The 115,343-nt window shown below is 71.4% G+C and carries 107 protein-coding genes, 2 tRNA genes and 2 pseudogenes (1 of these 111 only partly in view); 28 read left to right on the top strand and 83 right to left on the bottom strand.

Translation table 11 applies throughout. The features are described from left to right. The first annotated feature begins 234 nt into the window (after positions 1-234). A complete protein-coding gene (locus IVW53_00785; GenBank protein ID MBF6604105.1) occupies positions 235-468 on the top strand; it encodes a hypothetical protein in 234 nt (77 codons plus the stop codon). Positions 469-541: 73 nt separating this feature from the next. Continuing rightward, positions 542-1,570: a GNAT family N-acetyltransferase gene (locus IVW53_00780; GenBank protein MBF6604104.1), complete on the top strand. Its 1,029-nt coding sequence runs from the start codon at positions 542-544 to the stop codon at positions 1,568-1,570. A 7-nt stretch (positions 1,571-1,577) separates the two neighbouring features. On the opposite strand, the gene IVW53_00775 is transcribed toward IVW53_00780, so the two are convergent. From IVW53_00775 to IVW53_00760, 4 genes are all read right to left on the bottom strand, one after another. After that, positions 1,578-3,353, bottom strand: a complete 1,776-nt coding sequence (locus tag IVW53_00775) for a hypothetical protein (GenBank protein MBF6604103.1) — start codon at positions 3,351-3,353, stop codon at positions 1,578-1,580. A 22-nt stretch (positions 3,354-3,375) separates the two neighbouring features. Further along, positions 3,376-3,933, bottom strand: coding sequence for an RNA polymerase sigma factor (locus IVW53_00770; GenBank protein MBF6604102.1), 558 nt, complete (start codon positions 3,931-3,933; stop codon positions 3,376-3,378). A 107-nt stretch (positions 3,934-4,040) separates the two neighbouring features. Continuing rightward, positions 4,041-4,679 carry an MBL fold metallo-hydrolase gene (locus tag IVW53_00765; protein ID MBF6604101.1) on the bottom strand — a complete coding sequence of 213 codons (639 nt, stop codon included), beginning with the start codon at positions 4,677-4,679 and terminating at the stop codon, positions 4,041-4,043. A 49-nt stretch (positions 4,680-4,728) separates the two neighbouring features. Further along, a complete protein-coding gene (locus tag IVW53_00760) occupies positions 4,729-5,169 on the bottom strand; it encodes a carbon monoxide dehydrogenase subunit G (GenBank protein MBF6604100.1) in 441 nt (146 codons plus the stop codon). 128 nt (positions 5,170-5,297) lie between these two features. On the opposite strand from IVW53_00760, the gene IVW53_00755 reads away from it, so the two are divergent. Beyond that, positions 5,298-5,453: a hypothetical protein gene (locus IVW53_00755; GenBank protein ID MBF6604099.1), complete on the top strand. Its 156-nt coding sequence runs from the start codon at positions 5,298-5,300 to the stop codon at positions 5,451-5,453. A gap of 36 nt (positions 5,454-5,489) precedes the next feature. Here IVW53_00755 and IVW53_00750 read toward each other — a convergent pair. The 14 genes and pseudogenes from IVW53_00750 to IVW53_00685 all read right to left on the bottom strand — a co-directional run bounded on the left by IVW53_00750 (position 5,490) and on the right by IVW53_00685 (position 22,017). Beyond that, a pseudogene (locus tag IVW53_00750) lies at positions 5,490-5,960 on the bottom strand (XdhC family protein). A gap of 54 nt (positions 5,961-6,014) precedes the next feature. Beyond that, positions 6,015-6,344 (bottom strand): annotated as a pseudogene (locus IVW53_00745) (XdhC family protein). After that, positions 6,257-8,626 carry a carbon-monoxide dehydrogenase large subunit gene (locus tag IVW53_00740; GenBank protein ID MBF6604098.1) on the bottom strand — a complete coding sequence of 790 codons (2,370 nt, stop codon included), beginning with the start codon at positions 8,624-8,626 and terminating at the stop codon, positions 6,257-6,259. The pseudogene IVW53_00745 and the gene IVW53_00740 overlap by 88 nt, the downstream one beginning before the upstream one ends. A gap of 5 nt (positions 8,627-8,631) precedes the next feature. Further along, a complete protein-coding gene (locus tag IVW53_00735; protein MBF6604097.1) occupies positions 8,632-9,885 on the bottom strand; it encodes an FAD binding domain-containing protein in 1,254 nt (417 codons plus the stop codon). Positions 9,886-10,105: 220 nt separating this feature from the next. Continuing rightward, positions 10,106-11,527, bottom strand: coding sequence for an NTP transferase domain-containing protein (locus tag IVW53_00730; protein ID MBF6604096.1), 1,422 nt, complete (start codon positions 11,525-11,527; stop codon positions 10,106-10,108). Beyond that, the gene (locus tag IVW53_00725) at positions 11,524-12,639 is read right to left on the bottom strand and encodes an XdhC family protein (GenBank protein MBF6604095.1); all 1,116 of its coding nucleotides are present in this window, start codon (positions 12,637-12,639) and stop codon (positions 11,524-11,526) included. Before IVW53_00725 ends, IVW53_00730 begins: the two co-directional genes overlap by 4 nt. Further along, positions 12,632-14,062 carry a VWA domain-containing protein gene (locus tag IVW53_00720; protein ID MBF6604094.1) on the bottom strand — a complete coding sequence of 477 codons (1,431 nt, stop codon included), beginning with the start codon at positions 14,060-14,062 and terminating at the stop codon, positions 12,632-12,634. The genes IVW53_00725 and IVW53_00720 overlap by 8 nt, the downstream gene beginning before the upstream one ends. Next, the gene (locus tag IVW53_00715; protein ID MBF6604093.1) at positions 14,055-14,927 is read right to left on the bottom strand and encodes a MoxR family ATPase; all 873 of its coding nucleotides are present in this window, start codon (positions 14,925-14,927) and stop codon (positions 14,055-14,057) included. Before IVW53_00715 ends, IVW53_00720 begins: the two co-directional genes overlap by 8 nt. A 120-nt stretch (positions 14,928-15,047) precedes the next feature. Beyond that, positions 15,048-16,094 (bottom strand): hypothetical protein, encoded by a 1,047-nt coding sequence (locus tag IVW53_00710; protein ID MBF6604092.1) that lies wholly within the window; start codon positions 16,092-16,094, stop codon positions 15,048-15,050. A gap of 68 nt (positions 16,095-16,162) precedes the next feature. Next, on the bottom strand, positions 16,163-17,023 hold the full coding sequence (locus tag IVW53_00705; GenBank protein ID MBF6604091.1) for a xanthine dehydrogenase family protein subunit M: 861 nt from the start codon (positions 17,021-17,023) through the stop codon (positions 16,163-16,165). Next, positions 17,020-19,422: a molybdopterin-dependent oxidoreductase gene (locus tag IVW53_00700; GenBank protein MBF6604090.1), complete on the bottom strand. Its 2,403-nt coding sequence runs from the start codon at positions 19,420-19,422 to the stop codon at positions 17,020-17,022. The genes IVW53_00705 and IVW53_00700 overlap by 4 nt, the downstream gene beginning before the upstream one ends. A 16-nt stretch (positions 19,423-19,438) precedes the next feature. Further along, on the bottom strand, positions 19,439-19,966 hold the full coding sequence (locus IVW53_00695; GenBank protein MBF6604089.1) for a (2Fe-2S)-binding protein: 528 nt from the start codon (positions 19,964-19,966) through the stop codon (positions 19,439-19,441). Between the two features lie 415 nt (positions 19,967-20,381). Next, on the bottom strand, positions 20,382-20,912 hold the full coding sequence (locus tag IVW53_00690; GenBank protein MBF6604088.1) for a hypothetical protein: 531 nt from the start codon (positions 20,910-20,912) through the stop codon (positions 20,382-20,384). A gap of 31 nt (positions 20,913-20,943) precedes the next feature. Beyond that, on the bottom strand, positions 20,944-22,017 hold the full coding sequence (locus IVW53_00685) for a hypothetical protein (protein MBF6604087.1): 1,074 nt from the start codon (positions 22,015-22,017) through the stop codon (positions 20,944-20,946). On the opposite strand from IVW53_00685, the gene IVW53_00680 reads away from it, so the two are divergent. Together IVW53_00680 and IVW53_00675 are read left to right on the top strand one after the other, a co-directional pair. Beyond that, entirely contained in the window at positions 21,933-22,811 is an 879-nt protein-coding gene (locus IVW53_00680; protein ID MBF6604086.1) for a response regulator transcription factor, read from the top strand. The two genes, IVW53_00685 and IVW53_00680, sit on opposite strands and share 85 nt — an antisense overlap. Before the next feature lie 6 nt (positions 22,812-22,817). Next, positions 22,818-24,257 carry a HAMP domain-containing histidine kinase gene (locus IVW53_00675; protein ID MBF6604085.1) on the top strand — a complete coding sequence of 480 codons (1,440 nt, stop codon included), beginning with the start codon at positions 22,818-22,820 and terminating at the stop codon, positions 24,255-24,257. A gap of 26 nt (positions 24,258-24,283) precedes the next feature. Here the strand turns inward: IVW53_00675 and IVW53_00670 are convergent, their stop codons facing one another. Beyond that, positions 24,284-25,570: a rhomboid family intramembrane serine protease gene (locus tag IVW53_00670; GenBank protein ID MBF6604084.1), complete on the bottom strand. Its 1,287-nt coding sequence runs from the start codon at positions 25,568-25,570 to the stop codon at positions 24,284-24,286. A 28-nt stretch (positions 25,571-25,598) separates the two neighbouring features. Here IVW53_00670 and IVW53_00665 point away from each other — a divergent pair, with 28 nt between their 5' ends. Then, complete coding sequence (locus IVW53_00665) at positions 25,599-26,318, top strand: SOS response-associated peptidase (GenBank protein MBF6604083.1); 720 nt, start codon at positions 25,599-25,601, stop codon at positions 26,316-26,318. Here the strand turns inward: IVW53_00665 and IVW53_00660 are convergent. From IVW53_00660 to IVW53_00595, 14 genes are all read right to left on the bottom strand, one after another. After that, complete coding sequence (locus IVW53_00660) at positions 26,308-26,985, bottom strand: hypothetical protein (protein ID MBF6604082.1); 678 nt, start codon at positions 26,983-26,985, stop codon at positions 26,308-26,310. The genes IVW53_00665 and IVW53_00660 overlap by 11 nt on opposite strands. A gap of 82 nt (positions 26,986-27,067) precedes the next feature. Beyond that, on the bottom strand, positions 27,068-27,838 hold the full coding sequence (locus tag IVW53_00655; protein ID MBF6604081.1) for a hypothetical protein: 771 nt from the start codon (positions 27,836-27,838) through the stop codon (positions 27,068-27,070). After that, positions 27,835-28,497 (bottom strand): sigma-70 family RNA polymerase sigma factor, encoded by a 663-nt coding sequence (locus tag IVW53_00650; protein ID MBF6604080.1) that lies wholly within the window; start codon positions 28,495-28,497, stop codon positions 27,835-27,837. The genes IVW53_00655 and IVW53_00650 overlap by 4 nt, the downstream gene beginning before the upstream one ends. Before the next feature lie 138 nt (positions 28,498-28,635). Next, the gene (locus tag IVW53_00645; protein ID MBF6604079.1) at positions 28,636-29,055 is read right to left on the bottom strand and encodes a hypothetical protein; all 420 of its coding nucleotides are present in this window, start codon (positions 29,053-29,055) and stop codon (positions 28,636-28,638) included. Positions 29,056-29,134: 79 nt separating this feature from the next. Then, complete coding sequence (locus tag IVW53_00640) at positions 29,135-30,517, bottom strand: insulinase family protein (GenBank protein MBF6604078.1); 1,383 nt, start codon at positions 30,515-30,517, stop codon at positions 29,135-29,137. Further along, positions 30,514-31,848: an insulinase family protein gene (locus IVW53_00635; GenBank protein ID MBF6604077.1), complete on the bottom strand. Its 1,335-nt coding sequence runs from the start codon at positions 31,846-31,848 to the stop codon at positions 30,514-30,516. The genes IVW53_00640 and IVW53_00635 overlap by 4 nt, the downstream gene beginning before the upstream one ends. A 104-nt stretch (positions 31,849-31,952) precedes the next feature. Next, positions 31,953-35,414 carry a carbamoyl-phosphate synthase large subunit gene (gene carB / locus IVW53_00630; protein ID MBF6604076.1) on the bottom strand — a complete coding sequence of 1,154 codons (3,462 nt, stop codon included), beginning with the start codon at positions 35,412-35,414 and terminating at the stop codon, positions 31,953-31,955. Beyond that, on the bottom strand, positions 35,411-36,553 hold the full coding sequence (gene carA / locus IVW53_00625) for a glutamine-hydrolyzing carbamoyl-phosphate synthase small subunit (protein MBF6604075.1): 1,143 nt from the start codon (positions 36,551-36,553) through the stop codon (positions 35,411-35,413). Before carA ends, carB begins: the two co-directional genes overlap by 4 nt. A 261-nt stretch (positions 36,554-36,814) precedes the next feature. After that, positions 36,815-38,446, bottom strand: coding sequence for an LCP family protein (locus tag IVW53_00620; protein ID MBF6604074.1), 1,632 nt, complete (start codon positions 38,444-38,446; stop codon positions 36,815-36,817). Positions 38,447-38,835: 389 nt separating this feature from the next. After that, positions 38,836-40,830, bottom strand: coding sequence for an APC family permease (locus tag IVW53_00615; GenBank protein MBF6604073.1), 1,995 nt, complete (start codon positions 40,828-40,830; stop codon positions 38,836-38,838). 114 nt (positions 40,831-40,944) lie between these two features. Next, entirely contained in the window at positions 40,945-42,240 is a 1,296-nt protein-coding gene (locus IVW53_00610) for a DUF190 domain-containing protein (protein ID MBF6604072.1), read from the bottom strand. A gap of 13 nt (positions 42,241-42,253) precedes the next feature. Continuing rightward, entirely contained in the window at positions 42,254-42,625 is a 372-nt protein-coding gene (crcB, locus tag IVW53_00605) for a fluoride efflux transporter CrcB (GenBank protein ID MBF6604071.1), read from the bottom strand. After that, positions 42,622-43,860 carry a cation:proton antiporter gene (locus tag IVW53_00600; GenBank protein ID MBF6604070.1) on the bottom strand — a complete coding sequence of 413 codons (1,239 nt, stop codon included), beginning with the start codon at positions 43,858-43,860 and terminating at the stop codon, positions 42,622-42,624. The genes crcB and IVW53_00600 overlap by 4 nt, the downstream gene beginning before the upstream one ends. A 182-nt stretch (positions 43,861-44,042) precedes the next feature. Continuing rightward, a tRNA-Lys gene (locus IVW53_00595) sits at positions 44,043-44,117 on the bottom strand. Between the two features lie 109 nt (positions 44,118-44,226). Between IVW53_00595 and IVW53_00590 the strand changes: the two genes are divergently transcribed. Further along, positions 44,227-45,174, top strand: coding sequence for a tyrosine-type recombinase/integrase (locus IVW53_00590; GenBank protein ID MBF6604069.1), 948 nt, complete (start codon positions 44,227-44,229; stop codon positions 45,172-45,174). Then, positions 45,171-45,752, top strand: coding sequence for a hypothetical protein (locus tag IVW53_00585; protein ID MBF6604068.1), 582 nt, complete (start codon positions 45,171-45,173; stop codon positions 45,750-45,752). The genes IVW53_00590 and IVW53_00585 overlap by 4 nt, the downstream gene beginning before the upstream one ends. A 62-nt stretch (positions 45,753-45,814) precedes the next feature. Here IVW53_00585 and IVW53_00580 read toward each other — a convergent pair whose 3' ends face one another. Next, a complete protein-coding gene (locus IVW53_00580) occupies positions 45,815-46,255 on the bottom strand; it encodes a hypothetical protein (GenBank protein MBF6604067.1) in 441 nt (146 codons plus the stop codon). A gap of 705 nt (positions 46,256-46,960) precedes the next feature. Here IVW53_00580 and IVW53_00575 point away from each other — a divergent pair. The 4 genes from IVW53_00575 (at position 46,961) to IVW53_00560 (ending at position 51,511) form a co-directional block, all read left to right on the top strand. After that, positions 46,961-47,824, top strand: coding sequence for a recombinase family protein (locus IVW53_00575; protein ID MBF6604066.1), 864 nt, complete (start codon positions 46,961-46,963; stop codon positions 47,822-47,824). Then, positions 47,815-49,770: an ArsR family transcriptional regulator gene (locus tag IVW53_00570; GenBank protein ID MBF6604065.1), complete on the top strand. Its 1,956-nt coding sequence runs from the start codon at positions 47,815-47,817 to the stop codon at positions 49,768-49,770. Before IVW53_00575 ends, IVW53_00570 begins: the two co-directional genes overlap by 10 nt. Positions 49,771-50,121: 351 nt before the next feature. Then, positions 50,122-50,643 (top strand): hypothetical protein, encoded by a 522-nt coding sequence (locus tag IVW53_00565; GenBank protein MBF6604064.1) that lies wholly within the window; start codon positions 50,122-50,124, stop codon positions 50,641-50,643. A gap of 250 nt (positions 50,644-50,893) precedes the next feature. Beyond that, the gene (locus tag IVW53_00560; protein ID MBF6604063.1) at positions 50,894-51,511 is read left to right on the top strand and encodes a hypothetical protein; all 618 of its coding nucleotides are present in this window, start codon (positions 50,894-50,896) and stop codon (positions 51,509-51,511) included. Positions 51,512-51,606: 95 nt separating this feature from the next. Here the strand turns inward: IVW53_00560 and IVW53_00555 are convergent, their stop codons facing one another. From IVW53_00555 to IVW53_00480, 16 genes are all read right to left on the bottom strand, one after another. Then, positions 51,607-52,146 (bottom strand): hypothetical protein, encoded by a 540-nt coding sequence (locus IVW53_00555; protein ID MBF6604062.1) that lies wholly within the window; start codon positions 52,144-52,146, stop codon positions 51,607-51,609. A 115-nt stretch (positions 52,147-52,261) separates the two neighbouring features. Beyond that, a complete protein-coding gene (locus IVW53_00550) occupies positions 52,262-52,999 on the bottom strand; it encodes a class I SAM-dependent methyltransferase (protein ID MBF6604061.1) in 738 nt (245 codons plus the stop codon). Positions 53,000-53,328: 329 nt separating this feature from the next. Then, entirely contained in the window at positions 53,329-53,724 is a 396-nt protein-coding gene (locus tag IVW53_00545; protein MBF6604060.1) for a hypothetical protein, read from the bottom strand. A 135-nt stretch (positions 53,725-53,859) separates the two neighbouring features. Next, a complete protein-coding gene (locus IVW53_00540; GenBank protein ID MBF6604059.1) occupies positions 53,860-54,474 on the bottom strand; it encodes a SurA N-terminal domain-containing protein in 615 nt (204 codons plus the stop codon). A gap of 13 nt (positions 54,475-54,487) precedes the next feature. After that, entirely contained in the window at positions 54,488-54,997 is a 510-nt protein-coding gene (locus tag IVW53_00535) for a hypothetical protein (GenBank protein ID MBF6604058.1), read from the bottom strand. A gap of 915 nt (positions 54,998-55,912) precedes the next feature. Next, the gene (locus tag IVW53_00530) at positions 55,913-58,171 is read right to left on the bottom strand and encodes an MMPL family transporter (GenBank protein MBF6604057.1); all 2,259 of its coding nucleotides are present in this window, start codon (positions 58,169-58,171) and stop codon (positions 55,913-55,915) included. A gap of 22 nt (positions 58,172-58,193) precedes the next feature. Continuing rightward, a complete protein-coding gene (locus tag IVW53_00525; GenBank protein ID MBF6604056.1) occupies positions 58,194-59,714 on the bottom strand; it encodes an aldehyde dehydrogenase family protein in 1,521 nt (506 codons plus the stop codon). 156 nt (positions 59,715-59,870) lie between these two features. After that, positions 59,871-61,109: an acetyl-CoA C-acetyltransferase gene (locus IVW53_00520; GenBank protein ID MBF6604055.1), complete on the bottom strand. Its 1,239-nt coding sequence runs from the start codon at positions 61,107-61,109 to the stop codon at positions 59,871-59,873. A 47-nt stretch (positions 61,110-61,156) separates the two neighbouring features. Beyond that, on the bottom strand, positions 61,157-62,338 hold the full coding sequence (locus IVW53_00515; GenBank protein MBF6604054.1) for an acyl-CoA dehydrogenase family protein: 1,182 nt from the start codon (positions 62,336-62,338) through the stop codon (positions 61,157-61,159). A 17-nt stretch (positions 62,339-62,355) separates the two neighbouring features. After that, the gene (locus tag IVW53_00510) at positions 62,356-63,231 is read right to left on the bottom strand and encodes a 3-hydroxybutyryl-CoA dehydrogenase (GenBank protein ID MBF6604053.1); all 876 of its coding nucleotides are present in this window, start codon (positions 63,229-63,231) and stop codon (positions 62,356-62,358) included. Then, the gene (meaB, locus tag IVW53_00505; GenBank protein ID MBF6604052.1) at positions 63,228-64,211 is read right to left on the bottom strand and encodes a methylmalonyl Co-A mutase-associated GTPase MeaB; all 984 of its coding nucleotides are present in this window, start codon (positions 64,209-64,211) and stop codon (positions 63,228-63,230) included. The genes IVW53_00510 and meaB overlap by 4 nt, the downstream gene beginning before the upstream one ends. Positions 64,212-64,285: 74 nt before the next feature. After that, a complete protein-coding gene (locus tag IVW53_00500; GenBank protein ID MBF6604051.1) occupies positions 64,286-64,690 on the bottom strand; it encodes a cobalamin B12-binding domain-containing protein in 405 nt (134 codons plus the stop codon). A gap of 45 nt (positions 64,691-64,735) precedes the next feature. Continuing rightward, a complete protein-coding gene (locus IVW53_00495) occupies positions 64,736-65,500 on the bottom strand; it encodes an SDR family NAD(P)-dependent oxidoreductase (protein ID MBF6604050.1) in 765 nt (254 codons plus the stop codon). After that, positions 65,500-66,180 (bottom strand): GTP cyclohydrolase I FolE, encoded by a 681-nt coding sequence (gene folE, locus IVW53_00490; GenBank protein ID MBF6604049.1) that lies wholly within the window; start codon positions 66,178-66,180, stop codon positions 65,500-65,502. Before folE ends, IVW53_00495 begins: the two co-directional genes overlap by 1 nt. Before the next feature lie 40 nt (positions 66,181-66,220). Beyond that, the gene (locus IVW53_00485; protein MBF6604048.1) at positions 66,221-67,321 is read right to left on the bottom strand and encodes a histone deacetylase family protein; all 1,101 of its coding nucleotides are present in this window, start codon (positions 67,319-67,321) and stop codon (positions 66,221-66,223) included. A 58-nt stretch (positions 67,322-67,379) separates the two neighbouring features. Next, positions 67,380-68,357, bottom strand: coding sequence for an alpha/beta hydrolase (locus tag IVW53_00480; GenBank protein ID MBF6604047.1), 978 nt, complete (start codon positions 68,355-68,357; stop codon positions 67,380-67,382). Between the two features lie 20 nt (positions 68,358-68,377). On the opposite strand from IVW53_00480, the gene IVW53_00475 reads away from it, so the two are divergent. Then, entirely contained in the window at positions 68,378-68,794 is a 417-nt protein-coding gene (locus IVW53_00475; GenBank protein ID MBF6604046.1) for a metallopeptidase family protein, read from the top strand. Between the two features lie 21 nt (positions 68,795-68,815). On the opposite strand, the gene IVW53_00470 is transcribed toward IVW53_00475, so the two are convergent. From IVW53_00470 to IVW53_00460, 3 genes are all read right to left on the bottom strand, one after another. Further along, positions 68,816-69,814, bottom strand: a complete 999-nt coding sequence (locus tag IVW53_00470) for a threonine/serine dehydratase (protein ID MBF6604045.1) — start codon at positions 69,812-69,814, stop codon at positions 68,816-68,818. A 20-nt stretch (positions 69,815-69,834) separates the two neighbouring features. Beyond that, positions 69,835-70,848 (bottom strand): homocysteine S-methyltransferase family protein, encoded by a 1,014-nt coding sequence (locus IVW53_00465; protein MBF6604044.1) that lies wholly within the window; start codon positions 70,846-70,848, stop codon positions 69,835-69,837. 89 nt (positions 70,849-70,937) lie between these two features. Beyond that, positions 70,938-71,225: a hypothetical protein gene (locus tag IVW53_00460; protein ID MBF6604043.1), complete on the bottom strand. Its 288-nt coding sequence runs from the start codon at positions 71,223-71,225 to the stop codon at positions 70,938-70,940. A gap of 213 nt (positions 71,226-71,438) precedes the next feature. Between IVW53_00460 and IVW53_00455 the strand changes: the two genes are divergently transcribed. After that, the gene (locus IVW53_00455) at positions 71,439-71,732 is read left to right on the top strand and encodes a helix-turn-helix transcriptional regulator (protein ID MBF6604042.1); all 294 of its coding nucleotides are present in this window, start codon (positions 71,439-71,441) and stop codon (positions 71,730-71,732) included. 48 nt (positions 71,733-71,780) lie between these two features. Then, positions 71,781-72,128, top strand: coding sequence for a thioredoxin (gene trxA / locus IVW53_00450; GenBank protein ID MBF6604041.1), 348 nt, complete (start codon positions 71,781-71,783; stop codon positions 72,126-72,128). A gap of 16 nt (positions 72,129-72,144) precedes the next feature. On the opposite strand, the gene IVW53_00445 is transcribed toward trxA, so the two are convergent. From IVW53_00445 to IVW53_00420, 6 genes are all read right to left on the bottom strand, one after another. Further along, positions 72,145-72,462 (bottom strand): hypothetical protein, encoded by a 318-nt coding sequence (locus IVW53_00445; protein MBF6604040.1) that lies wholly within the window; start codon positions 72,460-72,462, stop codon positions 72,145-72,147. 7 nt (positions 72,463-72,469) lie between these two features. Then, positions 72,470-72,769: a hypothetical protein gene (locus IVW53_00440; GenBank protein MBF6604039.1), complete on the bottom strand. Its 300-nt coding sequence runs from the start codon at positions 72,767-72,769 to the stop codon at positions 72,470-72,472. Continuing rightward, positions 72,766-73,254, bottom strand: a complete 489-nt coding sequence (locus IVW53_00435) for a maleylpyruvate isomerase N-terminal domain-containing protein (GenBank protein MBF6604038.1) — start codon at positions 73,252-73,254, stop codon at positions 72,766-72,768. Before IVW53_00435 ends, IVW53_00440 begins: the two co-directional genes overlap by 4 nt. A 52-nt stretch (positions 73,255-73,306) precedes the next feature. After that, the gene (locus IVW53_00430; protein ID MBF6604037.1) at positions 73,307-75,007 is read right to left on the bottom strand and encodes a methylmalonyl-CoA mutase; all 1,701 of its coding nucleotides are present in this window, start codon (positions 75,005-75,007) and stop codon (positions 73,307-73,309) included. A 39-nt stretch (positions 75,008-75,046) separates the two neighbouring features. After that, positions 75,047-75,634, bottom strand: a complete 588-nt coding sequence (locus IVW53_00425; protein MBF6604036.1) for a hypothetical protein — start codon at positions 75,632-75,634, stop codon at positions 75,047-75,049. Between the two features lie 403 nt (positions 75,635-76,037). Then, positions 76,038-76,817 carry a J domain-containing protein gene (locus IVW53_00420; protein MBF6604035.1) on the bottom strand — a complete coding sequence of 260 codons (780 nt, stop codon included), beginning with the start codon at positions 76,815-76,817 and terminating at the stop codon, positions 76,038-76,040. Positions 76,818-76,858: 41 nt separating this feature from the next. On the opposite strand from IVW53_00420, the gene IVW53_00415 reads away from it, so the two are divergent. Together IVW53_00415 and IVW53_00410 are read left to right on the top strand one after the other, a co-directional pair. Then, the gene (locus tag IVW53_00415) at positions 76,859-77,929 is read left to right on the top strand and encodes an alpha/beta fold hydrolase (protein MBF6604034.1); all 1,071 of its coding nucleotides are present in this window, start codon (positions 76,859-76,861) and stop codon (positions 77,927-77,929) included. Next, on the top strand, positions 77,926-78,477 hold the full coding sequence (locus IVW53_00410) for a nitroreductase family protein (protein MBF6604033.1): 552 nt from the start codon (positions 77,926-77,928) through the stop codon (positions 78,475-78,477). Before IVW53_00415 ends, IVW53_00410 begins: the two co-directional genes overlap by 4 nt. A 6-nt stretch (positions 78,478-78,483) precedes the next feature. On the opposite strand, the gene IVW53_00405 is transcribed toward IVW53_00410, so the two are convergent. Genes IVW53_00405 through IVW53_00390 form a run of 4 tightly spaced genes read right to left on the bottom strand, consistent with a single transcriptional unit; the run spans position 78,484 to position 81,506 of the window. Further along, positions 78,484-79,584, bottom strand: coding sequence for an ABC transporter permease (locus IVW53_00405; GenBank protein ID MBF6604032.1), 1,101 nt, complete (start codon positions 79,582-79,584; stop codon positions 78,484-78,486). Between the two features lie 7 nt (positions 79,585-79,591). Further along, a complete protein-coding gene (locus IVW53_00400) occupies positions 79,592-80,515 on the bottom strand; it encodes an ABC transporter ATP-binding protein (GenBank protein ID MBF6604031.1) in 924 nt (307 codons plus the stop codon). A gap of 5 nt (positions 80,516-80,520) precedes the next feature. Continuing rightward, positions 80,521-80,961: a GNAT family N-acetyltransferase gene (locus IVW53_00395; protein MBF6604030.1), complete on the bottom strand. Its 441-nt coding sequence runs from the start codon at positions 80,959-80,961 to the stop codon at positions 80,521-80,523. A gap of 14 nt (positions 80,962-80,975) precedes the next feature. Then, entirely contained in the window at positions 80,976-81,506 is a 531-nt protein-coding gene (locus tag IVW53_00390) for a hypothetical protein (protein MBF6604029.1), read from the bottom strand. Positions 81,507-81,656: 150 nt separating this feature from the next. Between IVW53_00390 and IVW53_00385 the strand changes: the two genes are divergently transcribed. The 3 genes from IVW53_00385 to IVW53_00375 all read left to right on the top strand — a co-directional run bounded on the left by IVW53_00385 (position 81,657) and on the right by IVW53_00375 (position 84,816). After that, positions 81,657-83,720: an LLM class flavin-dependent oxidoreductase gene (locus IVW53_00385; GenBank protein ID MBF6604028.1), complete on the top strand. Its 2,064-nt coding sequence runs from the start codon at positions 81,657-81,659 to the stop codon at positions 83,718-83,720. Then, positions 83,717-84,463, top strand: a complete 747-nt coding sequence (locus tag IVW53_00380; GenBank protein ID MBF6604027.1) for a CPBP family intramembrane metalloprotease — start codon at positions 83,717-83,719, stop codon at positions 84,461-84,463. The genes IVW53_00385 and IVW53_00380 overlap by 4 nt, the downstream gene beginning before the upstream one ends. A gap of 92 nt (positions 84,464-84,555) precedes the next feature. Beyond that, positions 84,556-84,816, top strand: a complete 261-nt coding sequence (locus tag IVW53_00375; GenBank protein MBF6604026.1) for an MmcQ/YjbR family DNA-binding protein — start codon at positions 84,556-84,558, stop codon at positions 84,814-84,816. A 261-nt stretch (positions 84,817-85,077) separates the two neighbouring features. Here IVW53_00375 and IVW53_00370 read toward each other — a convergent pair whose 3' ends face one another. Continuing rightward, positions 85,078-85,965 (bottom strand): DUF2029 domain-containing protein, encoded by an 888-nt coding sequence (locus IVW53_00370; protein ID MBF6604025.1) that lies wholly within the window; start codon positions 85,963-85,965, stop codon positions 85,078-85,080. Between the two features lie 77 nt (positions 85,966-86,042). Here IVW53_00370 and IVW53_00365 point away from each other — a divergent pair, with 77 nt between their 5' ends. The 3 genes from IVW53_00365 to IVW53_00355 all read left to right on the top strand — a co-directional run bounded on the left by IVW53_00365 (position 86,043) and on the right by IVW53_00355 (position 88,605). After that, positions 86,043-86,615, top strand: a complete 573-nt coding sequence (locus IVW53_00365; GenBank protein ID MBF6604024.1) for a sigma-70 family RNA polymerase sigma factor — start codon at positions 86,043-86,045, stop codon at positions 86,613-86,615. Beyond that, positions 86,612-87,418, top strand: coding sequence for a methylated-DNA--[protein]-cysteine S-methyltransferase (locus IVW53_00360; GenBank protein ID MBF6604023.1), 807 nt, complete (start codon positions 86,612-86,614; stop codon positions 87,416-87,418). Before IVW53_00365 ends, IVW53_00360 begins: the two co-directional genes overlap by 4 nt. Positions 87,419-87,639: 221 nt before the next feature. Beyond that, positions 87,640-88,605, top strand: coding sequence for an EamA family transporter (locus tag IVW53_00355; protein MBF6604022.1), 966 nt, complete (start codon positions 87,640-87,642; stop codon positions 88,603-88,605). On the opposite strand, the gene IVW53_00350 is transcribed toward IVW53_00355, so the two are convergent. After that, a complete protein-coding gene (locus IVW53_00350) occupies positions 88,606-90,588 on the bottom strand; it encodes a GMC family oxidoreductase (GenBank protein MBF6604021.1) in 1,983 nt (660 codons plus the stop codon). It lies immediately after the preceding gene. 138 nt (positions 90,589-90,726) lie between these two features. Here IVW53_00350 and IVW53_00345 point away from each other — a divergent pair, with 138 nt between their 5' ends. After that, complete coding sequence (locus IVW53_00345) at positions 90,727-92,052, top strand: aspartate aminotransferase family protein (GenBank protein ID MBF6604020.1); 1,326 nt, start codon at positions 90,727-90,729, stop codon at positions 92,050-92,052. A 3-nt stretch (positions 92,053-92,055) separates the two neighbouring features. Here IVW53_00345 and IVW53_00340 read toward each other — a convergent pair whose 3' ends face one another. From IVW53_00340 to glpK, 7 genes are all read right to left on the bottom strand, one after another. Beyond that, complete coding sequence (locus tag IVW53_00340) at positions 92,056-92,250, bottom strand: helix-turn-helix domain-containing protein (protein MBF6604019.1); 195 nt, start codon at positions 92,248-92,250, stop codon at positions 92,056-92,058. Between the two features lie 169 nt (positions 92,251-92,419). Next, positions 92,420-93,040 (bottom strand): glycerol-3-phosphate 1-O-acyltransferase PlsY, encoded by a 621-nt coding sequence (gene plsY / locus IVW53_00335; GenBank protein MBF6604018.1) that lies wholly within the window; start codon positions 93,038-93,040, stop codon positions 92,420-92,422. A gap of 64 nt (positions 93,041-93,104) precedes the next feature. Continuing rightward, a complete protein-coding gene (locus tag IVW53_00330; protein MBF6604017.1) occupies positions 93,105-94,145 on the bottom strand; it encodes a ketopantoate reductase family protein in 1,041 nt (346 codons plus the stop codon). Then, positions 94,118-95,419 carry an anaerobic glycerol-3-phosphate dehydrogenase subunit C gene (locus IVW53_00325; protein ID MBF6604016.1) on the bottom strand — a complete coding sequence of 434 codons (1,302 nt, stop codon included), beginning with the start codon at positions 95,417-95,419 and terminating at the stop codon, positions 94,118-94,120. Before IVW53_00325 ends, IVW53_00330 begins: the two co-directional genes overlap by 28 nt. After that, positions 95,416-96,750: an FAD-binding protein gene (locus IVW53_00320; GenBank protein ID MBF6604015.1), complete on the bottom strand. Its 1,335-nt coding sequence runs from the start codon at positions 96,748-96,750 to the stop codon at positions 95,416-95,418. Before IVW53_00320 ends, IVW53_00325 begins: the two co-directional genes overlap by 4 nt. Beyond that, positions 96,737-98,455, bottom strand: coding sequence for an anaerobic glycerol-3-phosphate dehydrogenase subunit A (glpA, locus tag IVW53_00315; GenBank protein ID MBF6604014.1), 1,719 nt, complete (start codon positions 98,453-98,455; stop codon positions 96,737-96,739). Before glpA ends, IVW53_00320 begins: the two co-directional genes overlap by 14 nt. A gap of 89 nt (positions 98,456-98,544) precedes the next feature. Then, positions 98,545-100,044, bottom strand: coding sequence for a glycerol kinase GlpK (glpK, locus tag IVW53_00310; protein MBF6604013.1), 1,500 nt, complete (start codon positions 100,042-100,044; stop codon positions 98,545-98,547). Positions 100,045-100,151: 107 nt separating this feature from the next. Between glpK and IVW53_00305 the strand changes: the two genes are divergently transcribed. Further along, positions 100,152-101,615, top strand: coding sequence for a catalase (locus IVW53_00305; GenBank protein ID MBF6604012.1), 1,464 nt, complete (start codon positions 100,152-100,154; stop codon positions 101,613-101,615). A gap of 26 nt (positions 101,616-101,641) precedes the next feature. Here the strand turns inward: IVW53_00305 and IVW53_00300 are convergent, their stop codons facing one another. The 7 genes from IVW53_00300 to IVW53_00270 form a co-directional block, all read right to left on the bottom strand. After that, positions 101,642-102,337, bottom strand: coding sequence for a hypothetical protein (locus IVW53_00300; protein MBF6604011.1), 696 nt, complete (start codon positions 102,335-102,337; stop codon positions 101,642-101,644). Then, the gene (locus IVW53_00295) at positions 102,334-103,410 is read right to left on the bottom strand and encodes an ABC transporter ATP-binding protein (protein MBF6604010.1); all 1,077 of its coding nucleotides are present in this window, start codon (positions 103,408-103,410) and stop codon (positions 102,334-102,336) included. Before IVW53_00295 ends, IVW53_00300 begins: the two co-directional genes overlap by 4 nt. A gap of 2 nt (positions 103,411-103,412) precedes the next feature. Continuing rightward, a complete protein-coding gene (locus IVW53_00290) occupies positions 103,413-105,176 on the bottom strand; it encodes an iron ABC transporter permease (GenBank protein MBF6604009.1) in 1,764 nt (587 codons plus the stop codon). Continuing rightward, complete coding sequence (locus tag IVW53_00285) at positions 105,173-106,369, bottom strand: extracellular solute-binding protein (GenBank protein ID MBF6604008.1); 1,197 nt, start codon at positions 106,367-106,369, stop codon at positions 105,173-105,175. The genes IVW53_00290 and IVW53_00285 overlap by 4 nt, the downstream gene beginning before the upstream one ends. Before the next feature lie 159 nt (positions 106,370-106,528). Further along, positions 106,529-107,173 (bottom strand): DUF47 family protein, encoded by a 645-nt coding sequence (locus IVW53_00280; protein MBF6604007.1) that lies wholly within the window; start codon positions 107,171-107,173, stop codon positions 106,529-106,531. Continuing rightward, positions 107,170-108,132, bottom strand: coding sequence for an inorganic phosphate transporter (locus IVW53_00275; GenBank protein ID MBF6604006.1), 963 nt, complete (start codon positions 108,130-108,132; stop codon positions 107,170-107,172). Before IVW53_00275 ends, IVW53_00280 begins: the two co-directional genes overlap by 4 nt. A 511-nt stretch (positions 108,133-108,643) precedes the next feature. Then, positions 108,644-109,075, bottom strand: a complete 432-nt coding sequence (locus IVW53_00270) for a hypothetical protein (GenBank protein ID MBF6604005.1) — start codon at positions 109,073-109,075, stop codon at positions 108,644-108,646. A 1,096-nt stretch (positions 109,076-110,171) separates the two neighbouring features. Here IVW53_00270 and IVW53_00265 point away from each other — a divergent pair. Next, complete coding sequence (locus IVW53_00265; protein MBF6604004.1) at positions 110,172-110,849, top strand: DUF429 domain-containing protein; 678 nt, start codon at positions 110,172-110,174, stop codon at positions 110,847-110,849. Positions 110,850-110,986: 137 nt separating this feature from the next. Here IVW53_00265 and IVW53_00260 read toward each other — a convergent pair. Further along, positions 110,987-111,062: transfer RNA gene (locus IVW53_00260), tRNA-Arg, on the bottom strand. A gap of 345 nt (positions 111,063-111,407) precedes the next feature. On the opposite strand from IVW53_00260, the gene IVW53_00255 reads away from it, so the two are divergent. Both IVW53_00255 and IVW53_00250 read left to right on the top strand, forming a co-directional pair. After that, the gene (locus IVW53_00255; protein MBF6604003.1) at positions 111,408-112,781 is read left to right on the top strand and encodes a hypothetical protein; all 1,374 of its coding nucleotides are present in this window, start codon (positions 111,408-111,410) and stop codon (positions 112,779-112,781) included. An 84-nt stretch (positions 112,782-112,865) separates the two neighbouring features. Next, on the top strand, positions 112,866-113,093 hold the full coding sequence (locus IVW53_00250) for a hypothetical protein (GenBank protein MBF6604002.1): 228 nt from the start codon (positions 112,866-112,868) through the stop codon (positions 113,091-113,093). 28 nt (positions 113,094-113,121) lie between these two features. Here IVW53_00250 and IVW53_00245 read toward each other — a convergent pair whose 3' ends face one another. From IVW53_00245 to IVW53_00235, 3 genes are all read right to left on the bottom strand, one after another. Next, on the bottom strand, positions 113,122-113,499 hold the full coding sequence (locus IVW53_00245; GenBank protein MBF6604001.1) for a hypothetical protein: 378 nt from the start codon (positions 113,497-113,499) through the stop codon (positions 113,122-113,124). A gap of 223 nt (positions 113,500-113,722) precedes the next feature. Further along, positions 113,723-114,802, bottom strand: a complete 1,080-nt coding sequence (locus tag IVW53_00240; GenBank protein ID MBF6604000.1) for a dipeptide epimerase — start codon at positions 114,800-114,802, stop codon at positions 113,723-113,725. Further along, on the bottom strand, positions 114,799-115,343 hold the final stretch of the coding sequence (locus IVW53_00235; GenBank protein ID MBF6603999.1) for a DUF1611 domain-containing protein. 619 nt of this gene lie beyond the right edge of the window; 545 of the gene's 1,164 nt are visible here — the last part of the coding sequence; its start codon lies off the right edge, out of view; it ends in the stop codon at positions 114,799-114,801. The genes IVW53_00240 and IVW53_00235 overlap by 4 nt, the downstream gene beginning before the upstream one ends.

Below are 115,343 nucleotides of genomic sequence, written 5' to 3'. Positions count from 1 at the left end.
CCCGAACGATGCGAACCAGCCTCTTCGTCCCTCACCTGACGGCGCCCATCCGGGCCGCCGATCACGGGAGGTCTGTGCCCTTCTCGAGCTAGCCGCAGGCGGCGACCGCCGCCCTGAAACGCGAACGACGAGCCGTGGCCCGGACCGGGTCCACGGCTTTTCGATGCCCGCGGCGCTCACGACGGGCATCCCCGACAACGACACGGCGAATCCCGACGAAGGGAGGTGATGATCATGCAGACCAGTCCCGATATCCGCCTCCGCCTGGCGCGCGAGCGCCGGGACGCCCAGATCCTGGCAGCCGCCGACGCTCGAGTGATGCGCCGGCCGGAGGACGAACGTACGACCGCCGCGGGCGCTCGACGCCCGTTCCGCCGGGCGCTCGGCAACCGGATGATCGCGTTCGGGACCCGCCTCGCGGCGGACCCGGGCGGCGATCCGATCGCGCAGCCGGCTCGGACCCGATGACGGTCCGAGCCGGCGGGACCAGGCGAGCCTGCCGAGATGATGGCCAAGCCACGAAGGACCAACGGAGGGAACGATGACCGAGACGACGACAGCGACCGGGATGGAACGTCTTGTCGGCGACGGACGGGCGATCGCCGGCCTGCGGTTCCGGGCGTATGGCGGGCCCGCGGATCTGCCCGGCCTCGTCGCTCTGAGCGCCGCCGCGAACCTCGCCGACTCGTTCGACATGATCCCGACGATCGACCAGTGGGCAGGCGAGTTCGACCATCCGGATGGGTTCGATCCAGCGAGCGACGTGCTCGTCGCCGAGGTGGACGACCGGATCGTGGGCTCCGTCCAGGTGCGGTTCGCGCGGCGGGACGAACAGGCGATCTACGACCTCCACGGCGACGTTCACCCGGAGCTCCGCCGACGTGGGCTCGGGCGGATGCTCCACCGCGCCGGCGTCGCACGTGCTCGGGAGCGGGCGGGCAACGAGCTGCCCGCGGACGAGCCGATCTGGCTCGGCGCTTGGGCTCCCGAGACGAACGTCGGGCACGGCGCGCTCATGCGCTCCGAGGGCTTCACGCCCGTCCGCTATTTCTTCGAGATGCTCCGTCGCGATCTCGATGCGCCGCTGCCGACCGCCCTCCCGGCGGGCATCGAGGTCAGGCTCGTCACGCCCGCCAACCTCCGCCAGGTCTTCGACGCCGAAGTCGAGGCCTTCCAGGACCACTGGGGCCACCGGGACTGGGGCGACGCCGTCTTCGAGCAGATCCGGACCGCCGCGGACCTCGACCTCTCCCTGTGGCGCGTCGCCTGGGCGGGCGACGAGGTCGCGGGTGTGGTCGCGACCTATGTCTTCGCCGCGGAGAACGCCGCCCTCGGCGTGCGCCGGGGATGGCTCGAGCGGGTGAGCGTCCGTCGCGCGTGGCGCCGCCAGGGCCTGGCCACCGCGCTCATCGGGTCGGCCTGCCGCGGGCTCCGCGACCGGGGCATCACGGAGGCGGCACTCGGCGTCGACGCCGATAACCCGAGCGGCGCCCTCGGCCTGTACGAGGGCCTCGGATTCGTCGCCGTCCAGCGGGCGATCGCCTGGCGAAGGTCGCTCGAGCGCGCCTGATCCCGTCTCAGGGAATCAGCGCGAGGTAGTCGGAGCCGAGATCGCCCGCCACGAGGTGGAGCGCGCCCGTGGAGGCGTCGTAGACCTCGAGCGAGGCGGGGTACGTCTGACTGGAATTCCCGCCCGGCGTGCCCGCGACGTACACGTACTTGCCGTCCGGGCTCACCGCGATCGAGCCGAGATCCGCGACCGGCGCCCAGTGGTCGAGCTGCGTCATCGTCCGGGTGTCGAAGACGTCGACGCCCGACGAACCCGATCCGCTCGACGCCACGCCGAGGGCATAGATCCGCGAGCCGTCCGGCGCGAGCGCGAGTCCCGGCTGGAGGAAGACCTTCGCCGTCGCCTGCGGTGCGATCCAGCCCGCGATGGTCCGGCCGAGATCGCCGAGGACGCCGAGCGGCCCGCCGCCGCCCGTATCCGCCTTGGCGGCGGTCGCCGTGCCGGTGATCCGACCGGTCGCGAGGTCGACCCGGGTGAGGGTCCTGGCGAACGGATCCCAGTGATAGAGGAGGCCGGCGGTCCGATCGACGACATCAGATCCCGCGAACCACGTCTCGGACGGCTGTCCCGAGCCAGCGAACACCTGGGAGGCGACGATGCGACCGGCGCGGTCGAAGACCATGAAACCGGACGCCGGTCCGCCACACACGACGTAGTACGACTGCGCGGTCGCCCATCCTTCCGTGCCCGATCCGGTGCAGACTGAACCGCTGATCGTCACACTCGGGACCGGCAGGGTGTTCGTCCCTATGATCCGGCCACGGGTGATCGTCGCCAGGACGTGCTCGACCCCCGCCGCGCCATCGAGGCCCGCGATCGAGAGCATCGCGCTCGACCCGTCGGGGGCGATCCGGAGGGCGGAGAACCACAGTCCGACCGGCGATCCGGACACGATCGACGGTCGATCGGCGAGCCGCATCCTCTGGACGACCGCGCCGCTCCCGAGATCGACGACGTCGATCCCGAGGTGCCAGAGTGGACTGGTCCGGTAGGACCAGGCGACGTAGACCGTCCGCCCGTCAGCGCTCAGGTCGGCGGTCGCGGTAACGCCCGCCGGGTCGGTCCCACCGGCGTACGGATCCGCATTTCCGGTGAGCGTCTCGACCGGGATCCGCTGCACGGTGCCGCCCGCGGCGGCGATGACGCGGATCCCGATCGTCATGGTCATGGTCCCGCTGACGAAGTCGCTTGAGGCGTACGTCTGGCAGGCGCAGATCAACCCACCGCCCGGACGATGGAAGAGCCGAGAACCGTAGGTGGCACCCGGAACGAGATCGGCGCCCGCCGACCCGGTCGCGAGATCGATCGCCACGAACCCCTGGCCGGCCCCGGCGATCACCCGGCCGGCGAGCGGCGGCCCGGAGAGGGCGAAGGCTGGCAACGGACTCGCAGTCGGCCCCGACGAGCCCGGCGGGAACGAGACGGGATTGGCGGTCGGGACGGGCGTCCGCCCCGCACCCGCGACCTGGGATGGCGGATGCGTCGCGGCGACGCCGACGGACGCGGGCCGGTTCGAACCGAGCCACACCGCGACGAAGGCGAGGAGGATGGCAGCCACGATCGCCGCCGAAGTGGCGGCCCCGAGGCGGCCGAGCCAGCGAGCCCCACCGCGCGGATCGCGACCCCACGACGAGCGACGAGGACGCGGTCCGATCCGTTCCCGCCACGTCGTCGCGTGGAGCCGCTCCGGCGGCATCCGCCATCCGTCGACGGCGTTGCGGACAAGGTCGTGCAGGGCGTCGTCGTCGAGGTGCGGGTCGGTCGGCGGTCGATCGTTCGTCATCGTCGTCTCCGTGGTCGCGTGGTCAGACCGCCGAACGGCCGAGTCGGTCGTCGGGGGCATCGTCCGAAAGGCGCCGTCGCAGCTCGGCGTGGGCGCGGCTGAGGATCGAGCCGACGTTGCCGGCGCTCGTGCCGAGGAACGTCCCGATCTCGACGTAGTCGTAGCCGTAGTAGTGGCGGAGGACGATCGCGGCCCGTGCCGTCGGGCTGAGCATCCCGAGGCCCACGTCGACGGTGTCGCGACGGGCCATCGCCATCTCCGGGCCCGCGGCCAGATCGATCGGCGCGATCGCCGCGATCTCCGCGACGTGCCGGAGGAACGGCATCGTCCGCTCGTGGACGCGGCGTCGGCGGAGGGCGTCGAGCGCCAGATGGCCGACGATCGCGTGAAGCCACGGCCGGAGCGGACGGTTCGCGTCGTACTGGTCCCACCGCTCATAGGCCCGGGCGAACGCGTCGTGGGTCGTGTCCGCCGCGGCGTCGGGGTCCCGGAGGATCGCATACGCCACGCGGTAGACGTCATCGGCGTGCGCCCGGTAGGCCCGTTCGACCGCGTCCCGCCGCGGATCGTCGTCGTTCATGACGCCGCGTCGGCCTTGGTCGGGATCCTCATGCTCCTCATACGCACGGCGGGCCACGATCCTTGCATGATCAGCCGGCTCCGCGCCACCCCGCACCGATGGGGGCGTCAGGCGAACAATCGACCCTCGGTGACAACGAGGTCGAGCCACGCCCGCTCCCGGCCGATCGTCGTCTCCGGACCATGTCCGGGCAGGACCCTGAGTCGATCGTCGAGCTGCGCGAGGCGGGCGAGCGACGATGCCATGGCCTCCGCTGAACCGCCCACCAGGTCCACCCGACCCCAGCCACCGGCGAAGAGCGTGTCGCCGCTCCACAGCGTCCCGGTCTCGCGATCGAGGAGGCAGACGGATCCCTCCGTGTGACCCGGCGTGTGGAGCACCTCCAGGTGGATCCCGCCGAAGCGGACGATGCCACCCTCGGCGAGCTCCACGGCAGGCACGGAGGGCGGGATGTCGAACGGCGCCATGCCGCGGTCCGGTCGCTCGAGCCGCCCGCGATCGAGCGGGTGGACGGCGATCGGCGCACCGGTGTGAGTGGCGATGGTGGCGTTGTCGCCGATGTGGTCCCAGTGACCGTGGGTGGAGACGATGAGCCGGAGCGTCCAGCCGCGGGCGGCGAGCTCGTCCGTCACGAATGCAAGCGACGGGATCGCCGTGTCGATCGCGATGGCCTCGCCCGTGCGGGTGTCGGCGAGGATGTGGACGTTCGTCGCGATCGGGCCGACGGCACGGATCAGGCGTTCCATCGGTACCTGTCCGTCGATGTGGGCATCGGACCGGCCCGCCCGAGGCGGATCAGGCCTCGAGCTTCGTCCGGATGCAGTCGAAGGACTGGCCGATCATCTTGTTTGCGGTCCCATCGATGAGCCGCGCCCCGACGCTCGCGAGCGTGCCCGCGATGTTCACGTCCGCCGACCAGTCCATCGTCGTCACGCCCGTCGCGCCGTCGCGGAGGATCATCGTGGCGAGCGCGTCGACCGCGCTGCCGGGCGCCTGCCCGTGGGCCTTGATGACCGCCCTGTTCGGGGCGTCCAACTCCGCGAGCTCGAGATCGACGACGAACTTCGCGCTGATGAAGCCGACGCCGACCTTCGCCCGGGCGCGGAAGTGGGTCGTATCGACGACCTCGATCGATTCCACGCCCGGCCCGCACGAGCCGACCTTGTCCGGGTCGATGAGGAAGGCCCAGACCTTCTCGCGAGGGGCGCGGATGTCGACGGTTCCCGAGAACTGCATGCTTCCTCCGGCTGGGCTCAGGCGCCCGACGCCGTCCTCGAGGGGACGTACGCCGCGGCGTCCTTCATGAACCGCGCCCGGCAACCAACGCTGCAGAACGCGTAGACGACGCCGTCGTGCTCGGCGAGATGACGGGCATACGCACGGTCGACGGTCATCCCGCACACGGGATCGAGGAGGACGATGTCCTCGAGCCCGCCCGCCGGGGCGATCGCCCGGGAGTCCGCGGCCGCATCCACCGGCGAGGGACGCTCGACGCCGGCGAGCGTCGCCGGACCGGGTGAGGCGACGAACGCGGCCCGGCCTCGTCGGACCTGGACGAGCTCGGCGAGGATGGAGATCGCCACTTCCTCGGCGGTCTCCGCCCCGAGGTCGAGGCCGGCCGGGGCGCGGAGCGCGGCGATCCGCTCGTCCGGCATGCCCTCGTCGCGAAGGTAGGCGCGCACGGTCGCGGCGCGCGTGGGAGACGCCACGAGGCCGACGTAGGCCACGTCCCGGGCGAGCGCGGCGGCGACCGCCTCCTCGTCCCACTGGCCCTGGGTCGCGACGACGACGTAGGCGCCGTTCCCCTGCCCCATCGCCTCGAGGTCCGCCTCGGGCACGATCCTCGTGGCGGCGGCGAACGTCTCCGGGTCGGCGAGCGGGTCGACGACGGTCACGTCGAAGCCCGCCGTCGCGCCGAGGGCGACGAGTGCGCCCGCGATCGGTGTCGTGCCGACGACCCACAAGGCGGGAGCGGGAAGGACGGGCTCCACGGCGATCTCCAGCGTGCCGCCGGAATGGCACGTCATCACCTCGTCGACGATGCCGTCGCCGCGGCGCGGATCCGAGGCCGGCTCCTTCGAGATCCGGAGGAGGCGCGGCTGACCGTCCGCGAGGGCGCGAAGCGCCTCGCGGACGACGAGCGGCTGGGCGCAGCTGCCGCCGACCCAGCCCTCGATCGTCCCGTCCGGGTGGACGATCCCCCGGGCTCCGGGACGCGCGGACGTCGGCCGGCGCACGGCGACGACCGTGGCGACCGCGAACGGTCGCCCGGCTGCGGCGAGCTCGGCGATGCGAGCGAAGGTCGCCCGCGGGCGGACCGCCCCTATGTCGCCACTCCCTTTTCGTTGAGGATCTTCCAGATCTTCGGCGGGGTGAGCGGGATGTCGATGTTCCGGACCCCGAGATGCCAGAGGGCATCGACGACCGCGTTCGCGATCGCCGGAGGCGCCCCCACGGTGGCCGACTCGCCGACGCCCTTGGCCCCGATCGGGTGATGCGGGGAGGGGGTGATCGTCTTGTCCGTCTCCCAGTGCGGGGTCTCCACCGCCGTCGGGAGGAGGTAGTCCATGAACGTCCCGGCGAGGTTGTTGCCGTTGTCGTCGTACGAGATCTCCTCGTACAGGGCCGGCGCGAAGCCCATCGTCAGGCCGCCGTGGATCTGGCCGTCCACGATCATCGGGTTGATGATGTTGCCGCAGTCGTCCACCGCGACGAAGCGGCGGACCTTCACCTGGCCGGTGCCCCGGTCGATGTCGACGACGCAGATGTAACTGCCGAACGGGAAGGTGAGGTTCGGCGGGTCGTAGTAGTCGACCGCCTCGAGCCCCGCCTCCATCCCCTGGGGGTGATTCGTGTACGCCGCGAAGGCGATCTCCTGGATCGTCTTGCTCTTCTCCGGGCTGCCCTTGACGCTGAACTTGCCGTTCGTCCATTCGAGGTCGTCCGGGCTCGCCTCGAGGAGGTGTGCGGCGAGGAGCCGCGCCTTGTCGCGGATCTTGCGGGCGGCGACGGCCGTGGCCGCGCCGGCGACCGGTGTCGAGCGGCTCGCGTACGTGCCGAGGCCGTAGGGCGCGGTGTCCGTGTCGCCGTACTCGATGGCGATGTCGGCGACCGGGAAGCCGAGCTCCTCGGCGATGATCTGGGCGAACGTCGTCTCATGACCCTGACCCTGGGTCTGGACCCCGATCCGGGCCATGACCTTGCCGGTCGGGTGGACCCGGATCTCGCAGCTGTCGAACATCTTGATGCCGAGGATGTCGAACGTGTGGGAGGGGCCGGCCCCGACGATCTCCGTGAAGCTGCTGATGCCGATGCCCATGAGCTCGCCGCGGGCGCGCTTCTCGGCCTGCTCGTGCCGCAGGCCCGCGTAATCGATGATGTCCATCGCCTTCTGGAGGGCGGCCGGGTAGTTCCCCGAGTCGTAGTCCCAGCCGGTCGGCGTGTGGTACGGGAACTGGTCGGGCTGGATGAAGTTCTTCATCCGCAGCTCGGCCGGATCCATCCCGATGTCGTGGGCCAGGATGTCCACCATCCGTTCGATCGCGTGGACCGCCTCCGTCACCCGGAACGAGCAACGATACGCGACGCCGCCGGGCGGCTTGTTCGTGTAGACGCCGTCGACCTCGACGAACGCGTGCTGCAGGTCGTACGAGCCGGTGATCACGTTGAAGAGGCCGGCCGGGAACTTCGACGGGTCGGCGGCGGCGTCCGTGTAGCCATGGTCGGCGATCGTGCGGACCTTGAGCCCGGTGAGGACCCCGTCCTTCGTGGCGCCGAGCTCGGCGTGGATGTGGTAGTCGCGGGCGAACGAGTCGGCCTGGAGGTTCTCCGAGCGGTCCTCGATCCATTTGACGGGCTTGCCGGTCGTGAGCGAGGCGACGACCGCGAGAACGTAGCCCGGATAGACCGGTACCTTGCCGCCGAACCCGCCGCCGATGTCGTGGGTCTTGACCCGGATCTTGTGCTCCGGCAGCCCCGAAACGAGGGCCAGGACGGTCCGGATCGCGTGCGGCGCCTGGCTCGTCATGTGGAGCGTCAGATGACTGTTGATCGGATCCCAGTCGGCGATGCAGCCGCACGTCTCGATCGACGCGACATGGATCCGCGGGATGTAGATGTCCTCGCTCACCCGGACCTCGGACGCGGCGAGCGCCGCATCCGTGTCGCCGCGGTCGCCCGACTCCCAGTGCCAGATATGGTTGTTCGCCTTATCGGGGCCACGGTCCGGTCGCAGGACGAACGCGTCGGCTTCGAGCGCCTTGTGCGGGTCGACGATCACCGGGAGCGGTTCGTAGTCAACGCTCACCGCGGCCGCGCCATCCGCCGCGATGTAGCGACTCGTCGCGACGACCGCCGCCACCTCCTGCGCCTGGTACATCACCGTCGTCGTCGGCAGGACCATCTGCTTGTCGCCGGCGAGCGTCGGCATCCAGCTGAGGCCGGCCTTCTCGAGGTCGGCGCCGGTGATGACGGCGAGGACGCCGGGGATCTTCAGCGCCTCGGAGGCGTCGATGCCCTTGATGGTCGCGTGAGCGTACGGGCTCCGGACGATATCGAGCCAGAGCATGCCGGGCAGGACGATGTCGTCGATGTACGTGCCCTTACCCTGGATGAAGCGGGGGTCCTCCTTGCGCTTGACGGAATGGCCCATGCCCCCGACTTCGAACGTCGTGTGGGTCGCGACCTCTGCCATCTCGACTACCTCGCCGCCGCCGGCTCGGCCGGCGTCTCGTCGGCGGCGCGCATCACGGCGGCCGCCTGCTGGATGGACTTCACGATGTTCACGTACCCCGTGCAGCGGCAGAGGTTGCCGGCGATCCCCTCGCGGATCTCCTGCTCGGACGGATCGGCGTTCCCGGCGAGCAGCCATGACGCCTGCATGAGCATGCCCGGCGTGCAGAAGCCACACTGCAGTCCGTGCTGGTCCCAGAAGGCCTGCTGGAGCGGGTGGAGGGTGGCGCCGTTCGCCAGGCCCTCGATCGTCGAGACCGCCCGGCCGTCCGCCTGGACGGCGAGCATCGTGCACGACTTGGCGCTCTCGCCGTCGACGAGGACGGTGCACGCGCCACAGTTGCTCGTGTCGCAGCCGATATGGGTCCCGGTCAGGCCGAACACGTCGCGGAGGAGGTGCACGAGGAGGAGGCGCGGCTCGACCTCCGCCTCCCTCGCCTCCCCGTTGACGGTGACGGTGATGTGCTGGGTGCTCATCTCGCGATCCTCCCCGATCGCCGCATCACCGCCGTCCGTTCCGATGAGGGCCGCCTCCGCGTCCGTCGCCGCGAACGGCGTGTCGGCCACGGCCGTCAGGCCGATGCCCGCATCGGCGACCCGCCCGTCCGCTCCCAGCTGGACCCTGACGGCCACGCCGACGGTCGCAAAGTCGCCCGCTCGCCGCTCGAGCTTCTGGTACGACCCGCCGGTCCGGGGTCCGGGCCGCGGAAACCGGATCTCCGTGAGGATCTCCGTCGGTTCGATCGCGGTCTGGAACGTATCGAGGAAGAAGTCGCGGGCGGCGATCATCCGCTCCCCGGTCTCGCTGCGGCAGACGATGGTCGCCTTCGTCGCGAGGAGGACGGCCGGCCAGTCCGACGATGGATCCGCATGGGCGCACGAGCCGCCGATCGTCCCCCAGTTGCGGACCTGCGGATCGCCGATGCCGCCGGCCGCTTCATGGACGATCGAGTAGCGGGCCGCCGCAGGATCCTCGTGGATCCGCCGATGGGTGGCGCGGCCACCGATCCGGAGCTCGCTCTCCGTCTCGACGATCCCGTCGAGTCCGTCGACATCGCGGAGGTCGACGAGGATGCCCGGCTGGGCGAGGCGGAGCTTGAGCAGCGGCAGGAGGCTGTATCCGCCCGCAAGGAGCTTCGCCCCGCCCTCCCGCTCGCGGAGGACCCGCAGAGCCGCGGCGAGGCTCGGTGGCCGGACATACTCGAATGCCGCAGGGATCATGGTCGCCTAGACCTCCTCGGTACGCGATGACCTGATGCCCGTCGAGCGCCGACGGGGACACGAACGGCACCACCGACCCGGGTCTCGGGAACCGCACGGCGTCGCAGTGGGTCGGCGGTCGGGAGGCGCTGGGGTCGCGGCGATGGTAGGTCCGCATCGTGCGCACGTCAACGAACCGGCGGCGGCCCGTGGCGGCGGGTCGCGAGTCGGCAGGGTCAGCTCAGCGTGGCCGCCAGGTGACGAGCCCGATCGACAGGGTCGGCGCGCCGTCGATCGCGACCGTTCCGTCCGGGAGCGCGCTGAGCCGTTCATCGAGGGCCGCCTGGAGGCGCAGGTCGCGAGTGCCGCCGGGCTCGACCCAGGTCTGGCGGCGCAGGAGCGCGAGTGCCGCTGCGCGATCCGCGTACCCGCGGACGGACCGCTCCACGATCCGGAACTCCGGATCCCCGCCGCGCGCCTGGAGCAACGCGACGAATGGGTCCAGCGCCGGCAGGGGGATCCGATCCTCGCCGTGGACGATCGGCCAGAACGCCTCCGCGGCCGCGGCCGGCGTGCGCTCCATGAGGATCGCCACACACAGGCGATCGGCGACGACCTCCATCGCGTCGAGGAACGGGCCGATCTCCTCGATGTCGTACCCGACGTGGGCGATGAGCGCGACCTGAGCCGGCGGTCCGGCACCGTCCATCAGTGGCGCGGCGATCTCTGGCGCGACGGCGGGCCAGCGACCCTCGACGATTCGAACGTTCGCGATCCTGTGATCGGACATCCCGGCTCGCAGCCCGGCGAGCATGCTCGCCGACGCCTCTACCGCAACGACCTCTCCCGCCGGTCCCACCGCGAGGGCGATGGGGAGCGCGTAGCGTCCTGCTCCGGCCCCGATGTCGAGCCAGCGCTCACCCGGCCCGGCGAGCGATCGCAGCGCGGCGAGCGTCGGATCGTCCGCGTCGCTCCGCCGCGGATCGGCGACGAACAGCCCGCTCGTCGTGGCGTAGAAGTCGCCATCGCCAACCTCGCGGACCCGGTCGACCTGCTCCCGGTTCGCGCGCACCTGCGCCGCCCAGGCGGCGGCGGCAAGGTCACCTCGGGTGTCGACATCCGGATTCGATCCAATCACGGTCACCTCCACGACGAGATCCGGGTTGGCGGCGATGGTCGGACCGAGCCCGCGATCGCCGTCGATCGCCGCGGCGATGCCCCACCCCGAGCGAAGGACGAGCACGGGATTCGAGCCACCGTCCGCGGCGTATCGCGGCACGACCAGCGAGCGGCCGACCGGAACCTCCACCGCAAGGAGTGCACGGACCGTCGTCGCCCTGATGAACGGCTGGTCGCCGAGCACGACGAGGGCCGCGTCCGAGGAGGAATCCACCGCGGAGAGACCGATCCGCAGCGAGCTCGACAGGCCGTTCTGCGGACGAGGATTGACGACCACCCGCACGCCGCCCGGCGGGAGGGACGGCGCGTCCGGCCCGGGTCCGACGACGACGATGGTCTCAGCGAACCCGACCTGGGCGAGCGCGTCGAGGACGTGATCGATGACCCGCCGATCGCCGAGCGGCGCGCTGAGCTTGCCACCGCCGAACCGCGTTCCCGCTCCCGCCGCGAGGACGACCGCCGTCGTTCGCGCTGGATCCGTCACGCCGTCACCGATGCTCGCTCCACCATCGGCGCACCGCTCCCGCCATGACGCGCGGCGACGATCTCGGCGAGGATCGCGAGAGCCACCTCCGCCGGTGCGCGGCCGCCGAGGTCGAGGCCGATCGGCCCGTGGAGACGGGCGAGGGCGTCGTCCGCCACGCCCATGGCACGGAGCCGCTCGCGCCGGTCCGCCTGCGTCCGCCGCGACCCGACCGCGCCGACGTACCGGCAACCGCGACGGAGCGCCTCGACGATGGCCGGCTCGTCGAACTTCACGTCATGGCTGAGGACGGCGACGGCATCCGGCGGCCCGAGGCCGATCTCGTCAGCGACCTCGTCCGGCCACCCGACGACGAGGCGGTCCGCGTCGGGGAACCGCTCCCTGGTCGCGAAGGCGGGTCGCCCGTCCACGACCACCGTCTCGAACCCCAGCTCGCGCGCCATGCGGACGAGCGGGATCGCCACCTGGACCGCACCGACGATGACGAGCCGCGGCCGGACCGGGAACGCCTCGATGAAATACTGGGCATCGCCGAGCACCGCAGTCCGCGAGGTCCCGATGGCGAGCGCGGCGAGCGCCGCGCGGACGAGCTCCGCGTCGACGAGCGTGTCGCCCGTGGAGGCTGGACCGCCGGCGGCATCGGCGACCCGTCCGTCGTCGTGGACGACGAGCGGCGGAGCCTGCGGCGACCCAGTTCCGGGCTCGTGAGGTCCGAACTCGGCTGCGGGCGCATCCGCCGGCAGCCGCGTCACGATCGCCACGCCGCGTTCCGTGGCGGCGGCAGCGGCTGCGACGGCTTCCGCGACTGCCGGCTCGACGAGGACGTCGATCGTGCCGCCGCAGGCCAGGCCGACGTCCCACGCCTGCTCGTCACTGATGCCGTAGCGGATGACCCGGGCACACCCGTCCCGTCGGGCCCGCACGATCTCCTCGTACGCCGCGCCCTCGACGCACCCGCCGCTCACCGACCCGGCGAGCCGCCCATCCGCCGCCGCGAGGAGGACCGCACCCTCGGGTCGAGGCGCCGAGCCGAATGTCCGGATGACGACCGCACGACCGACCTCGATCCCCTCCGCCTGCCATGCCCGGAGCGTCCCGGCGAGCTCACGCACCGCGCACCTCCTCGGCGAGTGGTCGGGCCGCGGCGGGGTCCGCCGGATGGGCGGCGACGAGCCTCGGCGGAGCCGTGAACCGCACGGACGGAGGTCGCCTGGCCGCGGACCCGCCGCCGGCACTCGCGCGCCCCCCGACGCCGACAGGGCGGGGGCGTCCCGCCGACCGCGTCCCGGCTGCGCCGCCATCGGCGAGGAGCGCGCCGAGCCGTTCGAGGCTCTCGAGGGTCCCGGCCGCGACGAAGTCGTCCGTGAATGGATAGGCCGCCTTCATCCCCGCCGCGAGCGGCTCGTAGCCGTCCGTGCCCGCGAGCGGGTTGAGCCAGATCAGGCGATGGCAGTTCCGCTGGAGGCGGGCCGTCTCGGTCGCCACCAGCGCCGGATCGCCGCGATCCCAGCCATCCGAGATGACGATGACGACGCCGCTCGAGCGGAGGACCCGGCGCGCCCAGCGGAGGTTGAACTCGCGGAAGCTGTCGCCGATCCGCGTCCCGCCGGCCCAGTCCGTCACGCTTTCGGCCACTCGGCGGAGCGCCGCGTCGCGGTCGCGCTCGCGAAGGAGCCGCGTCACGCGGGTGAGGCGCGTCCCGAAGACGAACGACTCCGTCCGGACCCGGTTCGAGGCGGCGAGCGCCTGGACGAAGCGGAGGAGGAGGCGCGACTGGCGTTCCATCGAGCCGCTGATGTCGCAGATCACGACGATCGGGCGGGGCCGCCGCGTGGGGCGGCTCCAGACCCATTCGAGGGCCTCGCCGCCGGTCCCGAGGTTCCGCCGTAGCATCGCCCGGGGCGCGAGCCGCCTGCCACGGTGGTGGAGTTCGTGGCGTCGCGTCCGCCGCGTCTCGAGTCGCGGGGTGAGGAGGTCGATGAGCCGCTCCGCATCCCGGAGTTCGTCTGCCGTCATCCGGTCGAATTCGCGGTGGCGGAGGACCTCGGACGCGGAGTACGCGTCCGGCGCGACGACGAAGGCGTCCGGCGGCTCGCCATCCTCACCATCCTCCGAACTCGGCGTCGGCTCGCCGATGGCCCGGGCGAGGCGATCCCGGTCCGCCGGGCGCTCGAGGCTCCCCTCCTCCGTCCCCTCCTCCGCGTCGGCGACATCCGGCGACGGCATCGTCAGCGGTGGCGGCTGCCCGGGCAGCGGCGTGCCACGGCGGCGCCAGAACCGCTCGAACGCCACGTCGTACGGCAGCCGCTCGTCGCGGCTCCGGACGAAGACCGCCGCTCCGGCGGACCTCACCTCCTCGCGGTCGCCGATGTCGACGAGGGTGAGCGCGCGGACGAAGTCGATCGCCGCGCCGAGATCGACGGACAGCCCGTTCGCCCGGAGGACCCTCCCGAACACGACCGCCTCGCGGAGCAGGCGGTCCCCGTCGACCTCGACAGGGGGCTGTCGCCCGGCGATCGGCGTGGGGTCAGGCACCGGCCGCGACGTCCTCGAGGTAGGCGGCCGCGACCCCGCCGCGGACGCGCCGGACATCCTCCTCGTACTTGAGAACCACGCCGAGCGTCTCGTCGACGAGCGCCGGCCGGAGCTCGCGCGCACCGAGGGCGAGGAGCGCCGCCGCCCAGTCGAGCGTCTCGGCGACCCCTGGGACCTTCGTGAGGTCGGTCGCCCGCAGGCGATGGACGAAGGCGACGACTTCGGCGGCGAGTCGCTCGGGCGCCTGCGGGACACGGGCGAGGACGATCGCCAGCTCGCGCTCGCGTGACGGATAGTCGATCCAGTGATACAGGCAGCGGCGCTTGAGGGCGTCGTGGACCTCGCGGGTCCGGTTCGAGGTGAGGATGACCCGCGGCGGGTGCTCGGCCCGGATCGTGCCGAGCTCCGGGACGGTGATCTGGAAGTCGGAGAGGATCTCGAGCAGATAGGCCTCGAACTCCTCGTCCGCCCGATCGATCTCGTCGATGAGGAGGACCGGCGGCACCCCGTCATGGGTTTCGAGGGCCTGCAGGAGCGGCCGCCGGATGAGGAACTCGGGGCCGAAGATGTCGCGCCCGTCGCCGATGTCGCCGCGGGCCTCGCGGAGCCGGATCTCGAGCATCTGGCGCGGATAGTTCCATTCGTAGACTGCACTCGCGACGTCGAGGCCCTCGTAGCACTGGAGCCGGATGAGCCGCGCACCGAGGGTCGCCGCGAGGACCTTCGCGAGCTCCGTCTTGCCGACGCCCGCCTCGCCCTCGAGGAGCAGTGGGCGACCGAGCTCGAGACCGAGGAAGACCGCGGTCGCCAGGGCCCGATCGCACAGATAGTCGTGCTCGCGGAACGCGGCGATGAGTCCGTCGATGGAGTGCGCCTCGACACCGACGGTCGGCGCGCCGGGGTCGGGCGTCGGATCGGGGGCGAATCGCGATCGGTCGGTCACGCCTCGGAGTCTACGGCGTTCCGCTCCGTCGAGCGTCCGCGATCAGCCCTCCGGAGCCTCGAGCTCGCGAGCGTACGCGGGGAACCGAAAGCGCATCGCCCGGCCGAGGATCCCGCCATGGCCGAGTCGGGCGATCGTGGCCCGCGAGGCCGGCGCACCGGCGATGAGCCACGGCAGGAGCAGGTCCGCCGCCGTCGCCTTCGAGTAGGCGCCGCAGGTCGGCAGCCCGAGGATCGGCGTCCGCCCGAGCCGGGCGAGCCAGAGCATCGAGCCCGGGTGCGCGGGAACACCCCGCCGGATGACCCGCCCGCCAAGCGCCTCGATCGCGACGAAGCATGGGTCCGACGGGTCCATGCTCCGGGCGCCGGCGGTGAGGATCAGGCCGGCCTGGGCACGCCGCACCCTCCGCAGCGCGTCGGCGACCGCGACGGCGGCGTCCGCGACATAGAGGATCGCGACGATCGTGGAGCCGAGACCGTCCATCTTCGCCCGGACGCTCGCCTCGAACCGTTCCCGGGCCGGACCGTGGACGGACTCTTTCACGATGACCCCCACGCGGGTCGGACGGAACGCCTCGATCCGGACGATCGGACCGCGGCGGCGGGCGACCGCCTCGCCGGCGACGACCGTGGCCTCCGGGACGAGCTGGGGCGCGACCTTGACACTCGCGACGAGCTCGCCCGGCGCGACGATCTGGCCGTCGAAGATCGTAAACACCTCGAGAGGGTCGATCCGATCGAGCCGCTCGAGCGCCGCGACGCGGATGCGCACGACCCCGGCATGGGCGGCGACGAGGTCGACCCGGCTCTCGACCGGGCCACGGAGGACGAGACCGGGTCCCGCGATCGATGCGGCGAGCCGGTTCGCCGCCTCGTCCTCGTGCAGGTCGCCCGGCTCCGGGACGAGGAGTGCGAGTCCGTCGGGCGGCAGGATGGCAGAGCCCGAGAGGCGTGCCAGATCGTGGTCGGTGAGGCGGCGCCCCTTCGACCAGCGTTCGTCGCCGACGCGGAAGTCCGCCGCGAGGACGGCGCCGACGAGGTCCGCGAGTGTCGGGCCGTCCGAGCCGACGCGAAGGCGCGCGAGCCGCACGTGCTATCCGGCGACCAGGACGGCGTCGACGTCCACCGGACGGATGGTGACCGCCGGGGACGGACCGCTCATCCGAGCGCGGCGAGCGCACCCTCGATGGCGCGCCGGACGTAGACCCGGGCCATCTCGGTCCGGTACGCCCGATCGGCGTGGATATCGGCCGCGACGGTGCGCCCGTCCGAGGCGTGGGTCACCGCTGCCGCGATCGCCGCTGGCGATCCGTCCGAACCGGCGAGTGCCGCCTCGACCGCCGACGCCCGGTACGCGACGCCCCCGACACCGGTGACGCCGATCCGGGCGAGCGAGATCGCGGCGCCGCTCCGCCCGACGACCGCGGCGACCCCGACGATCGAGTAGCCGGAGGCCGGCTGGGCGAGCTTGCGGTAGGCGGATCCGATCGACCCGGACGCGGCCGGCAACTCGACCGCGGTGAGGATCTCACCCGCCTTGAGGGCCGTCTCGAACGCGCCCCGGAAGAAGTCCTCGGCGGCGATCCGACGCTCCCCGCCAGCCGACCGTGCGACGAATGTCGCGCCGAGGGCGAGCAGGACGGCCGGCATGTCCGAGGCGGGATCCGCGTGCGCGACGGAACCGCCGATCGTCCCGCGGTTCCGGACCTGGACGTCGCCGATGTCGGTGACGGCCTCGGCGAGGCAGCGGTAGACCCGCGTCGAGGCGTCGTCGAGGAGCTCGCGGTACGTCGTGAGGGCGCCGATCCGCAGCCCGCCGTCGGCGGCCCGGGCGATCCCCCGCAGCTCGTCGAGGCCACCGATGTCGACGAGCCGACTCGTTGCGGCGAGCCGGAGCTTGAGGAGCGGCAGGAGGCTCTGGCCGCCGGCGATCACCTTCGCGTCGGGGTCGGCATGGATGGCCGCCAGGGCCTCGACAAGGCTCGCCGGCCGGTCGTAGGCGAACGGTGCGGGGATCACGCCTGGCCTCCTTTCGCGGACTGGATGGCACGCCAGACGGTCTGCGCCGTGAACGGCATGTCGAGATGGCGGATGCCGAGCGGCGACAGCGCGTCGACGACCGCGTTCGCGACGGCGGCGGTGCTGGCGATCGCACCCGCCTCACCGACCCCCTTGACGCCAAGCGGATTGACCGGTGACGGGGTGACGGTCTCGCCGAGCTCGAGGTTGGGCAGCCAGGCAGCGCGCGGCAGGGCATAGTCGAGGAGCGAGCCGGTCAGCAGCTGCCCGTCCTCGCCGTAGATCGCACCTTCCCAGAGCGCCTGGCCGACCCCCTGGGCGATCCCGCCGTGCAGCTGGCCGTCCACGATGAGCGGATTGATCTTCTTTCCGACGTCGTCCACCGCCACGTAGCGGATGAGGTCGACGACCCCGGTCTCCTCGTCGATCTCGACCACGGCGACGTGGGTCCCGAAGGGCCACGTGCAGTTCGGGGTGTCGTGATACACGGTCTCATCGAGATACGGCTCCATGCCATCCGGGAGGCTGAAGCCGAGGTCGAGGGCGAAGGCAATCTCCTGGAGCGTCTTCTTCTTCTCCGGCGAGCCCTTGATCCGATATTCGGCGCCGATGACTTCGATGTCGTCGACCGATGCCTCGAGCATGTGGGCCGCATAACGGCGGGCCTTCTCGCGGACCTTGGCCGCCGCCTTCACCGCGGCCGTACCGCCGACCGACGACGTCCGGCTGCCGTACGAGCCATAGCCGAACGGCGTGCCCTGGGTGTCCGAATGCAGGACGACGACGTCCTCCATCGGGATGCCGAGCTCGTGGGCGACGATCTGGCTGTACGTCGTCTCGTGGCCCTGGCCCTGCGGGCTCGTGCCCATCGTGAGGATGACCTTCCCGGTCAGGTGGACCTTGAGGTTCGCCGATTCCCACATCGCCGCGCCCCAGCCCTCGCCCACCGCTCCGATCCACTTCGAGGGGGCGACGCCGCAGACCTCGATGTACGTCGAGAGGCCGACGCCGAGGAACTTGCCGCGAGCCCGGGCGGCGGTCTTCGCCGTGGCCATGCCGCCATACCCGACGATCGCGAGGGCCTTGTCGAGGGCCGGTTCGTAATTCCCCGAATCGATGAAGATCTTCTCGCCGTTCGACGCCGTGCCCAGGCCCGAGGGATTGTCGTACGGGAAGGCGTCCGGGGCGATGAAGTTCCGGCGCCGGACTTCCGCCGGATCCATCCCGATCTCATCGGCGAAGAGATCCATCGCCCGTTCGATGATGTACGTCGCCTCCGGTCGGCCGGCGCCGCGGTAGGCGTCGACGAAGGTGGTGTTCGTATAGACGCCGGTCACCTCGCACCAGACGTTCGGGATCCTGTAGCAGCCCGAGAGAACGCGGCCGTACAGCGTCGTCGGGATGCCCGGCCCGATCGTCGAGAGGCGACCGCCGAGGTTGGCGAATGTCTTGACGCGCAACCCGCTGACCGTCCCATCGCGGTCGCCGGCGATCTCGAGGTACGAGATGTGGTCGCGGCCGTGGATCGTGCTGCCGTAGCTCTCGCGGCGCGATTCGATCCACTTGACCGGCCGGCCGCCGATGAGCTTCGAGGCGAACATGACGAGCGCCATGTCCGCGTAGCAGAAGATCTTCGTCCCGAAGGCACCGCCGACATCCGGGCTGATGCAGCGGACCTTGTGCTCGGGGACACCGGTGACGAACGCCGCGAGGAGCAGACGCTGGATGTGCGGCGTCTGGCTCGACATCCAGATCGTGTATTCCTCGGTGCCCGGGTTGTACCAGCCGATGTCGCCCCGCACCTCCATCGGGTTCGGGATGAGGCGCTGGTTCACGACCCGCTGGCGGACGACGACAGGGGCGGCATCGAACGCCGCGTCCGTGCCGGCCTTGTCGCCGACGGTCCATTCGAAGACGACGTTGTTCGGCGCGTTCTCGTGGAGCTGCGGCGCGCCGGGCTTCGTCGCCGCCTCGGCGTCGACGACCGTCGGCAGGGGCTCCCAGTCGACCGTGATCGTCTCGAGCGCGTCGAACGCCTGCTCGGGCGTCTCGGCGATGACCGCGGCGACGCCCTCGCCGGTCCACTTGACGCTGTCCGTCGCGAGGACCCGCGGGGTGTTGATGTTGTTGCGGATCCCCGCGACGCCACCGGCCGGCCAGGCCATCGGGAGGGGGTTGTACGGGATGTCCGCCCCCACGATGACGGCGAGGACGCCGGGCATCGCCTTCGCCGCCGCGGTGTCGATCGAGCGGATGTTCGCGTGGGCGTACGGGCTGCGGAGGATCGCCGCGTGGACCATGCCCTGGAGGACGATGTCGTCGACGTAGCGACCCTTGCCGGTGATGAAGCGCGGATCCTCGACCCGCTTGATCGGAGCGCCGAGGACGTCAGTGGCCATCGTTTCGTCTCCTCGCTCAGCGGCCGGCGGCGACGGTCGCCGCGGCGGGGGCGACGCCGGGGGTGATGGACGCGCCCGCCTGGACGGCGGCTCCGGCGGCCCGGATCGCCGCCACGATGTTCTGGTACCCGGTGCAGCGACAGATGTTGCCCTGGATCGCGTGCCGGATCTCGTCGTCCGTGGGGTCCGGATCGCGCGCCAGGAGGTCGGCGGCGGCCATGATCATGCCCGGCGTGCAGAAACCGCACTGGAGGCCGTGCTGCTCCCAGAACGCGGTCTGGAGCGGATGGAGAGCGTCACCGTTCGCCATTCCCTCGATCGTCGTGATGGTCGCGCCGTCCGCCTGGACGGCGAGCATCGTGCAACTCTTCACCGCCTGGCCGTCGACCTGGACCGTGCAGGCGCCGCACTGGCTCGTGTCGCAGCCGACGTGGGTGCCGGTGAGACCGAGATCCTCGCGGAGGAACTGGACGAGGAGGCGTCGCGGCTCGACGTCCGCCTCGCGACGCTCCCCATTGACGACGAGGGCGATGTGTTCGGACACGAGCGGACCTCCTTGTCGCGGATCGCGGTCACGGAACGCGGAGACGGGAGCGGCGCAACGAGACGTGAGCGGCGCAACCCTCGCGACGGGATCGGTCGGAGGGAGGTGGCTGCCATGCTGCGCCTCCGGCCGGGGAGAATCAAGCCGGCACGTCTCATCTGGTCACCGGCGGAACGCAGGTGAGCGATCGGCTCGTTCCGCGTGGACCGGACCGCGCGATCCGTGCGTGGCCCAGCACGTTCGAGCCGCAGGACCCCCTTCGGGACGCCATATCCTGGCTCGAACGTTCCGGAGATGAGCGTTTGAGAACCCACGGGCGTCGAGCCGGGTCATCTGGTCCGCGAAACTGGTCCTCGAAAGACGATCTCGGCATCGGCCACCACGTGCGCGTCGGCGAACGCATGCCAGAACCGGCTCACCCGCCCGCTCCTTCCGCGCTCCCGGCCTCCATTGCTTCCGCGGTGCCAGCCTCCGCGTCGATGATGAAGTAGACCCCGACCGCCCGGATGTGGGCCCGGGCGAGGCGATAGACGACGTTGCCCGGGAAAACATGCTGGCCCGTCGCCGCGATCGCCCGGTCGCGGAGCTCGCCGATCTCGAGCCGTCGCGCGCGGATCTGGATCGAGGCCGGCCACGAGAGCGTGAGGGTCGCGCCCCCGGCGGCCTCGAGGTTCCTCGTCCACGGCACGTCGCCGTTGGGATGGCCGAGGAACCAGCGGTCGCCGTCGCGAAGGAGGCCGAGGAGGACGCGGCGCTCGCGGCCCGTTCGTCGCCCGAGGACGCGCAGCTCGACGACGTTGCCGAGACCGTAGCCGCGCCACCACGTCCGGACCAATGGGTCGAGGACCGCGATGAGCCGGTACTGGAGGCGGAGGTAGACCCGCCACGCACGGGACGCCCTCGGCTCGGGGAGGGCTGGGATGGAGCCCGGCCGGGACCGCCTCACGGGCGTCGCCGCCTGTCCGGCGGTTGCCACCTCACGGCCGCCCGCGCGGCTTGTGCTCGCCCGGCGCGAATCGGCCCATCGCCGCGCTCCGGATGTCGTGTGCCCGCGGGTCGATCGCCCGGGCGAGCGCGCCCGGTTCGGCTTCGTAGTACTCGGCCGCCTCGCCGATCCGCCGCATCTTCGCGAGGGCCGCGTCGTGGTCGAGGCCGGTGAGATCGGCGGACGTCGCCAGTCCCACCCGGGCATGACCCCGCCCGCCCGTGGAGGCCGCGTAGCCTACAGCGAAGGCGAGCACCTCGAGTTCGTCCTCCCGGGCCGTCCGGGCGTCCGCCGCGCCCACGATGACGCCGCGATCGCCGGGCACGGCGACGACAAGCCGCCAGTTATCCGGCCCGGCGCACAGGTCGAAGAGGTAGCTGTGATACGGCGCGTCGAGGATCGTCGCCGCTCCGGCGGCGTCGGCGTTGCCGCCGCGGATCGCGAGCGTCCGATGCGGCCCGCCGTCCGCCGCTCCGACCGCGTTCACTGCCGGATCGGGCAGGCCGGCGAGAAGGCGGCGCTGCGCGTCGGCGAAGAGGCGTCGCTCCGCTGGATCGTCGCCGATCCGCACCGCACCATCCTCCACGATCTCGAGGACCGGGCATCCGGCGTCGGCGAGGGCGTGGAGCTCCGCGTTCAGTGCCTCCGCGAGCGCGAGGGTGACCGCCGGGCGGCCGAGCCGTCCGGGCGCGATCGCCCGGCCGAGGGAGTACGGGCCGACGAGGACCTGCTTCACGGGTCGGTCCGCCAGGTCGGCGGCGATGGCCCATCCGTCCACGAAGATCGGGCGTTCCCAGCGCGGGAGCTTCCGCGCCACCGGCGGCGCCCCGGCGCGGGGCTCGACACCGCCAAAGCCGCGAATGAGGGCACCGATCGGATCGGGGTGGCGGAGCCCACCGTCCGTCAGGACCCCGAGTCCCGCCGCGACCTGGTCGGCGAGGGCCGCGGCGACGAGGCCATCGACGGCGTCGACGGCAGCCGATGGCGAGCCGGCGTCGAGGGCGGGCGACGGCAGGGTCAGCGGCATGGTCGGCGCCGGGAGCGAACCGCCGAGTGTGGCGAACATGGCGGACGGATGCTACCCCGACGCCCGACCTTACATCCCCCTTACACACGCGGCGAGGTTCCGGAGGGCGGCTCGCTATCCTTCGGGCGGTGAAGACGATCCTCATCGTCGACGACGAACGGAACATCGTCGACCTCCTTCGCCTGTACCTCGAGAAGGAGGGATTCGCCGTCATCGCGGCCGGCGACGGCGAGCAGGGCCTCGCCCTCCACGCCCGCCACGACCCGGACCTCGTCATCCTCGACCTCATGCTGCCGAAGATCGACGGCTACGAGGTCTGCCGGGAGCTCCGTCGCCGCGGGGACACGCCGGTCCTCATGCTCACCGCCCGGGACGACGACGTCGACGCGATCGTCGGGCTCGAGCTCGGCGCGGACGACTACGTGACGAAACCGTTCAATCCGCGGGCGCTCGTCGCCCGGGTCAAGGCGATCCTCCGTCGGGCCGATGCGACGGTCCGGGGCGGGCGCCCATTCGAGGTCGGCGACCTCCGGATCGACCCGCGGCGGCGCGAGGCCACGGTGGGGGAACGACGGCTCGAGCTTCGGGCGCGCGAGTTCGACCTCCTCGCCGCCCTCGCCCGCGATCCCGGCGTCGTCCTCACCCGCGACGCACTCCTCGAGGGCGTGTGGGGCACGGATTTCCCCGGCGAGACGCGGACGGTGGACGTCCACGTGGCCGAAGTCCGCAAGAAGCTCGGCGACGACGGTCCGCCGATCGAGACCGTCCGGGGCGTCGGCTACCGCCTCGTCCCGCCGCCGCGCGAGCCGGTCCGGCCGGCCGCGACCGACTGAGGAGCCGTGCCGCGCAGCCTCACCGCCCGCATCGTCCTCGCCTTCCTCGGCGTCGCCTTCGTCGCCTGGTTCGCGATCGGAGCGACACTCTTTGTCCTCCTCCGCGGGCTCCACACCCAGACCCTCGGCAGCCGCCTCGAGGACCAGGTGTCCGCGCTTGCCGTCCAGCTCCGCCAGGCGACGATCGCTGGCGACGCCCAGACGCTGCTGGCCGGCATCCACGACGAGCTACCGACCGCGGGCGTCGACGCGTTCATCGTCACGGCGGACGGCCGGGTCGTCAGCCTCTCCGGCACGCCGACCCTGCGGGCAGGCACGTTCGCGGTCGATCCGGGCGGCCGCGGCTCGGCGAATCACGGGGTCACCGCCTTCCCGGACGGTCGGGCCTACGTCTACGCCGCCACGGTCATCCGCCCCGGCGCTGCCGCGGGTCCGAAGGCACTGGTCCTCGCGACACCGGATACGGCGGGTCGCGACGCCGTCGGCGATCTCGTGGCCACCGTCCCCATCGTCGTGGTCGTCACGCTCCTCGCGGGCGCACCGCTGGCGTGGCTCGTCGCGCGCTCCGTGGGCGCCCCGCTGCGCCGCCTCGCCGCGGCCACGGCGGACGTTCCCACCACCTCGCCGATCCCGCCGCTCCCCCTCGACGGCCCGACCGAGGTGCGGGACCTCATCGTCCGCTTCAACGCCATGACGGAGACACTCGCCCAGACCCGGGACCGGGAGACCGAGCTCCTGGCGAACCTCCGCCACGACCTTCGAACGCCGCTGACGGTCATCGGCGGCTTCGCCGACGCGCTCGCCGACGGGACGGCCACCGGCGAGGACGCCGGACGGGCGGCCAGGGCCATCGCCGAGGAGTCCGCGCGCCTCGAGCGCCTCGTCGGCGAGCTCGGGGCGATCGAGCGACTGCGTGCCGGGGCCGCCGGGCTGCGACCGGAACCGCTCGATGGCGGCGCACTCATCGAGGAGGCGACGGCGCGCTTCGCGCCCGGGGCGGCGAGTGTCGGCATCACGGTCTCGGCCGTCCGGCCCGAGTCGCCCGAGACGGCTGCCGCCGACCTCGGCTTCGTCGCCGACCGGCTCGCGGTCGACCGGATGCTCGGCAACCTCGTCTCGAACGCGCTCGCCGTGGCACCCAGCCCCGGCGGCCATGTCTGGCTCGAGGCCCGCCGGATCGGTCCGTCGTTCCCCGGGGATGCGGGGTCGGTGGCCCTCTCGGTGACCGACGACGGTCCCGGATTCCCGCCCGGCGCCACCGAGCGTGTCTTCGAGCGATTCTTCCGGCCGGACCCGGCCCGGTCCGGTGGCGGCTCAGGCCTCGGGCTCGCGATCGTGCGCGAGCTCGCGGCCGCCCATGGCGGATCGGCCCATGCCGAGCAGGTCGCCCCGCGCGGCGCCCGGGTGAGCGTCGTGCTGCCGAAGGTGCCTCGCCCCGCGGTCTGACCGGCGCCCGCGGGCTGGCCGCACCGTCAGATGTGCCGGCCGATCCGTGGCACCTCCGTCTGCGCACCGGCCGCCGCGCCACGGCGCACCGCCTCGTCGCCGATGACGAGACCGACCACGACAACGACGGCGAGGGCTGCGATCCCGACGACCTGGACGAGCGGCGCGACCCGCTTCGACCCGCGCGTCCCGTCCGCCTGCTGCCAGAACGACGAGAGCGTCGGCGCGCCCGCCGGAAGGAGGATGAGACCGAGCCACAGCCCGCCGAGCAACCCCCCGATGTGGGCCGCGTTGTCGATGTTCACCGTGCCGCTCCCGGCCAGGCCGAAGCCGAGGAGCAGGTTGATGACGATGAGCGAGCCCACCTGGGTGAGGATCGCGCGGCGACGGCGGTCGACGACCGGATGGTGGACCCGCGAGGCCACGAGGAGGACCCCGAACAGGCCGAAGACCGCCCCGGATGCCCCGGTCGCGAACCCGGAAGGCCCGACCACGAAGCTCGCCGTCGAGGCGGTGACGGCGCAGGCGAGGTACATGAAGAGCATCCGCGGCCCGCCGTAGATCGCCTCGACGACCGGCCCGACGAGGTAGAGGGCGTACATGTTGAAGCCGAGGTGGATGAAGAAGAACGTCGGGTCCGGAGCGTGGACGAGGACCACGGTCACGAGCCGCCACAGCTCACCCGCGGCGACGCCCGCCTTGCTGAGCCAGAGGATCGGATAGAGCCAGCCGAAGTCGACGCTGTTCGCCGTCTCGGAGAATCCGGCCCACGCGGTGAACGAGACCACGACCGTCACCGCGATGATCGCGTACGTCACGAGGGCGTTCGTGCGGCCGCGGCTCCGCCGGAAGTAGCGGGCGGCTCCGCCGGTGTCGCCCGTCTCCTTCGACAACCAGCCGAGTCGCGAGGCGATCTCCCCCTTGTCCTCCGCCGGAGCGCGTCGATCCGCCTCGCGGTACGCGCGGAGAGCGCCGCCCAGGTCGCCGTCACGGACGTTCGCCGCGGCGATCTGGCGCCAGGCGAGGTATGTGCTCGGCGTCTCCGGCAGCTCGAGGATGCGGCGCCAGGTCGCGAGAGCCGCCCCCTCGTCGTCAAGGCGGTAGAGGGCGTTCCCGAGCCCGTACAGCGCGCTCGCCGTGATCGCCGGATCGTCGAAGCCGACGACCCGCTGATAGTGGCCGGCCGCGTCCTCCGCGTGTCCCGCCTCGAGGAGCTCATCGCCTCGGCGGAGGACGGCGATCGCCGTCGCGCGGTCGAGCGGGCCGGGCTGGTTCGGGTCCATGCCGCGGCCCGGGCGGTTCGGCTCGTCCATCGGCGCGACTCTACTAGACTGCCCGACGATGTGCGGTCGATTCACCCAGCAGCGGTCCGATGCGGAGCTCGCGGAGCTGTTCGACGCCGAGCCGTTGTCCGACGATCCGGGCGGCCACTACAACGTGGCGCCGACAGATGCGGCGTCGGTCGTCGTGGAGAAGGGCGAGCGGCGGGCCGTCGCTCGCTACCGCTGGGGCCTCATCCCGCACTGGGCGACGGACCCATCGATCGGCAGCCGGCTCATCAACGCCCGGGCGGAGACGCTCGCCTCGAGCAACGCCTTCCGGGACTCGCTCGCCCATCGGCGCTGCATCGTCCCGACGGACGGCTTCTACGAGTGGCGTCGGGCGGACGGAACACGGCAGCCGTTCCTCATCGCGGCGGCGGATGGGTCGCCGCTCGCCCTCGCCGGCCTGTGGTCGGGCTGGCGCGATCCGGCGACGGACGAGATCCGGCGGACCTTCACGATCGTGACGACCGCCGCGAACGAGTTCATGGCGCCCATCCACGACCGGATGCCGATCGTGCTCCCCCGCCACGCCTGGGCCACCTGGCTCGATCCCGGTATGGAGGATCTCGGCGAGGTCCAGGCGATCCTCGCCGCGGCCACTGAAGCGGATCTCTCGGCCCATCCGGTCGCACCGCTCGTGAACAACGTCCGAAACGACGGCCCGGCACTCGTCGTGCCGCTCGACGAGACAGCGGACGCGTCGAGCGGGCGGGCGAGAGGTCGGTCTACTCCCTGACCGGGTCCCAGCGCGCGCGGTCGACCGCTCGCTCGAACGCCTCGCGTGGCGGCGTCCCGCGGTCGAGTGCCGCGGCGTACGCTCCGACCACGTCCGCGAACTCCTCGGATGGGCCATCGTCCGGCGCCTCGAACCATGTCGTGTCGTCGCCGGCGGTCGGGACGGGCGACGACGATGGGCCGACGACGATGAGTCGGGCGCCGCTGTAGCCGGCCGCCTCGCGGGCGATGACGAGCACCTCCTCGTCGACCGCCTCGCCGACGATGAGGACGTCGAACGAGGCGAGATAGCGGAGGGCGAGGTCGAGGTCTCCCGCCTCGATCGGCGGTCCGGTCGGATGGGACGGCACCGCGCGGCCCGGCTCGCCGGCGTCCTCGAGGATCGAGGCGGCCGGCGTCACGAGCTCACCGTCGGACGCGGGGTCGGGCCCGCCGGCCGGCGTGGTTCCCACTCCGGCACGGAGGATCGCGGAGTGACCGAGGCCGCCGCGGGTGAGATCCATGAGCACCGCGTCGCCGATCGGATCGTCGGCGAGCCGACCAACGATCTCCACGGTCGAGCCACGCCCCGCTGCGGCTCGGGCGATGGCGACGGCCATGCCGCTCGCGACGATGTGGCCATCGCCCTCAGCGGAGGACGCGACGGGGCTCCCGACGACGACGATCACCGGCCAAGCGTAACCGGCCGACGATGATCCGTGGACGGTCCCTCGCGATGGTCCGCGGACCATCGCGAGCCCTCCTCGACCGTCAGCCGTGCCCCGGATCGCTCGTCGCGTCCGGCGCCTCGGTGGGCCGTGGCGTGCCGGATGGCCGTGGTGTATCGCCGGGTCGGGGCGTTCCCCGGTCGTCGAACGTGGGGGTCGGCGTCGGCGTCGCCGTCGGGACGGCGGTCGCAGTTCCGGACCCACCGGATCCGGAACCGCCTCCGGGCGGCGGCGTGCCGGACGGCCGCTGCGTCCGACCGGGCCCCGGCGTCTCCCCCGCCTCACTTGCGTCGGGGCTGCCACTCGGTTCCAACGACTCGGACGGCTCGGGCGAGCCCGAGACCGACGGTCCCATCGAGGACGTCGTGGACGCGCCGGGGCCGCCGGTCGATACCGTCGACGGCCCGCCCACGGTGGGCCCGGGACCGAGGAGCCGGAACCCGCCGACCGTCGCGAGACCACCGAGGGATCCCGCGAGGAGGACCACGACGAGGACGAAGGCAGCCGCTTGGGCTCGCACGGCGGGCGGGCCACCGCCACGCCACGCGATCCGCCAGGTGTCGCGAAGCGCGAGGAGCATCGCCAGAGGCCGGCCCTGGCGGGCCGCCAGGCCGGCGGCGCCCGTCGGCCGAGGGAGCGGTTCGAGCGCGAGTGCAGCGAGGACGCGAGCCTCGAATCCCGCCGTCGGCGCCGGCCCCGGACGGGCGATGCCCTCGAGGTCGCGGGCGAGCTCGAGGAGACGGGCCGCATCGGCGCTCGACCCGATCGGCTCCGCCGACCCGGCCAGTTCGTCGGGATGGAACGGACCGCTCATCGACCGATGCCCTCGTCGTCGAGGGCGACCCGAAGTCGGATGAGGCCACGATGGAGGTGGGTCTTCACCGTCCCGAGGGGACGGTCCGAGGCGACGGCGATCTCGGCCAGGGAGAGGCCGCCGAAGAACCGCAGCGCGACCACCTCGCGGTACGGCTCGTCGAGTCGGGCGACAGCACGCCGGATCGCCGTCGTCCGCTCGGCCCGAACGGCGATCGACGCCGGGTCGGCGACCGTTCGCGACTCCACGGCCTGCTCGACGAGTCGGGTGCGAACCTCCCGTTCGCCGGCGCTCAGGTCGCGCCCGCCGGACCGCGAGTCGGACTCGATCGGGTCGATCCAGGCCACCGGACGCCGCCGGACCGCCTGGCGGAACGCGATGCGGGTCGCGATCCGCGCGAGCCACGCCCCGAAGGAGCCGTCGCCGCGCCACGAGGCGAGCGACCGGAACGCGGTGACGAACGCCTCCTGCGTCACGTCCTCCGCCTCGTGGAGATCGCCGAGGATCCGATGGCAGAGCCGGACGACGGTGGTGGACTCGCGGTCGACGAGCGCCCTGAAGGCGTCGCGATCGCCGCCGAGGACCGCGTCGACGATCGCTCGATCGTCACGGGCCGCGGCAGGATCGCGGTTCTCAGGCGATGGGGACGAGGGTTCGATGGGTCCGGCTCCGGCGCAGTCACGGTCGGTCGGGCCACGATCGGGCCCGACCCGCCACCATCATGCGTCGGCTGACGCCATTCCACCGTGGTCCCTTCGTCACGTCATCGAAACCCGGTCGGCTCAGCCGTCCGGGGGTCAGTCGCCGCCGCCGTCGTGCGAGGTGGCGTCGTCGTGCGAGGTGGCGCCGTCGTGCGAGCTGGAGTCAGGACCGTCGTGTCCGGTGGACGCCTGCGGTGAACTCGTCGAGTGGACCGCCTCGGTCGCCTCGGGGGTCTCGCTGGGCTCCGGCGTGCCGGTCGCTCGCGGTGTCCCGCTGGCCTCCGGCGTATGGCTGGGCTCCGGGGTCTCGCTGGCCTCCGGGCTCTCGCTGGGCTCCGGGGTCCTGGCCACGAGGGGCTGCCCGGACACCGAGTCGAGCGCCGATGCGTCGACCACCGGCACCGTCGTCGGCGCCCCCGGCGACGAGACGGCGTCCGCGCCGATGACGACCGCCGCGATGAGGAATCCCGCGACGAGCGTCCCGCCGACCGCTCGCACGATTCGTGTTCGATCCATGCCGTAGATCCTCCGAGTTCGACACCAGCCGGGCGACCGGGGTCACATCTCGTCCGAGACTGCCGGCGTGAAAAAGGTTTCAGGCGCCTCCCGGAGAATCCTCCCGGACGATCTCGAGCGGTCCGAATCCGGCGCTCTCGAGCGATGGGCCGATGGCGTCGGCATCCCCGACGAGGACGATCCCGGCGCGTTCGAGGTGGATGTGCTCGCGTGCCGCGGCGAGGACGTCCGCGGCCGTCACGGCCTCGATCCGTGACCGATACGTCGCGAGTTCATCGTCGGGGAGGTCGTGGACGACCAGGCCGGCGATCGAGCCCACGACCGGGCCGGGTGTCTCGAAACGGAGCGGGAAGACCCCGACGAGGAAGTCGCGGGCGGCCCGCAGCTCGTCCTCCTCGACGGCCGCGGTCCGCATCCGGTCGAGCTCCATGAGGATCTCCCGGATCGCCCGTACCGTGACGTCCGTGTTGACGGCCGCCCTGGCGACGAACGGGCCGGCGGCACGGCGAAGGTCGAAGCCCGCGCCGGCACCGTACGTGTACCCCTTGTCCTCGCGGAGGTTCCGGTTGAGCCGCGAGTTGAAGAGGCCGCCGAGGATCGCGCTCATGACGGACACGGCGTGGTAGTCCGGGATCCGCCGCGACAGGCCCGGATGCCCCACCCGGATCTCCGTCTGGACCGCTCCGGCGCGGTGGACGAGGCGCACGAGCCGGGCCTCGAGTGCGGGACTGGCGACGATCGGTGGGTGATCGACGGTCCCGGGCGCCGTCGACCAGCCGCCGAACAGCCGCTCGGCGATCGCCGGCACGTCGAGTCCGGCGAGGTCGCCGCCGACGACGAGGACGATCCGCTGCGGCACCATCCCCCGCGCCCACGCTCGTCGGAGGTCCTCGTCGACGAGCGGCTCGACGGTCGGCCGGATCCCGCCGGCCGGCCGGTGGTACGGCGACTCGGCGGTGTAGATCGTGTCCGTGAACGCCTCGTCCGCCCGTCTCCGCGGGTCGGCCGCGGCCTGGAGGAGGTCGTTGAGACGCTCCTCGCGGAGGCGGTCCACCTCGGCGGACGGGAAGGTGGGCTCGCCGACCATCTCGGCGAGGAGCTCGAGGGACGGCTCGAGTCGATCCGCCGGGACCTCGACGCCGGCCGACATCGTGTCCCAGCTCGTCTCGGCGTGGAGCGACGCGCCGATCCGCTCGGACGCCTCGACGAGGGCGATCGCGTCGAAGCGCTTCGTCCCCTCGGACAGGGCGCGCGCCGCGAGCACGGTCACGCCGGCATGGGCGGCCGGTTCATCGACCGCGCCGTTGCGGAGGACGAGCGTCGCGCTGACGAGCGGCCGCCCCGGGACCTGCACGGTGATCACGGTCAGACCGTTGGGGAGTCGGTGACGCTCGAAGTCCGGGAAGTGGTACGGGCGCGGCTCGCCGGGTGTCGGCCGTGTCGGGATGACGATGTCCGTCACGCCGCGGCCTCGTCGTCGACCGCTTCGGCGGCGTCGAGCGCCGCTGCGTCGGCCGGCGCCGTCGCCGGAACGTAGGTGAGGACGGCCCGGTTGTCCGACCGGAAGACACCCGCGGCGGCCGCCCGGATGGCGTCCGGCGTGACCGCCAGGAACCGGCCGAGCATGCGGTTGATGAGGTCCGGATCGTCGAACAACGTCGCGTACATCGCCAGCCGGTCCGCCCGTTCCTCGACGCGCTGGAGCGCTCCGAGCTCGTCCGTCTCGACGAGGGCTCTGGCCCGGGCGAGCTCGTCCGCCGTGACCGGCTCCCGGCCGAGCCGCTCGAGCTCCTCGATGAAGAGCGCCTCGACCCGCGCGATCGCGACGCCCGGTCGAACCGTCGCCCAACCCGCCGTCACGGAGGCGCCGCCGATGAACCCGAGGCTGAACATGACGACGTCCTGGGCGACTCGCTCGTCGCGGACGAGGCGCCGGTACAGGCGGCTGCCCTTCCCGCCGGCGAGGATCTGCGACGCGACCTCGAGGGCGTCGAAACGCGGGTCGCCGAAGACGGGGGCCCGGAAGCCGAGGTAGACGCGCGGCAACGGGACGCGATCCTCGACGATCTCGCGATGCTCGCCACCGAGCGTCGGCGGCAGGCGCAGGTCAGCGAGCGGCGGGATCGCCGGATTGGCGGGGATGGCGGAGAAATACCGGGCGACCCAGCGTCGCGCATCCGCCGGATCAACGTCGCCGACGATCGCGAGGACCGCGTTGTTCGGCGCGTAGTACGTCCGGAAGAACGCCTTGACGTCGTCGAGGGAGGCTGCATCGAGGTCGGCCATCGAGCCAATGGTCGGGTGGTGGTAGGGGTGCTCCGGCGGGTAGAGGTGGGCCTGGAGCTTCTCGTTCCACGTCCCATACGGGCGGTTGTCGTACGACCAGCGCTTCTCGTTCTTCACGACCTCGCGCTGGTTGTCGAGGTTCTCCTGGGACAGCGCGTCGAGGAGCGTCCCCATCCGGTCGGCCTCCAGCCAGAGGGCGAGCTCGAGCTGGTGCGAGGGCATCGTCTCGAAGTAGTTCGTGCGATCGAGCCACGTGGTGCCGTTCATCGTGCCGCCGGCCGCCTGGACGAGCGCGATGTGCTCGGCCTTGCCGACATGCGCGCTGCCCTGGAACATGACGTGCTCGAAGAGGTGGGCGAATCCGGTCTTGCCCGGGACCTCGTGCTTGCTCCCGACGTCGTACCAGATGTCGACGGCGACGACGGGCGCGAGGTGGTCCTCCGCGATGATGTAGCGGAGACCGTTCGGCAGACGTTCGTCCGTGAAGCGGACGGCGGGGATCGGCATGGGTGCTCTGGCTCCTGTGGGCCGGACCGTGTTCGAGGAACGCGGTGCCGTTCGCGATTGTATGGCCCCCGCGCTCAGACAGGACCGCCGGGCCCGATCCGCGGTCAGGTCCGGCCGGCGACCGCGAGCGGACCGTCCGTGCGGGCCCGCGTGGGGACCCACTCCGCGAGCGAGCGGACATCCGCGAACGCGGCCGCGATCTCGGGTTCGAGCGCCTCGGCGGCCGCGACCGCTGTCTCGATGGCGGTGAGGCAGAGGATGCCCTCGGCGGTCGCGGCGTGGCGGATCTCGGCCGCGTCGCGGACGGCACCGCTCCGCGGCGTCGGCGTGTTGACGACGAGACGCACGGTTCCGGCCGCGATGAGGTCGAGGATGGGCGTCTCGTCGGGCCCAGCCGTCGCGCCGAGCTTGGCGACGGCGCTCGCCGCGTGGCCGAGGCGGGCGAGCGCCGCGCGGGTCCCCGGCGTGGCGGCGAGCGCATACCCCGCCCGACCGAGCGCGGTGGCGAGTCGAGGCAGGAGTGGCTTGTCGCGGTCGGCGATCGAGATAAGGGCGACTGACGCCTCGCCGGACGAAGCCGCGAGCCGTGGCGGGACGAGCGCCGCGCCCACGAGCGCCTTCGCGAGGGCGACCCGGACATCCTCGTGGATGCCGATCACCTCGCCGGTCGACTGCATCCCCGGCCCGACGGATGGATCGACGCCGCGGAGCTTGGCGGTCGAGAACGCCGGCGCCTTGACGGCGACGAACGGCGGCGGCGCGAGCAGGCCGTTCCGCCAGCCGAGCTCGCTGAGGGTCGCGCCGAGGGCGATCCTGACCGCGAGATCGACCATCGGGACACCGGTGACCTTGGACATGAAGGGGACCGTCCGGCTCGCCCGCGGGTTCACCTCGATGAGGTAGACGCCATCCTCGCGGACGATGAACTGGGCGTTCACGAGGCCGTGGACGTCGAGCGCACGGACGACCCGCTCCATGGACGCGACGATGAGCTCCTGGTCGCCAGCGCTGATGCTCTGCGGCGGGAACAGGCCGACCGAGTCGCCACTGTGGACCCCGGCCCGCTCGACGTGCTCGAGGAGTCCCGGGATGAGGACGTCCCGTCCGTCGGCGACCGCGTCGACGTCGACCTCGACCCCCTCGAGGTAGCGGTCGATCCGCACCGGCCGGTCGGGATCGACGACCGTCGCCGCGGCGAGCTGCCGGACGAGGTCCTCCGGGGAGTAGCAGAGGTCGATCGCGAGGCCGCCGATGACGAACGACGGTCGCATGATCACCGGGTACCCGATGCGCTCCGCGAGCGTGAGCGCCTCCTCGACACTGTGGGCCATCCCGCCGTCCGGCTGGGGGATGCCGAGGCGGTCGAGGAGGGCGGCGAAGCGGACCCGATCCTCCGCCTGGTCGATCGTCTCGAGGCTCGCTCCGCGGAGCGGGATGCCGGCGGCGGCGAGCGCGGCGGCCAGGTTGAGCGGCGTCTGGCCGCCGAACTGGACGAATGCCGGAAGCGGCTCGTCGCCGGGCGCCGTCTCCGCATCGACGACGCTCTCGACGGACTCCGCATCGAGCGGTTCGAAGTACAGCCGGGTGGAGGCGTCGAAGTCCGTCGAGACGGTCTCCGGGTTCGAGTTGATCATGATGGCGCTCCAGCCGGCGCGGCGGAGGCTGTCCGCCGCCTGGACGGCGCAGTAGTCGAACTCGATCCCCTGGCCGATGCGGACCGGGCCGCTGCCGATGACGAGCGCCCCCGGGCGTGGCGTCGGCGGTGCCTCCGGAGGCGACCCGGCGGCGGCGTATGTCGCGTAGAAGTACGGGGTCTCGGCGGCGAACTCCGCGGCGCACGTGTCGACCATCGCGTAGCCTGGGACGAGGCCCACGGCCAGGCGCGTGGCCCGGATGGCCGCGGCCTCCACCGCGGCAAGGCCGGCCAGCTCGCGGTCGCCGAAGCCCGCCCGCTTGGTCGTCGCGAGGAGCGTCATGGCCGACTCATCGGCCGGATCGAGGAGCCGCGGGCCCATCGCGGCGACCTCAGCCTCGAGCGCCACGTTCCGTCCCATCTCGGCGAGGAACCACGGCGCGATCCCGGTGGCGGTCTCGACGTCCCGCTCCGGCACGCCGCGCCGGAGGAGCGCGAGGATCCGCCACAGGCGCGAGTCCGAGGGGGCGAGGAACGATCGGAGGCGGATCGGATACGACGTCCGTTCCGCATGGCGGAACGCCTCGCAGGCCGCGGCATCGCCGCCGAAGCGGGCGAGGAGCTCCGCCGGGTCGTCCGGGTCGAGGCCAGCCGCCCGGGCGATCGATCCGAGCTCCGCGATCCAGGTCGGATCCTCCGCGAGCGGGCCGGCACCCGCCTGCTCGATGCCGCGGAGCGCCTTGTTGAGGGCCGCCCCGAACGTGCGGTCGATCGCCATCACCTCGCCGGTCGCCTTCATCTGGCTGCCGAGGCTCCGGTCGGCGGTTGGGAACTTGTCGAACGGGAAGCGCGGCAGCTTGACGACGACGTAATCCAGCGCCGGCTCGAACGCGGCCACGGTCGTGCCGGTCACCACGTTGGGGATCTCGGCGAGTCGTCTGCCGATCGCGATCTGGGCGGCGACCCGGGCGATCGGATAGCCGGTCGCCTTGCTGGCGAGGGCGGACGAACGGCTGACCCGCGGGTTGACCTCGATGACGGCGTATTCGGCGGCGTCCGGCGACAGGGCGAACTGGACGTTGCAGCCGCCCTCCACGCCGAGTGCCCGGATGATCGCGAGGGCGGCACTCCGGAGCCGCTGGTGAACCGCGTCGGTGAGCGTCTGGACCGGCGCGACGACGATCGAATCGCCGGTGTGGATGCCGAGCGGATCGACGTTCTCCATCGAGCAGACGGCGATGCACGTATCGTCCGCGTCGCGCATGACCTCGTACTCGATCTCCTGCCAGCCGACGAGGCAGCGTTCCACCATCACCTGCCCGATCGGACTGGCGCGGAGGCCGGCGCGGACCCGCTCGTGGTACTCCATCTCCGTCCCGACGATCCCCCCGCCGGTGCCGCCGAGGGTGAACGCCGGCCGGACGATCGCGGGCAGCCCGATCTCGACGAGCGCTCGAGCCTCCGAGTCGTGCCGCTCGTCGGGCGTGGCACCCGCGACGATCGCGGACGGGGCATATGGCTGTCCGATCCGGTCGAGCAGGTCACGGAACCGCTCCCGATCCTCGGCCATCTCGATCGCCTCGAGCGGCGTGCCGAGGAGACGGATCGGATGCCGTTCGAAGACGCCGGCCCGGGCGAGGGCCACTGCGAGGTTGAGCGCGGTCTGACCGCCGAGCCCGGCGAGGAGGCCCTCCGGCCGCTCGCGGGCGATGATCGCCTCCACGACCTCCACGGTGAGCGGCTCGAGATAGATGACATCGGCGACGGAGGGGTCCGTCATGATCGTCGCCGGGTTGCTGTTGACGAGGATCGTCCGGACGCCCTCGGCGCGGAGCGCCCGGCAGGCCTGCGTCCCGGCATAGTCGAACTCGGCCGCCTGGCCGATGACGACCGGCCCGGAGCCGAGGATGAGGACGGAGGCGGGTCTCGTCATCCGGCGTCCGCACCCCTCGCGGCGCCCGTACCTCTCGCGGCCAGGTGGAGGGTCGCCGCGGCGACGAAGCGATCGAAGACCGCCAGCGCGTCGAGCGGTCCCGGCGCTCCCTCCGGGTGGTACTGGACCGTCTCGATCGGCAGCTCGCGGTGCCGGAGGCCCTCCACGGACCCGTCGTTGAGGTTGGTCTGGCTCACGTGGAAGCCGCTGCCCGGCGGGAGCGTCGCGCCGTCCACGGTCACCTCATGGTTCTGGGCGGTGACCTGGACCAGGCCCAGGTCGATGTCGCGGACCGGGTGGTTCGCCCCGTGGTGGCCGAATCGGAGCCGCCGCGTCTCCGCGCCGGCCGCCCGGGCGACGATCTGATGGCCGAGGCAGATCCCGAGGAGCGGCCGGCCGTCGGCGATCGCCGCCCGGGCCAGGGCGACCGGTCCATGCAGGCGAGCGGGATCGCCGGGGCCCGGCGACAGCACGAGCCCGTCGATGTCATGGGCGAGGGCGGCCTCCGGGTCGATCGTGTGCGGAAGGAACCGCACGCGCACCCCGCGCCGCCGGAGCGAGCGGGCGATGTTCGCCTTCGAGCCGTAGTCGACGAGCCCGATGAGCGGGCCGCCCTCCCCCGGCGCGCCGAGCTCGCGGATCTCGGCCGGCGAGACCGCCGCCACGAAGTCCTCGTCCTCCCAACGTGGCACGGCCGCCGCGGCCGACCGTGCGGCAGCGGCGTCGACCATCGTCGGCGCGGTGACGACCGCGCGGAGCGAGCCGTGGGCGCGCAGGTGCCGGGCGAGCGCCCGGGTGTCGACCCCGGCGATCGCCGGGACGCCCGTCTCGCGGAGGAGCGTCGCGAGCTGGCGGGCGTCGTCGAGGACCGCGGCGGTCGCGTTCGCCACGACGAGGGCGCGGAGCCACGGGCGGGCGCTCTGATCGTCATCGACGAGCCGACCATAGTTGCCGATGAGGGGGTACGTCATGACGACGATCTGACCGGCGTAGGAGGGGTCCGTGCAGACTTCCTGATAGCCCGTCTGGCTCGTGTTGACGACGAGATCCCCGCCGGCCGAGGACGGGGCGCCGAATGCGATCCCCTCGAAGACGGTGCCGTCTTCGAGGGCGAGGAGGGCCGGGCCGTGGTCGCCGATCCGGGGGTCCACGATGGCGCCCGATCGGGCGCGCGGCGGTGCGATCACGCGATCGGGGACGGGATGGCGGGCTCGGGCGGAAACGTGGGACCGTCGACCGGCGGACACCGGACCGAGGTGCCGAGGGCGGCCGCGGACATCGGACGAGCCTCCTTCCCGGCCTCACGGGACCGGTCCGCCGGCCTCACGGGACCGGCTGTCAAGGGACGTCGCTAGGGTAGCAGGTCGCCTCGCGGGCACGGGTGCTCACGCCACGGATGCTCACGGCGGCGACGCGGTCGCTCCGGCGCCCGTCAGGGACGCGGAGGCCGCGGGCGAGGCACTCGGGCCCGGGCTGCCGCTGGCGGCGGGGCTGCCGCTGGCGGCGGGGCTGCCGCTGGCGGCGGGGCTGCCGCTGGCGACGGGTGTCGGGCGCGGCGTCGGCTTCGGTGTCGGTTGCGGCGCGTAGCAGGTCGGCGCGGCCGCCGGTGGTCCCGCCGCCGTCGTCGTCGGCGGCGGGATGACGAACGCCGGATCCGGCATGACCCCGGGCGCGGTGTACAGCGAGACGCCGAGCCGTGCGATCGCCGCCACGTCCGGGATCTGGATCGAGCCGCGCGGGTCCGCGACGACGGTCGGATGGACGAGCGGATACCTGATGACGGTCTCGTAAACCCGCGATCGATCGATCCCCGAGACGAACGGCGCGAGGTCGGGCAGGAGGCTCGGCGGGATGTTCGTCTGGATCGTGTCGCCAATGGCGCGGAGGAACCCGAGCGGGTCGTCGAGGAAGCCGCCGTGGACGATCCGGTCGCGGAGGGCGACGAGGATCTGCTGCTGCCGGGCGGCGCGCGTGAAGTCGCTCTCACCAGCGGACTTGCGGATCCGGGCGAACGCGAGCGCCGCGTCACCGTTGAGGTGATGGTGGCCGGCGCCGATGCTGAAGTACGAGCGGACGTACCCGTACTCGTCGTAGGTCGGATCGCACAGGGCGTGGTCGACGTCGACGTCGACGCCGCCGACGCTGTCGACGAGAGCGACGAAGCCGCCGAGGTTCACCTGGGCGTAGTAGTCGATGTGGACGCCGAGGAGCGTCCCGAGGGCGCCGGCGAGGACGGCCTGCCCGTTCCCGCCGTAGCCCGGGAACTCGTCCGGGTGATAGGCGACGTACGAGACGAGACCATTGATCTTGGGATAGAACGATCCGCCGCGGGCGAGCGGGACATTCACCATGTCGCGCGGCACGGAGACCATCGTCACGGTCCTCGCGACCCGGTCGAGCGACGCGACGATCATCGTGTCCGTGAGTGCGGTCGTCCGCCCGACGCCGGAGTCCATCCCAAGCAGGAGCACGGTGAGGCGGGAGGGTCCCGCTGACGGGCTCGCGGTCGCGCCGGGAGCGGCGGACGCGGCCGGCGACGCCGCGGCGAATGTTGGGAACGGCGCGCCGGCATCGGACGTCGCGGGCTGGAAGATCCGGGCCTCCGAGTCACGGAGGGTCGCCGTGGCCGCCGCGAAGCCGACCTGCGGCGCGACGACGAAGATCGCGAGGAGGACCAGCGGGGTCGCGTCGCGCAGCCTGAGTCTCGGGAATCGTGGATCGAGGAGGACCGTCCCCACCGCCAGGATGCGCCAGGCGAGGACGAGGAGCTCGACGACGAGGATCGTTCCGATGACGGCCGGGTCGGCGAGGTAGGCCGCGCTCCGCACGATCGGCTGGGTCGCGACGACGATCGCGAGTCCGATGAGCCCAACGAGGAGCGGCGCGATGAACACGACGCCGGCGCGGCGTCGTCCGACGATCAGGTGGCCGAGTCCCGGGATGAGGCTCGAGGCGATCGCGGCGCCGTAGCGGGCGCGGGCGCCGACCGGCGCGTCGGGTCGCGGCGGAGTCGGGTTGGGAAGGTCAGTCATGCGGCGGCCGGCATCCTACCAGAGGGCCGCCGCGGAGCCGGACCCCCTGCGTCTCGCCGCCCGCGACCTGCGTCTCGGCGCCCGCGACCGATCGCCTGCTGTCTCATCCGCTCATCGGGGGAACGTTCGATCCGGGATGGAGCGCTCCCACCGTGGTCATCGTCTCATCCGCTCATCCACCGAACGGGCGAGACGGATCCGACGCCCAGCGGGGGCCTGGCACCTCTCGGATCGGCCGCCGGCCGCACCAACGTTCCCCCGATGCGCATCTGAGACGTGCCCGGTGCCCGGCACCTCCATCTGAGACGCGACCCGGCACCTCCCCGACACCGTGCCCGGCACTTCCCCGAACCGGCGGTTTCCTCGCGTTGATCCTCCCCGGGCCAGACTCAGACGTCCCGCCGGAACGGCACATCGGCGACGAGGATGTTCCGACGCCCGAGCAGGGCGTTGCGGATCCGTCGGGCGTTCTCGTTGTACAGGTACTTCTCCCACCAGTGGCGAGGGATGTACTCGGGCAGCAGCACGACGAGGACGTCGTTCGGGTCGGCGCTCATCTCGAGGTACCGGATGAGCGGCCGGACGAGGGCACGGTACGGCGACTCGACGATGACGAACGGCACGCCGGGCACCTGGCGGAGGAACCGGTCCCGGATCTCCTCGCCTCGCTCGACATCGTCCGTCACGTGGACGACGGTCACGTCGTCCGACATTGTCTGCCCGAACTTCACCGCCTGGATGACGTCACGGGTCACCTCCGGCGCCGGCACGATGACGCGCTGGGCGCGCCGCGGCCGCCCGAGGACGACCTCGGGGCGAACGTGGATCTCCACCCGGCGTCGCTCGTACTGGCGGTGGACGAAGCGCATGGCCGCGACGATGAGCGGGATGATGAGGACGATGAGCCACGCACCGAGCGCGAACTTGGCGACGGCGAAGATCACGGTGACGATCGAGGTCGACACCGCTCCGAAGCCGTTGATGACGGCGCTGCGACGCCAGCCCGCGCCGCGCTCCCGGAGCCAGTGGCGGACCATGCCGGCCTGGCTCAGGGTGATGGACGTGAAGACGCCGATCGCGTACAGCGGGATGAGCGCCTCCACCCGGCCGCCGAAGGCGGCGAGGACGACGATCGCGATGATCGCCAGGGCGACGATCCCGGTGGAGAAGGCGAGCCGTTCGCCACGGAACGCGAAGCGGCTCGGCATGAACCCGTCCCGGGCCAGGAGCGACGCGAGCCTCGGGAAATCCGCGAAGCTCGTGTTCGCCGCGAGGACGAGGATCCCGGTCGTGGACAGCTGGAGCAGGTAGTAGATCGGTCCGGTCCCGAAGGTCGCCCGTCCGAGCTGCGACATGATCGTCTCATCGGTCGACGGGATCGCCCCCGCCACGCGGGCGAGGATCGAGATGCCGATGAACATCGTGCCGACGAGGATGCCCATGATCGTGAGGGTGGCCCGGGCGTTCGCGGCCTCAGGCTTGCGGAAGGCGGGAACGCCGTTCGAGACGGCTTCGACCCCGGTGATCGCGCTGCAGCCGTCGGCGAACGCCCGCATGACGAGGAGGATCCCGAGCGACTGGATGGGTACCGTCGCCTCGTGGATGTTCGTCACCGTCGGCGTATCGCCGAGAACGGTCCGGAGGATGCCGACCCCGATGAGGCCGAGCGCCGTCACGACAAAGACGTAGGTCGGGATGGCGAAGATCGTGCCGCTCTCCCGGATGCCCCGCAGATTGACCACCATGACCCCGAGGATGCAGACCGTCGCGATCGGGACCGCGAGGTGGTTCAGGGCTCCGGGGAACGCCGAGGTGATCGCGGCGACACCGGCCGCGACGCTGACCGAGACGGTGAGGACATAGTCGGTTAGGAGGGCCGCGGCGGCGATGAGCCCCGCAAGTGTCCCCAGGTTCTCCTTCGCGACGATGTAGCTGCCGCCGCCGCCGGGATAGGCCTGGATCGTCTGGCGGTACGAGATGACGATGATCCAGAGGATCGTGACGATGAGCCCGGCGATCGGGAGCATGAGACCGAAGGCACCGGTGCCCGCCGCGAGGAGAGTGAAGAGGATCGCCTCGGTCGCATAGGCGACGGACGAGAGCATGTCGCTCGAGAAGACGGCGAGCGCCTTGAGCTTCGAGAGCCGCTCCCCGGCCTCATCCTCGCTCGCGAGTGGCGCGCCGAAGGCCAGGCGCCGCAGCCGGACGAGGAGGCGCGCGCCAGGCGCCGTGGGTTCGCTCGCGTTCGGCCGCGCGACGAGGACGCCTGGAGCGCCGTAGCGAAAATAGGTCGAGTGCGGCCGGTTGACCCGGACCCGCCGGTCTCCGGGTCGACGTCCCGGGATCGGCTGGGACGGCGACGGCGGGTGCGGCGGTTCCTCCATCCGTCCAGCATACCGTGACCTCCCGGGAGACCCGGCCGCTCGCGCGGCCCCTTGGCTCAGTGATCGCTCACGTCGACGACGTCGAGGCGGACACGGAGTCAGTGGGCGAGCGGCCTATCCGTCATCGTCGTCGTCGGCCGGCGACGCCGTGAGCTCCCCCAGTGCCTCGCCTGTCGCGGCGAGGAGATCCGCCCGGTCGACGATGCCGAGCAATCGGCCGCTTGGGTCCGTGACGCTGAGGACCTTCCGCCGCTCGTCGATCATGAGCCGCGCCGCCTCGGCGATCGTCGCCGTCTGGGCGATCGTCACGAGTGGTCGCCGGATGAGCCGGGCCGCCGTCAGTCCGGAACCCGTTGGCCGCCCCGCCGTCCGCATGAGCGCGCCGAGGAGACCGTTCGCGGCCGCCGGATCGACGGATGCGATGATGTCGGCGTCGCTCACGACGCCGAGGACCCGGTCGTCCGCGTCCACGATGACGGCCCGGTTGAGGCGGGTCGAGGTCACGGCATCGAGCAGCGTCCCGAGCTCGGCGTCGGCGAGCACGATCGGCGCGTCGTGGCGCATGATCTCGCCGACCGTCTGGGCGCCCGCGTGGTCCTCGTGGGCCGCCCCCTCCCGCGGGAACGTCTCACCCACCGCCCGGAGGACGTCCGATCGGGCAAGGATCCCGACCAGCCGCCCATCGCCGTCGACGACGGGCACGCGCTTCAGATGGCGGTCCGCCATGAGATGCGTCGCCTCCGCCAGCGTCGCTCCAGCCGGGATCGTCGTCGGGTCGACGCTCATCACGTCCCGCACCGTCTGCTGGGCATCGAGGTGTTCGAGGACCGACGTCCTCGTCTCCTCCTTCATCGCGGCGAGGAGCTCCAGGCGCGCCCCGAGCTTCCCGCGGCGGACGAGGTCGCCGTTGGTGACGAGGCCGAGGACGCGCCGGTCGCGGTCGACGACCGGGAGAGCCCGGAAGTCCCGGTCGAGCAGCAGGCCCACGGCGGCGCGGACCGGCGCCGCATCGTCGATGGAGACGACGGACCGGGTCATGACGTCGCCGACGGGCAGATCGAACCGGAGCTGCTCGAGGCGCCGCCCCCCGTACGCCGCGACACCGACCTCCTCCACCGTGACGACACCCGAGCCTGCCAGCTCGACGAGGCCGGGCAGCAATCGCTCGACCCGGCCGGGTGCATCCACCCAGGTGAGGATCATCGGCAGGTCCATCGACAGACGGAGGATGGCCGCGGTGTGGATCTTGCTGTTGACCCCGAAGCCGGCCACCCCCCGGACGACGGTGGCGCCCGCCGCGCCCTCCCGGCGGAGGTATTCGAGGATCGCCTGGTAGCGGGGGATGCGGCCCGCCTGATCCGCCTCGCCGACGAAGACCTGGACGCGAAGACCCCGACTGTGCGGTCGCATCGATCCGTCCTCCTCACAACGCCCGGACGAGCAGCGATCCGAGGTACACGCCGGCGAGCGCGCCGCCCACGCTGCTCACGATGTTGGCAGCGGCGGCGACGAGGCTCCCGGCCTGCATGAGACTGAGCGTCTCGTAGCTGAAGGTGGAGAACGTGGTGTAGGCGCCGACGAAGCCGATGGCAAAGCCCGGCCGGATCCACCACGGCCCGATCGCCCGTTCGGTGACCAGCGTGATGGCGACCCCGAGAAGGAACGAGCCGCTGATGTTGATGACGAGGGTCCCGTACGGGAAGCTCGCTCCCATCCGGTCCGCCACCCAGCCGCCGATGAGGTAGCGAGCGTTCGCCCCGAGCACCGCCCCGATCGAGATCGCGAGATACGTCACGCCGGCTCCACCTCTCTCGAGCCACCTGCGCTGTCATCGATGTGGATCGCCCGACGACGGCCGAGCCCGTCCGCGTCGATCCCCTCGGCGGCCTCGATCTCTGCGGTTTCGAGTTCGCTGATCGCCCGTGGCTCGAAGAACTTCGTCGCGATGAACGTCGGCACCACCGCTGACAGGATGACCGTCGTGACAAGGATCGTGTACCGCGCCTGGTCGATGTAGCCGTTCGTGAGTCCGAACAAGGCCGCGATCGTCCCGAACGTCAACCCCGTCGCCATGAGGAGCGTCATGTAGTTCGCCTCGCGCACGGGCAACCCGAAGGCCCGGCTCGTGGGCCACACGCCGACGATCTTGGCGGCGATCTTGAGCCCGAGGAAGGCGACGATGAGGCCGATTCCCGCGGCGACGGCCGGGAGCGAGACATACAGGCCGGCCTTGATGAAGTAGAACGGCGTGAGCAGGCCGAACGCGATCGAGCGCATCCGATCGACGAGGACACGGTCGCGGACGAAGACGCCCGCAACGGCGAGCCCCACGAGGTAGGCCGGGAGCACTGCCTCACTCTTCGCCTGAGCGGCCAGGCCGCCGAGGAGGAACAGGACGAAGAAGAGGAACTTGATCTCCGGTTCTGACACCCGGCCCGGCACATGGACGATGAACCATCGGGTCCAGCGCGGCATGAAGTAGAGGGTGACCGTCGTCGTCGCGATGAAGCCGAGGAGGAGCGGATCGAAGTCGGCGAACAGCACGCCGAGGCCGAGCACGGTCCCGAGATCCGTGACGAAGCAGGCGGCAAGGATCGTCTTCCCGAGATCCACCTCGGCGAGGCCGGATTCGATCATCACCGCGTAGACGACCGCGACGGACGTCGTCGACAGCGACACGCCGGCGATCTCCGATGCCGCAAGGCCCCAGCCCGCCACGAAGTAGGCGAAGCCGAACGCGACGAGGAACGGGAGGAGGAACGAGATGACGCCCACGGTGAGCGAGATCCGGGCGTGACGGCGGAGCGACTCGGGGTCGATCTCGGCGCCTGCGAGGAACGTGAGGAGGCCGGATCCGAAGCCGGCGAGGAAGTCGATCCATGGGGTCGACTGGAGGTGGACCGTGTTGCCGGCGAGCACCCCCATCGCGATCTCCACGAGGGCGACAGAGATGCCGAGCCTGATCGAGGCGAGGCTGGCCGCGAGCGCGAGGCCCATCCAGGCGGCGGCGACGAGATAGACGTTGTCCACGTCCGAACCTCCGGTCCCCAGGAACGACGACGGCCCCTGGCTGCTCAGCAGTCCAGGAGCCATCAGCCCGTCCGGGGCGGTTCAGACGCAGCGCGTCTCGGCGGGAACCATCGCCGTCGCGAAGCCTAGGCGAGAGGCGTAACCGGCGTCAACTCGCCGGGTGGCGAGTGCGCACGGCCTGATGGTGAGCCGGGAGAGATTCGAACTCTCAACCAAGTGATTAAGAGTCACTTGCTCTACCGTTGAGCTACCGGCCCGCCGTTTCACGCTCCACTAGAGCGTATACCTGCGGTTTGCCTTGACTACGGCGCTCGTAGGGCGTAAAACTGGGGCGTCTTCGAACCCCCCCCCAGAGGCACACCCGCGATGCCGCCAAGACCCACCACGCCCACCATTCAACGCCACGGCGACCTCGCCGTCAACCGGACGAGCTTCGCCCGCGGCCTGCGGGCGGGGAACCTTGCGCCTGCCACGGTCACGACCTACCTCGCGAGCATCGATCGCTTCGCCGACTTTCTCGCGGCGCAGGGCATGCCCACCGACCTCGCGGCCATCCGGCGCGAGCATGTCGAGGCGTTCATCGAGGACCAGCTCGCGCGCTGGCGGCCGGCCACCGCGTTCAATCGCTACTCCGGGCTGCAGGCGTTCTTCCGCTGGGCCGAGGAGGAGGGCGAGATCCGCCAGAGTCCCATGGCGCGGATGCGCAAGCCCAAGCTGCCCGAGGCGCCGCCCGCGGTCCTCGCCGAGGACGACCTGCGCCGCATCCTCGCGGCCTGCGCGGGGCCGTCGTTCGAGGACCGCCGCGACCTCGCGATCATCCGCACGTTCATCGGCACGGGGGCGCGGCTCTCGGAGATCGCCAACCTCCGCTGGACGCCCGATGATCCGCTGACGAACGACGTCGATCTCGACGCGGGGATCATCCGCGTCCTCGGCAAGGGCCGTCGTGAACGGACCACCCACGTGGGCGCGAAGGCGGTCAAGGCGCTCGACCGCTACACCCGGCTGCGGGCACGGCACGCCCACGCCAACCTGCCCTGGCTCTGGATCGCCCGCAAAGGACGCCTCACCATCTCGGGGGTCGGGCACCTCGTCCGCGAGCGCGGCCTGGCCGCCGGCATGCCGGGCGTCCACCCCCATCAGTTTCGCCACAGCTACGCTCACGCCATGCTGGCGGCCGGGATGCAAGAGGGCGATCTCATGCAGCTCGCCGGCTGGCGCAGTCGGGCGATGCTCCAACGCTACGCCGCGGCGACGGCGGCCGATCGCGCCATCGCCGCGGCGCGGCGTTTCAACCCGGGCGATCAGCTGTGAGCGAGGAACGCGTCGCGGCGGAGGTGCGCTACGGCGAGTGGTACCCGGATCCGCGACGCCGACGCACGGCCTTCCGACTGCGGCACCTCAGCTGCCCGTACTGCCGCCGGATCGTGGGCCGGCAGGGAGCCTCGACGCAGGGCAACCCGCCGCTCGTCCCCGCCGAGCTCACGCTCGACGTCGACCTGTCCCTCGACATGGCGCAGAGCGCCCAGCGCGGTCGGCCGGTATACGAGCGGCCGGCCAGCGCCCTGGGCACGGCCCCGCGCCCACGCCCACGGCGCGAGCTCGTGCCGATACCACAGCCCGACGGAACCGCGCGCATCGTCTGGCGACCCAGTGGGCCGCACCCCGGCGAGACCGAGACCGACGCCTCCGGGCGCATGATCTGGTTCCGGGAGCCCGCGCGTGGGCCCTGCGAGGTGCGCTGCGCGTGCAGGGCCTGGCTCCGGATCAGCGGCCGTCGTCCGGGCGACCCGGCGCCCGACTCGCTGCTTCCGAAGGCAACCCCAGCCACATTCATCGTCGTCATGGACCGCGCCCGCCCGCGACGCCGATCGCGCTCACGATCGTCGTGATCGCGGCGACACGAGCCGCTGGCCTGCCGGCGACGACGCCGGGCGAGACCATACTGGGGTCCTCACGCCGGCGGACGGGCCCGGAAGGTGCTTCTACGGGCTGGTGCCTGAGCGCCGCCGATCGTCACGGTCTGGCCGGCGGCCAGATGGGACGCGGTGACGGCCGGCTGGAGGGCGGCCGTCACACCACCGAACGCCCGCTGTCGGGCGGAGGCCAGCGCGAGGGCACCATCGGTCCGGACGGCCCGGTTCTGGCCGCGGATCCCGAGGGGAACGGACTGGCGACGACGGCGGGCGAGGCCAGCTGATACCCCGGCGAGCCGATCCTCCAGACCTCGGGCATATGCGTACTCGTTCACGGCCCACCCCTTGACCACGATCTCACTGTCGGGCGTCTTGGCGCGGGTGACGGACCATTCGGAGGCAATCATCTCATCGCGTCGACCACGGGCGACGGCCGCCTGGGGCGAGCGCAACCAGTCCGCGATGTCCAGGCCGAACATCGCGCGCAGGCGATCGCGTGCGGCGTCGAGGTAGCCGTCCCGGTCGTCGGCGTCGAGGAGTCAGAACCACCACATCAGCGCCGCGGGCCACAGTGCGACGGCCCCAACGATCCAGGCGATCAACGATGGGCGTGGAAACGGACTGGCGGGACTTGACACCGCGGTGTAGCGTCCGCGGTAGCTGAATAGCAGGCTTCCTCAGCAGAGAGCACCTGCCCATCGGGCAGCGGGCCGTCGGCACTACGGCGGACCTAGTCGCTGAGGAAGTCATCGCAAAGGGAGCCGCCCGCCGGGCAGTTGTCGGCGGGAACGGGGTCTGGCCGGACGATCCACCTGGATCGGGACGGTGGGCCCTCGGATCCCGGTGTGGGCCGGCTTGTCGCCGGACCCTGCGAGTTTCGGAGCCCCGTTGCGCGCGGGGTGGGGAAGCTCGCACATGTCACGGAGACCTTCACTCCCTCAGCTGTATGGCCGCATCGGCGGGTTGCGCCTGCGCGCGACCCACGATCCGCACGAGTACACCGCCGCCGGCCGGCGCGCCTTCCTCGACCGCTTCGAGCGCGACGTAGACCCCGACGGCATTCTGCCCCCCGCAGAGCGGGTCGCCCGAGCGGAAGCTGCCCGAAAGGCATACATGGCCGCGCTCGCGGCCAAATCGGCCACGACACGTCGCCGGTCGGCCAAGCGGCGGCACGAGGCGGCACCATGACCGGCACCGTCACGCCTCGCCCGCTGCGGGTCGCCCTGTACGCGAGGGTCAGCACCCGCGACAAGGACCAGGACCCCGAGCTCCAGCTCGACGCCCTGCGCGACTATGTCCGGACGCGCGGCTGGGAGGTGCTCGAGTACGTCGACACGGCAGCGGCCGGTGATCTCGCCCATCGCACGGCCTGGGCGCGTCTGCTCGCCGACGTTGCGCAGCGGAAGGTCGATCTCGTCATGGTCTGGAAGCTCGACCGGGCCTTCCGCTCGACCCTCCATGCCCTTGCCACCCTCCGTGACTTCGAGCATGCCGGGGTCGGCTTCGCGGCCCTCACCCAACCGGAGCTCGATACGACGAGCGCGACCGGACGGCTCGTCTTCACGATCCTTGCCGCGGTGGCCGAGATGGAGCGCGAGCTCATCGCCGATCGAGTGCGCGAGGGGATGCGCCACGCGGCCCGCCAGGGCAAGCGGATCGGCCGACCGCCGGTGACGGCCCGGCCAGTATTCGCCCGTCGCTGGCCGAAGGTGCGCACCGAGCTCGCCGCCGGCCACCTCTCCCGCCGCCAGGCCGCCCGCCGGCTGGGGATCGGTACCGCCACCCTCGCCCGGTTGCTGGCCGCCGACCCGGCAGGGGAGTCGGCCGGACAGGAGCCCGCCGACACCCCCTCCCCCCTCCCTGCCGGCGCCGGGCAGCTTCGCGCAATCCGAGGGTGCTCCACGAGCGTGACCAGCCGGCCATCCGCGCAGACTCCGGAGGTTTCGCGCACCGGCCCGGCCAGTCTCGCGCACCGGCCGGTGCGGCTCGCGCACGGTACCGTGCTGCGAGCGCGGACCACCGATGGGGACGGAGCGAAATGCAGCTGACGACGATCGACAGGAACATCCTCCACCTGCTCGCGACCGGCGAGCGCGGGAGCGCGCCCATTGCCGACGCGCTCGGCGAGTCACGGCGGACGGTCCAAGACCACCTCGCCGGGCTGCGCGAGCGGGGCCTCGTCGAACAGCGGACGAGGGGCAGCTGGACCCTCACCGGAGCCGGCAAGCGGGCCGCGCTGGCCAGCTCGGTCCCCGAGCCGACGGCGTCGATCGCCAGCCTCGACACCCTCCCGGCGGAGCATCGGGCCATGCTTCGGCTGATCGAGGCCGCGGTGATCGCCCGGCGCGCCCTCCGCGATGTCTACCCGAGCAACTGGCCGGCCTTCATCCTCCTCGGTCCGACGAAGAGCGGCAAGACGCTCCTCGGCACGCTCGCCGCCCGGCGGTTCGGACTCGATCCCATCGCGGCCTGCCGCCTCCTCATGCGGGAGACGCCGGGCAGCCTCCTCGGCCGGCGGGTGCAGACCGGCTCGGCGTCCTGGGAGATGACGCCGAGCCCGCTGCTCTCCCTGCCGCTCGTCATGTTCGACGAGTTCGACAAGGCGAGCCCCGAACAGCGGGGGGCCGTGTTCGCCTATCTCGAGGGGGTGTCGCGGTACCAGAGCGAGGATGGCGAGCTCGACATCCAGGCGACGGTGATCGTCACCCTCAATGCCGAGCGCGATCTCGGGCTCCTGCCCGACGCCTACCTGCGTCGTTCGGTCGTCCTCGACACGGCGCCGCTCGCTCTGGTCGTCCGGGACCTCGACCTCGTCGCCGCGGCGCTCGCCCGGGTGGTGCTGCCAGTGGTGAGCCCGGACCTCACCCCGCCCGCGGCCGATCTCTCCGCCGACGCTCGTCGCGGGCTCCGCACGTTGTTGCAGAACTGCCTGACCGAGCGGGGCTGGCAGCTCGTCGACGTGGAGGCGGTGAGCCGGCTGGTCCTCGGTCGCTGGGCGACGCTGCCCACCGACCTCGTCGCCGCGGTGGTCTCGACCGCGGCGGACTACCTGCTCGTCACCTCGACCCGGGCGGGGTTCGTCGTGGACGACTGGCCGCTCGTCTTCGAGCAGACGGTCGGGCCTGCCGCGGCCGCCGCGGCAGGCATGCTGGCCGCCGCCCGCGCCCGGTTGGCAGTGCAGGCTGGACAGCAGGCGGCGATGGCCGGGGCGTCGCTCGGTGCCTCGCTCGAGCTCGCCGGGACCCGCGAGCGCCTCCTCGGCATGCTCGACGACGCGGTCCGCTCCATCCCCCGGCTGGCGGACCTCACGGCCGAGGAACCGGCCATCCGGGACACGGCCGTTGGGAAGGCCCGCCTCCTCCGCGTAACGATCACCGCCGCCCGGAGTCCCGCTGCCTTCGCCACGCCCGAAGCCCTGCTCGGCCCCGAGGTCATCACCCCGATCCGCATGGTGGTCACGGCCCGCGAGAACCGCCGTCGAGAGGCGGCCGACGCGATCCAACGGACCAAGGAGCGCGACAAGGCCGCCCGGCTGGCTGCCTCGGCGGCCGTCCAGGCTGACAAGAAGCGGCGCGCCGGGATACAGGCCCTCTGCCGACGCAGCACGACGCGTCCCGGAGAGGCTGTCCTGGACGCGCTCGTGGCGGCGGGCTGTCTGACCCGCGAGAGCGAGCAGTACGAGGCGGAGACGTTCGGCTCGCAGGGCCGCCGCTTCTTCCATCGGCTCCACGGCACGGTCCGCGCCACGGCCGCAGCGCTGGCGCCCGCCGGCTCCGGTATCGTCGCGATCGTGACCCCGGAGCCCGTCCCCGTCTGCGAGCCGAAGATCCGGACCTGGTACGAGGATCGCGCCGGCCATCGGTATCGGGCTACCGAGCTGCTCGCCTGGGGGAGCCCGGCGGTGGACGCCGTCCTCGGAACTGCGTTGGCCGCGGAGGGGCTCCCGCCGCTTACCCGGCCGGCGCCGCGGCGCGCGTCCCCGCGTCGAGCGTGAGCACGGCCTCCGACGGGCACCGCGCGCCGTCAGGACCGTGACACGTCCACCCGCCATCGCCCGGCGCGGCAGGGGCCGAATCTGGCGGGCTCACCGTTGCACCTTGTCTCCCGCGTCCTCGACTATGGTGACCCCGGAGTGGCCGCCCCAAAGGGGAGGTCCGATCTGGCCCCTGATTCGTGCGGGGGACGATGCCCGTCCGGGTCTGCCCAGAAGGAGGTCCTTGTAGGGTGGCTGATGCACGCTAGCAAGGCGGACACCACGCCCCGTCCGGTGGATGGTTGCAACCGGAGGGGAGAGCGGTACATCATCGGCGGGGGCACTCTCAACCAGATGGCCAGGGGGAACAGGATGTCAGGCCCCACGATCCGGATGCTCGTCGCGCTACTCGGGGGTGCGGCGATCCTCGTCGTCGCCGCCTGGCTTGACACCGTCGTGCTGCTGGGGATCCAGCACCGCGTGGCGGCCACCTTCGACTCCATCGAGTGGGCTCTGGCGCTGCCGGCGGCCCGAGTCGCGACCGCCGGCGGCATCCTCGCGCTCGCGCTCCTCGCGTGGTGGGCGAGAAGCCTCCGTGTCGGCCTCGCCTACGTCGTCGTCGGCGCGTTCTTCACGTTCCTCGGGTCGCTCAACATGCTGTTCGCCACAGAGGTGAACGGCGCGCCACCGGCGCTCCCCGAGCCGATCGCGACCTTCCTCGGCCAGGTCTACCTGCACGCGGAGTACGGCCCGCTCAAGGCTCCCGCCGTCATCGGGGCGGGCATGCTGCTCATCGGTCTGGCCACGATTGGCCTATCGCTCCGGAGCCGAGCGTCCGCGGTCCCGCGCGAAGAGGAAGGCCCGATGCAGGCGCCGACAGAGCCGCGCCCGTGACGCATCCGGGCGAAGCCGATCGACACCTGATCGAGTGACGTTGGCACGCGCTCACTAATGGGGGGCTGACTTCGCCAGAAGGTGGTCGTTTCTGCGAGTATTCCGGCGGTCGCCGGGATCAATGTCTACGTCGCACCGCACTGGGGAGCATCTTTCAGGCAGGGTTTCCCTTTCTCACGGACGGGACGATGATGGCAGCACACAGTGGCTCGGTCGTCCGCCTTGGCGGCGGTCCGAGGAGATCAGCACGATGAGTAGTGCCCTCACACTCGCTCGCGGAAGCAGGCGAGCGCACCTCCCTCGGCCCGTGCTCGCCGTCGTCGCGTTCGTGGTCGTCGTCTCGCTGCTGGCCCTCCTTCTCCTTCGCGGTGCCAACGCCCGCTACGACTACCAGGGCCTCTCCTTCACGCACCCTTCGTCGTGGACCGCGACGCGGGTCCAGGGGACGAGTCCCTATCGGGAGAGCGCCTTCCTCTATCTCTCCACCCGGGCGATCCCGACCGACGCCTGCGCTTCCGGCACGGATCCGGCCTTGCCCAGCGGCTCGAACACCGTCGTCCTCTGCTCGCTGACGCCGCTCTCGAGCCTCGGGCCGGACGATGTCCTGGTGGTGTTCAGCTCGGGGGACAGGGCGGGCCAGCCCATCGGCCCGGCGAGCGGTGAGGCCATCACGCTCAATTGGCAGTCCCTTAAGCTCGAAACCGACCGGCCAGGCCTGATGGGAGCGAAGGAGACGCTCTGGACGGTCCTGCCGATGATGGGCGGCTGGGCGATCCGGATCACCGGCTCCTTCGGTGGCTCGGATCTCCCGGCCAACGAGTCGGCCTTCAGGAGCCTGCTGGCGTCGTTGCGAGCCGGAAACTACTGACTCTCCGGCCGGGCATCACCCGCGGACCGCCACGCGTCCCCACGGACGACCGCAGCGTGCCGAAACGAGGGGTGGGTTCAGGGGGTCATATCGGCTCAGCGGGTCAACGCGTCGCTCCAGACGAGTCGGAGCACTTCGGTCGCGACCTCGACCACCGAGCACCCCGTCGTCTCGATGAGGTGGTCCTCAATCCGGGCGAGGTCCATGCGCCGGGCGAGATCGGTGGCCCGCTGCAGCAGCGGGCCGAGCCCCGACCCGGTCTCTCGCGCGCGGAGGCGTGCTGACAGCGCCGCTGGTGTGGCGTGCAGGCGCACCACCACCACGTTGCCGTCGGGGATCGCGGACGCGATCTCGTCCGCCTCCGCTCGGGTTTCGATCGTGCGCGCGACTATGAGTCGGGCCGCGCCGGCCGCCCGGAAGTGGGGCCAGAGTGCCGCCAGATTGCGCAGCGCCAGGCGGGTGCGATACGGATCACCCGGAGGGGCGGGGTAGCACCAGGAGAGGGCGTCGAGATCGACCACCGCGTGCGCGACACCGGCGGCGCGGAGCCGGAGCGAGACCTCGAGCGCGATCGCGGTCTTGCCGACCCCCGGCGGGCCGGTCAGCACGAGGATGGGCACTCGACGCTCGGACACAGTCCGATCTTGGTGTGCTGGGCGAGGTAGCACAAGGTGCCAGTTCATGGCCGCGCCCGAAACGCAGGGTGGTTATTGGAAGCCGGGACGGATCTGGCCCGGGCTACCTGCCGCGTCAGACTCCCGCGACGGCGATCATCCGTCGGCTCGCCGCCGAGAAGGACTCACCGTCAACCCCGACGAATTCGATGGTAACAAAGCCGGCCGCTGCGAGCCACTCGCGCAACTCTGGAGCAGTGAGCAGACGCACGCTGAAATGCGCTCGCCTGACGTGGCCACCGCGGACCGTGATGCGGTCGGTCTCGATTCGCCCCGAGAGCAGGTCGAACGCGCTGCTGTCGAGCATCAGATCGTCGCCGCGCTCGATGAGCGAGGCGGGACGGAACGATGCAAGCAGGCGATCTCGGTTCACGTGGTCGATCGCGAACCGCCCGCCCGGGCGGAGCGTGCGGCGGATCCCAGCCAGCACGGCCCGATCAGTCGCGTCATCGTGGTATCCGAAGGCCGTGAACCAATTGAACGCGGCGTCGAAGCGTGCCTCCCAGGGCAGCGTGCGCATGTCGCCCTCGATGTAGTCGACAGCGACCCCCCGCACGTGAGCATCGGCGCGTGCGCGGGCGAGGAACCCGGCGGAACGATCGACGCCCGTCACGTGAGCACCGCGACCCGCAAGCCGGTTTGCGATCCGCCCGTGACCACACGCGAGATCGAGCACCTCGGCTCCCGGCTCCAGGTGGAGCAGGCGCCAGACTAGATCCGCCTCGCGTTCGCTCCGTTCGTCGGTGAGCACGGGCTCGTAGAAGTACAGGTAGTCGTCGGCGTCGAAGACTGTGTCGAAGTCGAACTCGCCCACGTTCCCTCCGCGGTGCCGCCCACGTTCGTCATCGCCTCGCTCAGGCGGAACGATCCTACGTCGCGGATCAACGTGCGCAGAGACACCCGGAGGAACCGCTCCGACCGGACAGCGTGACCGCTCGGGCGCGGGAGCGTTGGGGGCCTCGGTGTCTCCCTTGCCGCGTCGGATCGAAAGGTGGCCCTTCCGGAGCGGGCCGTGCTCGCGATGCGTGGGCAAAGGTCCGGTGATGCCACCCGAAGCACGGTCGCATAGGACAGGGTGCGGCCCGCCCAATCACGTCGGGCCGGCCGCTATCTCCTCCTGACGCGTCTCGATCGCGCCTTCCTTCAGGGCTCCGCAAGACTACTACTGGGTGCGGGACAACGAATCGTGCCCAGTGCCTGCGCCTTGGCGGCATCGGCGAGGGCAGTTGAGGCTGCCGCCTGGCCATCTGGTAGGACGGAGGCACCGCTTGCGATTCTGGACATGTCCGTCGGCGACACGGAAACTGCTTCAAATATCGTTCCCGAGGCGACCTGGAGTTTGATCGCCGCATCGTACAGTTCGAGGCCCAGGGTCCTCTGCGCTCCCGTCCAACCTCTTGAGCCGAGCAGGAGCACGGGCTTGCTCAGCGCCTCGATCGTGCCTGACGAGTTCGCGACGGCGGTCCAATCTCGCGAGGATAGCGCCGCTTTCAGGGACGGAACCTGCGCCATTGACCCTTTGACCGCCGTGATGCTCACGCACAGATCGCCCTGAGACAAGCTGGCCGGTAGGCTCGTGGCCGCGGAGCTGGTGCAGGCTGCGAGGGTGATGATCGACCACGCCAGTGCCGCGCGGCCGGCCTGTCGACGCCGGATGTGCTAGCCCCTTGTGGTCTATTGCGCGACGAAGATTTCGACCGTGGCGGCAGCGCGAAGCTGCGACCGCCAAGCCAAGTAATCGAACTTTGGGTTGCCCTCCGAGAGGCTGTCGACGAGCTTACGCATCAAGAGCAGATCACGCGCCGATTGTCGAACCTTGGGGTCTGCCTGATACGCGGCCAGGTCCGCATCACCGTTGGCCGCCAGGACGGCATCGAGATCGGCGGAGGGCGCGTCTAGAGCGCCCTGAACCTGCTGGGCCAGATACGTGGAAACTTCGGCATCCGTCACAACGAATCCACGGCGCACCGCTTCGTCCAACACCACTTGGCGGTTCACCACCTGATCAATGGCCATCTTCAAGGCCGTCTGAGGCGAGACTGCGGCACCATTTGTCGCGGATTGGTGCACGTACATCGATACTGCGTACGACAGATACTTGCCCGAGATTGGATGACCGTCAATTCGAACGGCGACCGACGGATAACCTGAACCATCGCTCGTGAAAATACTGAGCAGTGTTTTGTCGGGATTCAACCCACTTCCGGCGAGGACGACCTGAACACCAAGGGCGATGGCCACACAGACGATCGCCACAATCGCCACCGACCGTCGCTCGATACTTGCCATGATCCCCATCCCCTCACTGGAACGTGACGGATGCGCTGGCGAAGAAGCCGCCTGACGCACCGGAAGCAACATACGACCAATACGACGTCGACCTGCCGGGGGGATACGTAGAGGTTGGGATGACGAACCCGTACTGGTCGCAACTGATAGCGAACAAGTCGTTACCATTGATGAGGTACGACCAACAGGGCGGTCCGCTCGGAATGTATCCCGAGCGGATCAAGGTACCCGCGGCGTCGTAGATGTCGTTGGAATACCCGGGGAGGGGATAGAGCCCCTCGTTGTACATGTCTCGACCGTTGTGGAGGATGACGGAGTCCTGGAACGGCGCAATGTCGTACTCCGTTTGGTTTTCACTGTGCCACAGCGTCGTAGTCTCTTCCAGGTCGGCGATGATCCAGCTGGACCAAAACGTGCACACGCCTGGTTCGCAGTAATAGAACCAACCCTTCGCTGTGTTCGAGTAATAGGTCGCCAGCGACGCGCCCGGCGCCGCCAGTAGGAGGATGAGCGCGATCGGCACGACGGCGAGCCGGGCGCGAACCCTACGAAGAGCCGGTTGGCGTCTGTCCGCCACGGCAGCCTGTCCAACGTCCGACGAGATAGCCGCAGGTCTCACCGTTTGCCTCCCCGCTTCCACCGTTGGTCTGACGTAGTGTAGGCGCACGGCTCGCCTCCTTCGCTTGGCGCCGGCAGGACGTCAAGGCCGGTTCAGTCCGGCGTTTCCTCGGCCGTGGAATACCACCGTACCCTCCCGCTCGGCGGCGTCAATGGGGATGATTACCTACCAGGCATCCGACTTTGGTCAGTCTCGGATAAGTTCCGCTCGTCCAGTCGAGCCCGGCCGACACGCTGCCCCATCGGCCGTACGGCCCATCCCGAAATGACCGCCCCCTCCTTCTGAGATAGCCCGAAGGCGGACTCTCCGCCGCACGAATGCGGGCCTGAGGCAGGGCTGCCCTTTCGGGACGGCCTGGACACGAGCGGCTGGCCGACCGGGGTGGTCGCGACGGTGCTTCGAACCCGGATGGCCCTGGGAGGCCGCCAACGCCCGGCCACCATGCCGGGACCGATCTGCCCCGCCGAGTGGTCGCCACGACAGCCTGTCGGCCGTCCTGGGGCAACCACGGCGGGCAACGCCGATCGTCACGACCGCGAGCCGAGGGTCGGAAGGCGAATCCGTAGACCACGATTGGCCCGGCGCCCGTGACCGCGATCGGTGCCGTTACTTGCTCTAAGAACTGCCCTCGTTAGAGCAAGAAACTAGGTCGATTCTCGCATGGGTGACACGCGGGAGGGTACGGCGTTTGGAGTGCCGTACTTAAGAGTCACTTGCTCTGCCGTTGAGCTACCGGCCCGGGCGGATGATACCGCAGGACCCGGGCCAGGTCAGGCCGGCATCGGTTGCTCGGACCCGCTTCGTCGCCGGTCGGACCCGTCAGGCCGGAGTGGCCTCCGGCTTGTCCGGTGCCTCGATGGTGATCCGCGGCAGCCAGCCGAGGATCCGCGGGAGCCACCAGTTCCGATCGCCGAGGAGCCGCATCGTGGCCGGCAGGAGGAGGCTCCGGATCACGGTCGCGTCGACGAAGATCGCGACGGCGAGACCGAGGCCGAGCTGCTTGATCGCCGTGAGCTGGAGCGTCACGAAGACGCCGAAAACGACGACCATGATCGCCGCCGCGCTGGTGACGGTGCCGGCGGTGATGGCGATCCCGCGGGCGACCGCCTCATCGGACGTCGCGCCCCGGTCGCGGGCCTCCTTGACTCGGGTGAGGATGAAGACGTGGTAGTCCATCGAGAGCCCGAAGAGGATCGTGAAGATGAAGACCGGCACGAACGCCTCGATGATCCCGGGCTGGACGCCGAGCTGGTCGCGGAACCAGCCCTCCTGGAAGACGAGCACGAGGACCCCGTACGCCGCGCCGGTGGACAGGAGGTTGAGGAGGATCGCCTTCAGCGGGATGACGAGCGACCGGAATACGACGAGCAGGAGGAGGAATGACAGGCCCAGGACGAAGACGATGACCTGGGGCATGCCGGCGACGTAGAGCTGGGTGGCGTCGTAGGCGTACGCGGCGTCGCCGGTCACGAGCGCCTGGACGTCGCCGAGGGCCCCGAAGTGGGCCGGCACCGTCTGCGAGCGGACCCGGCTGACGATGTCCCAGTTCGCTCGATCGTTCTGGGAGCCGGCGAGGGTGTACGAGACGAGGGCGACGGTGCCGTCCTTCGAGAGCTGGGTGCTCGTCGGCGCCGAGACGCCGGGGATCCGCAGGACGTCGGCGGAGAACGCGGCGATCGCGGCCTGCGTCGCTGCCCGATCGGCGTGGGTGACCACCACCTGCAACTCGAGCGTCGAGCCCTGCGGCCATTTCGCGTTCATGAGCCGGATCGCCTGGACCGAGTCGACACTGCTCGGGAACGAGGTGAGATCGCTCTGGCCGAGCTGGAGGCGCGTCACCGGGGTCGCGACGGCGAGGAGCGCGGCAGCCGAGACGACGAAGACGACGATCGGTCGACGCATCGCCGCCGAGACGATCCGACTCCACGCCCCGCTTCCCTCGGGCTGTTCGCGGCCGAAGAACGGGATGCGGCCCCAGTCCACCCGTCGGCCGAGGATGGCGAGGACCGCCGGCAGGAACGTCAGCGAGCCGACCACCGCGATGGCGACGACGGCGATGGTGCCGATCGCCATCGACTTGAACAGCGGATCGTCGAGGAGGAAGAGCCCGGCGAGCGAGATCCCGACCGCCAGGCCGGAGAAGAAGACGGCTCGCCCTGCCGTGCTCGACGCGACGTGGATCGCGTCGAGCTTCGCCCGGCCGCGTCGCTGCTCGGACCGGAACCGGCTGAGCATGAACAGCGAATAGTCGACTGCCACGGCGAGGCCGATGAGGACGACGAGCTGGCTCGCGTACGGGCTCACCGGGCTGACGAACTGGCTGTAGAGGCCGAGGACCCCGAATGCCGCGAGGAGCGCCGTGATCGCGAGGACGAGAGGGATCACGGCCGCGGCGACGGCGCCGAAGGCGAGGAGGAGGATCCCGAACGTGAGCGGGATCGTGAGGCGGAGCGAACCGTCGAGGTCGGCGTTGACGACCTGGCTGATCTGCTCGTTCGCGAGCGTGTTCGAGAGGCCGTGGACGAGGAGGTCGGGGTTCGCCGCGCGGATGGCCGCGATGGCGCCGCCGACCGGAGCGAGACGCTGGGTGATGACGTCTCCGGCACCCTTCGCGGTCGCGACGATCCGGACCGTCGACCGATCCGGTGAGACGAGGCCCGCCTGGGGCGGTGCCGAGAGCGGGTCCGCGACCTGGGCGAAGGTCGGGCCGTCCGCCCCGTTCACGACCGAACGGAGGGCGGCGAGACGGACGACGGCGTCGGCGATGGCAGCGGAGAACGCCGGGTCGGCGACGGTCCCCGACGGATCGGAGAGGAGGACGTAGACCGATTGGGTCGGCTCGGCGGTGCCGCCGGCGTCGAAGACGTCGTAGGCATGCGCCGACTCGTACTTCGCGCGCTGGTCCTGCGAGACCGCGCCCCGCGTGTTCATCCCGCCAGCGGCGAGGCTCGCCACGAAGAGGCCGATCGTGACGACGAACCACGCTCCGAGCATGCGCCATCGGTGGCGCGCGCTCCAGCCAGCGACGCGGACCGTCCACGGATCGCGGGACGAGGTGAACAGGGTGGCGGTCTTCATGGGGGGACGCTCTCGGTTCGGATCAGGCGGGTTGGTTGTCGATCTGGGCCCGTTGCAGGCGGCCGCTGAAATCGACGTAGATCGACTTCCATTCGGTGAACGTGTCGAGGGCGGCGTGGCCGGCCTCGCGGTGGCCGTTGCCCGTCGCCTTCACGCCGCCGAACGGGAGATGCGTCTCCGCCCCGATCGTGCCGGCATTGACGTAGACGATGCCCGTCTCGAAGTCGCGCATCGCCCGGAAGGCGGTGTTCGCGTCGCGGGTGTAGATGCTCGACGAGAGCCCGTAGCGGGTCTGGTTGAGGGCGATCGCCGCCTCCTGGTAGCCATCGACCGCGATGACCGAGAGGACCGGGCCGAAGATCTCCTCCTGGGCCAGGCGGTCCATCGGCGCGACGCCGGCGAAGATCGTCGGCTCGTAGAAGACGCCGCGACCGAGCGACGCGGTCGCGGGCAGCCGCCCGCCGGTCACGAGCTCGGCATCCCGTCGCCCAACCTCGACGTGGCCTTCCACCTTCTCGCGGGCCGGGATGTTGACGAGCGGCCCGACATCCGTCGCCGGATCGAGGCCGTCACCGAGCCGCAGGGCGCGGGTGCGACGCTCAAGGCGTTCGAGGAGCGGCTCGAGGACGGGACGATCGGCGATGACCCGGCTGCACGCGGTGCAGCGCTGGCCGGTCGTCCCGAAGGCCGACCAGAGGATGCCGTCCACGGCGAGGTCGAGGTCCGCATCGGCGAGCACGACGATGCCGTTCTTGCCGCCGAGCTCCATCGAGAGGCGCTTGAGTCGCCGAGCGGTCCGTTCGGCGATCCGTCGGCCGGTCTCCGTGTTGCCGGTGAAGCTGACGACGGGGACGTCCGGGTTGTCGACGATCGCGTCGCCGACGTCGGCCCCCGAGCCGGTCACGAGGTTGACCGTCCCCGGTGGGAAGCCGGCCTCGGCCATGAGCTCGACGAGGAGGGTCGCGCAGTGCGGGGTGTCGCTCGAGGGCTTGAAGACGACGGTGTTGCCGGTCACGAGGGCCGGCATCATCTTCCAGCATGGGATGGCGATCGGGAAGTTCCACGGCGTGACGATGCCGGCGATCCCGATCGGGACCCGCACGCTCATCGCCCACTTGTCCGGCAGCTCGGACGGGGTCGTGTCGCCGAACATCCGGCGACCTTCGCCGGCCATGAGGAAGGCGATGTCGATGCCTTCCTGGACGTCACCGCGGGACTCCGCGAGCACCTTGCCCATCTCGCGGGTCATCGCCCGGGCGAGCCGCTCCTTGTGCTGCGCGAGGAGGGCACCAAACGCGTAGAGGATCTCGCCACGCTTGGGAGCGGGCGTCCGCCGCCAGAGTCCGCCGGCGACGTCCGCGGCCCGGACTGCGCGCGCGACGTCCGCCGCGGTGCCGCCCTGGAATCGTCCGATCACGTCGGACAGGTCGGCCGGGTTGCGGCTCTCGAACGTGCCACCGGAGGTGGAGTCCGCCCATTCGCCGGCGATGAAGTGGCGGAATGTCGGCGGCGTGGCGTCCGTCCGTTCGCCTGATGGTGCCATGCGCGGCATTCTAGGCGGCCCGACCGGCTCGTCGGATCCTGCTGGCGCCCCCGAGGCGGCGGGCCCGGTGTCGGCGGCGGGCTCGCTGGCGGTTCGTCCCGTTATCAGTGCCGCGAGCGGCCGGGCAGGCGCCGCGAGCGGACGGGGAGGCGTCGTTCAGGAAACGACCCGCTCGAAGGCCATCGCGACGGACCCGCCGCCCCCGAGGCAGAGCGTCGCGAGGCCGTAGCGGCCCTGCCGGCGCCGCAGCTCGTGCAGGAGGGTCGCGACGATCCGCGCGCCGGACGCGCCGATCGGGTGGCCGAGGGCGATGGCCCCGCCGTTGACGTTGACCTTCGCCCAGTCGAAGCCGAGTTCGCGGCCATCGGCAAGGGTCTGCGCCGCGAACGCCTCGTTGATCTCGACCAGGTCGAAGGCCTCGATCGGCAGCTCGATCCGTTCGAGGAGCCGGCGGACGCCGACGACCGGCGCGAGGAACAGCCACTTCGGCTCGACCTCCGCCTGGGCGTAGCCGACGATCCTCGCGAGCGGCCGGAGGCCGAGTCGCTCCACCGCGCGCTCGCTCGCGACGACGGTAGCCGCCGCCCCGTCCGTGATGCCCGGGGCGTTGCCCGCGGTCACCGTCCCCGCGACGGCGTCGCCGCGATCGGCGGACTCCGCCGACGGCAGGTCGAAGGCAGGACGGAGGCGGGCGAGCGTCTCGAGGCTCGTGTCGCGGCGAGGGCTCTCATCCGCCGCGACGACCGTCTCACGACCCTTCGCGTCGCGGGTCGTGACCGGGACCAGCTCGTCCGCGAAGCGGCCGGCGTCCATCGCGGCGATCGCCCGACGATGGCTCTCGAGCGCGAACGCATCCTGGTCCTCGCGGCTCACCCGGTCGCGGATCGCGACGCGCTCGGCGTGGGTGCCCATGTGGCAGCCCTCGATCGCGCACCACAGGCCGTCCCGGACCGCCGCGTCGACGAGGGTGGCGTCGCCAAGCCGGTAGCCGAAGCGAGCGTTCGGCAGGAGGTACGGCGCGCCGTCCATGCTCTCCATCCCGCCGGCAACGGCCACCTCGGCATCGCCGGCCCGGATCTCGGCGGCCGCGAGCATGATCGCCTTGAGCCCGGAGCCGCAGACGCGGTTGATCGTCGTCGCGCTCGTCGTGACCGCCAGTCCCGCTCCGAGGGCCGCCTGACGTGCCGGCGCCTGGCCGGCGCCAGCCTGGAGCACCTGGCCCATGAGGACCTCGTCGATCGGCGTCTCCGCCGGGAGGCCCGCCCGCTCGACCGCGGCCCGGATCGCGACGGCGCCGAGCTCGGTCGCCGGCGTCCCCGCCAGGCCTCCGCCGAACCGCCCGATCGGCGTCCGCGCCGCACTGACGAGGAAGACCGACCCGTTCGCGCCCCGCACCTCCGTCACGGCCCGGAGTCTACACGGAGCGTCCGGACGAGCGCCCCCTACCCCGCCGCCCGGCGGAGGACCTCGTCGGCGACGATGAGCCGGTGGATCTGGTTCGTGCCCTCGTAGATCTGGGCACCCTTCGCATCGCGCATGAGCCGCTCGATCCCGACCTCGCGGGAATAGCCGGACCCGCCGAACAGCTGGACGGCGTCCGTCGCGACCCGCATCGCGACATCGGAGGCGGTCCACTTCGCGAGCGACGACAGCTCCGCGAGGGGCTCGCCACGATCCTTCGCCGCGGCCGCCGCCCGGACGAGGAGCCGCGCCGCCGCGACATCCCGGGCCATCTCGGCGAGCATGAAACGGATCCCCTGCTGGTCGGCGAGCGGTCCGCCGAAGGCCCGCCGTTCGCGGACATGAGCGGCCGCGAGATCGAGTGCCGACTGGGCCAGCCCGACGCACGCCGCGCCGATCGAGATGCGCCCCTCCCCGAGGGCCGACAGGGCGATCCGGTACCCCTCTCCCTCGCCGCCGAGGCGGTCGGTCGCGGGGACCCGACAGCCGTCGAACACGAGCTCGGAGGTGGGACAGGCGCGGATCCCCATCTTCCGCTCGTGGGCACCGAACCCGAAGCCGTCCCGGCCATGTTCCACGAGGAAGGCGGTGATCCCCGCCCGTCCGCGCTCCGGATCGATCGTCGCGAAGACGAGGTAGCGCTCCGCGTCCGGAGCGTTCGAGATCCAGATCTTCGATCCACTGAGGCGGTACTCGACCACGGCCGATGGCGGCGCGTCGAGCGGGAGCTCCGTCCCGTCGGCGGCGTGGCGCGTGGCCCGCAGCCGGATCGCCGCCGCGTCCGAGCCCGCCTCCGGCTCGGTCAGGGCGAACGCGCCGAGGGCGGATCCGGCCTGCATCGCCGGCAGCCAGCGGGCTCGCTGCTCGGCCGTTCCCCAGGACAGGACGGGGAACTGCGAGAGGACGTGGACCGACAGGGTGACCGCGGCGGCCATCTCGGCCCGCGCGATGGCCTCCATGACGAGCGTCCAGCCGACATAGCTGAAGCCGCCGCCGCCGGCCTCCTCCGGGAATGGCGCCGACGTGAGGCCGAGCTCGCCCATCCGGGCGAAGACCGACCGGTCGAACCGCTCGGCCTCATCGCGTTCGATCGCGCCGGGCGCCACCTCGCGGTCCGCGAACCCGGCGGCCGTCGCGGCCAGGAGCCGTTCCTCTTCGGTCAGCGGCCACGGTTCCACCCTCAGTCCTCGTAGCGGTGGAAGCCGCGTCCGGACTTGCGGCCGAGGTGGCCGGCCACAACGAGCTCCTCGAGGATCGCGGGCGGCCGCCGATGCTCCCCGCCGAGGCCCTCGTGGAGGACCCGCATGACCCCGAGGCAGACGTCGAGGCCGATGAAGTCGGCGAGGGCGAGTGGGCCCATCGGGTGATTGAGCCCGAGCCGCGCCCCGGCATCGATGTCCTCGGCCGTCCCGAGGCCCTCCTCGTACCCGCGCATCGCCTCGGCGAGGAACGGCATGAGGATCCGGTTGACGATGAACCCCGGCCGGTCCGCAGCGGCGATGATCCGCTTGTCGAGGTCCACGGCGAGGCCGCGGATCGCCTCGACCGTGGCGTCGTCCGTCGTCGAGGCGCGGATGAGCTCGATGAGCGGCATGACCGGGACCGGGCTGAAGAAGTGGACCCCGACGAACCGCGCCCGGCGAGTCGGGGAGACGGCCGCGGCGAGCCGTTCGATCGAGATCGACGAGGTGTTCGTGGCGAAGATCGCCGGCCCCGGAGCGACCCGATCGAGCTCTCGCCAGAGCGCCGTCTTGACCGTGACCTCCTCGTACACGGCCTCGATCACGAGATCGACCGATCCGGCCGCGGCGAGGTCGTCCGTGGGCTCGACCCGGCCGAGCGTCGCGTCGCGTGCCTGGCGCTCGATCCGACCCTTCGCGACCGCCCGGTCGAGGTTGTCCGCGATCCGGGCTCGGCCCGCCTCGGCGCGGGCGAGCTCGGGTTCATAGAGCCGGACGGATCGGCCCGACGCCGCGATCACCTGGGCGATGCCGTGGCCCATGAACCCGGCGCCGGCGACGAGGACCGCGCCAAGGGTGCGCTTCGACTCGGTCATGCGTGTTCCTCCGGACGAGGATCGGCCGACGCGCCTTCGAGGACGGCGAGGAGCCGGTCCGCCGCGCTGTACGGATCCATGGTGTGACCGGCCACAGCGTCGAGCGTGGCGCGGGTGTCCTCCCCGAACCTCGCGTCACCAAGATGGCGCCGCACGCGCTCGCCGACGATCGCCCAGACCTGCGACTCGGCCCGCGCGCGTCGGCTCGGATCTGACGGGCGACCTCCGCCCCGGGACGCGCGGTGGCGATCGAGCGCCGCGAGGAGCTCGGCCATGCCGGCGCCGGTGGCGGCGGTCGCGATGAGGATCTCGGGCCGTTTGGGGCGCGGCCGCTCATCGCCGATCTCGCGCCGCGGCGCTGCGGCGGACAGCATCGCCCGCAGCTGGCTCGCCGTCCGCGCGGCGCCCGGGCGATCGCCCTTGTTAACAACTACGATGTCGGCGACCTCGAGCAGGCCCGCCTTGATCGCCTGGACCTCGTCGCCCATCTCCGGCGCCTCGAGGACCACGGTCGTGTCGGCCGTCGCGGCCACCTCGACCTCGCTCTGGCCCGTGCCCACCGTCTCGACGAGCACGAGGTCGAAGCCGACCGCATCGAGGACCGCCGCCGCCGCCCCGGTGGTCGGGCCGAGACCCCCGGAGTGACCGCGCGTCGCCATCGAACGGATGAAGACGTCGCGATCCGTGGCGAAGGCCTGCATCCGCACCCGGTCGCCGAGGAGTGCGCCGCCGGTGATCGGGCTCGACGGATCGACCGCGATCACGGCGACGGATCGCCCGGCCGCCCGGACGAGCGGGATGAGCGTCGCGACCAGGGTCGACTTGCCAGCTCCCGGCGGTCCGGTGATGCCGACGATGTGGGCCCGCCCTGCCCTGCCGTACAACCGCCGGATCGCCGCCTCGGCGACGGCGCCCCCGTCCTCGACCGCGCTGAGCAGCCGGGCAAGCGCGAGCCGGTCGCCGGCGAGCGCCGCGGCCACGAGCGGGTCGGCGCGGGCATCAGGCTCGATCGGGTCGCTCCCTGGGCGCCGGCCGGACGACGCGTGGGGTCACATCAGGTCCGGGTCGGGACGTTCGCCCGGAAGAATGCCGCCACGGACCCGATCGTCGTTCCCGGTCCGAAGACCGCCGCCACGCCCGCCTCCCGGAGTGCCGGCACATCGTCGTCCGGGATGATCCCGCCCGCCGTGACGAGGACATCCCCCTGTCCCTGCCCGCGGAGCAGCGCACAGACCCGTGGCACGAGCGTCATGTGGGCGCCGGAGAGGATGCTCAGGCCGACGACGTCGACGTCCTCCTGGAGGGCCGCGCTCGCGATCATCTCCGGCGTCTGCCGGAGCCCCGTGTAGATGACCTCGAACCCCTCGTCGCGCAGGCCCCTGGCGAGGACCTTCGCGCCGCGGTCGTGGCCGTCGAGGCCCGGCTTCGCGATGAGGACCTTGATCGGGCGCTCCGTCATGCGCCGATGGTAGCCGGCGGCGCGAGCCGTGTCGTCGTCGCGGGCTCAGCTCTGGGCGCCGCCGGTGAGCGAGATGGTCTCGCCGGACACGAACGTGTTCGCCGCCGATCCGAGCCACACGACGAGCGGGGCGAGATCCGCCGGGACCGCGACGCGGCGCAGCGGGATCAATCGTCCGAGCGAGGCCTGGCGCTCCGGCGGGATGGATGGCGTGCCCTCGTGCTCGGTGAGGATCTGGGTCGGCGCGATGGCGTTGACGAGGATCCGGTCCGGACCGAGCTCCTTGGCGAGCGACGCGGTCAGGCCGACGATCCCCGCCTTCGCCGCCGCATAGTGCGCGGCGCCGGCGACGCCGACCAGGCCGGACCGGGCGGCGATGTGGACGATCCGGCCCCAGCCCGCCGAGCGCATCCCCGGCACGACCGCCCGGGAGACCCGGAACGTGGCGCCGAGCATGTCGTCGACGACCGCCGACCACGTGTCGTCCGTCATCTCGGCGAACGGGTCACTCCGATAGGCGGACGTCGCCGTGACGAGGACGCCGACGCGGCCGAGCTCGCCCTCGATCGTCGCGATCATCGCGGCGATCTCGTCGGTGGAGGTGAGGTCCGCGGCCACCGCGATCGCCCGGCCGCCCCCGTCGACGATCCCGGACGCGGCTGCCGCCGCCCGCGAGGCACCGTCCGTCGCGCTCCGATGATGAAGCGCCACGGCCGCACCCTCCGCGGCGAAGGCCGCGGCGACTGTCGGGCCCACGCCGCCGCCGGCACCGGTGATGAGGACCACCCGGTCGCGGAATCCCAGGTCCATCAGGCGCCCGGCGGCCGGCGCTCGAGGTGGGCGAGGAACTCGGCCCGCGTCTTGTCCCGCGAGCGGAACAGGCCGAGGACCGCGGAGGTCGTCATCACCATGCCCGGTTTCCGGACGCCACGCATCACCGCGCAGAGGTGCGTCGCCTCCATGACCACGCCGACGCCCTGCGGATTGAGCCGCTCCTCGAGGAAGGCCGCAACCTGCTGGGTCAGGCGTTCCTGGACCTGGAGCCGCCGGGCGTACATCTCGACGATGCGGGGGATCTTGGAGAGGCCGAGGACCCGGCCACGCGGGATGTAGGCAACGGACGCCGTGCCGAAGAACGGCAGCAGGTGGTGCTCGCAGAGGCTGTAGAACGGGATGTCCTTGACGATGACCATCTCGGAGTAGGCGACGTCGAAGATCGCGCCGTTGATGAGCCGATCCGCGTCGACGTGATAGCCCGCCGTGAGCTCGGTGTACATCCGGTGGACCCGGGCCGGCGTGCCGACGAGCCCCTGGCGGTCCGGGTCTTCACCGATCTCCTCGAGGATCCGCGTCACCGCGGTCTCCACCGAGCCGGCCGCGATCGACGGGTCGTCGCTCTCGATCCCGGCGACCGGCAGATCCGGGCTCTCGCCGATCTCCGTCTCGATCTCGGCGACCAGGCGTCGAACGTGGTCGGGCAGCGTCGTCATCTCCTCGGCCTGCGGTACGTCGCGTCGATCATGGCCGGTTTCAGCCGGCCGTGCCGGCGGAGGTGAACCCGACCGCCGGCAGTGGATCGAACGGGCGTCCCTCGGCCCCGCGCAGCCACGCTCGAGCGTTCGCCCCGAGGGACGGCCGGTGATAGCCGCCCTCCTGGAGGAGGACGAGGCGCCGTCCGAGGGCAGCCACCCGCCGGCCCACCTCGTGATAGGCGTCCGTCGTGAGGGCGAAGTCGCCGATCGGATCGTGGGCATAGGTGTCGAAGCCGAGCGAGACGACGACGATCGAGCCGGGTGTCGAGGCGATCGCCTCGAGTGCCCGATCGAGCGCGACGAGGTAGCGCTCGTTCGTCGTCCCGGCTGGCAGCGGAAGATTGAGGTTCGCGCCGATCCCCGGTCCCTCCCCCGTCTCATCCGCCCGGCCGAGGTAGTACGGGTACTGGCGGTCCGGATCGGCGTGGATCGACACGTAGAGGACGTCGCCGCGACGCCAGAAGATCTGCTCGGTCCCGTTCCCGTGATGGAAGTCGACGTCGAGGATCGCGACCCGCTCGCCGGTCGTCCGGACGATCGACTCGGCCGCGACGGCCGCGTTGTTGAAGAAGCAGTAGCCGCCGTAGACGGAACGGGCCGCGTGGTGGCCGGGCGGCCGGCAGAGACCGTAGACGGCTGTCTCGCCGCCGAGAACGAGATCGACCGCCGTCAGCGCGACGTCGACGGCCGCCCGGGCGGCGACGTAGGACCCGGCGACGATCGGGGTGGACGTGTCGAGCGCCCAGTACCCGGCCCGGCCGGAGATCGCCCGGCGCGGCTCGCCGGGCGGCGTCATCCCTTCCGTGAGACCCCGCACGTTGAACCCCTCGGGGATGAGCGCCGGTCGAGCGACGCCCTCGGCTCGGAGCTGGGCGAAGGCCTCCTCGAGGAAGCGGATGAGCCCCGCATCGTGTACCGCGGCGAGCGGTGCCTCGCCGTGCTCGGTGGGACCTCCGATGACGAACCCGCCGTCCGCTTCCAGGGCGGCGCGGATCCGTTCCGCCCGCTCGGCGACCTCGTTGGCCGGGATGGGCCGGCCCATGACGGTCTCGCTGACGATCTCGTGGCCGAGGTGGGCCGGCGAGTAGACGACGCGCATCTGAACCTCCGGGCGACGATTGAGCCCGGTCATCGTACCGACCGCGCCGCCGAGCGGGTCAGTCGAACGTGCGGATCGCGGCGGCGACGGCCGCCGGCCGATAGCGGAGGAGGTTGTGGGCATCCGCCGGGAAGCGGACGACCTCGATCGGCGAGCGGCCGGCAGCGATCCGCACCCGTCGCGCGTCGCGGAGCTCCGCCTCCCGCGATCCGTCCGGATCCGCCGCGATCAGGGCGACGATCGGCACCCTGACGTCGCCGAGGACCTCGAGCGGGCGGTACGCGAACATCGCCTCCACGGAGCCGGCGAGGGCGTGCGGGCGGGTCGACGACACGACCCGACCGGCCGGCAGCTCCACGACGGCGGACCTGGCCGCCCGGTCCTGGTCGGCGTCCCACGTCGGCGGATCGAACGATCGGCGGTCGGCCAGATAGGCGCCGAGCGAGCGGAGGACCTCGGGCGGCTCCTCGATCGCTCCGAGGAACTCCTCGGGCTCGAGTCCGCTCGTTGTCGCGATCGCCTCCCAGCCCCCGTCCACGAGGACGAGGCCGCGGCACCGCGACCCGAGCTCGCGGGCGGCCCACGCCGCGACGATCGCGCCGAAGCCGTGACCCGCGACGACGAGACCCGGGATGGTCGGACCGGCGACGGACGCATCGTCGAGCAGGCCCGTTCCCTCCGCCACCGCGATGACGTCGCCACCCAGGGTCCGTTCGTCGTACCCGTGCGTCGGCGCGTCCGACAGCCCGTGCCCGCGAAGGTCCATCGCGACGACCCGACGCTCGCCGGCGAGGCGCCGCGCGACCGGAGCCCACGTCCAGGCTGTCTGCGACAGCCCGTGGATCGCGAGGACCCCGTTCCGCGGCGCAACCGAGCCTGGAACGGCAGCGCCCCAGTCGAGGAAGTGGATCCGGTCGGCCGGGTCGACCTCGACGGTGAACCCGCTCGGCTCGGCCGCCGGATCGGGCTCGGCCACGGCACGCTCGTCGAGACGGAGGTCGGCCGGGTCCGTCAGGCGCGGATCGTCGTGGGTCACGGCCGTACGATACGCGGACGATGCCGAAACGCCGCCGCGGCTCCCGAAGCGCCCCGCGACAGATCCCGCCGGCCAGGCATCGCCCGTTCGAGGCGATCGTCGAGAGCGTCCTCGCCCGGATCCCGGCGCCGTTCGATCGCGCGCTCGAGGAGGTCGCGATCGTCATCGAGGACGAGCCGTCGCCGGACCAGCGGCGCGAGAGCGACCTTGCCCCGGACGAGACCCTGTACGGCCTGTACGAGGGCGTGCCCCGGACCGAGTGGGGCGCCGACCTCGCCGCGGTGCCGAACAAGATCAGCCTGTTCCGCCTGCCGCTCGAAGAGGATTTCCCGGAGCCGGCCGAGCTCGCCGCCGAGATCCGCCTGACGATCCTCCACGAGCTCGCCCACCACCTCGGCATCGACGACGAACGGCTCGCCGAGCTCGGGATCGAGTAGCGCACCGGCAGCCAACGCCCGTCACGCGGGAAGCGGCGCGGCGGCCTCCAGGAGCGGCCCGAGCCGGGCCGTCTCGACATTCCCACCCGAGGCGACGACGCAGACCCGATCGCCGGCCAGGATCGGGATCCGCCCGAAGAGCACGGCCGCGAGTGCGGCGGCCCCGGCCGGCTCGAGGACCTGCTTCATCCGCTCGGCGGCGAAGCGAACTCCGGCGAGGATCGTGGCGTCGTCGAGGAGGACGAGGCCATCGAGATAGCGCTGGCACATGGCGAGCGTCCATGCGCCGGCGAACGGGGCGGCGAGCCCATCGGCGATCGTCTGCGGCTGGACCGTGACGATCTCACCCCGCTCGAGCGCGACGGCGACGGCGTTCGCGCCCTCCGGCTCGACGCCGTACACCCGGGCGGCCGGCCGGCGCTCCTTCACGGCGGCGGCGATCCCGCTGATGAGCCCACCACCACCGACGCCCACGACGACGACGTCGACGTCCGGCAGGTCGTCGAGGATCTCGAGCCCGACCGACCCGTGGCCCGCGATCACCGCGGGGTCATCGAACGGATGGCAATAGGCGAGGCCTCGTTCCGCCTCGAGCTCCTTCACCCGGGCCAGCGTCGCACCGATGTCGGCGCCATGAAGGACGACCTCGGCGCCGTAGCCGAGGCAGGCGTCGACCTTCGAACGGACGGCCCGTTCCGGCATGACGACGGTAGCCCGGACGCCGGCCTCCCGGCCGGCCCACGCGTAGGCCTGGGCGGCGTTGCCCGCGGACAGCGTGACGATCCCGCGGCGGCGCTCATCGGACGACAGCGAGGCGACCTTGTTCGTCATCCCTCGCGGCTTGAAGGAGCCGGTGACCTGAAGGTGCTCCGCCTTGACGTGGATCGTCCCCCCGACGACCGCCGGACCACCCGCGGCGAGGACCACGCGGGCCGCGGTCGCGGAGCTGAGGATCGGCGTGCGGTGGACCCGCCCGGCGATCACCTCGCGGGCAGCGAGGATCGCCTCGAACGGGACGATATGGTCGGACATCGGCGACGTCAGGCGGACAGGAGGTCGGCCATCGCCCGGAGATGCTCCGGCGTCGTCCCACAGCAGCCGCCGATGATCGTGGCTCCGGCGTCTCGCATCGCGAGCGCCTGGACAGCCATCGTCGCGGGCTCCGAGCGGTAGACGGCGCGCATGTCGACGAGCTCGGGCATCCCGGCGTTCGACTTCGCCACGAGCGTCACCTCCGGCGCCACCGCCCGCATCCGCGTCGCGACCCGGATCAGCTCGTCCGGCCCATTCCCGCAGTTGCCGCCGACCGCGTCCGCACCCCAGTCGCTGAGCGCCATCACGGCCTGCTCAGGCGTGACGCCCATCATCGTCCGGCCTCGGGTGTCGAACGTCATCGTCGTGACGAGCGCGATGTTCGCGGACGCCCGGCGGACGCCCTCGATCGCGGCCCGGATCTCGGCGAGGTCGGACATGGTCTCGACCCAGATGAGATCGACCCCGCCGGCCACCAGCGCCGTCGCCTGCTCGGCGAAGACGTCCACGGCCTCCTCGTAGTCGAGGGTCCCGGTGGGAGCGAGGATCGCCCCGCTCGGCCCGATGTCGCCGGCCACGAGGGCCCGGCCTCCGGCCGCCTCGACCTCCGCCCGAAGAAGGATCGCCGCCGTCTGGTTGAGCTCGGCGACGCGTCGCTCGAGACCATGGAGACTGAGCCGGAGCCGGTTGCCGCCGAACGTGTTGGTCATGACGATGCTCGACCCGGCTTCGAGGTAGCCGCGGTGGATCCGCCGGACGATCTCCGGCTGGGTGAGGTTCCAGACCTCGGGTGGGTCGCCGAACTGGAGTCCCGCCGCGAAGAGCATCGTCCCCATCGCGCCATCGGCGAGGATCGTCTGATCCGACGCGAGAAGGTCGCGCCAGCGCACGTTCGCCGGGCCGGGCGCCGCGGGCCGCAGCGGCCCACCGCCGGGCAGTGGCATCGACGCGCGAGCGCGGTCCGCCGCCTCGGCCGTGCCTCGTCCGCCCGGATCGCGACGACGCCGTCCTCGCTGCTCCATCCGCGCTCGCCCTCCTGTGGGCCGCCATCGTACGGCGCGAGCGCCGCTGGGCGAACCGCTATCCGGCGGCCCCATCGGCGACGCGCCGCTCACGCCTCCGTTCGGTTGCCGTCGCGCCCACCGCCGAGGTCGCCACGGACGGCGGCCGCACCATGGACGGTGGACCAGGCACGCACGGCGTCGGCGAGTGCAACGGACCCGGGCCGGATCCCGAGCCGGTCGTCTGCACCGCGGATCCCGGCGCCGAGCTCCGCGAGTTCGCCGCGATAGGAGGGCCTGTCCCCATTCGATCGATCGATCGGCGGATAGACATCGAAATAGCCGTCGCTGCTGACGACGATGTGCGCTTCAGACTGTGAGAAGGGTGTTCGAGCCATGAGATTCGAGTCCGATCCATCGCGCGCTTCGGACTGACGGAATCGGAGCCCGGCGCCTGCGACCTGACCTCTACCATCGGGCCGCCGGGCGATCCCGTCAAATCCGCTCCACGACCCGGAGCCGCAACAGGCCGAACGGGACCGCGCCTGCCCGCGCACTGGCAAGGGGCACTTGCGTACTTGCGCAATCAGTGACAGACTACCCGGGTGACCATGATCGCCAGCGTCTCGAGCGACCTTGACCGCCAGCGGTTCGCCGCCGTCGGCCGGGCGCTCGCGGATCCCAAGCGGCTGTGCGTGCTCGAGTCCCTCGCCGCCGGCGAGCTCTCGGTCAGCGATCTCTCCGTCCGGGTCGGCTGTCAGGTCCCGAACATGAGCCAGCACCTCGCCGTGCTCAGGAGCGCGGGCCTCGTCACGACACGACGGGACGGCAACACCATCTTCTACCGCCTCGCGGACACGCGCGTCCTCGAGGCGTATCGACTCATCCAGACGATCGCCCGCTAGGGCGGCCGGACGGCATCCCGCGAGCGCGGGAGAAAGGATCACCCGGCGATGGCCGAGATCAAGGTGGCGACCGACGCGACATTCGAGGACCTCGTCCTCAACAACGACAAACCGACGGTCGTCGACTTCTGGGCCACCTGGTGCGGTCCGTGCAAGATGGTCGCCCCGGAGATGGAGAAGCTCGCCGCCAAGTACGACGGCGCGGTGGACGTCGTCAAGGTGGACGTCGACGCCAATCCCGGCCTGTCGCGGAAGTTCAACATCATGAGCATCCCGACGATCGCGTTCTTCAAGCCGGGCGCCCAGCCGATGGGCGTCGTCGGCTTCCGACCGCTCGAGCAGCTCGAGGTCCAGTTTGGCCTCACGGAGCTCGCGACGCCCAAGGCCAGCGCCTGAGCGGACCGGCCGATCGTCAGATCTCCGTGGCGACCTTGAGCCCCTCGAGGACCGCCTCCTCGACCGTCCGCGGCGCGAGGCAATCGCCGATCGCGCGGACCTCGCCCGGATAGCCCTCGAGGTCCGCGAGCAGGCCGTCGACCGGCTCGTGGCCCACCGCCAGGACGAGCGCGGCGACGTCCTCCACGACGACCGCGTCGTCCGTCAGGACGTGCTGAAAGAAGACCGCCCGCCCGTCGTAGCCGAAGATCCGCACGAGCGGAATGCGCTCGACTCTCGCCCGTTCCGCGGCGGCGAGCATCGCGTCGCGCACGTACGAGGAGATCGGTCCCATCGCCGGGTCAGCCGGCCGCGCGCCGCCAGGCGGCGTCGAACCAGGCGGCCGCCCGGTCGACCGCGTGATCGTCGAGCACGGTCGGGCCGAACGCGACCCATTCGGCACCGAGCGGCGACGCCGTGGTGTCCGGAGTGCGGATCGCCGCCAGTGCGACAGCGGGATCCAGGCGCACGCTCATCGTCCCTCCGACGAGGCTGGCGAAGACCGTCCCGCCGCGGATGAACTCCGTGCCTCCGGCGACATCGCGACGCTCCGCTTCGAGAGCCGCCGCGCGCCCCGCGAGGACGTCACGGAACTCGCTCACGCCGTCGCCGAGGCGGCCGTGAGGATCGCGCCGAGGTCCGCGGCGTGATCGACGTAGTGATCGATTGTCTCGTCGACGAACGACCGCATGTGGCTCGTGTGCTTCACCCAGCGCGTCTCGGGCACGACCGTGAGCGTGCCGCGGAGCTCGCCCGGCGCGGCGAGGAACCGTGCCCGGACCTCGCTCAGCGGCAGCGCCGCCCAGTCCGCCGAGATCCGCGCGTTGACCGCATCGCCCCCGGCGGCCCACTCGGCGTCGAGGCGCTCGAGGCTGGCGCTCGTCTCGCCGACCGCGAGCTCGCGAGCAACGGTGATCGCCTGTTCGAGCCAGGCGGCGAGGTGGGCCATGAGCTCGCGGCCGGACCAGCCGTGCGCGGCGGCCACCGGGCGCTCGAGGGCCGCGTCGGACAGACCGGCGAGCGCCTCGTACGGTCGCCACGCATCGCGTTCTTCCTCGAGGAATTCCATCGCGCTGAGGTACATCATCGGCCAATCGTAGCCGCGGCCCGGGCGCGGCGTCGGTCGCCGCGGCCGCGGCTCACACGGCGACGGGTTCCCGGTACTCGCCGAACACCTCGCGGAGGACGCGGCACTGCTCGCCGAGCGTCGCATGGGCCGTCGCGCAGCGGAGGAAGTGGGGCATGAGGTTCGAGTCCGTGCCGCCCGGACGTCGCGCCGCCTCGCGAAGGCCGGCGAGCGCGGCCGCGACCGCCTCGCCGTCGCGTTCCCGGCGCGTCCGATCCAGCCGTCCGAGATGCGCCCGGAGGGACGACTCCGGGACCTCGAGGAGCGGGATCGCGATCTGCTCGTCGGGGTCGGCATGGACGTTGACGCCCACGATCGAGCGCGCGCCCTCGTCGAGCTCGCGCTGGAACCGATACGCCGCATCGGCGATCTCCCGCTGCGGGTAGCCGTCCGAGATCGCCCGGACCATCCCGCCGCGACGATCGATCTCGTCGAGGTAACGCCAGACCGCCCGCTCTGTCTCGTCCGTCAGGGCCTCGACGAACCAGCTCCCGCCGAGCGGATCGACGGTGCTCGTGACACCCGTCTCCTCAGCGAGGATCTGCTGCTGGCGAAGGGCGAGGAGGGCCGCGTCCGCTGAAGGGACCGCCCACGCCTCGTCGTACGCGTCCGTGTGGAGCGACTGGGTCCCGCCGAGGACCGCCGCGAGGGCCTGCAGGGCGACGCGGGTGAGGTTGTTGAGGGGCTGCTGGGCGGTGAGCGAGACGCCGGCCGTCTGGGTGTGGAAGCGGAGCCACGTCGATCGCTCGTTCTCGGCCCGGTAGCGCTCGGTCATGAGGCGGTACCAGATCCGCCGCGCCGCGCGGAACTTCGCGATCTCCTCGAAGAACTCGCTGTGACTGTTGAAGAAGAAGCTCAGGCGCGGCGCGAAGTCGTCGATCCGCAGACCGCGGGCGATCGCCGCGTCCACGTAGGCGAGACCGTCGGCGATCGTGAACGCGAGCTCCTGGACGGCGGTCGAGCCGGCCTCACGGATGTGGTAGCCGCTGATGCTCACGGTGTTCCAGCGCGGCAGCTCGCGGGTCCCGAACTCGATCGTGTCCGTCACGAGGCGGAGCGACGGATCCGGAGGGAACAGGTACTCCTTCTGGGCGACGAACTCCTTGAGGATGTCGTTCTGGAGCGTCCCCTCGAGCGCGGCGCGAGGCACGCCGCGCCGCTCGGCGGCCGCGATGTACATCGCCCAGATCGGCGCTGCCGGAGCGTTGATGGTCATCGATGTGCTGATCCGGTCCAGGGGCAGGCCGTCGAGGAGGACCTCCATGTCGGCCAGCGAGGAGACGGCGACGCCGCACGTCCCGAACTCTCCATCGGCCTCGGGGTCGTCCGTGTCGTAGCCGTAGAGGGTCGCCATGTCGTAGGCGATCGAGAGCCCGGTCTGGCCCGCGTCGAGGAGTCGGCGGAATCGCGCGTTCGTGTCCTCCGCGGCCCCGAAGCCGGCGAACATCCGCATCGTCCAGAGCCGGCTCCGATAGCCGGTCGGGTGGATCCCGCGGGTGAACGGCGGTTCGCCGGGAAAGCCAATCGAGGACGGCGGGTCGAGGACGTCCGACGATGCCGCCCCGGCGGCCGCGACATCCCACGGGCCGTAGAGCCGCTCGACCTCCACGTCGCTCATCGTCGAGAAGCGCACCCGGCGTTCGGGAGTCCGGGCGAGGGCAGGCTCGAGTCGCTCGGTCTCCCAGCGCGATCGTTCGCTCGCCCGATCGGTCATGCGTCCGATCCTAGCACCGCGTTCGCCCCGGAACGGACGTCAGCCGTGGACCGGGAAGGCGTTGATCGCCGCCGCGATGAGCGTGGCGGGCGCATCGGCCGCGACGATGACGTAGACGGCATCGCCGTTCGCCGAGTCCCATGTGATGACGGTCTGGTTCGAGTCGCCGTTCACGGTGTCGAGCCGGTAGCCCTGTCGGCCGTCGATCGTTGGCCGACTCGGATCGATGTTCCTCGTGTTCGCGGCGGCTCGGGCGCTCGCTTCGTACCATTCGCCGAGCCAGGCCGCGGTGAGCCCCTGGCCGCTGAACACGGCGAGCGTGATCCCCGCATTCGCCGAGAGGTTCCACGTCCCGCCGGCGAAGCGGACCTCGCGGATCCCGTGGTTCGCGAGCGTGCCGAGCTCCTTCGGCGTGCAGTTCCGGCCGGAGTCGAGGGTGTCCGGACCGCGGCCGTCGAGCATCGTCGGGACCTGCGCCTCGAGCCTCGGATAGGCACCCGCGAAGCGGCCGTCCGTCGTGCAGGCCGACGATGGATCAAAGCGCGTGTACGGGGAGCCGCCGCAGGCCGCGGCGAGGAGGCCGAGTGCGCAGACGACGGCGGCAAGGCGGCGGACCGTCGGCGACACGTCGGACAGCGTACCCGGGGTGCGCCCGCGGTGCGCCGACGCATCTGGTACGTCCGTCCCGGGATGGTGCCCGCATGCGCCCGACCATCGCCCGCGCCGCACCGGGACGGAGGAGCCATTCCCCTGACGCCCGGGCGGGCCATACAGTCTGGGCACGCCGGACCGCGACGATACCGGGAACTCCCTGGGGCGTCGGTCACGGGCCGATGGACGGACAGGCGGCCTGCCCAGGAGCACATGGGCGGTCGTGGGCCAGCATCCGGACACCGGCCACGAGCCGAGTAACCACGATCATTCGGCCAGCAGGCCCGGATCGCGGTACGGCTGGACTCATCGTTCGAGCGCCACCCATCGATCGCCTCCCGGCCAACGGGAGGCGATCGAGATTCCGGCCGATCGCGGGTCAGTCGTCCGAACCGAAGATCCTCGACCACTCCCGAACGTGCCGCTCCCGATCGCGCCGCTGGCGGTCCGTCTCCCGCCGGCGACGGACGACCCCGCGGCGATCGAGGTCGTCGCGGATGACCCGCGCGGCGGCGACGAGCCCCGGCTCGCGGGTGATCGTCGAAGCGATCCAGTCGATGTACGACGGTTCGAAGGCCGCGATCTCGCCGAGGGTGTGGCCACGGAACTTGCCGAACGCCACCTCCATCGCGAGGGCCGCATCGAAGTCCGGCGGGTCAGGTGCGACGAACGATCGGGCCCGTGAGCGACGGAGCGGGCCGGTGGGATCGGAGGCACGCGGCGGCTCGCGGTCGATGACGATGGTCCGCGGCGGCGACTGTCCGGGCTCACGGGCGCTCCGATGCGGCCGCACGGTCGTCGGCCGATTCCGCGGCTGGAACGTGTCCGTCGTGTCGACACGGCGGGTGACGGGGCGCGTCGGCCGGGCGCGCGGCGGGCCGGACGGAGGACGCACAGTCGATCCGGCCCATGGTTCGTCCGTGGCGGCTGGACCTCGTCGCGCCGCCTGCGCCGAAACGGGCGTCGGAGCGTCGCGGAGCGCCTCATACGCTGCGTTGATCTGGGCCATCCGTCGTGTCGCTGCGCGGGCGATCGCCGGATCCGCGCCGACCACGTCCGGGTGGTGTTCGCGGGCGAGGCGCCGCCAGGCCGCCTTGATCGTCGTCTGGCTCGCGTCCCGGGCCACCCCGAGAACGTCGCGTGGGTCTCTGTCGGGCATCGTCCGAAGTCTACCGGCCCGCGCTTGACAGGCGACGCCGGGTGACGTCCCCTGTGGACATGAGCTCCATCCGTCGCCCGCTCGCCCGGCTCGGCCTGTTCACCGGGCTCGTGGGTGCCCCGCTCGCGGCGGCCTACCGGTTCGCCCTTATCTACCGCGTCCGGGCCGGCTACCCGCGGCGCCGGCCACCGACCGTCAGCCCGGCCGACCTCGGGCTGCCGTTCGTGGAGCTGTCCGTCCCATCCTCCGCGGCCGCGCTCCCGGGGTGGTTCATCCCCGCCCGCGACGGGGCCCCCGGTCCGGGGGTCGTCATCGTCCACGGCTGGGAGTCGAACCGGTCGCGGACGCTGCCCCACGCCGAGGTGCTCCACGCCGCGGGATTCCATGTCCTTACGTTCGATGTCCGCGGCCATGGCGCAAACCCGCCGGAGCGGCTGCCGATCAGCGTCGGCGAGTTTGCCGCGGACGCCGAGGCGGCGCTCGCTGCGCTCAGCGCCCGAGCGGAGGTGACGGCCGTCGCCGTGCTCGGCCACTCGCTCGGTGGGGTCGGCGCGATCATCGCCGCGGCGCGGGCCGGCGATCGCTGCACCGCCCTCGTGAGCCTCTCCGCACCGGCGGATCCGCGACGCCTCACGCGCCAGACCTTCCGTCTCGCCTCACTCCCGATCCCCGAACCGTTCGCGACGCCGCTCGCCGAGCTGACGACGCGGGTCTACCTGCGACCGCGTGGGCATGCGGTCCGTGCGCTGTCGGCCAGCCGGGCGATCACGCGATACGAGGGCCCGATCCTCCTCGTCCACGGGTCGGCGGACGCCGTTGTCCCCGTCTCGCACCTCGAGCGGCTGGCGCGGGCGGCCCGCGGCGGTGGCGCGCGGCGCGTCGAGACCCTCATCGTCGAGGGCGGGAACCACAGCTGGCTCCACGAGCACGAGTCGTATCGTCGCGCGGTTGCCTCGTTCCTCGCGGACGCCTTCGGGGGACCGCTCTCGCCGACCGAGGCCGCGGACCGGGCCTCGGCGGTGGCGGCGCCCCGCATCGCCGAGGCGGACGAGGCGTTCAGCGCCCTCGCGATCGGGACGGGGGCCGCGCCGACCGGGCCGGCGTCGACATGACCCCGTCCGACGGCGCTCCGACGGTCCGCGGCGCCTGGATCGCCATCGCCACTCGTCATGCGATCCGCCGGTTCACGGATCGACCGCTCGAACCGGTCCACGTGAGCCGCATCCTCGACGCCGGCCGGCGATCGGGAAGCTCGAAGAACCTCCAGCGCTGGGAGTTCATCGTCTGCCGAGACCGAACCCACCTCGGCGAGCTCTCGACCGTGGGACCGTGGGCCGGGCACGTCGCCGGGGCCGCCGTCGCGATCGCCCTGGTGACACCGGATCCGCACGGGCCCGACGCACCGCTCTCGATCCTGTTCGACCTCGGCCAGGCGGCGGCGAACATACAGCTTGCGGCATGGGAGCTCGGGATCGGCAGCTGCCCGGCGACCGTCTACGACCACGACCTCGCCCGTCGGCTCCTCGGCTACCCGACGGACCGACGCTGCGAGTACCTCCTCTCGTTCGGCTACCCGGCGGATCCGTCGGAACTCACCCGGTCGCTCCGGGCGGGTGGCCGCCGCCGGCTCGACGAGCTCGTCCACGAGGAACGCTGGTAGCGGGCGCTACTGCCAGCGGAAGAACCGCGCCGAGATCCCGAAGCAGACGGCGGTCCAGCCGACGAGGACCGCGACACAGACCCACAGCGGCGAGAACGCGGCGCCGTTCACCATCACCTGACGGAGCGCGTCGGACAGATACGTGAGCGGCAGGAATCGGGCGACGAGCTGGAGTGGCCCGGGCATCTGGTCGATGACGAAGAAGGTGCCGGACAGGAACATCAGCGGGAACTGGACGATGCTCGTCATCCCGTTCGCCGCGTCCTCGGACGGCGCGAACGAGGCGATGACGTAGCCGAGCGAGATGAAGGCGAGTGCGCCGAGGATGACGAGGCCGCCGAGGACGGCGAGATTCCCGGCGATCTGGAGGCCGAACACCTGCGAGCCGACGCCGACGATGATGAGCGTCTGGACGATCGCGATGAGGAGGCGCATGAGGACGTTGCTGCCCACGAGCTGCCAGCGGCGGAGCGGCGTCGCGCTGAGCCGTTTGAGGATCTTCTTCTCCCGATCGGCCACCAGCGGGATCGCCGCGAAGACGCCGAGCTGCATGAGCGCCATCCCGAGGATGCTCGGGACGAGGTAGCTGATCCCGTTGAGATCCTGGGTCTGGACGCTCCTCACGACGGGTTCGACGATCGGCGGGCGACCGCCGAGGTTGACCACCCCAAGGACGCCACCGACCACCTGCTCGACGAGCCCGGTCGTCGACGCCTGGCTCGGGTCCGTGTAGACGGTGATCGTCGCCGGAGCTCCGGCCGCAGCCGAGGCGCCGCCACCGGCCGATGCCACCCGAGCACCGTAGCCCCTGGGCACCTCGAGGACGGCGCTCACCTTGCCGCTCCGCATCTGCTCGAGCGCTGCATCGTGCGACTCGACGGTGAGCGCGATCCCCTTGACCGAGGCGAACGCGTCGTGGAGCCCGGCCGAGGCCGCCGATCCGTCGAGATCGACCCAGCCGAGCTTGAGGGTGCTGTTCCCGCCCTGGAAGATGAGGCCGAAGAGGATGACGAAGATGAGCGGGAAGGCGAGGGTCCAGAAGAGCGCCGCCCGATCCCGCAGGAAGCTCCGGATGTTCGCGAGGGTGAGCGTGAGCAGGGCGGTCATCCGGTGGTCAGTCCCGCAGTGCGCGGCCGGTGAGGTCGAGGAAGACGTCCTCGAGCGACGGTCGCCGGATGCCGAGGTTTTCCGGCTCCACGCCGAGCGCGTTCGTCGCCGCGAGCAGCCCGCCGATGGTGCCCGGGACATCCCGCGTGTAGAGCAGCGTGACCCCGTCATCGTTGGCGACCTGGTCGACGCCGGTCAGGGCGGCGAGGTCGGATTCGGCCAGTGTCTCGATCCGGTCGAAACGGATCGTCCGTTCCGACGAACGGCTCTCGACGAGCTCATCGACCGTGCCGAGGGCGATGATCCGGCCGTGATCCATGATCGCGAGGCGGTCGCAGAGGATCTCCGCCTCCTCGAGGTAGTGGGTCGTGAGGAGGATGGTCTTGCCCTCCGCCTTGAGGCCGCGGATGAGGTCCCACAGCGATCGCCGCGCCGCCGGGTCGAGGCCGCTTGTGGGTTCGTCGAGGAAGACGACCTCCGGATCGTTGACGAGGGCGAGCGCGACCGCCAGTCGCTGCCGCTGGCCGCCCGACAGCTGGCGTGTCTGGGCGAGCCGGCGCTCGCCGAGCCCGAGCGAATCGATGAGCCGGTCCGTCGGGATGGTCCGCCGGTAGAAGCTGCGGAACAGGTCGAGCACCTCGACGACGGTGAGCTTCGGGTAGAGCTCGGCGGTCTGGAGCGTCACGCCGATCCGCTGCTTCAGCGCGTCCGGCTGGCGGGCCACGTCGATGCCGAGGACCTCGAGGCTGCCGGAGTCGGGCCGGCGGAGGCCCTCGAGCATCTCGACCGTCGTCGTCTTCCCCGCCCCGTTCGGTCCGAGGAGGCCGAAGACCTCGCCACGGGCGACATGGAACGAGACCCCGTCGACGGCGTGGACGGCGCCGTAGGTCTTGTGGACCTCGACGGCGCGGATGACCGTCGTCGCCTCGATCGCGGTCACAGGCGCTTGCGGAGGTACGCGGCGACGGCTGCGTCATAGCCGAGGGCCTCGTACAGCCGTCGCGCCTCGGGCCGATGGTGCCCGGAGGTGACCTCGATGAACGCCGCGCCGCCGTCTCGCGCGACACGCTCCGCCTCCGCCATCAGGCGGTGAGCGACTCCCCGCCCGCGGACGCCGGCATCGACGACCAGCGCGACCACCCGGGCGAACGGGTCGTCCGTCTCGAACCGGGGCACGAGATGGAGGGCGACGAACCCGAGGAGTTCGTCGCCGCTGGCGGCGACGAAGACGGCAGAGCCGGGTTCGGCGAATCGGGTGAGACGGGCGACGACGTCCGTCGGGCCGACGGGATATCCCTCGTCCGTGAAGAGGGTGGCGATCCGCTCGGCGTCGGCGGGTGTCGCGGGGCGGACCTCGAGGACCCCCGGATCGGTCATTCGCGCTCCCTTCGTCAGGCTGCGATGGTAGCCCGCCCGACGAGGATGAGGTGCGGGCCGGATGGCCGGTCGTCGAGTACCAGGGCGGACGGGCCGAACGGGCCGTCCGCGACCGTCGTCGCACGACCACCGATCCGCCGGATGGACTCGAGCTGCGCAGTGAGATCGACATCGGCCCGCACGTACAGGGCGGCTGGACCTTCGCCGTGACGGGCGAGCGTCGCCGCGATCCGTCCCTCCGTGTCCGGTTCGAGCAGTGCGACCGGGAGAGCCTCCGGCGCGGACGGGCCGACAAGGAGGAGGGCGATCGCCCCGAGATGCGGGTCCCGGGGCCGAGGCTCGAGCGCCGCGCCGCCAGCCGCCCGGTCCGCGTCGACCGTCGCCCAGCCGATCGCGACGATATCGACTGCGCGCAGCCCATCCGGCTCGGGACCCGACGGGTCGGGCGGATCGACGTCCAACCCGACCCGCCGCAGACGCTCGAGGACGATCGCCACGGCGTCCTGCTGCCAGCCGGCGGTGGCGAGACGAGCGTCGAGGCGCATGCGGCGAATTGTCCCACTCGTCGTGCGTGCGCCGGCCATCGGCCCCTGTGCCGGAACGATCCGCGAAACGTGCTCCCGCGAATGAGCAAGTGCGGGCCGAGGCGGTAGAATGCCGGACGACCCCGCTCGTGCACAGGAGCGCCCGACCCCATGCGTACCCTCGCCAGGCCGATCGGCCTCGGCCTCGCCGCCCGAGGCGACGTCGACGATGTCGTCGCCTGGGCCCGACGCGCCCGCGACGCCGGCCTCGATTCGGTCTGGATCCACGACAGCTACTACGAACGCGATGCGGTGAGCTTCGGCTCGGCGATCGCGGCGGCGATCGGAAACGACGGGGACGGCGGGTTCGTGGAGGGCGAGGCGGGTTTCCGCGTCGCGCTCGGGGCGGTGAACCCGAACACCCGCCATCCCGTCGTCCTTGCCATGACCGGCTCCGCGCTCGATGAGATGCTTCCCGGGCGGATCGTGATGGGCCTCGGGACCGGGCTCCCGCTCCGACTGAAGCAGATGGGCATCCCGTACGAGCCGGACGCCGCGCTTGCCCGCGTCTCGACGACGATCGACGAGCTCCGCGCGCTGTGGGCCGGCGAGCGGCTGCCGTCGGCGACCCCCGGCCTGCCGCCGATCCAGCCGATGTTCCCGCCGACCCACAGGATCCCGATCGTCGTCGCGGCCTACCGCAAGGAGTTCGTCGCGCTCGCGGGGCAGAAGGCGGACGGCTATCTCGCCCGCCCGGCGGAATCGATCCCCAGCCTGCGCGGCATCCTCGAGCGGCTGCGGGCCGCCGCCACGGACGCTGGTCGGGATCCGGCCTCCCTCGAGACCGCCGGCTACCTCCTTTCCCTGGTCGATGCGACCCGTCGGGAGGCGCTCAATCGGGCGAAGCGCGAGCCGTTCGTCATCTACATGATGTCGATCCTCTCGGACGTCTCGCTCGCCCGGGCGGGCTTCGATCGGGAGCTTCGCGACCGCGTCGCCGCGGCATGGCGGGTGGAGGACTACACGACCGCCGGCAACCTCATCCCGGACGAGCTCCTCGACGCGTTCATGCTGTGCGGCACACGCGAGGAGATCGCCGATCGGGCGATGGCCTTCCATCGCGACGCGGGTCTCGGGCTGCCGCTCCTCCAGCCGGTGGTCCAGGAGGAGCGTCAGGTCGAGGAGCTCGTCGCGGCCGCGACCCTCTACGCGGAGCTGCCGGCGGCCGCGACGGAGGAACCCGTGGGCGATGCTCCCGCGGTCGTCGATGGGACCCGCTCGGGCCTTCGAGGCCTCGACGACGACCGGCGCCTCGGTCTCGGCGGCCTCCTCCGCCGGCGAGGCGGCGGGGTCTGGGAGATCCTCCGGCCATTCGCCTACACCGCGTCCGTCATCCCGGTCCTCGCCGGCGGCGCGCTCGCGGCGGTCGATGGCCGGTTCACCATCGGACCGTTCATCGCAGCCCTCGTCGGCGGCGTCCTCCTCCACTCCGGCACGAACGTCGTCAACGAGATCTACGACGTCCGCCGCGGCATTGACTCGATCACCTCGCCGCGGGCGAGTCACGCTCTCGTCAAGGGCCGGATCACCGAGCGCACGGCGTTCGTCGTCGCGGCGGCGGCATTCGCCCTCGCCGTGGCCGTCGGCGTCTACCTCATCACGCTCCGTGGCCCGGCGATCGTCGGGCTCGGGCTGCTCGGGCTCGCCGGCGGGTTCTTCTACACGGCACCGCCGTTCGAGTACAAGTACCGCGCCCTCGGCGTACCGCTCGTCTTTTTCCTCATGGGGCCGCTCATGGTGGAGGGTACGTACTTCGCGGTCTCCGGCGACTGGTCGGTGGAGGCGCTCATCGCCTCGATCCCGGTCGGCCTCCTCGTTGCGGCGATCCTCGACGGCAACGAGTGGCGCGACATCGGTGAGGACACGCGGGCCGGTATCCGGACGCTGTCCGGTGACATCGGCCGCGAGTACGCCCACTACGTCTACGTGGCCCTCGTCCTCGGCGCGTACATGGCGCTCGGCCTCGCGGTCGCGGCGCGACTGCTCCCGCCGGCCACGCTGCTCGCGATCCTCTCGCTCCCGTTCCTCGCCCAGGTCATCCGCTCGGCCGAGCTCGGTGCGACGGGTCAGATGCGGGCGATCGCGATGATCGATCTCCAGACCGCGCGCCTCCACATGGTGTTCGGCGCCCTCCTCGTCGCCGGCATCCTCGTGTCCGGGGTCGGCCGCGGGTGAGGCGGCGATCGGCGACGTCGCGATCGGCGACCTCGCGGCGGGTCGCTGCCGGCGGGGTCGGGCGACCCGACGGGCCGGGCCTGCCGATCCTCGCCGTCGGCCTCGGTGCGGCCGTCGCCGCGTTCAGCGCGACGTTCCGCGGCCCGCGCGAGCGGTTCTGGCAGCGGATGACGCTGACCGGCCTGGCGCTCGGCGGCTTCTCGCTCGTCGCCTCGGCGCCGTCCCGCCGCTTCCGGCTGCGCCTCTGGCACCTCCCGGTCGGCCTCGCGTCCGCCTGGGTCCTCTACCTGACGTTCGGCGTCGGGGACCGCTTCGCCCGCCGCTTCGTGCCGGGCGGCGAGCGCCAGATCCGCGACATCTATGCCCTCCGGACACTGCGCCCACGGGCCGAGATCGCGACCCGCCTCGCGACGATCGTCGGACCGGCTGAGGAGCTCTTCTGGCGGGGCTTCGTCCAGTCGGCGCTCATGCGACGCTACGGGCGCTGGCGCGGCGCCGCTCTCGCCACGGCCGCCTACGGCGGGGTCCACGTGGTGACCGGCAACTTCACGCTCATGGGCGCGGCTGGCGTGGCCGGTGCCCACTGGGCGGTGCTGTACGCCGCGGGCGTCCCCCTCGGCGCGCTCGTTGTGAGCCACTGCAGCTGGGACATCTGGATCTTCCTCATCCAGCCCACCGGCGAGATCGAGGCGGTCGGGCCGGACGCCGGACGGCGGTTCGCAGGTGCAGGGTGGGCACGATGACGCCGATCGCGAGGAGAGGTCACACCGTGCCTGACGACACGCCGCTCGAGCGATTCGAGCGCCTCGCCCGGCAGTTCGCTACTGCGGCCGACGTGACCCCCGGAACAGGCTTCGGCTCGAATCCCGGTCTCCGCGTCGGCGGTCGGATCTTCGCCATGCTCGTCCGCGATCGGCTCGTCGTGAAGCTGCCGAAGGAGCGCGTCGACGAGCTCGTCGACTCCGGCGCGGCGATCCGGTTCGATGCCGGCAAGGCCCGCCCGATGCGCGAATGGGCGATGGCGATCCAGCCCGTCAACGACCTCGACTGGGATCGCCTGGCGACCGAGGCGCACTCGTACGTCGCGGGGCGATAGCCGGACCGGACATGGAGTGGGCCGAGCGGACGGCGCGGCCATGGAACGGTCAGCGTTCCAGCTGACGCACGATCCGGTACGGATGGTGACGAGAGCGTCGTTCCTGTGTCGTTTGGAACGGCCGGCGTTCCGGTCGACGCGCAACAAGGTCAGGAAGAGGCGGCGCGGGTTCACCGTGCGCCGGATGGAACTGCGGGTGTTCCAGCTGGACGGGCGCCGGGGACGCAGCCACGACGCGGGGACGCAGGCACGGGTCAGAGGTCACGACGCGCGGCGACGGGAGCGACTGCCATCACTCGCGGCGGCCGCCGGAATCCCTTCCCTCCCCGTCAGCGCTGGCCAGCGGAGCGGGACGATCGCGAGGAGCATCGCGAAGCCGCCATACCAGAGGATGGGCAGGGCGAGGAGGCAGCCGATCGGGACCGCCCAGCGGCGGCCGGTCCAGGCGGCCCACGCGAGGACGGCGACGGCGAACGGCGCGCGGATGAGGAGCGGGACGTTGAGGGAGGCCCACGTCCCGGGTGCCGAGGTGTTGCCGCGGAGGACGCCGATCCAGTCGGCCCAGGCGCCCGGCAACGCGAGGTAGCTCAGCGCCACGATCGCAGCGGTCACGAGTGCGACCTCGGCGAGGGCCCGCCACTCGCGACGGACGGCGAACCAGAGCAGGCCGACGCCCGGTGTCGCCTTCGTCAGGAGGTTGAAGGCCCAGGCGCCGGGTCGGGCGAACCCGGCGACGACGACCGCCGCCATGAGGATGACGATGTTCGCTCCCCACAGCTCCGGGAAGGCGACGATGACGGCGAGCCCGAGCAGCCGCGGGCCGACGAGCCAGCGGAGAGCGACGAGGAGGATCGCGACCCAGACGGCGACGAAGAGCGGCCATGGCAGGACGCGGAGCGGGGCGAGCGCGAGGAGAAAGGCCGGCGAGTAGAGATACGCCCCCGGGACGCCGGCACTCGCGTTCGCGTACGGATGGGCGAGGTCCGCCTCCCAGTACGCCCGAGCGTCGAGGGCCGGCCCCACGGGCACGTTGCCGAACGGCGGGACGGTCACGTCGAAATGGACCCCGGAGCTGGCGACCATCGCGATCCACAGCACCGAGGCGAGGACGATCCCGAGGCGCTCCGCGTGGCGCTCGATAACGGACATCGGACCTCCGATCGGCGAGCGCCAGCGCGACGGATGATAGTGCAACGCTACGCACACCCCGCTGGTTCTGGAGTGTGATGGACGACGACGACCTGCTCCACGCCCTCGCCCGCGACCTCGACGGCGCCTTCGAGGCGCTCGTTCGGGCGCACGCCGACCGCTGCTACTCGATCGCCCTCCGGTTCCTCGGCGACCCGGCGGACGCGGAGGAGATCGCCCAGGACGCGTTCGTCCGCGCACACCGGGCGCTCGGCTCGTACGGATCGGAGCGGATCGCCGAGCTCCGGCTTCGGGCCTGGCTCGCGACGATCGTCATCAACCTCTGTCGGAGCCGGGTCGCGCGCCACCGGCTCCCGACGACGGTGCTCACCGATGCACCGCACCTCACCGCTGCCGCCGGGCCGTCCGACACACCGCACGAGCGGCTCGCCCGGCGCGAGTCGGCCGCGCACTGGGCCGCCCTCGTCGCCGGTCTGCCCGCCCGCTATCGGGCGGCAGTCGTGCTCCGGCACGTCGACGGCCTGTCCTACGAGGAGATGAGCGAGGTCCTCGGCCGGCCGGAGGGCACGATCCGCGCCCAGGTCCACCGGGGCCTCGCCTTGCTCCGCGCCGCCTTCGAGGCGGCCGAACGAGAGGAGTCGATCGCATGACTTCGACCACGGGCGACCGCTCGACGGCTTCGATCGAGGAGGCCCTGCGCGGCCTCGCAGTCGCGGCACCGCCGACGCTCGTCGGCGACACCCTCGTCATCCTCGGCCTCGCCGACGACTACGCGCCGATCGAGACCGCGATCGGGCCGATGTGGGTCGCCTGGAATGGCCGTGGCGTCTCGACGATCTCCGGCACCGGCGAGGCGTCCGCCTTCGAGGCCGAGTTCCGGGCGGCACTCCATCGGCCGATCCGCCGGGTCGCGACGCTCCCCACCCGGCTCGCCCGCGTGATCGAGCGGCGCCTCGCCGGTGATCGCCGGGCTCACGTGCCGGTCGATCTCCGCGGGCGGACGGCCTTCGAGCGGGCCGTCCTCGACAAGACCTCCGAGATCCCCCGCGGTGAGGTCCGGCCGTACGGCTGGATCGCCGCGGAGATCGGCCATCCGGCGGCGGTCCGGGCGGTGGGAACGGCGCTGGCGAAGAATCCGATCCCGCTCGTCATCCCGTGCCACCGGGTGGTCCGGACGGACGGACACATCGGCCGGTATTCGCTCGGCGGGCCCGAGAACAAGCACTCGCTCCTCACCTGGGAGGGTGCCGATCCGGACCGCCTCGAGGCGCTCGCGGTCAGCGGCATCCGCTTCGTCGGGTCCAACACGACCCGGGTCGTCTGCCACCCGACGTGCCGCCACGCGCGGCGGATCGTGGACGCGCACCGCGTTCCGTTCCGGTCGCTCGGTGACGCCGAGGCACGCGGCTATCGCCCCTGCCGATCGTGCCGACCGGTCCGCATGGCGGCCTGACCTCAGTTCGGGGCATGAGGGCAGACGGTCAGTCGGCGGGTGGCGACCCTTCCCGCCCGTCGAACGGAGCCTCGCGGAGCGAGCGACGAGCGCAGGCGGGTCAGAGCCGCTACAGTACGCCCATCTTGGACCAGTCGACTATGACAAGCGGCGTTGCGACGACGCCTGGCACCGCGGCACCCGAAGCCACGCCCGCGGGTCCCGGAGCCATCGCGCCCGCGATGTCGGCGACACCACTCGCCCTGTGGGCCGGTCTCGCGACGCTGTATGTCGTCTGGGGCTCGACGTACATCGGGATCAAGATCGCCGTCGAGACGATGCCGCCGTTCCTCATGGCGTCGGGGCGCTTCTTCCTCGCCGGACTCCTCCTGCTCGGCTATTCCGTCATCCGCGAAGGACGCCCGGCCCTCGCGGTCACGCGGCGAGAGGTCCGCGATTCGTTCATCGTGGGCGCCCTCCTCCTCGGGGGCGGCATGGGCATGGTCGCCCTCGGCGAGCGGACGGTGCCGTCGGGGATCACCGCCCTGCTCATCGCGCTCATGCCGGTCTGGGTCGCGGTCCTCGGCCGGATCGTGTTCGGCGAACGCCTGCCGCGGATTGTGGTCGTCGGGATCGCCCTCGGCGTGGTCGGCGTGGCGATCCTCGTCGCCCCGGCAGGCGGAACCCTTGCCCTCGACCCCGGCGGACTCCTCGCGGTCCTCATCTCGCCGATCTGCTGGGCATCGGGCTCGCTCTACTCGTCGCATCGAGCGCGGCTGCCGCGCCTGCCGCTCGTCGCGACGGCGATCCAGATGCTGTGCGGCGGTGTGGTCCTCGCGGTCATGGCGCTCATCACCGACGAGGCTCGTGGCTTCTCGCTCGCCGCGGTCACGCCGGCTTCGTGGGCTGCGCTCGCCTATCTCGTGACGATCGGCAGCGGCATCGGCTACACGACGTACGTCTGGCTCCTCCGGGTGGCACCGCTCCCCAAGGTCGCGACGTACGCCTACGTCAACCCGATCGTCGCCTTCGTCCTCAGTGCGATCTTCCTCGGTGAGGCGCTGTCCGGGCGGACGGTGGTCGCGGCGGTGGTCATCGTCGGTGCGGTCGCCCTCATCGTCACGGCCCGAAGCCGGACCGCCCCGCCAGCCCGCGTTGCCCGACCCGCGACGCCCGCCGTCGTCGACGAGGCCGGCGAGGTCGTCTGATCACGCCTCGGCGACGACCGTCCGCGACACCCGGCGGGCGAGAAGCATCGCCGTCAGCATCGGATTGACGCCGATGGCGGTCGGGAAGAGCGACGTGTCTGCGACGTAGAGTCCATCCACGAGACGGCCGCGCGCGTCGGCGCGGACCCGGCCTCGCTCATCGCAGACGTGGTCCCGCCGCGACGTTCCCATCCGGGCCGTGCCCATCTGATGGGCCGAGAAGACGAGGCCGCGGTTCGGTCCGAAGTCGAATCGGGCGAGCCGATCGAGGTACGCCGCGAATACCCGGTCCTCGGTGTCCCGGGACCAAGCCGCCGGCGTGCCGAGTGCGACGAGCTCGCGGGCCCCGGCTGCCCGGCCGAGCCGGGCGAGGGCGACGAGGCCCCGCCGGAGCGTGTCGATCTCCGTCGGGCCGACGCGATAGTCGATTCGCACCTGACCGCTCGCGGTCAGTCCCACCTGCCCCGAACCGAGGTCGCGGCAGATGGCGATGAGCGGTGCGACGTTCCGAACCCGTCCCATGAGCCGGCCGAACGCCTGCCCCGACTCCCAGGGGAACGCGAGCGCGATGAGCCCGGGATGCCCGGGCGCCGACTCGATCACGAATCCCGATCCATCCGTCGAACGCGACTCGAGAAACTCGAGCGAGCGTGCCGCCTGCATGGTTCCGGACCACATCTCGACCGGCGCGTCGAAGAAGGCGCCGACGACGGCGACCGGATGGAGCCGGAGGAACCGCCCGACGGCGGGATGGCCGACCCCGCTCCGGGCGAGGACCGCGGGCGTCCGGAGCGCTCCCGCGGCAACGACCACCTGGCGGGCGTGGACGGCGAGCCGACGTCCGCCGACGAGCGTCCCCTCGACGCCCGTGACGCGGCCGCCGGAGATGAGGACTCGCCCCACCGTCGCATCGGCGACGATCCTCGCCCCGGCCCGCCATGCCGCCGCGAGGTGGACACGAAGGCCGCTCTGCTTCGCGCCGCGCCGGCAGCCGAACGGGCATGACCCACAGTCGCCGCAGCCGCTGCCGTTGCGGCGGGTTTCCGCCGCCTCCCAGCCGAGCGCGGCCGCTCCCCGGAGGATCGCCGCGTCCTTCGGCGGGACGTTCGGCGGTCCCTGCAGCCGGAGCTCCGCCTCGAGGGCCGCAAGGTCGGCCCCGAACTCAGCCCCGTCGAGCCCATCGAGCCCGTGGTCGCGGACCCACTCGGTGCGGACCGCGGGCTGGAGGGGGATGGAGGTCATCCAGTTGATCGTCGTGCCGCCACCGACGCCGGAACCGGCGAGGACCGACACCGCGCCGTCTGCCGTCGCCGTCAGGCCGTGATCGAGGTACAGTCGGTCGTACGCGGCGAGCTCATCAGTCGGCATCTCCGGCTCTGGCACGAACTGGCCCGCCTCGAGGACGACGACAGAACGGCCGGCCCGGGCGAGCTCGGCCGCGGCGACCCCGCCGCCCGCTCCGGACCCGACGATGACGACATCCGCATCGAGGAAATCGACCGCGGAGGTGTCGAGCGGGACGATCGGCGTCGGATCAGGCGTGACCGGCTCGAGCGGCGGCCGATAACCGACCTCCGCCCACCGGGGATTCGGCGCTCCGATCCCCGGATCCGCGTAGGCGAGGAAACACGACAGCTTCTTGAGGGCCTGAAACGCGGCTCGCTGGAGCGGGACCGGGGACGTCGCCCAGCGCAAAAGGTATCGCTCTCGCCCGCGTCGATCGAGGCGGTCGAACGGCGTCGGCCGGCCCACCACGGCCAGGCTCACGGCCGAGGACCGCATGAGCCGGAGGACGAGCCGGAGCTGGTTCGCCTGCCCCGGGTCGAGCCGGTCGATCGCGGCGGTGGCGAGTTCGGCCCGGCGCTCGGCGTCGCCGGGCGCCGTGGCGATGGCGAACGTGTCCGCGATCGCGGCGAGGATCGCGAGCTCCATCCCGGACCATGAGACAGGGCGCGACGGATCCGGCGGCGGAGGCGGCGTCACCGGCCGATTGTATGGGCGGCGGGCCGGCCGAACCGGGCGCCGGGGGCAACCTGGCGGGTGGAGGCCCGGCTCGTGCCGGACGCGCCCGTATACTCGGCCGATCCCCTCCCCTCCTCCGCACGATCACAAGGACGCCTCATGACGACGCCGACCGACGACCGCCTCGACTTCGCCGCCCTCTCGCGTCCGCACCTCACCCCCGTCCTTGGTCGCTACTTCGAGCGGAGCTGGAGTCACGGCGAGGGCCACCGCCTCTACGACACGGACGGCCGGGCGTACCTCGACTTCGCGAACGGCATCGCCGTCTCGGCACTCGGCCACCATCATCCGGCGGTCACGAAGGCGATCCACGAACAGGTGGACCGACTCATCGTCCCGACCGGCGCGATCGGCTATGCGGAACCGGTCGCACGGCTCGCGACCGAGCTCGCAGCGACGTTCCCGGAGCCGCTCGACACGGTGTTCTTCCTCAACTCGGGGTCGGAGGCGATCGAAGGCGCGCTCAAGCTCGCCCGGCGGGTCACCGGCCGTCCGGCGATCGTCGCGTTCCGCGGTGCGTTCCATGGTCGGACTCTCGGGGCGACGTCCGTCACGAGCTCCAATCTCAACTACCGGCGGGGATATGAACCGCTCCTGCCGGAGGTCCACCTCATCCCATTCCCCGCCGTCTATGGCGACTTCGGTGGCGACGAGGAGCTGGCGACACGCGTCTGCCTCGACGAGCTGCGGGCCCTGACTGCGAGCACGGTCCCGGCCGAATCGATCGCCGGAATCCTCATCGAGCCCGTCCAGGGCGAGGGCGGCTACCGCCCGGCGCCGGCGGCCTTCCTGCACGGCCTGCGGGCGTTCTGCGACGAGCACGGCATCCTCCTCATTGCGGACGAGGTGCAGACGGGCTTCGGCCGGACCGGGCGGATGTGGGCCTTCGAGCACGCCGCCATCGTCCCCGATGTCGTCTGCCTCGCCAAGGCGATCGCGAACGGCCTTCCACTCTCGGCGATCGTCAGCGCCCGCCCACTCCAGGAGCGCTGGGGGCGGGGCGCCCACGGGTCGACGTACGGCGGCAACCCGGTGGCTTGCGCGGCGGGTCTCGCGGTGGTCCGCACGATCCGCGAGCAGGGGCTCGTCGAGAACGCGGCCGCGCGTGGTGCCGAGCTCACGGCGGGGCTCCGCCGGCTCATGGCCGAGGACGACCGGATCGGCGACGTCCGGGGGCCGGGTCTCATGGTCGGGGTGGAGTTCGTCGCTGATCGGGCGACGAAGGCTCCTGACGGGCAGACCTGCGATGCGCTCGTCGCCCGCTGCGCGGACGACGGCCTCCTCGTCCTCAGCTGCGGCGTCGCCCACCAGGTGGTCCGCTGGATCCCGCCGATCGACGTGACGAGCGCGGAGATCCTCGAGGCGCTCGAGATCTTCGGCGATGCCCTGAGCCGGATCCCGCGCCTGGAGGGCGTCGGGTCCTGACGGTCAGCGGTTGCGGGCGAGGAAGGCCATGATGTCGTCGAGCCGGAACCGCCGATCGCCCCGCTTGCAGACGCGGTAGAAGGGCAGCTCGCCACGATCGCCGAGCCGCTTCACCGTGTTGACGTGGAGGTGGAGCATCTGCGCCACCTCGGTCGCGGTGAGCATGGGTCCAAGTTCGCTGACGGCCATCGATGCCATTCGTCGCCTCGTACGGTGCGGAGCCGGAGCGATCCCGTGGGGTACACACGGGTGCAGTCCGGCCCGCTGGTGAGGGGAGTGTGGCGGTGCGGACCAGGAGGCGACAAGCCGTACTTCGGTCAGGGAGTGGCGCCCGTCGGCAGTACCAGTCCGCTCCATCGCATGCCGATCAGGAGCGCTGGTCGATCGTCCGTTCCTTCCCGGCGAGCAGCCGGCCGATGTTGTCGGCGTGGAACAGCCAGATGAGGGCCGGTCCGCCGATGGCGTAGATGAGGTGAGACGGTGGCAGGCCGCCGACGACGACGAGGATCACGAGGAGGATCCCGGCGAGGGCCGACGCGGCGAGCGATCCGAGCGACGAGTAGCGCGTCAGGGCGATGATCGCGGCGAAGACCGGCACGATCACGAGCGCGACGAGTGGGGCGAGGACGAGGAGCGAGCCGAACGCCGGGGACACGCCCCGGCCACCGTGGAAGCCGATGTAGATCGAGCGGCTGTGGCCGACGATCGCGGCGAGGACGGCGAGGCCTTCGACGACGATCCCCGCGCCGAGGGCGATCGGGATCGCCACGGCCACGCTGCCCTTGAGCAGGTCGAGCAGCCCGGCGGCGGCGGCCGCCCGCGGCCCGAGCGCCCGCAGGACATTCGCCCCGCCGGTCCGACCGCTGCCGAGGGTCCGCGGATCCGGCCCACCCGACACCTTGGCGACGACGACGCCGAACGGTATCGCGCCGATTAGATAGGCGCCCACGACCGAGACGAGCGCCAGGCCGAGCGTCGTCGTGTCCATATCTGGCCAGTATATCGAGCGTCCGGGGCGCCTCGGCGGGCTGCCGGGGTCGCGTTGCATCGAGCTACCGGGGGAGTTCCGCGAGGAGCCGGTCGGGGCGGGCGCGGAACCAGGCGCGGCGATCGGGGTCGGCCGCGACCTCGCCCACGAGGTCGGCGAGGCGCGCGTTCAGGGGTGCCCGGAATCCGATCGTCCGTGCCGCACGATCGACCGATCCATTGAGCCAGGCGGCCTCGGTCGGCGGGCGGCCGCTGCGCACGTGCCGCCGCAATGACGGGTCCTTTCCTCCCCTGCCGCCGGCGACGATCCGGCCGAGCACGGGCCGCACCAGGGCATCCGGGAGGCGAGTCGATGCCACAAGAAGCCGGGCGTCCGCTCCGGGCAACCGGATCGGCTGGATCCCGAGCCGGCGCATGACCTCGAGCGCCTCTCGCAGCTGGCCGCGTTCGATGGCGAAGAGCGCTCGATCGCGGTACACGTCGCCCGGATCGACATCGAGGATCGCACTCGTCGCGTTGCCAACGAGGTTGACGAGGAGCTTCGACCAGCGCATCGCGGCGGCGTCCGCCGTCTCGACGACACGCAGACCGCCCGACTCGAGCCGCGCGGCGAGGGCGGCGATCCGCGGCCCCACGGCTCCCCTGACCGGGGCGAGGCCGATGCCTCCCTGCGACAAGCGGCGGACGGTAGCGCCGTCGCGCTCCACCGATGTCGTCAGCGATCCAGCGACGAGACCGCCGGTCGGTCGGCGCTCGCGGAGCAGCGCGTCGGCGCCGATCCCATTCTCGACCGCGACGATCGTCGTCGACGGCCAGCGGGCAACGACGTCGATCGCGGCCTCGAGGTCGGCCATCTTCACGGCGAGGATCGTGAGGTCGGGCTCGACCGTGACGCTGTCCGCCGCGCCGCCGCGGGCCACGGCGAGCGTGCGCTTCGATCCGTCCGGCTCGACGAGGGTCAGCGATGCCGGCCCCACGGGTTCCGGGCTCGGGCGGCCGAGGAGCACGACGTCCGCTCCTCCGGCGGCGAGGATCGAGCCGAGGAAGCTCCCGACCGCTCCCGCGCCCACGACGAGGATCACCCGGCTGCCACTCCGCCCGACCACGCCGCGTAGGCCTCGGCGAGGATCTCGACCGGGTGGACCAGGCGTGCCCCGGTCGCCGCCTCGATCTGCCAGCGACACGTCTCGGAGTCGCAGGCGGCCTCGGTCGCGCCCATCGCCCGGATCTTCCGGAACAGCGGCTCGCCGACGGCCATCGCGATGTCGTACTTCTCGCTCTTGAGGCCGTACGTCCCGGCGATGCCGCAGCAGTCGTGATCCATGTCCGTCGCGTCGAGCCCGGGAACGAGCGCGAACAGGTCGAGCGCCGGCAGGCCGATCCCGTGACTCCGCAGCTGGCACGGCGCGTGGTACGGCAGGGCGCGCTCGATCATGCCGAAGGAGGTGTCGAGCCGGCCCCGATCGTGCAGGTCGAGGAGGAACTCGCAAATGTCCCACGTGGCCTCGCCGACGACCCGCGCGTCGTCGTCCTCCAGGTCGAGCATCTCGCGATACTCCGACTTCAGGGTGTGGGTACACGAGGTCGACGTGCCGACGATCCGGTATCCGGCCCGCGCATAGGCGGCGAGGACGCCGAGGTTCCGCCGGGCCCGGCCGCGCGCCGAGCCATACAGCCCGTTGCTGATGAGCGGCAGGCCGCAACACACCTGCGGCGGGACGATCACCGCGAAGCCGTTCCGCTCGAGAACGTCGAGCGCCGCCTTCGCGACGTGCGGCTCGTAATAGTTCGCAGCGCAGCCATGGAAGTACACGACGGCGCGGTCCGGCGGCGGCGCGCCAGCCGGGTCCGCCGACCGATGCCGGTCGCCGAGCCGGGCGCGGAACGGACGCCCCGCAAACCGCGGTAGCGGTGCGTGCCGGTGGATCCCCACGACCCGATCGATGAGCCAACGGAAGAGCCCGTTCCGCAATGACCAGTTCGCCAGCGGGGCGCTGAGCGTGCCGAGCCGACCGCTGAGGTCCGTCTGGCCGAGGAGCCAGTCGCGCAGCCGCGGCCGATGTCCTGCGCGGAGGGCGGCCCGGGCGCGATTGTTCATCTCGGCGATCTTCACGTCCGCCGGGCAGGCAGTGGAACAGAAACCGCAGCCGGAGCAGTAGTCCACCGTGTGGTCCGGAGAAGGCAGGGCGGCTGAGCCCGGCGACCCTGGAGCGAGCGTCGTGCCGAGCCGGAACCGCTGTGCCTGCGGGCCTGCGTACTTGGGCCCCGGGAAGAGGTCCGTCACCCGGGCGACTGGACAGACGGTCGTGCAGACGTTGCACTTGAGGCATTCGTCGGCGCTCAGGCCGATCGGCACGGATCCTCGGGGAGCGGCGATCATCGGACCGTGCCCGCCGCCGCGTCCGTCGTGGTCGCGACCGGCGCGCGCGATCCAGCGAGGGAGCGGGCGACGGATCGGCCGCTGGCGATCGCGATGCCGTCGCCGCAGTGCTCCCGGAGGTAGCGCTGGCCGGCGAGGAGGCTCCCGGCGATCCGGACGTTGTCCGCGATCGGGTCCGGGCGACCGGGCGCGATGGGTCGGAGCTCGGCGTCCGTCCGGACGCCGGCCACCTCGAGCGGATGCCCACTCGGCTCGAACGGATCGCCGAGCAGCGCCGCATCGATCGGCGGCCCCTCCACCGGGAGGCCGAGGACGGTCTCGACGAGGGTCCCGTCGGCTTCGGCGACGATCCCGCCGCCGACGATGCCACCGGTCGCGAGCACGACGGCTCCCACGGACAGGACGAACGCGCGCGCGGCGGCGGGGGCGACGAGCTCGTCGACGCGCCGGTCCGGCCCGATCGACCCGCGGACCGCCTCCCCGACCTGGATCCGACCGCCGCGGCGCCGGAGCGCCTCGCGCAGGGCGCGATACATCCGCATCCCGGGCACACTCGGTGGGACGAGCGGAACCTCGAACGGGACGAGCGGCAATCGGGCCCGCGCGGCGGCGAGGACAGCGGGGTGGTCCTGGAGGCCGAGGATCGCGGGAAGGGCGACCCGGCCCGGACCACGGACCCGCGCGTCGAGCGCCCGCGCGATCGCATCGAGCGCCTGGTCTCGCCACGCTGGGTCGTCGAACGCCGTCGCGAGCTCGAGACCGTTCACGTTCCGCCGGCCGGCCATGCCCGGCAGCTCGATGGTGAGCGCCTCGACCCTGGCCGGGCCGGGATAGCCGCGCCACGACGACGAGCGACGGAGGCTCGCCGCGACCGCCTCCGCCCAGAGATCGCGGAATCCGGCCGGGCTGCACACGACGAGCGTCTCGTCCGGCCCCCAGGGCGCGAGCGCCCCGGACATCCCGTCCGGCACGATCGCCGCGAGGCGGGTGGCGCCGATCGAGGTCGGCATCGGGCGGAGCGGATCCGTCAGCTCGCCGGCGATGTCGAGACCCTCGGCGGCGAGGATGCAACGTACCTCGCTGAGGCTCTCGGCGAGGCCCGAGGCGAGCGAGCCGTACGGATGACCCGGCCGCACCGCGAGCCGTTCGACCGCGTCGCCGGCCGTCACCGCACCGCGGGCCACGCCGACGTCGAGTGTGCCAGGGGCCCAGTGCGTCGCCGCATGGCCGGCGGCGAGGACGTGGACACGGGCACCCGCATCGGCCAGGCCGATTGCCGCCGTCAGGCCGGCCAGGCCGGCGCCGACCACGCCGACGTCAGCGCGCGGCATGCGTCGTCTCCCCGGTCAGGTCCGGCGGACCCGCCGACGGGCCGTCGACCGGCCTCGGCGACGCCTCGAACGCGTCGATGCCGAGCGAACCCCAGTAGATCCCCGTTGCCAGCCAGAGCTCCTGGAGCTGGCGACCCCAGGCGATCGGCCGGGTCCCCGCGTAGCGCTCGCGGATGAACGCGACGAGGGCTCGCTCGGCGATCTCGGCGGCCGCGTCGCGGGGATCTGCCCCCGCCGTGGCGATTGCGCGCCTGGCGACCTCGTCGGCGACCACGCCGGCCGCCCGGAACGTGCAGAACGCCCCCTGGCACGGACCCATCCCGAGGCGTGTCCCGCGACGGACGTCGTCGAGGCTGCACGGCCAGCGATCGGCGAGGAAGCGGTCGAGCATGGGCCGCGTCACGAGCTCACATTCGCAGATGAGCGACGCATCGCCGCCGCCGGCCGCCTCGTGCTCGGCGAGCCGGTCGCCGAGCCAGTGGTACGGGCGCCCTGGCGCCTTGCCGGGCAGCGGATCCTCGGCCGTCGTGCAGCGGACATCCACTCCGAGCTTCTCGCAGGCCAGATCCGCTGTCTGCTCGGCCATGAGCCGGTACGTCGTGAGCTTCCCGCCGACGATGGAGAGGAAGTTCGCGATGCCATCACGGCGCTCGTGGTCGAGGAGGACATGGGCTCGCGAGATCGCGCGACCGTCGCCCGCGCCGTCGTCCGCCGAATAGAGCGGCCGGATGCCGGCGTACGCTCGGAGGAGCCGCATCCGCCGGATCTCCGGGAAGAGCTTCTCGCCTTCGACGATGAGCGCCTCAACCTCGTCGCGGTCCATCGCGTAGGCGTCCGGGTCGTCGACCTGGACCTCCGTCGTGCCGAGGATCGCCACGGTGTGGACGGGGACCATGATGTCGCCGTCGCCCGGCGGATGGCATCGATTGACGACCGTGTCCGTCATCCGCTGGTTGTAGATGAGCATCGTCCCCTTGCCGGGCGACATGTCCAGGCGCGCTCCCGCCAGGGCGGCGATCCGGCCGGCCCAGGCACCAGCGGCGGAAACGACGATCCGGGGGGCGATCCGGTCGACCGTGCCGGTCCGTCGATCGGCGATCGCCACGGAGGCGATGAACCCGCCGTTGCGATCCATCCCCACGACCTGGCGGTATCCGAGGGCGATGGCGCCGCGGTCCTCGGCCTCGGCGAGGTTGGCCTCGATGAGCTGCCACGGTTCGAGGGACGCGTCCAGCACCCGGAAGGCGCGCCGGATCCGCCGGCTGAGGGCGGGCTCACGGCGGAACATCTCGCCGAGCGGCACCTCCTCGCACGGGATCCCCGCAGCGGCACAGCGCGCCGGGAACGCTGCCACGTAGTCCTCGGGATCGTCGGGGGTCGCGACGAACAGGCCGCCGGTGTCCTCGATGCAGGCGGGCGCGATCCGACGGACAACACGGTTCTCGACGATGCATTCACGGGCGGCGAGCGGGTCCTTCGCGACGTACCTGGCACCGGAATGGAGGAGGCCGTGATATCTCCCGCTCGTGCCGCTCCCAAAGTCGCCCTTGTCGACGAGGACGCAGGAGAGCCCGCGGCGGCTCAGGTCGCGGAGGAGGCCCGCGCCAGTCGCGCCGCCGCCGACGATGAGGACGTCCGCGGTCCGCGGGAGCGTGGCGTCGCGGTGTCGGACGACGAGATCGACGCTGATGCTGCGGTACTCCACGGCGTGGGACGTCGCGGATGTTCACCGCCGACGTGTCGCTCGCATCATCCCGCAGATGATGGATCCCGTGCGCCGGCGAGTCGACGGCCTCAGCGGTCGAGCCAGTCGAAGGTGCGGGCGACGGCCTTCTTCCACGAGCGGTACTCGCGGTCGCGTGTTGCCCCGTCCATCGTCGGGGTCCACTCCCTGTCTTTCGCCCAGTTCGCCCGGAGGTCCTCCACCGCCGACCAGTAGCCGACGGCGAGCCCGGCGGCGTACGCCGCGCCGAGCGCCGTGGTCTCGGCGACCTGCGGCCGGATGATGGGGACGCCGAGCACATCCGCCTGGAACTGCATGAGGAGCTCGTCGTGGACCATCCCGCCGTCCACCTTGAGCGCGGTCAGGGCGACGCCCGAGTCGGCGTTCATCGCATCGAGGACCTCGCGGGTCTGCCAGGCGGTCGCCTCGAGGACCGCCCGGGCGATGTGGCCCTTGTTGACGTACCGGGTGAGGCCGGCGATGACGCCGCGCGCCTCGCTCCTCCAGTACGGCGCGAAGAGCCCCGAGAACGCAGGCACGAAGTACACCCCACCGTTGTCGTCGACGGTTCGGGCGAGCTCCTCGATCTCGTCGGAGGTCCTGATGAGTCCGAGGTTGTCGCGAAGCCATTGGACGAGGGCTCCGGCGATCGCGATGGAGCCCTCGAGCGCGTAGACCGCGGGCTGGCTGCCGATCCTGTATCCGACGGTCGTGAGGAGGCCGTGCTTCGATGGGACGACCCGGGGACCCGTGTTGAGGAGCATGAAGCACCCGGTGCCGTACGTGTTCTTCGCCTCGCCGGCGGAGAAGCACGTCTGACCGAACAAGGCCGCCTGCTGGTCGCCGAGATCGCCCGCCACGGGGACGCCGGCGAGATCGCCGACGGCGGTCCCGTAGACCTCGCTCGACGCACCGATGTGCGGCAGCATGGAGCGCGGAATCCCCATGAGGCGGAGGATCTCGTCGTCCCAGTCGAGGGTCTGGAGGTTCATGAGCATCGTCCGGCTCGCGTTGCTCACGTCCGTGACGTGGACACCGCCGGCGACACCGCCGGTGAGGTTCCAGATGCACCAGCTGTCGATGGTGCCGAAGAGCAGGTCGCCCGCCTCCGCCCTCGCTCGTGCGCCCGGGATGTTGTCGAGCAGCCACGCGACCTTCGGGCCGGAGAAGTAGGTGGCGAGGGGAAGGCCGACCTTCGCCCGGAGGCGATCCTGACCGCCGTCCTTCGCGAGCTCGTCGATGATCCGGTCGGTCCGGGTGTCCTGCCAGACGATCGCGTTATGGATCGGCCTGCCGGTCCAGCGATCCCAGACGACCGTCGTCTCGCGCTGGTTCGTGATGCCGACCGCGGCCAGATCACCGGCCGCGATGCCGGCCCTGGTGAGAGCGCCGCGGGTGACCTCGACGCTCCGCTGCCAGATCTCGAGGGGATCGTGCTCCACCCATCCCGCCTGCGGGTAGATCTGCTCGTGCTCCTGCTGATCCTTCGCGACAACGCGCCCAGCGTGGTCGAAGATGATGAACCGGGTGCTCGTCGTGCCCTGGTCGAGCGCTCCGACGTACTTCGTCACCGTGTCGTCACTCCGCACCGATCGCCTCGCCTGGGCCGCCGACGGGAGTCAGGGCCCCACCGCGTACACTGCCGTTGATTGCCACTCTCCGAGGAGGATCCGCTCGAATGTCCGATCAACCGTACGTCACCACCACGGACGCGGGCATCCCCGCGGCGAGCGATGAGCACTCGCTGACCGCCGGGCCGGACGGCCCCATCCTCCTCCAGGATCACTACCTCATCCAGAAGATGGCGCAGTTCAATCGGGAACGGGTCCCCGAGCGGGTCGTCCACGCGAAGGGCGGTGGAGCGTTCGGGCATTTCGAAGTCACCGAGGACGTCAGCCAGTGGTGCAAGGCCGATTTCCTGAGGAAGGGCCGGCGGACCGACGTGCTCGTCCGATTCTCCACCGTGGCCGGCGAGAGCGGGTACGCCGACACGGTTCGGGACCCTCGTGGTTTTGCGATGAAGTTCTACACCGAGGAGGGCAACTACGACCTCGTCGGCAACAACACCCCGGTGTTCTTCATCCGCGATCCCCAGAAGTTCCAGGACTTCATCCATTCGCAGAAGCGCCGAGCCGACACGCACACGCGCGACAACGACATGCAGTGGGACTTCTGGACGCTTTCCCCGGAGTCCGCACACCAGGTCACCGTCCTCATGAGCGACCGCGGCATCCCCAGGACCTGGCGCAACATGAACGGTTACTCCAGCCACGCCTTCCTGTGGCAGAACGCCGGCGGCACGAAGTTCTGGGTCAAGTACCACTTCAAGACGGATCAGGGGATCGAATACTTCACGGACGCCGACGCCAAGGCGATGACGGCGGAGGACCCCGATCACCACCTTCGCGACCTCCATCAGGCGATCGCCCGGAACGATCATCCGTCGTGGACGCTCGAGATGCAGGTCATGCCGTTCGAGAACGCCGCGGACTACCGCTTCAACCCGTTCGATCTGACCAAGATCTGGCCGCATGCGGACTACCCGCCGATCACGATCGGAAGGTTCGTGCTCGATCGGAACCCGGAGAACTACTTCGCGGAGATCGAGCAGGCGGCATTCGAACCGGCGAACATGGTCCCCGGCATCGGTCCGTCACCCGACAAGATGCTGCTGGGCCGCCTCTTCTCGTACCCGGACACGCATCGCCACCGCATCGGGACGAACTACCTCGAGCTGCCGGTGAACCGACCGCACGCTCCCGTGCACAGTTACAACCGCGATGGGGCGATGCGCTACGACAACCCCGGCGATCCGGTCTACGCGCCGAATTCGGCCGGTGGACCGAAGGCGGACCCGCGATACGCCGAGCCCGGCTGGGGCGTGGCGGGGGAGGTCGTCCGCGCCGCCTACACCATGCACGCAGAAGACGATGACTTCGGCCAGCCGGGGACCCTGTACCGCAGGGTCCTGGATGACGCCGCACGAGAGCGACTCGTGACCAACATCTCGAACCACCTCAAGGGGGGCGTGAGTGGCGCCGTGCTGACCCGTGCCCTCGACTACTGGCGAAGCGTGGATCGGGATCTCGGCGACCGAGTCGCGCGCGGCGTCGGGGAGACGGTGCCGGCGGGCGCGGCCTGAGCCGAGGCCGTTCCGTACCGTTCGGGTCAGGGGGTCGACGCGCGCGCGGCCCTCCGCCGTCCACGTTCGCGAGACGGGGCTGGGAGGATGTCGAGCTCGCGGAGGCCCGGCCCGGGTCCACCGATCGGCATCTCCTCGGTGCGCCCGCGACCCTTGGAATGGAGGCCGTAGACCTTCGCCTCGAACGCCTCGAGCTGGAGCCGGCAGCGATCGAGCCAGGTGACCGCCGTCTCCCGGTTCGGAGCGCCGAACCAGTCCCGCGCGTGGACCCATTCGAACCAGTTGAGAAGCTTCTCGTACTCGGCTCGGATCTCCTCGGCTTCCTCGTACGTGAAATTCCGGCGGAACGTCTCGAACTCGATCTCCCTGGCGAAGTCGACCTCGCACTCCTCGATGATCTCCGCGTAGTGGCGCGAGCTCTGCTGGACGAACAGCTCGACGAGCTTGGCCTCCTCGTCGCCGGACAGGCGGCCGACCGGCAGGAGGTGGTATTCGCCGCCGGCCTCCTGGATCCGACCGAGGAGCGGCCGCAGGTCGCGGACGACGCGGGGGTTCTGGGCGAAGGCGATCGCCGACTGCTGGAGGTAGACACCACCGATCTTCTTGAGCTGGCGCCACACGGCCACCCGGCTGGCCGTCGGCTTCGGCGGCATGCGATAGACGAGCACGACGAACCGCCGCTTCGAGCGGCCCGCCGGAGTCGAGTCCATCGAGGTCGTCAACTGACCGGGGTGGATGGGACGATCACGCAGTCGGCGACGCCGAACCCGAGGCGAACCTCGCTTCCGCCGGGGATCGCCGCCTCGGAGAGGAGCCGGAGCTCGATCCCGCCGGTCGTCTGCACGTCGTACTGCCAGCGATCCCCATGGTAGGCAGCCCCCCGTACTGTCCCGACGAGGTGATTGACGGAGGCGTCGTCGCCCGGCGCGAGGATCCGCAGCGCGGACGGCCGGAGGACGGCGTGGGCCGTCCCACCGACGGGACGGGGCGCGGTCCCGATGACGCTCCAGTCGCCCCCGCTCACCCGGTATCCGCCGTCCACCTGGGTGGCCTCCCCGGTCAGCACGTTGACGGTGCCGAGGAAGCCGGCGACGAACAGGTTGGCCGGGCGCCGGTAGATCTCGTCGGGGGACCCGATCTGTTCGATCCGGCCGCCGTTCATGACGACGATGAGGCTCGACATCGTCAATGCCTCGATGTGGTCGTGGGTGACGAGGACCGCCGTGATGCCGAGGCGGTCGATGACCGACACGAGTTCGCGACGCATCTCCTCGCGAAGGCTCGTGTCGAGGCTGCTCAACGGCTCGTCGAGGAGGAGGAGCTCAGGCTCGGTGACGATGGCCCGGGCGACGGCGACGCGCTGCTGCTGGCCGCCTGAGAGCTCGAAGGGGAATCGACGGGCGTGGTCGTCGAGTCGCACGAGCGCGAGCGCGTCCATCACCCGCCGCTCGATCTCGGCCTTCGGCAGGTGCCGGAGCCGCAGTCCGAACGCGACGTTGTCACGGACCCGCATGTGCGGCCAGAGGGCGAAGTCCTGGAAGATCATGCCGAGCCGTCGTTGCTCCGGAGGGACATTGATCCGCCGATCCGACGAGTACACGATCCGATCGCCGAACCGGATCGTGCCGGCCGAGGGGGTCGTGAGGCCGGCCAGGCAGCGGAGGGTCGTCGTCTTGCCGCAGCCGGAGGGTCCGAGGAGGGTCGTCACGGTGCCCGAGGGCACGGCGAACGACACGTCCCGGACGGCTTCGACCGTTCCGAACGACCGAGCGAGCGACTCGACGGTGACGTCCATCCTTACCGACGCTCCTTGATGCCTGGTGCCAGATCCTCGGTCACCGCCGTTCCGAACCCGCCCCGGAACACGAAGTTCACGGCGACGACCATCGCGAGGACGATGAGGATCGCGAGCATCATCATCGCCGTCCCGGTGCCGATGTTGCCGAGGTCGCCGAACTTCTTGATGAGGGCCACCCCGAGCGTCGGCTCGCCCGGTGGATAGAGCATCTCGGACATCGCCAGGTCGAACATGACGATGACGAACGTCAGCAGCCAGACCGAGACGATGGCCTTGCGGAGGAGCGGCAGGAGGATGCGGAGGAGGAGCGTCACGACGCCCGCTCCCGCGACCTGTGCCGCGTCCATGAGCGATCCGGACACCTGCTGGATGGCACCGAGATGGAGTCGGACGGCCATCGAGACCTGCTGGCCGATGTAGCTCATGAGGAGCAGGAACATCGTTCCGTAGATCGAGATGCCGAGGCTGAAGAGCCAGTCCTGGTTGAACGCGAACACGTAGCCCGCAGCCATGACGATGCTCGGGACGACCATCGCCACGACCGTCAGCTGGTTGAGCATGAGCCGCCCGATCCCCTCCCAGCGGTAGATCATGTAGGTCACGACGAGACTGAGCAGGCTTGTCAGGGTGGCCGCCTCGACCGCCAGCTGGACACTCCGCCAGAGGGCCCCGACGCCGGTGTTGAGATCGCCGAGCACGTCCGCGTAGTTCTGCAGGCTGAAGTTGCTCGCGACGAGGCCGAGGCCGATGTTGTGCATGAGCGAGATGACGATGGACGCGCCGAACGGCGCGCCGAGGGCGAGGGCGAAGAGGAGGCTGACGATCGCCGTTGCCGGCCAGCGCCAGCGTCCGAGTCGGACACGGGTCGGGGCTCGCCCCCTGCCCGTGATGACCTGGAACGAGCGACGACGCAGAAGGAGCGACTGGACCCCGAGCGCGGCACCCATGCTGAGGACGAGGAAGGACGACATCGCCGCGGCGAGGGGATAGTTGATCGGCCACGACGAGACGTAGTTGTAGATCTCGAGCGTCATGAGCGGGAACCCCGCCTGCTGTCCGATCGTCGCCGCGATGCCGAAGTCGGAGACGACCTCCGCGAAGACGAGGATGAGGCCGGCCAGCACCGCCGGTCGGAGCATCGGCACCACGATCGCCAGCCATGCCCGAAGGCGGCTCGCCCCAGCGACGCGGGCCGCCTCCTCGTATTCCGCGCCGACGACCTGGACCCCGGCGCTTGTTGCGAGATAGACGAACGGGAACAGCTTGAAGGTGAGGACGACGGCGATCCCGATCGGTCCGAAGAAGACGCCCATGAGCGGATTCGTCTGACCGAGCATGAGGTCGAGGAAGCCGCCCTGCTGCATGAGGGCAGTCCAGCCGAGGGCGATGAGGTAGGACGGGGTGAAGAAGTCGACCCAGACGAGGGCCTCGAAGAGCCGCCGGCCCGGGATATCCGTCCGGGTCAGGAGGATCGCGAGGGGCACCCCGATGAGCGCCGAGGCGGCGCAGACGGCGAGGCCGATCCCGACCGAGTCCACGATGGCGACATAGTTGCCGGGCGTGGCGAACGTGTCGCGGAACGGCTGGAGGACGCTCTGCCCGGCCGGGATGATCGCCTGCTGGAGCAGCTCGACGAGCGGGAAGACGATGAGGACCGCGAGGCTCCCCATCGCCACGAGGATCGCGAGGCGATCGAGCCCCCGCTGCGTTCGCCACCGCGAGATGGTGCCGACGAGGGTCCGCGAAGGGGTGACCGCGCTCATGATCCCGCGAGCGACTTGAAGCGTCCCTTGATCGATGCCTCCTGCGAGGCGGCCTGCTGCAGGTCGATGATGGTCCAGTTGATGCCGCTCGAGATGCGGGCGGAGTTCTGGGCCACGCCGGGCTGGACCGGGATGATCCAGGCGTCACCGGACACGCCCTTGCCGCTGACCGCGTCGCCGATCTCCGTCGTCTGGCCGGCCGCCGACAGGACGTAGTCGACGAACGCCTGCGCTGCGTCGAGGTTGCTCGCCTTGGCCTCGATCCCGATCACGTCCCCCTGGAGGACGGTGCCGCTCGTCGGGTAGGCCACCGCCAGCGGTGCGCTCTGGGCGACGACGTCATAGTAGGTCGCCGAGTCCTGGGCGAGGGCGATGCTCCGCCCCCCGGACGTCACGGCAGCAAGGGTCGGCGTATTCGTCTTGAAGACCTTCATGCCGTTCGAGAACAGGCCCTGGATGTAGGTCCAGCCGGCCGTGTCGCCCATCCGCTGGAGGATGCCGAAGATCGCGCCGTACGACGGCCCACTGAAGGCCGGGTCCGTCATCGCGATCTGATCCTTGAAACGCGGATCGAGCAGGTCCGGCCAGTCCTTGGGTGCGGTCGCCGCGGTGAGCTTCTTCGTGTTGTAGGTGAATGGGCCGGCCCCGCTGAGGCCGGCAGCCGTGAACAAGCCGCTCGTGTCGCTCACCTGGAGCGCGAGCGACGACATCGTGCTGCGGGCTGGCGACAGGTACGCCTGGAGCCGACCCTGCTGGCCGAGCCCGGCGGTGCCCTCGGCGTCGGACAGCAGGTAGACGTCCGCCTGCGGATGTCCGGCTTCCGCCTCGATCCGGGCGAGGACCACGCCGGCATCGTCGTTGTAGTTGTTGACCTTCACCCCGGTCGCCTTGGCGAAGGCATCCGCGACCTGCTGCGCCGTATCCGTCGAGCTGTAGAGCGACAGCGTACCGGCGAGGGTCCGGCTCGCGGCCGGCGTCGCGGCGACGGAGGCGGGCGCCGCACTCGCGACGGACGGTGCAGCGCTGACGGCCGCGACGGAGGGTGGGGTCGTCGCCGCCGGTGACGAACACGCCGCCAGCAGCGCTGAGACCGCCGCCCCGCTCAGACCGAGGAGTGCCGCTCCCTTGAGGAGGTCCCGACGACTGATCCGGCCCGCTGCCGCGAGGACATAGAGATCGCGCTCGTTGTCCATGGTGCCTCTCCCGTCTCCGACGCCTGCGGTGGCGACTCGCGATGCTACGATGGTTACGTTGGCATGGATGTTGTATAACATCTGTTACATAGCGTCAAGGGTACATCACGATCCCTCTGCCAGCGGCGCCGGTCCGGCCCGGGGCGAGGAGTCGGACCGTCAGCCTTCGCTTCGCTTGACCGCCGCATCGGAGAGAGCGTTCGCGGCCTCGCCGACCCTCAGGCCCACCACATCGAGGCGGCGGAGCAGCTCCCGGAGCTTGAGGACGTCCATCGACAGCGCTCCGCTGAAGATCGCGGCGAGCTGGACTTCATAGCGCCGCCGGATCTCGTTCCCGGCCTTCTTCGCGCGGACAGACCGGTCCATGATCGCGCCCGGCTCGGCGACGATGACCGAGATCGCGAGCCGCAGCTCGGCGATCGCGCCGATGACCGCCTCGAGCACCGGCTCGAGGACCCCCTGGTCGTCGGGCGCGAACATCTGGAACTCCAGGAGGAAGTCGCGGAGGTTGTCGAGAACGTCGTCGATGGAGCGCGAGATGCGCGAGATGTCCTCGCGATCGATCGGCGTGATGAGCGTGGTCGAGAGCAGACGGGCGAGGTCGCGTCGAAGGTCGTCGCCCCGGTGTTCGACCTCGATCATGGCGGCGTTCGCTTCTGCTGGGGCGATGTCGCCACGAACAGCGCGTCCGGCGAGCTCGGCCGCCGCCCGGGTCTCATCGAGGTGCTCCCCGAGCAGGTCGACGAAGCGGTGGTTCGTCTGCCCCCGAAGGTCGCTGATCAGACCGGCCAGCTGGAACTTCATCGGACCGTCTGGAATGCGACGACCACGACGATCGCGGCGACCGTCGCCGCCGGCAGGGTGACGAGCCAGGCGCCGACGATCGGCACGGTGCGCGGCCACCGCACGCGCGTGATCGCCTCGCTCATCCCCGCTCCCACCAGGCCGGCGGTCGCGGACTGCGTCATGGACACCGGCAGGCCGATCGCCGCGGACGCGAGAACGGAAGCGGAGGCCCCGAGCTTGGCCGCGATCGCGTGGGTCTCCCGCACCGGCATGACCCGGTCGGCCAGTCGGCCGGCGTAGCGCCGGATCCCGACGAGGATGCCGAGGCTGAACATCACGGCGATGGCGATCTGGGACGCGGGCTCGACGCTGACCGTGCCGGTCGCGCCAGCCGTCGCCAGGGCCGCGACGGCGAAGAGCTTCTGGGCATCGTTCGCCGCATAGGCAACGGCCTGGAGGACGAACGCTCCGCCGTGCAGCACCCTCGTCTGGCGCCGGACCTCCGCTCGCCACGGAACATGGCCCAGCCAGCGGGCGACGCACCAGCCGACGAACGCGCTCACCACGGGCGCAGCGACCCCGACCACGAGTGCCGACCGCACCGTGGTCCACGACACCGGGCGACCCGTCGCCAGGCCGACACCGACGATGCTCCCCACAAGCGCGAGGGTGAGGCTCGTGGGCAGTCCGGCCCGGCTCAGGACGACGATGACGCCGAGCGTCACGAGCACGGCGATGAGGACATCCTGCACGCCACCCTGGCCCGCGAAGGAGACGAGCCCGTGGGCGACCGTCGTGGCGACTGCGGTGCCGAGGACGAACGGCTCGAGGGCGATCACCGCGGCGAGGAGCACGATCGAGGCGAACGGACCGATCGCCTTGTTGGTCAGGTTGAGGGCGATGAGCGTCGAGCCGTCGTTGGCGCCCGCCACGAAGCACAGGGCGAGGGCGAGCAGGAGCAGGGCCAGATGGTCCACGGCCTCCTCGAGTGCGGGCGTACAGACATGCGCTTTGTTATCGGAATGTTAACACGGGCGATGAATGCCTGTTACAACAAACACCCAGTACGCGCCGGGGTGCCGGGAACGAGCGGTCTCGGCTGCGATATGCCGTCGATCACGCTCGTCGGATCCGGCGTCCTCCTCGTCAGCCTGTTCGCCATCCGCTAGCCGTGATCCCCACGGACGTCGTCGACAGCGCAGGCCCGCCCGGCTTCCGCCGGATCCGGTTCCATCGGGCGGGGTACGACGCGGCATGCCGTTCGTGCCAGATGACCCCCAGGCGGGCGTTGGTCACCGACTCTCCACGGGGCGCTCGTAGACCTGAGCGTGGAGCGTACCGGGTCGGCACGTGGATCCTGCCAGATGCGCGGGGGAGGGCCACCTGTCACCGACCTGCAGACCAGTGCCCGCCTCATGGCCATCTGCCGGAACCCTGGGACGGAGGGCTCGATCCGATGGCCATCCTCGTCAACGTGGTGTCCGGGGATCACGGCCAGGGCGTCGGACCGGCTGCGGCCACCAGGTGCGGTCGGGGTTTGCCCTCGCCACTGGCGACCTCGTTCGCTTCTCCGCGGGCCATCCTGGCCGCGCTGACCGACGCCTCAAGGGCAGCCATCAGGTCGACGAGACTGCCGCTCGGCGCGGCGTCGGCAGGTTGCGCCAGAATCTGGGCGACCCGCTGATGCGAAAGGCCGACGACGCGGCCGATGTCACGAACCGTCAAGCCGGCATCGGCAAGACTGACGACCGCGGCACGGGTGAGATTGGCGGCTTCTCGGTGCATGAGCTCGGCAGCCTCACGGACACGACCCGCCTTTGTCACCGTGGCCTCCAGATCCGCAGCCAACCGCGGGATCACCTCAACCTCGACTGAACTCGACGCGATTCCCAGGAACGCAGCGATGGCGTCGCGTGCCATCCCGGGCACCTGCTCGAGACGCCTTGCCTGCGAGTACCCGCATGTAACTCGGCCAGCGTGGCCGCATCATGGGGATCGACTCGCAGATCGTCGACCCACCGGGCGGCTTGTTCGCGTCCCCGTTGACGGCCCGGCCGACGGTATAGGCTGGGCTCATGAAGACGGTCCGACACTGTCCCGGCTGCCCATGCCGCGAGTACGATCCCGCGATCGGCCCCCGGGGTGATCCCGCGAGCCGCACCGTCGTCGTCGCCCTTGGCGTGACGGCCGTTCAGGCCGTGACCGGTCAACGGGCGTTCCCGGTGACCAGGAAAGAGCCTGGCACGGAACTCCCGAGCGACTGGGGAGGGGTCGTGCCGACACTTCACCCCGCCTTCGTTCGCCGTCGAGGGCTGGATGGGCTGGGAGTACCAGATGCTCGTCGCGGACCTCAAGCACGCGTGGCGTCGTGCCCTCGGTCCATGAGCTGGTCAGGATGAGTGTGCCAAACGTCCCCACGTTCCAGCTGCGGTTCCCGCTCGCCGAGGTCCCCTTCTGGGCGGCTCGCTACAGCTCCGCCGACGACTCGGCTGTCGAGGCGATCGGGAAGGCAGCCCGTCGCCGGGGCTGGTACACCCGAGACGAGTTCCTCGTCGTCACCCGCTGGAAGACACAGCGGACCAGGAGCCGCTGCGAGAAGAACGACGAAGCTTCCGTCGAGGCCACAACCCGGCTCGCCCTCTCGACTCCCGACGAGCGTCTCCGGATCAAGGCCCTGACCCGGCTCCATGGGGTCCAGCTCCCGACGGCATCGGTGCTCCTTCACCTTGGTCATCGTGAGCTCTATCCGATCATCGCCTACCGGGCGCTGTGGAGCCTCCGTGTCGAGGCCCCGCCCTCCTACTACTCGTTCGGGTTCTGGTCGGCGTACACGCAGGCGTGTCGGTTGCTGGCAGCCGAAGCCGGGGTGTGGATGCGGACGCTCGATCGGGCGCTCTGGCAGTACGCGAAGGAACGGCAGGCCCTCTCGGGCGACGCGGGCCTCGTCGAGCCGACCCCGGACGTCGGCCTGACACCGGCTCAAAGCACCGCCGCGCCGACTTCGGACGTGCGCCCGATGATCTCGAAGGTCATGGGGGTCGACGCAGCCGCCGGTAAGTGGCTCGCTGTGCTGCTCGTCGACGGCGCCTTCGTCGGAGCGGACCTTCAGCCGTCGCTCGCCGCCCTGCTCGAGCGCCATCCCGACGTCGGGGTTGTCGCGATCGACATCCCGATCGGACTTCCGGTCGGAGGAACGCGACCGGCCGATGATGCGGCCCGCACGTTCGTCGGGCCCGCCCGTGCGTCGTCCGTCTTCGAGACGTTCCCCCGCGAGGTGCTCGAGGCTCCCTCATACGAGACGGCGGTCGAACTGGCTCGCCGCCTCGTGAGCCGCGCCCCGAGCCAGCAGGCGTACGCGCTGCGGAAGTACATCCTCGAGGTGGCCCCCGCTGCAGAGAGCGACCAGCGGATCGTCGAGGTCCACCCGGAGGTGAGCTTCCGGGCGATGCAAGGGACGCCGCTCCGCTACTCGAAGCGCAGCTGGAGCGGCATTGCGGAGCGACGGGCGCTCCTCGCGGCGATGGGCATCCGCCTCCCGGAGGACTTGCCCGACGGCGGCCGGGTCGCGCCCGACGATGTCGTCGACGCCGCGGCGGCGGCGTGGTCCGCGCTGCGGATCGCGACGGGCCACTCGGGAACGCTGCCGAGCCCGCCGCCGCAGGACGCCGCCCTCGGCGGCGTCATCCACTACTGAGGCCGACCCATGGGCGTCCCGACGTCCCGGCTGCCCACCAACGGCCGGTCTCTCGTTTCGCACGAGGATCGAGGGAATTCCTGACGGACACGCTCGCGTGTCCGTCGTGCGTGGCGATGCGCAGCGCGTGCGTGACGTGGCGTCCCCGGCAGGGTTCGAACCTGCGGCCTACCGCTTAGAAGGCGGTTGCTCTGTCCACTGAGCTACGGGGACGTGGGACCGAAGCGGGCCGCCGCGCCCGTTGGACGTCGCGGCGGCCCACCTGGAGCTCGGGTGGCCTCTTCGCCGGTGATTGCACCGGACGGTGGGGACGGGCCCGAAACGGCGCCCGGAGCCCGACGAGGGCGCGACGGCCGCCATCGGACGCCCGGGCGTCGAACGGTTCCGCGCGACAGCCTCGAGCTCGGCCCTAGGGTACGCTCACCAGCGCGTCGCGGCCAGTGCCTCCGCTCACCCGTCCGATCGGGCACTGCCCGCGTGCTATGCTCCGCGGCCCGCCGGCCGGGACCGGTGGACGGAGCGTGGAGGTGCGGCGGCGTGGCTCGAACGGGTAGAACGGTGGAGACGGCCCAGCTCGCCCTCGAGCTGCCGTTCGGGCTGCCCGACCTGTCGATCGCGCCGGAGTGGAAGGACCAGCCTCGCCTGTGGGGCCACAGCTTTCATCCGATGTGCTCGTACCTGGCGAGCTTTCCGGCCGGTCTCGCCCACGCGTTCGTGGCCCGCTGGTCGCGGCCCGGCGACGTCGTCCTCGATCCCTTCAGCGGACGCGGGACGACGCCGCTCCAGGCATGCGCGGAGGGAAGGATCGGCGTCGGCAACGACCTCAACCCGTTCGCCCATGTGCTTACGGCCGCGAAGGTGGAACCGCCGACACCGGCCGAGGCCAGGACCCGGGTCGCCGCGCTCCGGCTCGGCTGGGCCGCCGCATCGCCGGGCTGGCTCGCCCTCGCCGAACGGATCGTCGGCCGATCGGATCACCCATCGGCGTGGGTGCCGGCGGCCGGGTCGCGGACCGGTCCAGACGCCGGTCTCGAGTCGGTTCCCGCCGAGGTCGCCCTCGCATTCCATCCCCGCACCCTCGCCGAGCTTCTCTTCGTCCGGACATCGCTCCGTCTCGACGACCGGACGGACCGCTTCCTCGGCGCGGCGATCACCGGCATCCTCCACGGCAAGAGCCGGAGTTACCTCTCGGAGATCATGCCGAACACCTTCAGCATGGCCCCCCGGTATGTCCGGGAGTTCGCCGCCCGGACGGGATTCGCATCGCCGGAGCGCGACGTGTTCGCGGGTCTCGAGGCGAAGCTCGATCGCCTCTTCCGCGATCCGCCCCCCGCTACGACGGGGATCGCCCTCCTCGGCGACGCCCGCGATGCCGGTATTCGGGCGCGCGACGCGCTCCGCGCCCGGGGGCTGCCGGATCGCATCCGCCTCGTCGTCACCTCGCCGCCGTATCTGCGGGTGGTGAAGTACGGCTACTACAACTGGCTCCGCACCTGGTTCCTCGGCGAGGACGCCCGCGCCATCGACGCGACGCTCGACGATGCGCACCATCGGGAGCCATATCTCGCCTTCATCCGCGAGGTGCTGGCCGGTCTTCGGCCCGTCCTGGCGGATGATGCCATCGTCGCGCTCGTCATCGGCGACGTCGAACTCGACCGCGGTCGGGCGATCGCCGACGGGTTCGGTCTCGCCGAGCGGGTCTGGGATGCCGCTGCGGCGCCGGAGGGCTATACCCTCGCGGGCATCGTCATCGACCCGGTCGCGGCCGACCGCAAGATGACCAAGCTCTGGGGCGACGAGGCCGGGCGCGCGACGAAGACCGACCGGATCCTCGTCCTCGGCGCCGGCGAGTCGGGACGGCGGCGGGCGCTCGCCGGAGCGACGGTCCCGATCGGCTGGGACTGGCCACCGCGCGGGCTGCGCGCGATCTGACGCGACGGCGGCGCGAGCCGCGCCGCCGTCGCCGAGTGCCGCACCGAGCGGTCGGCGCGATCGAGGCACCGCTACCATGGCGCCATGAAGCAGATGTACGCGCCGTCCGACCTCGCCGCGATGGATCCGCTCGTCCTCATGAAGAACCTCGATCACGTCCGGATGACGAGCCGCCGCCTCAGCTACATCCTCCAGCAGCAGGTCCACCTCTACACCCCGGAGGCGAACCAGCTGCGCGAGCAGATCGATACCTACGTGGAGGCCGAGCGCCAGGTCGAGGGCGAGATGGCCCGTCGACGGATCCGCGCCTGACCCGCGCGCCGGCTCGTCCGGCAGCGACCTATCCGGTGGCTGCGATGGACAGTCGAAGGATCCGCCGCGCATCGGTCTCGGCGTCGCCGTCAGGGTCGGCGGCGGACTCCCCGACCGGCCCCCGGTCCGCCCTCATCCGCCCGAGGCCCGGCGGTCGTCGGTCGGCCTCCTCGCGGACGATCTCGCGCGCGATGGCGGCCAGGGCCGGGGTCTGGAACAGGCTGAACCCGATGCCGTGGTCGGCAAGCTCGGCGAACCCCCAACCGTTGTAGAGCCGACGGCTCGCGACCGCGCACATCTCGTCATAGAGCTCCGGCCAGCCGACTCGACGGCGGCGGTGACAGAAGCGGACGAATGCGGCGATCTCGTTCGTCGGCGCGGCCTCGTCCGGCCTCTTCGACTCCATCGATGGGCTTCCTCCCTTCCTCACGCTCGCTCGACGGAGGGCGCGCGTGACCGCGGGATGGCGATCGGAGCGGGCCCTCGACTCCCCATCCACGACGCCTCCTCGGTGCGTCGCGTCGGACGGGGAGGTCATCGTAGGCGGCGGCAGTGGGGACCGGAAGGGGGTTTGTCCACGTTCTCGTCCACAATGTCGTCCACACGAACGGGCGTTCGCGGCCGCGAGGTCAGGCGGCCGGCCGGACCCCGAGGCCGGGCGTGGCGGTGAGCCGCCAGCGATGGTCCGGTCCGAGCTCGAGCCCGGTGAACGGGTCCTCGGCGAGGAGGAGGCATCCGTCCAGGTCGACCCAGTCGGCGAGCGAGGCGACCGCCGCCGAGGCCGCGATCCCGACGCTCGTCTCCTCCATACAGCCCTCGAAGCGCTGGAAGCCGAGCTCGGCCGCTCGGGTCAGCATCCGCTTCGCGGGCCCGACGCCGCCGCACTTGGCGAGCTTGACGTTCACGCCTCGCACGACCCCGACGAGACCATCGAGGTCGTCGATCGTGACGGCGCTCTCGTCCGCGACGATCGGCAGCTCCGAGCGTTCCTGGAGCCAGGCGAGCTGGTCCAGCCGGTGGCGCGGGAACGGCTGCTCGATGAGCTCGACGCCGAGCCTCACGAGATGCGGCACCAGGCGGGCCCCGTCGTCCGGCTGCCAGCCCGTGTTCGCGTCCACCCGGATGGGGCCCGTGAAGACGCGCCGGACCGCCTCGAGCGTCTCGAGATCGTGCGGGCCGCCGACCTTGATCTTGAGGGCCGGGAAGTGGCTCGCCCGGGCCGCCCTGGTGGCGACGACGTCAGGCTCGTCGATGCCGATCGTGAAGTCCGTCGGCGGGATCGTCGCGGACAGGCCGAGCAGGCGGTGGACGGGCATGCCGAGATGCTTGCCCACGAGATCGTGGAGGGCGATGTCGAGGCCGCATTTCGCGGCCCCGTGGTGGGCGATCCGCTCGTCGAACGCACTGCTGATCGCGGCGAGTGACGCCTCGGCGGCGTCCGCCGTCGCCCCGAGGCGATCGGCGTCGATCGCGGCGAGAAGGATGGGCGTGACAGCCGCGATCGTCTCGAGCGTCTCGCCGTAGTACGCGTCCGGGTAGCCCTCGCCATACCCGACGAGGCCGGGCCAGTCGGCGTGGCGAAGTTCGACGATGACGCTCGTCATCCCGTCGCCGCCGTGGGAGCGGGCGATCCGGAACGGGTCGCGGTACGCAACGAAGATCGAGCGCGCCTCGATCCGGAGCGGTCCGGCTGCTGCCGAGAACCTCATCGGACGAGGGCGTCCACGGCCGGCTGGATGGCGGCCCAGAGCGGGCCCGGGCCGAAGCGGAACGGGTCGTCCGTCGGGAGACCGGTGAGCTCGGCCGTCGCCGTGATGACGCGTCGCGCCTCGTCGGGATCCGCGATGAGCGACGTGTTGAGGGCGACGCCGACCACCTTCGAGGGCGCGACGAGTCCCGCGACCTCCTCGTGGATCCGGATGAAATCGGGCAGCGGGTGGATCGGGAAGCGGCGACCGTCGGCGTGATCCAACTCGTGGTCCTCCATGCCCGCCTTGTGGACCATGACCATCGCCTGGGGCGTGCACCCGTGGATGAGGCCGAGGGTGACGGCGCTGTACGCCGGATGGTCGAGCGAGCCCTGGCCCTCGACGACGATCCAGTCGCCGCGCTGCTCGCCCTGCTCGACGAGCCACTCGCAGGTCCCGTTGCTGAAGTCGCTGATCACGCGGTCGACCGCGACACCCCAGCCGGCGATCATCATCCCCGTCTGGCCGGTGGGGACGAATGCGGCCCGCAGGCCCGCCTCCG

The sequence above is a fragment of the Chloroflexota bacterium genome, assembly GCA_015478725.1.
GTDB lineage: Bacteria > Chloroflexota > Limnocylindria > Limnocylindrales > CSP1-4 > C-114.
The sequence above is the reverse complement of the archived record's forward strand: the minus strand, read 5'-3'. Positions and strand labels throughout refer to the sequence as shown.

Excerpts from the sequence above, each read along its gene's own strand:
- IVW53_00680 (MBF6604086.1), top strand. The coding sequence starts at position 21,933 with ATGGCGAGCCGGCGTCGAGGGCGGGCGACGGCAGGGTCAGCGGCATGG.
- IVW53_00285 (MBF6604008.1), bottom strand. The coding sequence starts at position 106,369 with ATGGACAACGAGCGCGATCTCTATGTCCTCGCGGCAGCGGGCCGGATC.
- IVW53_00575 (MBF6604066.1), top strand. The coding sequence starts at position 46,961 with ATGACCGGCACCGTCACGCCTCGCCCGCTGCGGGTCGCCCTGTACGCG.
- IVW53_00570 (MBF6604065.1), top strand. The coding sequence starts at position 47,815 with ATGCAGCTGACGACGATCGACAGGAACATCCTCCACCTGCTCGCGACC.
- IVW53_00320 (MBF6604015.1), bottom strand. The coding sequence starts at position 96,750 with ATGCCGCGCGCTGACGTCGGCGTGGTCGGCGCCGGCCTGGCCGGCCTG.
- folE (MBF6604049.1), bottom strand. The coding sequence starts at position 66,180 with ATGACGACGCTGCCCGACCACGTTCGACGCCTGGTCGCCGAGATCGAG.
- IVW53_00365 (MBF6604024.1), top strand. The coding sequence starts at position 86,043 with ATGGACGACGACGACCTGCTCCACGCCCTCGCCCGCGACCTCGACGGC.
- IVW53_00770 (MBF6604102.1), bottom strand. The coding sequence starts at position 3,933 with ATGAACGACGACGATCCGCGGCGGGACGCGGTCGAACGGGCCTACCGG.
- IVW53_00510 (MBF6604053.1), bottom strand. The coding sequence starts at position 63,231 with ATGACCGAGTCGAAGCGCACCCTTGGCGCGGTCCTCGTCGCCGGCGCC.
- IVW53_00370 (MBF6604025.1), bottom strand. The coding sequence starts at position 85,965 with ATGTCCGTTATCGAGCGCCACGCGGAGCGCCTCGGGATCGTCCTCGCC.
- IVW53_00420 (MBF6604035.1), bottom strand. The coding sequence starts at position 76,817 with ATGCCCGACAGAGACCCACGCGACGTTCTCGGGGTGGCCCGGGACGCG.
- IVW53_00685 (MBF6604087.1), bottom strand. The coding sequence starts at position 22,017 with ATGTTCGCCACACTCGGCGGTTCGCTCCCGGCGCCGACCATGCCGCTG.
- IVW53_00620 (MBF6604074.1), bottom strand. The coding sequence starts at position 38,446 with ATGACTGACCTTCCCAACCCGACTCCGCCGCGACCCGACGCGCCGGTC.
- IVW53_00355 (MBF6604022.1), top strand. The coding sequence starts at position 87,640 with ATGTCGGCGACACCACTCGCCCTGTGGGCCGGTCTCGCGACGCTGTAT.
- IVW53_00445 (MBF6604040.1), bottom strand. The coding sequence starts at position 72,462 with ATGGGACCGATCTCCTCGTACGTGCGCGACGCGATGCTCGCCGCCGCG.
- IVW53_00460 (MBF6604043.1), bottom strand. The coding sequence starts at position 71,225 with ATGGCTCGAACACCCTTCTCACAGTCTGAAGCGCACATCGTCGTCAGC.
- IVW53_00655 (MBF6604081.1), bottom strand. The coding sequence starts at position 27,838 with ATGAGCGGTCCGTTCCATCCCGACGAACTGGCCGGGTCGGCGGAGCCG.
- IVW53_00475 (MBF6604046.1), top strand. The coding sequence starts at position 68,378 with ATGCCGAAACGCCGCCGCGGCTCCCGAAGCGCCCCGCGACAGATCCCG.
- IVW53_00500 (MBF6604051.1), bottom strand. The coding sequence starts at position 64,690 with ATGACGGAGCGCCCGATCAAGGTCCTCATCGCGAAGCCGGGCCTCGAC.
- IVW53_00525 (MBF6604056.1), bottom strand. The coding sequence starts at position 59,714 with ATGGCACCATCAGGCGAACGGACGGACGCCACGCCGCCGACATTCCGC.
- IVW53_00305 (MBF6604012.1), top strand. The coding sequence starts at position 100,152 with ATGTCCGATCAACCGTACGTCACCACCACGGACGCGGGCATCCCCGCG.
- IVW53_00270 (MBF6604005.1), bottom strand. The coding sequence starts at position 109,075 with ATGGCACGCGACGCCATCGCTGCGTTCCTGGGAATCGCGTCGAGTTCA.
- IVW53_00390 (MBF6604029.1), bottom strand. The coding sequence starts at position 81,506 with ATGCGCCTCGACGCTCGTCTCGCCACCGCCGGCTGGCAGCAGGACGCC.
- IVW53_00410 (MBF6604033.1), top strand. The coding sequence starts at position 77,926 with ATGACCCCGTCCGACGGCGCTCCGACGGTCCGCGGCGCCTGGATCGCC.
- IVW53_00435 (MBF6604038.1), bottom strand. The coding sequence starts at position 73,254 with ATGATGTACCTCAGCGCGATGGAATTCCTCGAGGAAGAACGCGATGCG.
- IVW53_00775 (MBF6604103.1), bottom strand. The coding sequence starts at position 3,353 with ATGACGAACGATCGACCGCCGACCGACCCGCACCTCGACGACGACGCC.
- IVW53_00670 (MBF6604084.1), bottom strand. The coding sequence starts at position 25,570 with ATGGACGAGCCGAACCGCCCGGGCCGCGGCATGGACCCGAACCAGCCC.
- IVW53_00560 (MBF6604063.1), top strand. The coding sequence starts at position 50,894 with ATGAGTAGTGCCCTCACACTCGCTCGCGGAAGCAGGCGAGCGCACCTC.
- IVW53_00340 (MBF6604019.1), bottom strand. The coding sequence starts at position 92,250 with ATGGCATCGATGGCCGTCAGCGAACTTGGACCCATGCTCACCGCGACC.
- IVW53_00590 (MBF6604069.1), top strand. The coding sequence starts at position 44,227 with ATGCCGCCAAGACCCACCACGCCCACCATTCAACGCCACGGCGACCTC.
- IVW53_00740 (MBF6604098.1), bottom strand. The coding sequence starts at position 8,626 with ATGGCAGAGGTCGCGACCCACACGACGTTCGAAGTCGGGGGCATGGGC.
- trxA (MBF6604041.1), top strand. The coding sequence starts at position 71,781 with ATGGCCGAGATCAAGGTGGCGACCGACGCGACATTCGAGGACCTCGTC.
- IVW53_00295 (MBF6604010.1), bottom strand. The coding sequence starts at position 103,410 with ATGGACGTCACCGTCGAGTCGCTCGCTCGGTCGTTCGGAACGGTCGAA.
- IVW53_00250 (MBF6604002.1), top strand. The coding sequence starts at position 112,866 with ATGAAGCAGATGTACGCGCCGTCCGACCTCGCCGCGATGGATCCGCTC.
- IVW53_00325 (MBF6604016.1), bottom strand. The coding sequence starts at position 95,419 with ATGATCGCCGCTCCCCGAGGATCCGTGCCGATCGGCCTGAGCGCCGAC.
- IVW53_00265 (MBF6604004.1), top strand. The coding sequence starts at position 110,172 with ATGATCTCGAAGGTCATGGGGGTCGACGCAGCCGCCGGTAAGTGGCTC.
- IVW53_00465 (MBF6604044.1), bottom strand. The coding sequence starts at position 70,848 with ATGGAGCAGCGAGGACGGCGTCGTCGCGATCCGGGCGGACGAGGCACG.
- plsY (MBF6604018.1), bottom strand. The coding sequence starts at position 93,040 with ATGGACACGACGACGCTCGGCCTGGCGCTCGTCTCGGTCGTGGGCGCC.
- IVW53_00245 (MBF6604001.1), bottom strand. The coding sequence starts at position 113,499 with ATGGAGTCGAAGAGGCCGGACGAGGCCGCGCCGACGAACGAGATCGCC.
- IVW53_00645 (MBF6604079.1), bottom strand. The coding sequence starts at position 29,055 with ATGGATCGAACACGAATCGTGCGAGCGGTCGGCGGGACGCTCGTCGCG.
- IVW53_00530 (MBF6604057.1), bottom strand. The coding sequence starts at position 58,171 with ATGAAGACCGCCACCCTGTTCACCTCGTCCCGCGATCCGTGGACGGTC.
- IVW53_00485 (MBF6604048.1), bottom strand. The coding sequence starts at position 67,321 with ATGCGCGTCGTCTACTCGCCGGCCCACCTCGGCCACGAGATCGTCAGC.
- IVW53_00360 (MBF6604023.1), top strand. The coding sequence starts at position 86,612 with ATGACTTCGACCACGGGCGACCGCTCGACGGCTTCGATCGAGGAGGCC.
- IVW53_00280 (MBF6604007.1), bottom strand. The coding sequence starts at position 107,173 with ATGAAGTTCCAGCTGGCCGGTCTGATCAGCGACCTTCGGGGGCAGACG.
- IVW53_00540 (MBF6604059.1), bottom strand. The coding sequence starts at position 54,474 with ATGGCAAGTATCGAGCGACGGTCGGTGGCGATTGTGGCGATCGTCTGT.
- IVW53_00345 (MBF6604020.1), top strand. The coding sequence starts at position 90,727 with ATGACGACGCCGACCGACGACCGCCTCGACTTCGCCGCCCTCTCGCGT.
- IVW53_00755 (MBF6604099.1), top strand. The coding sequence starts at position 5,298 with ATGACGGGCATACGCACGGTCGACGGTCATCCCGCACACGGGATCGAG.
- IVW53_00760 (MBF6604100.1), bottom strand. The coding sequence starts at position 5,169 with ATGCAGTTCTCGGGAACCGTCGACATCCGCGCCCCTCGCGAGAAGGTC.
- IVW53_00765 (MBF6604101.1), bottom strand. The coding sequence starts at position 4,679 with ATGGAACGCCTGATCCGTGCCGTCGGCCCGATCGCGACGAACGTCCAC.
- IVW53_00395 (MBF6604030.1), bottom strand. The coding sequence starts at position 80,961 with ATGACCGATCCGGGGGTCCTCGAGGTCCGCCCCGCGACACCCGCCGAC.
- IVW53_00565 (MBF6604064.1), top strand. The coding sequence starts at position 50,122 with ATGTCAGGCCCCACGATCCGGATGCTCGTCGCGCTACTCGGGGGTGCG.
- IVW53_00735 (MBF6604097.1), bottom strand. The coding sequence starts at position 9,885 with ATGATCCCTGCGGCATTCGAGTATGTCCGGCCACCGAGCCTCGCCGCG.
- IVW53_00430 (MBF6604037.1), bottom strand. The coding sequence starts at position 75,007 with ATGACCGATCGGGCGAGCGAACGATCGCGCTGGGAGACCGAGCGACTC.
- IVW53_00615 (MBF6604073.1), bottom strand. The coding sequence starts at position 40,830 with ATGGAGGAACCGCCGCACCCGCCGTCGCCGTCCCAGCCGATCCCGGGA.
- IVW53_00455 (MBF6604042.1), top strand. The coding sequence starts at position 71,439 with ATGATCGCCAGCGTCTCGAGCGACCTTGACCGCCAGCGGTTCGCCGCC.
- IVW53_00700 (MBF6604090.1), bottom strand. The coding sequence starts at position 19,422 with ATGGCCACTGACGTCCTCGGCGCTCCGATCAAGCGGGTCGAGGATCCG.
- IVW53_00290 (MBF6604009.1), bottom strand. The coding sequence starts at position 105,176 with ATGAGCGCGGTCACCCCTTCGCGGACCCTCGTCGGCACCATCTCGCGG.
- IVW53_00580 (MBF6604067.1), bottom strand. The coding sequence starts at position 46,255 with ATGTTCGGCCTGGACATCGCGGACTGGTTGCGCTCGCCCCAGGCGGCC.
- carB (MBF6604076.1), bottom strand. The coding sequence starts at position 35,414 with ATGACGAGACCCGCCTCCGTCCTCATCCTCGGCTCCGGGCCGGTCGTC.
- IVW53_00610 (MBF6604072.1), bottom strand. The coding sequence starts at position 42,240 with ATGCGACCGCACAGTCGGGGTCTTCGCGTCCAGGTCTTCGTCGGCGAG.
- IVW53_00635 (MBF6604077.1), bottom strand. The coding sequence starts at position 31,848 with ATGCCGATCCCCGCCGTCCGCTTCACGGACGAACGTCTGCCGAACGGT.
- IVW53_00240 (MBF6604000.1), bottom strand. The coding sequence starts at position 114,802 with ATGAGGTTCTCGGCAGCAGCCGGACCGCTCCGGATCGAGGCGCGCTCG.
- IVW53_00405 (MBF6604032.1), bottom strand. The coding sequence starts at position 79,584 with ATGACCGCCCTGCTCACGCTCACCCTCGCGAACATCCGGAGCTTCCTG.
- IVW53_00780 (MBF6604104.1), top strand. The coding sequence starts at position 542 with ATGACCGAGACGACGACAGCGACCGGGATGGAACGTCTTGTCGGCGAC.
- IVW53_00495 (MBF6604050.1), bottom strand. The coding sequence starts at position 65,500 with ATGGACCTGGGATTCCGCGACCGGGTGGTCCTCATCACCGGTGCCGGC.
- IVW53_00385 (MBF6604028.1), top strand. The coding sequence starts at position 81,657 with ATGCGTACCCTCGCCAGGCCGATCGGCCTCGGCCTCGCCGCCCGAGGC.
- IVW53_00785 (MBF6604105.1), top strand. The coding sequence starts at position 235 with ATGCAGACCAGTCCCGATATCCGCCTCCGCCTGGCGCGCGAGCGCCGG.
- IVW53_00665 (MBF6604083.1), top strand. The coding sequence starts at position 25,599 with ATGTGCGGTCGATTCACCCAGCAGCGGTCCGATGCGGAGCTCGCGGAG.